The following is a 113,404-nucleotide window of genomic DNA, read 5'->3' on the forward strand; positions in this document are numbered from 1 at the left end:
ATTCACCGAAAGCACCAGCCGGTCTTCATCAAGCTGCAGCTTCACCGCGCGTGATCGTTCGGATGACACGGTGGCCACACGGTCCACGGCCTTGGCAAATTCCGCCGCATCCACTTCAAGCTTACGGGTGTTGCCGGTGGGGATCACGCGGGTGTAATCCGGGAAAGTTCCATCAATGACTTTCGACGTCAGCGTGATGGCAGGCGTGGCAAAGCGCACTTTGGTTTCCGAAACCGAAACCGCAATCGTGGCCTCATCATCATCCAGAAGCTTACGCAGCTCCCCCACGGTTTTGCGCGGAACGATCACGCCCGGCATCTCATCCGCGCCCATTGGCAGCTCGGCATCAATCCGTGCCAGACGGTGCCCATCGGTGGCCACCGCGCGCAGCACCTTGCCATCTTCGGCGGCCGCCACATGCAGGTAAACACCATTCAGGTAATAGCGGGTTTCCTCGGTCGAGATCGCAAATTTCGACTTGTCGAACAGGCGCCGCAAAACCGGGGCCGGAGCTGAGAAGTTGGCGGAATATTCCGACGAGGCCATGACCGGGAAATCTTCTTTCGGAAGAGTGGCAAGCGAGAAGTTCGACCGCCCGGCTTCCACCGTCAGGCGCCCCGTGGCCCCATCGTCACTCAGCTGCACCAACGCCCCATCCGGCAGTTTGCGCACAATCTCGTGCAAGGTCACGGCCGCCACGGTGGTGGCTCCGGCACGTTCAACCATTGCCGCGGTTTTATCGACCACTTCGATATCCAGGTCGGTGGCGCGGAACGACACGCTGTCGCCTTCCGCTTCAATCAGCACATTTGCGAGAATTGGAATGGTGTTGCGGCGCTCTACCACCGACTGCGCCTGGGCCACGGCCTTTAGCAACGCACCACGTTCAATGCTGATCTTCATTTCCCACTCCTGACAACGAGAGGGGCTGAAAGCCGATGCCTTCGCCCCGTGATGTTCTTTTGCTGGAATGTCCAATGGTTTGAAGGGCGGGTCAAGGCCAAACGACCCTTATCCCGCCCTTTGCGGGCAACTGTGGTGCCCGGGCTTATGCTTCGAGCGCGCGACGCAGAAGTTCGAGGTCTTCGGCGATCTGATCGTCTACGGCCTTGAGCTCATCAATGCGCTTCACCCCGTGCATCACGGTGGTGTGGTCCCGACCGCCGAACCGGCGCCCGATTTCAGGCAGGCTGCGCGAGGTCATATGCTTGGCCAGATACATGGCCACCTGGCGGGGGCGCGCAATGGTGCGCACACGTTTGGGGCCTATCAGATCCGACAGGCGGATATTGTAATGCTCCGACACTTTGCGCTGGATCTCTTCCACGGTGACCTTGCGATCAGACGCCCGCAGAATATCCCCGAGGCAATCCTGCGCAAGTTCCAGCGTGATTTCGCGACCGACAAGCGAGGCAAAGGCGAACAGGCGCATCAACGCCCCTTCCAGCACCCGCACATTGGTTGAAATGCGGTGGGCAAGGAATTCCAGCACACCATCGGCGATTTGCAGGCCGGGATATTGCTGACGATAGCTCGCCACCTTGGTCTGCAGAACGCCCAGACGCAGTTCATAATCGGTCGGGTGCAGGTCCACGACAAGACCGCATTGCAGGCGGGATTTGATCCGGTCTTCCAGATCCTTAATTTCACCAGGGGCACGGTCTGCCGAGATGATGATCTGTTTGTTCTGGTCCACCAGCGCGTTGAATGTGTGGAAAAACTCTTCCTGGGTCGAATCCTTGCCGGCGATGAATTGCACATCATCCACCATCAACACATCCACCGAGCGGAAGATCTGTTTGAAATCCATCATCTGCTTCTCACGCAGTGCCTTGACGAAACGATACATGAACTGCTCAGCCGAAAGATAAACCACGCGCAGGTCGGGCTGGCGGGCTTTCAGCTCATGCGCGATGGCATGCATCAGGTGCGTTTTACCAAGGCCGACACCGCCATACAGGAACAGCGGGTTGAATGTGACCGGGCCACCTTCTGCCACGCGACGCGCGGCGGCATGGGCAAGTTCGTTCGGCTTGCCCACAACAAAACTGTCGAATGTGAAGCGCGCATCCAGCGGCGCTCCGGGCAGGTCATCCTGCACCTCGGGTCGGGGGGCGGATTTCGACGGGGCCTGCGCTTCATTGCTGGCCACAACAGATCCGGTTGCCGAATTGGTCATCTTGCGCGGTGCAGATTTTTTCGGAACGACGAATTCCAGACGTGACGCGGCAACGCCTGCTTCGGACAGATGGCTCAGGATCTGATCGCTGAAATTGGACCCAACCCAATTCCCCATAAAGTTGGTTGGCACCAGGAAGGTCACCACACCCCCGTCCAGATCCGCAAATTCCAAGGGTTCAATCCAACTCGTATAGTTGTTCTGCCCCACTGCCTTTTGCAGTTTCGAGCGGACCTGTCCCCATTTCTCGTTCGTCATGTCACTTCGACCCATTTTCTTTTTTTCTCGACTGTCGCAAGCAGCCTGTCTCAGATCATCATTCACTTACCACCAGGCGCCTGCCACAGCACCGGAACCGACGACATGCACGCATTTCGAAACCGCCCCTTCCCTCGGCCCCGAACATAAGCTGACCCTGGCCCTGACCTGCGCTGGATCCAGCCCGAAAGGCGGAAAGCGCAAACAAAACCCACCCACGTCCGACCATGGAAGGTGCGGCGTGTGCGACCCCGAACGGGGCATGTTAAGAGACATGACAGATGATGCATTCATCCCCTCAGGCAAGGGTGGTGAAACCGATCATCAGGCAACACGAAACCTGTCCCCCTAGACAGGGGTTCCGCGCTACATTCGCGAGGGGGATTCTCTTCCCACTCGATTGTGGATTGGGCTAAGCCAATAAAAAATAACGGCTTTTTGTCCCAAGTCATCATTGTCCCAAGTCAGCGACGTGAATCGCTGGAGATAAGCTAGCAACTGCACCGCAGGGCGCGCAACAGAACTTCACCCTTGACTCTGTCTTTCCGAAAACGAATCCCGGGCCCGGTTTTGATGCCCATGACAGGCGTCCTGAAAAACGCAAATGAGCGCGCCTATTTGGCACGCTCATCTCATGTTTCAGCCCCAATTTCAGAGGCTGACAATTTTATCACAGACCAATCAAATCCGGTCTGCCGGGGGCAATCAGCCCAGCGCTTTTACACGTGCCGACAGGCGCGACATTTTGCGCGCAACAGTGTTTTTGTGCAGAACGCCTTTGGTCACACCGCGCATCAGTTCCGGCTGAGCCTGCTTCAGAGCAGCAGCAGCAGCGGCCTGGTCGCCCGAGGCGATGGCTTCTTCAACTTTGCGCAGATAGGTGCGGATGCGCGAACGACGCGCTTTGTTCACAGCGAAACGGCGCTCGTTCTGGCGGGCGCGTTTTTTAGCTTGGGGCGAATTTGCCATATGTCTGATCCCTTCGTCGGGTGTTTCGTTTCAATGCCACATAAGTGGACTGCGCATCAGCACCCGCCGGGTTCAGAACCGGTGATTCTGGCCAAAGCGGGCCTCACACGCATATATTGCGGCCCCCTTTAGGGCATTTCGCCCGGAAAGGGAACCCCATTTTCTTGGTTTCAAGACTTACTTGTCGCGGAATTGCGGTTCACGCTTCTCAACGAAAGCAGCCATGCCTTCTTTCTGATCTTCGGTGGCAAACAGCGAGTGGAACAGGCGGCGTTCAAACAGCACCCCTTCGGCCAGCGGCAGCTGTTCAGCGCGATTGACCGATTCCTTGATCGCCATCACGGTGACCATGGATTTCTCGGCAATCTTCGCAGCGGCCCCCATAGCCTCTTTCATCAGATCTTTCGAGGGCACCACGCGGCTGACCAGCCCTGACCGCTCTGCCTCATCTGCATCCATGAAACGCCCGGTCAGGTTCATATCCATCGCCTTGGCACGCCCCACCAGCTTGGTCAGACGCTGTGTGCCGCCCATCCCGGCCATCACGCCGAGGTTCACTTCGGGCTGGCCGAACTTGGCAGTCTCGGACGCAATGATGAAATCACACATCATCGCCAACTCGCATCCACCGCCCAGCGCATAGCCTGACACGGCGGCGATAATCGGTTTACGGATCCGCATGATCGCGGCCTCTTCGGGGGTGAACAGATCCCCGGCGAACACATCCACAAAGCTTTTCTCAGCCATCATCTTGATATCGGCCCCGGCGGCAAATGCCTTTTCCGAACCCGTGATCACGATGCAGCGCACCTTGTCATTTTCCTGCGCCTCTGCCAGCGCTTCGCCCAGCTCGCCCAACAGCTCGAGATTGAGAGCATTCATCGCATCCGGGCGGTTCAGCCGGATCAGCGATACGTGGTCTTCGATTTCGACGATAATATTCTTATAGGCCATGGTTCCCCTGCCTTAGTCCCGTTTTGGTCGTCCCTGACCAGTGGTGGTCGAGGGGGAGTCCTACGCGGGCATTCCCCCTCGATCAAGCTATCTTTGACATTGCCCACAATAGAAGCTTGATCGCCCCCCCTGCACGATTCGGGCAATTTTCCCTTTGCAATCAGGTGTGACGCAGGGTTCATTTTCCCGTCCGTAGACCTGAAAACTGTGTTGAAAATACCCCAGATCACCATCCGTCTGGCGGTAATCCTTCAGCGAAGATCCACCGCTTTTGATCGCCTCACGCAACACATCACGGATGATCGGCACCAATCCCGCCACCCGTTTAGCCGCTATCTGACCTGCCTTTCGAGTCGGATGGATCCCCGCCCGAAACAGCACCTCGCAAACATAGATATTGCCAAGCCCTGCGACTATCCCCTGATCCAGAAGCGCGGTCTTGATGGCCGTGTTTTTGCCAGCAAGCCTGGCGACCAGATAGGTTTCATCAAAATCATTGCCAAGGGGTTCCGGCCCAAGGACGCGGATCAGCTTATGCGCCTCAAGACCCGCCGTGGGGCACAGATCCATCGCCCCGAAGCGACGCGGATCGTTAAAGGTCACCCGCGCGCCGTTCTCCATATCAAACACGACATGGTCATGCTTTTCCGGCGCCGGGTGGGTGTGGTGAAACTTGCCCAGACGATGACCCGAGATCAGCATCCGCCCCGACATGCCCAGATGCACGATCAGGGTTTCATCAGTATCGAGGTCCAGAAGCAGGTATTTCGACCGACGCCCGAGATGGCGCACCTGCGCCCCGGTCAACCGGTCAGCCATCCGATCCGGGAACGGCCAGCGCAACCCGTCACGCCGCACCTCTGCCCGGGCAATCCGCACGCCCTCCATCACCGGGGCCAGTCCGCGACGCACGGTTTCAACTTCGGGCAGTTCAGGCATGGGACCTCTCACTCATACGCATTCCAGTTCTCAAACAGCTCTTCATTGGCCCGCTCTATCAATGCCTCCATCCCGGTATAAAAAGAGGAGATCTTTGCCTTGCCAGCCTCACCAAAATAAAGCTCATATTGCATCGCTTCCCGGTTATAGCCAACGTCAACCAGATCATTCCAGGCATATCGCTTCCTGCGAAAACTCCAGTGCGTATTGGTCAGCCCCTCGCGGTCATAGGACACAAAAGCGACGATCATCCAAAGGCACATCAGCCCGAAGAACAGCCCGAACGCCGCCATGAAAAGCGACAGACCAAGCTGTTCCCCCTCCAGTGCAACAAAGATGAACAGGGCAGACAAAGCGCCGCTTGCCGGAACGAAAAGGAAAAGAAACCCGGATTTAAGCCGAAGCGTAGTGACCCCCTCAAACGGATCATGCCGCCCCTCATCCCCGCCGAGCCGGGCCACCGACACCAGAAAGTAAGGCAGGGTCGGCGCAAGAAGAAGCGTGCCAAAAAATTTCAGGATATTCTCGGACCAGGGATTTCCGGGCTGAAGAAAGGCCAGGGCAGGGGGCAAGGTGTCGGGGTGCTCCCGAAGATAGGTGCCGCCGAAATGGGCCAGCCCGAAAAACACGCCCCCCGCCATCAGCAAGAGCAAAAAGGAAATGACAACCTGACGCATGTTCCGTTTCCAGCCTCAACCGCAATTGTATCCGGGACATATCTGACTATAAGGGAGCAGAGACAATTTAAGGCAAGTGCCGATGACATCGAACAGCAAGAAAACCACGCATTTCGGGTTCAAAACCGTAGACGAAGACCAGAAGGCCGGGATGGTCCATGGCGTTTTCACCAATGTGGCCTCGAAATACGACATCATGAACGACGTCATGTCCGTCGGCATTCACCGCCTCTGGAAAGACGCGATGATGGACTGGCTGGCCCCCCGTCCCGGGCAGCGCCTGCTTGATGTGGCCGGTGGCACGGGCGACATTTCCTTTCGGTTCCTGAACCGCGCGGAAGGCACATCCTCTGTCGTGCTGGACATGACAGAATCCATGCTGATCGAAGGACGCCAGCGCGCAGAAGCCGGCAACATGGCGAACCGGCTTGACTGGGTGGTTGGCGACGCGATGCAATTGCCGTTCGAGGATAACAGCTTTGATCGCTACACGATCAGCTTTGGCATCCGCAACGTGACCCGTATCCCGGACGCGTTGAAAGAAGCCTACCGGGTGCTCAAACCCGGCGGGCGCCTGATGGTGCTGGAGTTTAGCCAGCTGCCCAATGACGGGTTGCAGAAACTCTACGACCTCTATTCCTTCAACGTGATCCCCCGGATGGGCAAGCTGATCGCTGACGACTATGACAGCTATCAATACCTCGTTGAATCCATTAGAAAATTCCCAGATCAGGATACATTTGCCGGAATGATCCGGGACGCCGGTTTCGAGAATGTGAAATATCGCAACCTGTCCTTGGGGATTGCAGCCCTGCATTCGGGATGGAAGATCTGACATGCGTGGACCGCACAATATCTGGCGCTTGATCCGCACCGGCGCCACCTTTCAGCGCACCGGCGCCATGGGTGTCGTTCTGGATGCGATGAACGCACCGCCTGCCCTGCGGGTGGCCGCTCGTGTCATTGGCTTTCCCTTTGCGTGGCTGGGCAAAAAAGGTGACACATCCCTGCCCCCCGTCACCCGCGCCATTACCGCGCTGGGACCGGCCTATATCAAATTCGGACAAATCCTGTCGACACGCCCGGACGTGGTTGGGTCTGACCTCGCTGACCAGTTGAAATACCTGCAAGACAAACTGCCTCCCTTCCCGCTGGATGTGGCGCGCGACATGGTTGAGGACGAGTTGGGGATCGAGGTGGACGAGGTTTTTTCCGAGTTCTCCGAACCGGTTGCCGCAGCCTCTATCGCGCAGGTCCACCGCGCCCGCCTTGCCGCAAATGGCCAGGAAGTGGCCGTCAAGGTTCTGCGCCCCGGCATCCTGCGGGCCTTCCGCACCGATATCGACGCATTCCACTTCTCTGCGCGGATGATCGAGTTGCTCCTGCCCTCAACCCGGCGTTTGCGCCCAACCGATGTGGTGGAACATTTCGAAGGCGTGGTGATGGGAGAGCTCGACCTGCGCCTGGAGGGGGCCTCCGCCAGTGAATTTGCGGAAAATACTCAAAAAGATCAGGGCTTTGAGGTTCCTCATGTCAATTGGGCGCTGACCGGGCGCTCCGTGATGACACTGGGCTGGGCCGAAGGCATTCCCGCCAATGATCTGGACAGTATTCGGGCTTCAGGCCTGAATATGACCGATCTGGGTGAGCGGGTGCTGCAGCTGTTTCTCAGCCATGCCCTACGGGACGGGCTGTTTCATGGGGATATGCATCAGGGTAACCTGAAATTCGCCGAAAACGGAGACATCGTTGCCATTGATTTTGGCATTATGGGACGGATCGACGAATATACCCGTCGGGTCTATGCCGAAATCCTCTACGGCTTCATCACCCGCAATTACACCCGCGTGGCTGAGGTGCATTTCGAAGCCGGCTATGTGCCCGCAGATCGGGATGTGGTGGAATTCGCACAGGCCCTCCGCGCTGTTGGCGAACCAATTGCGGATATGGATGCAACGCAGATCTCGATGGCCAAACTCCTCTCCTACCTCTTTGAGGTCACAGAGAAATTTGGCATGCAGACCCGCACGGAGCTGATCTTGCTGCAACGGACGATGGTTGTGGTCGAGGGGGTCGCGCGCTCACTTGACCCACATATCAACATCTGGCAGGTCGCCCGTCCCGTCGTCGAAGATTACATCAAGGCGTCAATCGGTCCCAAAGCACTCGCCCGCGACCTGCTTCGAACCGCACGCGTCCTGTCGCGGTTTGGACCGCGCCTGCCCGAACTGGCCGAAGCGGCACTGATCCGGCAATCCACGCCCTTACCAGAAGCGGCGCCAACGCGCCCTATGAGGGCGATGGCCTATGTCAGCCTCGGTGGTGGAATTGCGCTTGCTGCGGTCTGGCTGTCATCGCTTATTTGATAGCCTGACCGTACAATCTTGAAGCAAAAGCAACTCTGAACGCCCGGTTTTCCGGGGGGCTAGCGCTCCGACGCTTCGCGTAGCGCAGTTACCTTATCGGCAGACACTTTGTCGCCACTTTCAAGAACCAGCTTGAGCTCACCATCTTCCTGCCGGGTTTCCACAACCCTCGCGTAGACCTCCACTGGTGTTGCATCAATAAGTTTGCCCTCGCTCCAGCTTTCGAGCTCAAACGAATAGGTCCCATTTGCAAATGGCTGGCCGGACGTGTCCACTCCTGCCCACTCGATCTGATCACCGGATACGGGAATATCGGTTTTCTGAACCACGCTTCCCTCTGCATCCTTTACAATCAGATAGGTCTGGTCCGCGGTGGACGGTGGTTTGGGCGACAAGGTCACCGGGGTGCCATCAAAACTGGCAGGTGCGCTCACCCGGGCCTCCATGCCAACCCAGCCCGCGACATCCGTCATTCCCATCAGATCAAGCCGTGCGGTCATTCCTTCCAGCAAACTGTTGCTCCTCACCTGCTGCTCGACGCCTGAAAATGTCGCAAGCTGCATGGCAAATTCCGTTGAGTCCATCGGGTTCAGCGGGTCCTGGTTTTCCATCTGAACCGTCATCATCGTCAGGAATGTCTCAAAATCCGAAGACAGGGCTGCGGACGCATTCTCATCGGTTTTGACCTCACTGGGAGAGGCGGGTGGCGCGGTGAGGGAGGAGGGTAAAGTCGGGTTGGTTGCAGTCGTAACCATCTGATATCCTTATAATCTAATATCAATTCCAGAGCGGGTCATCACATTCAGAAGCACCGGCTCAGCTTTGTCAGGCACGTGGCCATTATCAGTTGCATCCCCAGAGGAGCTGGGGGCATGATCTGAAAATGACTGCCCACCTTCCTTGCCGCCCGCCCCGGATTGCGTGAAGGAAAAGGTGATCTCTCCATATCCGATGTCACGCATTTCCTGGGCAAGCAGGTCGATATGACGCCGCATCAGATCAAGCGTTTCCGGGCGCTCAACGTTGACCGCAATTGTCATTGCAGACAGGTCACCGGAAAAGGTCAGGCGCAGCTTCCCAAGTTCCTCGGGGCTCAGCGTAAGTTCAACTGGGCGGTCCGGCATTTTTCTGGCAACATCTGCCAGCTGAAGGGCAACATGACGTGGGAGTTCGGTGCGCATTTGCGCCGAGAGCTCCGCGCGACTGCTGAGTGTCTCTACCATTCTACCCTCAGCGATCCCCGCCTCAGAATTGGTCACAAACAACTGGTCCAATTCGAAATTCCCAGAGGGGAGGCGCGCACTACTTTCCTGCAGGACATTCAGTTGGGCCTGCATCGGCACCACCCCTGCAGTCAAAGGGGTTGCCCCTGATGGATTTGACAGTGCAGGGGCCGCAACGTGGCTTTGCTCAGGCGCACTTGCCCAGCGGGCCTGTTCTCTCCCGAAATCCTTGGCCACTCCCGCACCCGAGAGCCCCTCTTTCATGGCCGCTGGCACTTGCACCATCATATCTGGCGCGTCGGAACGAGGCAGCCTGGTCGCATCCTCCCCCGACATCATGACACCCGCAGACACTGGAGTGGTATGCGGGTTTCCACCCGGTTGACTGCCCACCCTGCCTGCCTCACCTATAAGGACCGGCCCTGTCATCATTTCCAGTGAGGTCCGGCCACCAGCGCCAACCACATTGGCCTGTTCACTGATTTTTCCTGTCTCCACCGGCAATTTACCCTGAGAAGCAGTCATTGTCTGAGGATCCATCTGCAACGATGGTTGCGGCTGAAACTGCGCGACAGACATTGTGCCCACTCGTGACAAGGATGCCCGACCCGGACCCGTTATCTCGCCCGCTATCTCGGTCATCTGCCCACCTGCCAAGACCCGGCCAGCAACCTCTACGCTTTGCAAATTTTTGCCGAGGGCACGATCCAATTTGCCTTCACTGGATAGGGTTGCACCAAAATCCTGTAAGCCACGCGCCGGAACCCTGCTGACCGCTTGCGCCGTAGCAATTGAATCCTCGCTGGCTTTTATCGCATTCAACCCAGCCACCAGAACTGTTTCATCTGGCGACATCTGAGAGGGCTGCGTTTCAGAGCCAGCACTGTCATCCCCCACCCGCTGCACACTATTTTCGGCCTGCACAGAGCCACTTGGGACCCCTGGCATCCCGAAAAACACATTGGCCTCCGCCGGTAGATCCGTCACTTGCCCCAGCAGTGGGTCAGCCAACCGAATTTCGGAAAGGGCTTCATCATGCTGATCCGCAACCTGCATCATAGGCCAATCCACGTCCTTCGCACCCGACATCAGGTCACTAAAGAGATCGCCCACGCCGCGCCCAGGACGAATGTCACTGGCACCATTCTGCACACCATCAGCAGCGCCGCTTATCGGTAATTTCGGTCCAATTTGCATATGTCCATCCGGGTATTCTGACTCCGATTTCGATCAATATGACAGCAGTTGGTTACCGGATGTTTACCGCCAGCAGAGATAGTTGGGGAAATAGATCGCATTTGAAAGGATGGCACATGGATCCGACACGGGCAGCCTTGGGGCCGCTTAAAACTTCGGTTGGAGCGGTTGGAAATTCCACTGAGAACAGTCAGGACACAGCACTGCGCCAGGCAGCAAAAGATCTGGAAGCCTCGTTTCTTGCAGAAATGCTGAAGGCAACCGGCCTCGGCAAAACGCGGGAAAGTTTCGGAGGGGGAGCGGGGGAAGATCAGTTCTCGTCATTTCTGGTTCGTGCCCAGGCCGATGAGATGGTCAAGGCCGGCGGTATTGGTCTGGCCGAATCACTTTTCGAAGCATTGAAGGAACGATCCAATGGCGCTCTTTAAACGCATATCTCCGGCGCAGGCCCTAAACAATCTGCTGGATCAGGAACGAAATCTTCTCTTGTCCGGGCAGCTTATCGAGCTTGCAAAGCTTGGCCCCGAAAAGGAACGTCTGTTCCGACTGTTGCCGAACATGGCGCTAAGCCGCAAAGTGATTGAGCAGATGCGGCAGAAAGCTGAACACAATCAGGCATTGCTTTTGTCTGCAAACAAGGGCCTTCGCACGGTTTCGCGCCGGCTGGAGCTGCTCCGCAATCAGAAATCACAATTGCGCACCTATGATGCGGGCGGGCAAAGCCAGGACCTCGCCCGCCCCTCAAACAAGTTTGAACGTCGCGCATGACACAAGACCAGTTAGTTCAAATTGAACGCAAACCAATCGCTCGAATTTAGAATTCCTTCAGCATTTCGGCGTCAGCTATAGACGCATTCCTCGAGGGGGTGGCGCGGAACGGACAATCCCGAACACTTCCGCAGAGTTGAGAACGGCTCTTCTTATTCGCTTTCAGGCGATTTTATCAAACCCGGTGTAAAGCACCGAAAAGACTGAAGGAAAATCTCATGTCTAGTATCCTGACAAACAACGGGGCAATGGTTGCATTGCAGACGCTGAAGTCGATCAACTCGAGCATGACCGACACCCAGAATCAGATCTCAACCGGTAAAAAGGTTTCCACTGCCAAAGACAATTCGGCCGTGTGGGCAATTTCCAAAGTGATGGATTCGGATGTAAAAGGGTTCAAAGCGATCTCGGAGTCCTTGTCTTTGGGGGAAAGCACCCTCGCAGTCGCACGCAACGCATCGGAAACCATCACCGACCTTCTGACCGAAATGAAGGGCAAGATCGTCGCGGCACAAGAAGAGAACGTTGATCGTGCGAAGCTGCAAACTGACATCGTTGCTCTGCGCGACCAGATCGGCTCTGTTGTCAGTGCGGCCCAGTTCAACGGTCTGAACCTGATTGACGGATCAAGCACCGACGCCATGCAGGTGTTGTCATCGCTGGATCGTGATTCCAATGGCAACGTGACGGCAAACCACATTGCCGTGGACCGCCAGAACCTGTCCACGACAACCCCGGTGACCGCACAGGCATTTGGCGCCACGGATCTTGCGGATGCCGCAGCCGCCAACGCCCTCATGCAGACGGGTGCCGCCAACACCCAACACGATGACGCGGCCTTTGATCCGGCCAGCCCAACCGCAAGCATCGCAGATGGTGCCAACCTGCAAATCGACATCAAATCGGTTGCAGAAGGAAACAGCTACCAGATCATCCTGGATGATGTGAATGTGAACGTGAATGGTGGTGGGAGCACTCTCGGCCAACGTACCTTCGAATATGTGGCATCATCCACCGATGGTACCGCCGAAGTTGCCAAGAACCTGACCGACCAGATCAACGCCTTCTTCGGTGCGGCAACCGATTCGGGCGAAGGCTATACGGTCACTCTGGGCACCGGTTCCAACGCCAATCAGCTTACCATCGCGAATGCCGCTGGTGGTGATGCAACTGCGATCAAGGTCGGCCTTCGCGTTCAGACCGGCGGGACTGCAGGTTCCACCGCGTCCTCCGGTGGTCTTGGGGCACTTCAAAATATTGATGTGACCACCGACTCGGGTGCAACCGGCGCACTGGCCGCAATTGAAGGTCTGATCAACCAGTCCATTGATGCTGCCGCTGCCTTCGGCTCTGCCGCTGGCCGTATCGAAACCCAAAGCAGCTTCGTCTCCAAACTCTCGGACTCGCTGAAATCGGGTATCGGCGCCATGGTAGATGCGGATATGGAAGAAGTATCGGCGCGCCTGCAAGCCCTGCAGGTACAGCAGCAACTGGGAACCCAGTCGTTGTCGATCGCCAACCAGGCACCGCAAAACATCCTGTCGCTGTTCCGCTAAGGGACCATATGGCGGGGCGTCAAAAGGGCGCCCCCCATTTCCCTCACCCCTGATTTCAACGTTTGACGGAAGGAAAAACCGTGAACGCTATGAACTTGGCCAAAACGGCCTATGCGGCCTCAAACACCGCAGTCCGCACCCCTCGAGGCGTCGAATACGAAGCCTTCGCACGGGTTACACACAAACTCAGATCAGCGGCCGAAAAAGGTCGTTCCGGTTTTGGAATGCTGTCTCAGGCTCTTCACGAAAACCGCCGTTTGTGGACACTTCTCGCCGCAGATGTTGCAGAAGCTGACAACAAACTGCCGCAAGATCTTCGCGCCCGGATTTTCTATCTCGCAGAATTTACAAATGATTTCAGCCGGAAAGTCCTAACTGACGGCTCGGATCCACAGGCCCTTATTGAGATCAACACCGCCATCATGCGTGGTCTTCGTCAGAAATCGGAGGCAGCATGAGCGGACTGGTCCTTAAATTAAGCCCGAAAGAACGCGTTCTGATCAATGGCGCAGTCATCGAAAATGGAGATCGGCGTTCACGCCTTTCGATTGTGACACCAAACGCCAATATCCTGCGACTACGTGATGCCATCCATCCGGAAGAGGTAAACACCCCTGTCCGCCGTGTGTGCTACATTGCCCAACTGGTCTTGTCAGGCGATGTCGAGCAAAAAGAAGCGCATCTGCAACTGCTGCGCGGAATTGAACAACTCAGCCAGGTTCTGACGGATCACGACAGTCGGGATCAACTGACACGCGCAACGGAAGCTGTAAACAGTCAACAATTCTATCTTGCGCTGAAATGCCTGCGAACGCTTTTGCCACGTGAAGAGCGCTTGCTCGCTGCGAGAATGGCATGAGTTTTCAACCCATCATACCGATGGGCGGAGCTGCCGGCTGGGCGTTTCTGCAACGTACGCAGGACGCCCAGAAACAAACATTCAATGCGTCAGCAGAAATGCAACGCGATGCTTCATACTACAAAGAGAATATCGGCAAAATATCTTCTGCACAGGAGTTGGTGGATGACTATCGCTTGCTAAAGGTTACCCTTGGAGCCTACGGCCTGAGCGACGACATCAACAATAAATTTTTCATCAAAAAAGTTCTGGAAGATGGCACCTTTGACGAAGGTGATCTTGCCAACAAACTCTCAGACAAACGTTATTACGAAATGGCCAAGGATTTCGGGTTTGGCGATCTCAGCATTCCAGCAACCCAGATTTCCACCTTTGCAGACAAAACCATCTCAGCCTTTCAAGAAAGGCAATTTGAAGTTGCCGTTGGCGAGCAAAATCAAGACTTTCGCCTCAGCTTGTCTTTGAAACGAGAGCTTGGCGCCATTGTCGACAAATCCACTTCCGAAGACGGAAAATGGTTCTCCATCATGGGGAACCCTCCACTCAGAAAGGTCTTCGAAACCGCTCTGGGGTTGCCCAATAGCTTCGGAGCACTTGACCTGGATCTGCAACTACAAGGGTTCAAGGATAAGGCGGAAGCCTATTTTGGAAGCAACAAGATCAGCCAGTTTTCCGACCCTTCCAAATTGGATGAGCTGAACAGGCTGTTTCTGATACGATCCGATTTGGCCAATGGCTCGGCGGGCATGTCAAGCAGCACCATTGCCCTGACACTTCTTCAAAACCTCTGAGCAGCCCAATTTGCCTAGCTGGGATTTGTCATGCAAGCCCCCAGTCGGCGGAAGCTGGCCTCGGTGCTTTCCAGTTCATCTTCAGCCAAAAAGCCATCCAGTTTCGGATAGCACTCAATTGCCGCATCCACCATCGGGTCGCTTCCAGCCGCATACAGGCCAGCCTGGATCATCATTTCCGATCTGGCATAAGCACCAAGGCGCTGTCGAGCAGCCGATATCAGAGCGTTCTCTGCATCGGTCGCAGCCCCTGGCAACGCGCGGGAGACGGACCTCAGCAGATCGATGGCCGGGAAACGCCCCCTTTCAGCGATTTGACGGTCCAGCACAACATGACCATCCAGAACACCGCGCAAAATGTCCGCCACAGGTTCTTCCATGTCAGATCCAGCCACCAAGACAGAAAAGATGGCCGTAATATCCCCCTGTTCATCCTGCCCGGGACCTGCCCGTTCACATAGCGTGGTAATTTGTTGCGCAGTCGATGGTGGGAACCCGCGCAGCGAACTGCCCTCACCAGATGCCAGCGCGATTTCACGATGTGCTTCTGCAAACCTGGTCACGCTATCGGCAAGGAACAAGACGTGACGCCCCTGATCCCTGAAATGCTCTGCCACGGACATAGCCGCCCAGCCAGCTCTTCTGCGAACCATTGGTGATTGATCCGATGTCGCGGCTATGACAACTGCACGTTTCATACCCTCAGAACCAAGGACACGTTCAACAAACTCCCGCACTTCTCGCCCTCGTTCGCCGATCAGGGCAATGACCACGACATCTGCCTGCACCCCACGGGCCAGTTTAGCCAGCAAGGTGGATTTCCCCACACCGGAGCCTGCAAACAACCCGATCCGCTGCCCCTTAACAATCGGCAAAAGCGTATTGAAAACAGCAAGCCCAGTCTCAAGCCGCGCCCCCAGCACCCGACGCCTGGTCGGGTTGATGGCCGTCCCGCGCAATGGCCGTTCGGCCCCTCCGCGCATAACCGGAAATCCATCTATGGCTTTCCCAAACGGGTCGAGCACACGACCAATCCAACTGTCATCCGGAGCAATCTGCGTACCGCCTCGCAGCACCACCTGCTCTCCAATGCGTAGCCCTTCAACATCACCATCAGGCAATACCGTTATCCGATCCGCCGACAGATTGAGAACTTCACCCAGCCGTTTCTGCCCTGAGGATCCGATTTCTACCAGATCACTTTGCGCCGCCACATGTGAAAGCCCCGCAACTTCGATCGTGCCGCGATGGATTTCCACAATGCGACCAATGTCTGCCGTCCGGGTCACGGCTGCGACTTCTGCGGTGAGCTGCTCGAATCCGACGGCTTTCATGGCGTTCTCCTAAAATTTGAGTCGTGAAACTGTTTTTAAAGGAATCAGGGTTAAGCCTTAGTTGAAACCAATCGAGGGAGAAGCCCCGATGTTCGACAAACTGGAAATTTTTCGCATGAGTCAGGGGCTGGCACAGCACGCCGCGGCTCGTCAGTCGACCATTGCACAGAATGTTGCAAATGCAGATACGCCGGGTTACCGCGCCCGCGATCTTGTCTCATTCGCCGAGACATATGATGCCCCCAATGGTGCTGAGATGCGGCATTCCCGCGCAAAACATGTGCTCACCGCTTCTGACCATCTGGGACAAGCGCCCCAATCGATCCTGCGCGACGGCCCCACGTCCCCAAATGGAAATTCCGTTTCATTGGAGACCGAATTGATGGCCTCTGCCAGTGCAAAGCGCGACCACGATCTTGCACTCGCTGTTTACAAGAGCTCGATGAACATCATGCGGGCCGCCGTCAGCGGTAGATAAGGAATGGCATCATGAATGATCTCAGAAATTCTGCCGCCGCCGCCGCCTCAGGCATGCGAAGCCAGGCCGCCCGGTTGCTCCACGTTTCAGAAAACATCGCCAATGCCGACACCCCTGGCTATCGGCGGAAGCTGGTCAGTTTCAATCAGGTGATGGAAAGCGGGCGCGCAACCGGGTTGGTAGAACCCGGACAGGTGCACCTGGACCAAACAACTTTGCCCAGCGTGTATGACCCCTCTCACCCGATGGCAAATGACCAAGGCTACTATGACGGCTCGAATGTCGATCTGGTGGTCGAAATCGCTGACGCGCGCGAAGCGCAGCGCAGCTACGAGGCGAACCTCAAAATGTTCGATCAGACCCGACAAATGTCCAAAGGACTGCTCGATCTACTACGCAGATAGGAGACACCAGAATGGATGTTAAATCCTCTATCGCGGCCCAAGGCTATGCTGCCACCCGTCCCGCCACGCAGCCAAAGGCGCGGGCAGACGGGCCTGCGGCGGATTTTGCCAAAATGGCAAATGACTTCGCCGCAACCGTTCAACAGGGCGAACAAACCGCACTGGCCGCCATATCGGGGGATGCGGACCCGCATGCACTTGTCCAGGCTCTGGCACAGACCGAGCTTGCGGTCGAAACAGCAGTCACCATTCGCAATAAGGTGGTCGAGGCGTATCAGGAAATTCTGAGGATGCCGGTATGATGAATGACGTCATCTTCTTCGACACCTTGCGCGCGGGGCTGTGGAACGCGGTTCTGATCTCCTCCCCCATCCTGACGGTTGCCTTGGTGGCTGGCCTGGCTGTCGGCCTTTTTCAGGCTCTGACTTCAATTCAGGAAATGACCCTGACCTTTGTGCCCAAACTCATTGCCATTCTGGTCGTGTTCTGGGTTTCGATGAGCTTCATGACCGAAACGCTCACAGGCTTTTTCCAGAACCAGATCATCCCATTGATCGCAGGAGCCTGACATGGACAACACCCATTACACCAACCTCACCCGCCAGTCCGGCCTGCTGCGTGAGATGACAACCATCGCCAACAATATCTCCAATGCTTCAACCAGCGGATTTCGCAAGGAAGGCGTGGTGTTCTCCGAATTTATCCATGCGATGCCAAAGGATGAACCATCCCTGTCGATGGGGTTCGCAAATGGGCGGTCCATCAACCTGCAACACGGCGCGTTGACGCAAACAGGCGGAACCTACGACTTTGCCATAGAAGGAGACGGGTTTTTCATGCTCGAAGGGGTGGATGGCCCGGTTCTGACCCGCGCCGGTGCCTTTACCCCGTCTGCGGAGGGCGAGCTTACGAATATGGATGGCTTGCGTCTTCTGGATGCCGGCGGAGCCCCGATTTTTGTGCCACCTGACGCCAAAACGGTCTCGCTTGCATCTGATGGCACCCTATCTGCTGATGGACGCCCGGTCACCCAGATCGGCCTCTTCGCCCCCCTCGACAGATCCGACCTGCAACACCAGCAAGGTGTATTGTTCACCGCGCCCGGCGGAACACAACCCGTATTGGAAGGCACCAGCATCCTGCAAGGGTTTGTGGAAGGTTCAAACGTCAATCCAGTTCAGGAAATCACCAGAATGATCGAAGTTCAGCGCAGCTACGAGTTGGGCCAGAGCTTCATGGAAAAAGAAGACGAACGGATCCGTGCCGTCCTTCAGACCGTTGTGAAATAAGGAGTTCCCATGCGTTCATTACAGATTGCCGCCACCGGGATGCTCGCCCAGCAAATGCGGGTTGAGACCATTTCCAACAACCTCGCCAATATGAGCACCACAGGCTACAACGCCCGCCGCGCAGAATTTGCAGATCTGCATTATCAACAGGCCACCCGCCCAGGCTCCATCGCCGCCTCTGACGGTACCATTATCCCGGCCGGGGTGCAGCTCGGGCTTGGCGTCCGCCCCGCTGCCGTGTCCATGATGGTTGAACAAGGCAGCCTTGCCCAAACCAGTGGCGAGCTGGACCTTGCGATTGAAGGCAAGGGCTATCTCGAAGTTACACTTCCAAGCGGCAACGCCGCATATACACGGGATGGCGCGTTGAAACTGTCGCCAGACGGTCAGATCCTGAACACCGACGGCTATGTGGTGGCACCAGGAATCACCATCCCAAGTGACGCTCGCTCCGTATCCATCAATGCAGATGGCGAGGTCTATGTTTACTTCAAAGACGTGGTTGAGCCAGAGTTAATGGGTGCTTTCACGCTGACCAGCTTTACCAATGAAAAAGGGCTCGAGGCCATTGGCTCCAACCTATACCTGGAAACAACTGCCTCTGGTGCCCCGCTAACCGCCGCCCCCGGACAAGATGGGCTGGGCACGCTCCGTCAGGGGTATCTGGAAAACAGCAGCGTCGACGCAGTCCGAGAAATCACCGAACTCATCGAGGCTCAGCGCGGCTATGAGCTCAACTCAAAAGTCATCACGGCAGCCGACCAGATGCTGGCCGCAACCACACAGGTGCGGTGATGTTGCGTTTCATTCTTGCTCTCTTGCTTCTTCCGACAGCTATTCAAGCTGACACGGTTCTTGCCGCCCGCACCATGCGTGCAAACAGTATTCTGACCGCGGCAGACCTGACAGTCACGCCAGGGGATATCCCCGGCACCTATGTCAGCCTGGAAGAACTGGTTGGGCAGGAAACCCGATCGGTTCTTTATGCAGGGCGCCCCATTCGGCTCAACGATGTCGGTCCACCTGCTCTGGTCGACAGAAATCAGATCATCATTCTGATCTATGAAACGGGAGGCCTCCGAATTGCCGCAGAAGGGCGTGCGCTTGCCCGGGGTGGCATCGGGGATCGTGTGCGCGTCATGAACTTATCGTCCCGCAGCACCATCACCGGCACCATACAACCCGATGGCTCCGTTTCAGTCGCCCCCCCAAACTTCCCAGGCTTTTAAAGGTTGCAATATGCGTTACTCACCCCTTCTGTTCAGTCTTGTCATCGCAATTTCTGGCTGTTCCCGGTTGGAGCAGGTTGGCAAAGCACCTGACCTTAGCCCGGTAGAGGTCAGTTCCGAGCATCATGCCATGACAACCGCGGCACTTCCTGTCACGAAAGATCCCAAGAGTTCGGTCACCCGAGCGTCAACCTGGAGCAGAGGCCGACAATCCCTTCTTGGCGACCGACGCGCACAGCAAGCCGGGGACATTTTAACCGTGGTCATCGAAATTGATGATCGCGCTGAACTGTCCAACAGCTCTTCACGCAGCCGAAATGGTGCCGAAACCATGGGACTGCCATCTCTGTTTGGCATTCCACAGAATATTAACAAAGTTATGCCAGACGGGGCCAACATGGCGTCAGCCGTGGATTTCAGCTCAACCAGCACCTCATCTGGAAACGGGAACGTAAAACGCAATGAGAAGTTAAAGCTCCGCGTTGCGGCAACCGTTCTGGGGACGTTGCCAAATGGCGTTCTCAAGATTCAAGGCACCCAAGAGGTGCGGGTGAATTTCGAGCTACGCGAATTGTTGGTGACCGGATTTGTGCGCCCGGAAGACATCTCGCGCAAAAATGAAATCCCCTACGACAAGATCGCCTCGGCTCGTATTTCCTATGGTGGTCGAGGTCTGATTTCAGACGTTCAGCAACCTCGCATTGGCCAACAGGTTGCAGACATTATCCTTCCATTCTGACCAGGGGCTTCCAATGGGAAAAATCCTACCAGTTCTTCTTGCTATGATTGGGCTCGGCGCAGGTGTCGGTGCAGGCATCGCTCTGCGCCCTGCACCCTCCGAAGTGGTGGAAATCAACCCGTGTGGTGACATTCCAACTGAAACCAAATCAAACCTTTCGGAGGAGAGCTCCGCAGAAGAGGGCGCCCCCAGCAGTGACTTCGTTAAAATGAACAACCAGTTCGTTATTCCGGTTTTGGGCAACGGCCAAGTCAGATCTCTGGTTGTCTTGTCACTCAGTTTGGAAATCGCCCCCGGGAGCAGTGAGGAATTCTATCAACGTGAACCGAAGTTGAGGGACGCATTCCTGCAGGTGCTGTTTGATCACGCAAACCTGGGTGGTTTTGACGGCGTATTCACCGAGGCCGGGAAGTTGGACGGGTTGCGCTTGGCTTTGACAGAGGTCGCAGAAAAGATCATGACAACGGATATCTTTGAGGTGCTGGTTACGGATATTGTGCGCCAGGATATCTGACAGGCCCTAAGGTTATAAATCGCATGGCATGGCGTCACCAAAGCCACTTTCGAGGCCGTCTTAACTGCATGCCCAATTCAACCCGCTACACTCTTGATGGTCCTCGTTGTGATTTGGTAATTCAACTTCGAAAAGACATGAGTTGGCCGGAATAGGCATCCAAATATCCTGTGCGACCACTCATCTTTTGCATGTCATGCGGAGTGGACAACCGCATAGGAATTCAATGCGTCCATCAGACAGACAGATGTTTCAACCAACAGCGCAGCCACACTTCAGGCCGCAACTATCCCAATTGGTGCTTACGAAGCCTTGCAACACACATCTCCAATTCGGGATCCTGAACTTGTCAACTTCGGGCTGTGGTCACGCCAGCGCGGGTGTTGTGCATCGCCCTTCAATACTAGGCGTTTGACCAGAGAGCTCCTAAGGAAATCGTGAGGGGAATGTGACTGGTGAAAAACCGACCAAAACCCCAGCGCCGGCTCGATTTAGTTCGCCCATCATCTCAAGTCAGGACTTTCTCGCCAACGGTTGGCCCGGAATGTCAGCGGACCACGAAATCTGCATGAAGAGCCCCTGCAGCTTTGATACTTTTCAAGATATCTATCATATCCCTTGGGGAAACGCCCAATGCGTTAAGCCCAGCGATAACTTCTGACAGAGATGTCCCCCCATCCACTTCCGCAAGGCCAACACCTGGCTCCTCCACAATATTTGCATCTGTCCGAGGTACAACAATGGCCTGCCCGTCAGTAAATGGGTTGGGCTGCACAACCAAAGGCGTCTCTTGAATACGCAGCGTGAGGTTGCCCTGTGACACCGCAACTCTGCTAATCCGCACATCTTCCCCCATCACAATCGTACCAGACCGCTGGTCCACCACAACACGCGCCTTGCGCTCTGGTTCGACTCTGAGGTTTTCAATGTCGCCCAGCGCGTGCGCGGGCGACAGCGCCCGTGTTTTGCTGATGTCAACGATTACAGTGCCACCATCAAGCATTCTGGAAACCACCCGGCCATAATTTTGGTTGATCACATTCTCAATCCGCTCGGCCGTTGTGAAATCTGGGGTGCGCAAGGCGAGGCGGATAGATTTAAGTTTGGTAAAATCGAAATCCAGTTCACGTTCGACCCGCGCACCGGCTGGAATAACGCCACTGGTGGGAACACCTTGAACCACTTTCGCGCCATCCCCTTCAGCCGAAGCACCACCTGCAATCACCGTGCCCTGGCTGACCGCGTAAATTTCCCCATCTGCCGCATTCAAGGGGGTCATGATCAGTGTCCCACCCAGCAAGCTTTTGGCATCCCCAATTGCAGAAACCGTTACGTCAATTCTTGACCCTGCCCGTGCAAATGGCGGCAACGCGGCTGTGACAAACACTGCTGCAACATTCTTGGGCCGAAACTGCTCACCCGTAATGTTCACGCCGAGGCGTTCCAAAATATTGGACATGATGTCTTCGGTAAACGGAGCATTGCGAATGCCATCCCCCGTTCCATTCAACCCGACCACCAGCCCATAGCCGATCAGGTCATTTCCGCGAACGCCATCAAATTCAACAAGATCCTTAATTCGGATCGTATTTGCCTGCACTGACATGGCTGAGACGAGGAGAAGGAAAATAGCTGCAAGTATTTGTTTCATCGCATGAAATCCGTGAAATTCAGTTTCGACATACGCGCCGTAACAGTGTAGAGGCTTTCCAGTTGGGAATAGGCTGCCTGAAGCTCTGTCGCAGTATCGTAGGGATCAGCCGAAATGAGGTTTGAGCGTGTAATTTCAAGGGCTGACTTCTCAGCCTCATTCCGAGTTTGAGCAGCATCCACGCGCGCTTCAACAGCGCCGATGCCTGCACGCGCTAGCACAAGCCCGTCATTTGCGCCCAAGAGGTCCTGCGCCGCAATCTTTGTCAGCTCAATCTGCTGCTCAACACTGCCATTCAGTGCGCCCTCAGCCATCACTGCACTTTTGACAGTTGCTTTCAAAACGTCTTTGATAGACTGGTCATTGGCGCGAATTGTCAGATCAGCAACCTCACCATTCCCCAACCGAATTGGTCCCATCGGATTGTCAGAACCGAGATAGGCCATGGTAGCGAATCCCCCAGCGGGATCGTCGAACCAGGCATCAATACTAGCAGAGATGTCGGCCGCATTGGTGTCACTTGCAATTGCAACCATAATTGCTTCGAGCATCTCTTCACCACTGATCAAGGGGGCCTTATCCGTTGCGGCACCAGCAAAAAGGGAGCGCCCCATAACATCGGTATTCAGCTGCGAAACGGCAGAGTGAAATTTCTGCTTTGCATCCATTGCAGTGGTTTGCACCATGGTAACATTTTTCGAGCTCGTCGCCGTCAGCATTCCGCTCACGAGGTCTTCACCCTGGCTTTGAATGGTTTCGAGCGCGATCTGGGTCGTGTTCGCCAAGATAGCCGCTTCATCCGTTGCGGTTTTATATGCCAGCAGGGTTTGCAGATCGTGCTCTATTCCTGCAATCGGGCCAAAATCACCAGACACGGCACGGCTTATGTCTGTCTTCAGACCCGTTGTCAGCTCTACACCCAGACGGCTCATCTCTGCCCGGAGCTTCGCCCCCTGTGAGCGAGAGTGGAACGCGGTGGCCAAATCACCAAAGGTCGTAAACATTTCGGTGCCTCCTCGTTAGATACTCAGCAATGCCTGAATCATCTCATCCGCTGCGGTGATCACCCGCGCATTGGCGGCATAGGCCTGCTCAATCATCATGAGTTTTTGCATTTCTGCATCCGTATCCACCCCCTTGCTCAACTCCATTTGCTTGAGGGAATTGTTTTGTGCCGAAGAAAAGCTGTATTGTGCTTCCGCCTCTTTCAAATCGGCCCCAACGATGGACAGCATATCTGCCGCCAAGCCCGCTGATGATCGCGCCGCGCCCAGGAAACCACCCGACGTTGGTGCCTTTGCCCGGCCCATAGCATCAGCAAGTTCGTTGATAAGAGTGGCATTTCCAGCCTCCCCCTGTGCGACTGCCCCCAACCCATCACGAATGCGCCACACAGCCCCCCCTTGTGTGGGATCAACAGCCGCGTGTAGGGAAATCCGCGCTGACAGGCCAAGCTCCGTTGCGAGATCAAGGGCATTTCCATTGTCAGTGAACAGTCCTGGATCCCCCACGGCCCGCGTAGCATCCACTGCTGGATCCTCAAACCGTTCCATCAGATCGCGGGCAAAACCATCCAGTCGTTGCTGGGCATCCACGGCGAGCTCATCCCTGACCTCAAACTCCGCCGCCAGAGAGCCACCGGCGATCGGGCTGCGATCACCGCTCGTGCGCAAGGGTTGACCATTCATCGTCAGACCAGACAATGCTCCGCTTGCCTGGGTCATTTCGGGAACAATCAAATTGACGGTCGAGAATTCAAACTGAGCCGCTTTCCCTTCCAGAACAATGGCACCGCCGGTGGTTACCAGCGCCACTTTTCCATTCTCTCTTGGCAGTTGTTTTAGCGGCAGGATTGACGACATTTCGTCAATGGTTTTCTGGCGTATATCCATAAGACCCGACGGGTCCACGCCTTGAGTGCGTGCCTGTTGGATCTTCGCATTCAAGGTTTCGACCTGCTTGAGGCCCGTATTCAATTTCTCAACCTGCAGAGCGATGTTCTGGTCAGCCTCCAAACGTTGCTCCTGCACCTTGTCGGAAACATTGTTAAGATGCGTTGCCACGTTGTTTGCCGCATCCACCACCGCGGACAAGCGCGCCTCACTGCCAGGTTGCGCGGCTGCTTCCACCAGCGCCGCATCAAGTTTCGCGATGCGTCCGGAAAGCGAACCGGGGTCATCCGGCGTTCCCAAAGCCATTTCCAATGACTTGAGAAATGCAGAGGTTGTACTGTCGTAACCTACGGCCGCATCGGTCAGCCGGCGATCCCCCAAAAGCACTTCGTCGGTATGTCGCGTCACCCCCTCGACGAACACACCGGATCCGGTTCCACCGAGCGTTCGCGAAGAAAGCTCCAATGACCGAGGGGCGTATCCCTCGGTCATGGCATTGGCCACATTGGACGACACAAGGCTTGCCGCCCGAGATTGTGCACTTAGCCCTGAAAGAGCGTTGTGCATGGTGCTTGTGATACTCATATCTCAACCTCCGATGACCACCCCGGAAGTTACCGTTTGATATTGGTGGTCTCCTGCAACATTTCATCAACGGTCTGAATGACCTTGGCGTTGGAACTATAGGCACGCTGGGTCTGGATCAGTGAGGTCAGTTCACCTGCCACATCCGTGGTGGACCCTTCGCGTGCAAAGCCAATCACTTCACCTGTCGGGCCGTCACCTGCATCCCACATGAAGAAGGAACCGGACTCGGGGGACACCTGATAGGCTTGGTTGGACAGGGATTTCAGGCCATTCGGGTTGGGCACATCCACCAAGGGAACCTGATAGATCGTCCTCGTGAAACCAGTGTCATAGGTGGCTTTCAGGAAGCCATGTTCGTCAATCTCGACCCCGGTCAGATTGCCGACGGGGGACCCGTCTTTGGAAATGGATGTGGGCGCAAAACTGTCCGAAAGCTGTGTGAGCCCGTTCGGGTCACCGATTTTTCCGATCGTAAGCGACAGCGGGCCACCATCGACGGTCAGGGCAAGTTCCCCTGTTGCAGCGTCATAGGCACCGCCGGATACCACCGCAACCGAGTTCAAGGTCCCCCCATCGGCACGGCTGTCATCAAATGTCAGCGTGTATTCCCCAATGACGTTATTGCCGCCAGCACTGTCCCGGATCACCATGGTCCATTGATTGGATGGCGCGGTTCCCGAGGCAGGCACAACCGGCGTGAAAGAGAAGTCCAATGTTTCGGATGTCCCGAGGTTGCCGAAATATTCAACGGACAAGGGCAATGTATCGCCTGGCGCCCCCACTTCGGTATCCACCGCAGGGAGGTTGACACCAAGTTTCAGGCGGGTTGTCGGGTCACCGGCAGTCTGGTTGGAATTGATTACAACTGGTTCAAGCCCGGCCCCGGAATCTCGTGGGAAAGTCCCGACATTTCCGTCTGCATCTGCGGGCCATCCCAGCAGCACCAGACCGGTTTCCGTTTTCAACACGCCTTCACTGTCCGTCCTGAACGAACCGGTCGTCGTCATCATCATCGGGCGATCCCCTGACCCGCTCCCCAAAAACACTTCCTGTGTCACGGGCAACATGCCGCTGCCACCAATGGCAATATCGAGGGGGTTTGATGTTGAAATCAGCGGGCCCGTTTCATCAATCAATCGCTGGGTCGACACGCGCACACCGCCCGCCGAATAAGTCCCGGCCCCGGCAGTTCCGCCGATCACCATACTTTGGAAATCCGCTGTCGCCCGCTTGTACCCGAAGGTCGAGGAGTTGGCGATATTATCGGAAATCGTCGCCAGACGGGTCGCGTTTGAACTCAAACCGGCAACCCCGGCACTCAGCGAGGAAGAAATAGTCATGGTGCGCCTTTCTGCTGCATCAGGTATGTCAACCCGGACCATAGTGCCCGACCCCTTAACAGCGGCCTAACAACTACAATCCGAATTTAATTGCTGCGCAGCACCGGCCGCCTTCAGGGTGTCTTCTTCCGCAGCAAAGTCAGTTCCACCCGGTTGTTGCGCAGGGCCATCGGGTTGCGCGCTGCGGGTTTGCGATCGGCATGTCCCGTCACGCGTTGGATCCTTCCGGTTTCCACCTGCTGCGCTTCGAGCAATTCGCGCATGGCCGTGGCCCGATCCCCGGACAGGTCCCAGGCCGTATTCCTTGCAACCACAACGGGTTGCGCACGAACATGTCCCCCGATGGCAATCTTGTTTTCCACCAGCCTGAAGATCCGTGCCATCACCCCTGCCAGCTCCTGCATCACCGGGGTCGGCGTGCTGGTTCCTGGTTCAAACAGGGGGTCACCTTCGATATCAAACAGCTCAATCAGCAGGCCCTCATCTGTCACGCGGGTCAGGATATGACGGCGGGTTGCCTCACTGACCATGCTTTCACCGGATTTCCCGCTGAGAAGCTCCTCGACCTTTTCGATTGCCTTGCTGTCCTGGGCCGAATCATCCACCTCACGCCCGCCGGAATTCTCTCCCTCCCGATCCTCGGTTGGGTTGCGCGGCAGCCCCCCATTGCCGGATTGGGCCAGCGTTTCCTCGGAAAAGATCGAATCCCCCCCGAAAGAGCCGGACCCACCGCCAGACACCCGATTGATCGGGATGGTCGGGCTGAAGTAATCCGCGATCCCCTTGCGTTGTTTTTCCGTTGTTGCATTCAACAGCCACATCAAGAGAAAGAAGGCCATCATCGCGGTCACGAAGTCGGCATAAGCCACTTTCCATGCGCCGCCGTGGTGTCCATCACCACCGCCCTTCTTCACCTTCTTGATGATTATTGGCGCTTGTCCATTTGCGCTCATACCACCACCTCATTTTTCACCCGAAGACAGGAATAGCAAAGAGGTGTTTATCCCCGCTTAACCTGTCAAATTGTCGGGATTTTCCGGTCGCTGCCGGGCGACGATCCGGTCCAGCTTTTTGTGACGGGGTGTTTTTCTTGACTTCATTGCACTTGCAACAATATTAATTAACGAGCGAAAGGATCGACCGGTTCGCGACGACCGGCAGCAACAGGGAAACGGAATGACCAATCACAATGGCCAGCGTGACATGCAGCGCGCAGTGTCGAATACCGGCACCAATATCGACTACATGCCCGGCTGGGCCAATGACTTTGAAACGGAAGCCCTGCCCGGCGCGTTGCCGCAGGGCATGAACTCTCCGCAGAAATGCAATTACGGTCTTTATGGCGAGCAGCTTTCGGGCACGGCCTTTACCGCCAACCCGCCGGAACGCACATGGTGTTACCGGATCCGCCCCTCGGTAAAGCATTCTGCCCGCTATACCAAAGTGGACATGCCATATTGGAAATCCGCCCCCTGCATTGACCCGGATGTGATCTCACTGGGCCAATATCGCTGGAACCCGGTTGAGGCGACAGAGGGGCTGAACTGGATCACCGGCATGCGCACCATGACCACGGCCGGGGATGTAAACACGCAGGTTGGCATGGCCTCGCATATCTATCTGGTCACAGAATCGATGGTGGATGATTATTTCTTCTCGGCCGACAGTGAGTTGCTGGTGGTGCCGCAGGAAGGCCGCCTGCGCTTTTACACCGAACTTGGCGTGATTGATCTGGAACCGAAAGAGATCGGGATCATTCCACGCGGGCTGGTCTATCGGGTGGAACTGGTCGAGGGGCCTGCGCGCGGCTTTGTCTGCGAAAACTATGGTCAGAAGTTTGAGCTGCCAGGGCGCGGGCCCATCGGGGCAAACTGCATGGCAAACCCGCGTGACTTCAAGGCGCCGGTGGCGGCATTTGAAGACCGTGAGGTGCCCTCCTCCATCACCGTGAAATGGTGTGGCCAGTTCCACAGGACCGAGATCGGCCAATCGCCGCTGGACGTGGTAGCGTGGCATGGCAACTATGCCCCTTACAAATACGACCTGCGCACCTATTGCCCGGTTGGGGCGATCCTGTTTGACCACCCGGATCCGTCGATTTTCACCGTTCTGACTGCGCCGTCAGGCCATCCGGGCACCGCCAATATCGACTTTGTCCTGTTCCGTGAACGCTGGATGGTGGCCGAAAACACCTTCCGCCCGCCCTGGTATCACAAGAACATCATGTCCGAGCTGATGGGCAATATTTACGGCCAGTATGACGCCAAACCGCAGGGCTTTGTGCCAGGCGGGATCAGCCTTCACAACATGATGCTGCCGCACGGGCCGGATCGGGATGCGTTTGAAGGCGCGTCCAATGCGGATCTGAAACCCGAAAAGCTCGACAACACCATGTCGTTCATGTTCGAAACCCGTTTCCCGCAACACCTGACCGAATTTGCCGCCAAGGAGGCCCCGTTGCAGGACGATTATATCGACTGCTGGGACAGCCTTGAGAAGAAATTCGACGGCACACCGGGTAAGAAATAAGGAGAGAGACGTGATGGGGTTGAAGCTCTACACCTACTGGCGGTCGACCACCTCTTACCGGGTGCGGATTGCGTTGAACCTGAAGGGTGTGCCCTATGAAAGCCACCCGGTGAACCTTGTGAAGGGTGAGCAGCGCAGCGCGGAGTTTCAGATGATGAACCCCGGCAAAGGCGTTCCGGTTTTAGAATTGGAAGACGGCACGGTGCTGACCCAATCGCTGGCGATCCTCGACTATCTGGATCATGCCTATCCTGACCCGGCGCTTCTGCCCGGCAATCCAATTGAGCGCGCCCGTGTCATGGCCGCGGCCCATATAATCGCACTCGACATCCATCCGGTGAACAACCTGCGTGTGGTGCAGCATCTGGACAAGATGGGGCACAGCAAGACCGACAGTGTCGACTGGATGGTGCACTGGATGACCGAAGGCCTGACCGCTTTTCAGGCGACACTGCCAACAGGCACGAAATTTGCCTTTGGCAACCGGCCGACGCTCGCGGATATCTGCCTTGTGTCGCAACTTTATAATGGGCATCGCTGGGGCGTCGACATGGCACCTTTTGCCCGCCTGACCGAAATTGAAGAAACCTGTCTGGCCCTGCCCGCCTTTGCCAAGGCCCGGCCAGAGGCCCAACCAGACGCTGAATGAGGACATCATGAGCCAACTGAAAAAATCCTGGGTGGACAGCGCCAATTCCGCCGACACCCCTTTTCCGCTGAACAACCTGCCCTATGGCGTTTTCTCTGTCGGCGATGAGGAACCGCGCTGTGGGGTGGCGATCGGGGACATGATCCTCGATATGGCCGGGGCCGAAGAGGCCGGGCTGATCGAAATCAGCGATGATCCCGTCTTTGACGTGCCATTCTGGAACGAGCTGATGGAACTGGGGTCTGATGCCTGGGCTGCGTTGCGCGCGCGTCTGGAACAGCTGCTCGGGGAACACTCTGGTGAACGTGACGCGGTGGAGCCTTTCCTCGTGGCGCAAGCGGATGCCGAGCTGCACATGCCGTTCCTTGTCTCGGAATACACCGATTTCTACGCCGGGCGTCAGCACGCCGCCAATATGGGTGCGATCCTGCGCGGCTCACCTGATCTTCCGGCCAACTGGCTGCACATCCCGATCGGCTACAATGGCCGGGCGTCCTCGGTGGTGATCTCGGGCACGCCGATCCACCGCCCCAACGGCCAGCGCAAAGCGCCCGACGCCGAGATGCCCAGCTTTGGTCCATCAATGCGTCTGGATATCGAGCTGGAGATGGGCGCCATCGTCGGCAAACCCTCCGCGTTTGGTCAGCCGATCACCGTGGATGAAGCCGACGACATGATCTTTGGATATGTGCTGCTGAATGACTGGTCTGCCCGCGACATTCAGGGCTGGGAATACCAACCGCTTGGGCCGTTTCAGGGCAAAGCCTTCGGCACCTCAATCTCGCCATGGATCGTGACCGCAAGCGCGCTGGAAGAGTTCCGCGCGCCCACGCCCGAGCGTGAAAAGGAACTGCTGCCGTATCTCGATGGCTCCAAAGACGGTCTTTACGACATCGAGCTTCAGGTGCTGATGCAGCCCGAAGGGGCCGACAAGGCGAGTATCATTGGGGAAACCAACTATACCCGCATGTATTATTCCGCCGCTGAGCAACTCTGCCACCACGCCATCGGTGGTTGCGGGATGAATGTGGGTGACCTGCTGGGCTCCGGCACCATCTCTGGCCCGACCAAAACCGAATACGGGTCGCTGATGGAAATGAGCTGGGCCGGGCGCGAGCCCTTCACGCTGGATACCGGCGAGACCCGCACCTTTATCGAGGACGGCGATACGCTCACCCTGCGCGGCGCCGCGAAAGGTGACGGGTTCCAGATCGGCTTTGGCGATTGCACAGGCCAGATCCTGCCCGCCAAGAGCTGGCCGAAATAATGGATCTGGCGCTCATCTCATCCTGCGGCCGATTGCCATTCGAGGATTGCCTCGGAGGGCATCAAAAGCATGATGATATTGAGCGCCAACCCGTCGCGGATCAGATAGGTGGTCAGCACCTCGAACCCAATGATAATGGCAACCGAGGCCCAGATCGGCAGGCGCAGCGCCAGCCAGAAGCCAAGGAACATCGCCAACATATCCGCGCCGGAGTTGATCACCGCATCGCCCCAATATTCGCCGGACACGGTGAACTCGCGATAGCGGTTGATCACCGCCTCGGTGTTCTCGGCCACCTCCCACGCGCCTTCAATCAGGGTTGCCACCAACAGCCGCCAGCCCAGCGCAAAGCGGCGCATGGTCAGGAAGGTCAGGCCGTAAAACAGGAAGCCGTGGATCAGGTGGCTGGGCGCGTACCAGTCCAAAAGATGCTGCGAGCCCTGCCCGCTGTCATCACCGGAATACCACAAAAGCACATATCCGCAGGGGCAATACAGGTTGCGCCCCATCCACAGAAGCGCCGCCAATGTGGCGACAAACACAAAGAAAACGGCCCAGTAGGGCATATGACGTCGATCAAACATGCAAGGACAGAATCACGTTATTCTGCCTGCGTCTAGGAAGGAAAACCCAACCATGGCAAAAGCTTTTGCGTCCCAAGGGGACATGACTGAGAAAAAGATCACCTTTGAAGAGGTGGGCCGCGATATCTATGCCTTCACCGCCGAAGGCGACCCGAATTCCGGCGTGATCATCGGCGATGACAGCGTGATGATCGTTGAGGCGCAGGCCACGCCGCGCCTTGCAAACAAGGTGATCGAATGCGTGCGTTCGGTGACGGACAAGCCGATCTCCCACGTGGTGCTGACCCACTATCACGCCGTGCGCGTGCTGGGCGCGTCTGCCTTTGGGGCAGATCAGATCATCATGGGCGACACGGCCCGCGCGATGGTGGTGGAACGCGGTCAGGAAGACTGGGACAGCGAGTTTCAACGCTTCCCGCGCCTGTTTGAAGGGCATGAGAGCATTCCCGGCCTGACCTGGCCCACCACCACCTTCTCGGACGACATGACCGTCTATCTCGGCAACCGCCGCATCGACCTGATGCATCTGGGCCGCGCCCACACGGCGGGCGATATCGTGATCCATGTGCCGGATGAAAACGTGATGTTCACCGGCGACATCGTCGAATACCACTCCGCCTGCTATTGCGGGGACGGGCATTTCAGCGATTGGGGCGACACGCTCGACAATATCGCCGCCTTCGACGTGGACGCGATTGCGCCGGGTCGGGGGGATGCCCTCGTCGGCAAAGACATGGTCAACGCCGCGATTGAAAACACCCGCGATTTCGTCGAAAGCACCTACCGCCCCGCCGCGCGTGTTGCCGCGCGCAATGGCACGCTCAAAGAAGCCTGGGATGCGGTGCGCGCCGAATGTGACCCGAAATTCGCCGACTACGCGATCTACGAACACTGCCTGCCCTTCAACGTCGCCCGCGCCTATGACGAGGCCCGCGGCATCGACACCCCGCGCATCTGGACCGCCCAGCGCGATCTGGAAATGTGGGAGGCGCTGCAGGGCTGACCGGCCGCCCCGGCCCCTTATTTTCTGGTTGAAAATATCCCCGCCGGAGGCACCCGACATCACAACATGGACCCGCGCCCGGGAGGGGGCGCTGGTCCGCAAGAAACGCGCCGAACCCATGGCCGCCCCAGCGCTCCTGGCCGGTCTCTTGTCGGAGGAGGAACGACATGACAAAAATCTTTGAAACCCCGCTTTATTCCTATAAGCGGAGCCCCGATCAGGACGCCGACACGCAGGTGCGCCGCAAGGTCGTGGTGATCGGCGCCGGCCCCATCGGCCTCGCCATGGGCATCGAAATGGCCCAGGAAGGCATCGAGGTGGTGATCCTTGATGACAATGACAAGGTCTCTTTCGGGTCGCGTGCGGTGTGCTACGCCAAGCGTCCGCTGGAAATCCTCGACCGTCTGGGCTGTGGCCAGCCGATGGTCGACAAGGGCGTCGAATGGAACATCGGCAAGGTGTTTTTTGACGACCGCGAGGTGTATCAGTTCAACCTGCTGCCGGAAGAAGGCCACGAACGCCCGGCCTTCATCAACCTGCAGCAATATTACTTCGAAGAATATCTGGTAAACCGCGTGCGCGAACTGGAAGCCGCCGGCGCGCCGATCGAAATTCGCGGCAACAACAAGGTCACCGCGATCGGCACGCATGACGATCATGTCACGCTGGAAATCGACACGCCGGACGGGCCCTATAACCTCGAAGCAGAATGGCTGGTGCCCTGTGACGGGGCCGGATCGCCTGCGCGCAAGATGCTGGGGCTCGATTTTGTGGGCCGCGTCTTTGAAGACAACTTCCTGATTGCCGATGTGATCATGGAAGCCGGGTTCCCGACCGAACGCTGGTTCTGGTTCGACCCGCCCTTCAACCGTGGTCAGTCCGCCCTTCTGCACAAACAGCCCGACAATGTCTGGCGCATTGACCTGCAGCTGGGCTGGGACATCGACAAGGAAGAAGAGAAGAAACCGGAAAACGTCATCCCGCGCCTCAAGGCGATGCTGGGCGAGGATGTGAAGTTCGAGCTGGAATGGGTGTCGATCTACACGTTCCAATGCCGCCGGATGGAAAAATTCCGCCACGGCCGCGTGATCTTTGCCGGGGACGCCGCCCACCAAGTCTCGCCCTTTGGGGCGCGCGGGGCAAATTCCGGCCTGCAGGACACGGACAACCTGGGCTGGAAACTGAAACTGGTGATGGAGGGCAAAGCCCCCGAAAGCCTGCTTGACAGCTATGACATGGAACGGGTGCATGGGGCGGATGAGAACATCCTGAATTCCTCCCGCTCCACCGATTTCATCACGCCGAAATCCGAGATGAGCCGCATTCTGCGGGATGCGGTGCTGGACCTGTCGGAACAGTTCGAATTTGCCCGTCCGCTGGTCAATTCCGGGCGCCTCTCGGTGCCCTGCACCTATGATGGCTCGCCGCTGAACTCGTCCGATGCGCTGGATGGCCCGGAGCGCACCCGCCCCGGCTCCCCTTGCCCGGATGTGCCGCTGGGGGAGGCTTTTTTGCTGCCGAAACTGGGGGGCAGGTTCACCCTGCTGACCATCGACGCAGATGCGCCGGATGTGATTGAGGAAGACGGAATTGAAGTCACCCGGCTGGCCCTGTCGGTCAGGGATGACAAATCCGGGGCCCTCAAAGCCCGCTATCTGGGCGATGCGCCCAGCGGCGTCTACCTGATCCGCCCGGACCAACACGTGGCCGCCCGTCGCCCCAGCTATGACGACAATCTGTTCCGCGCCGCCATTCGCCGCGCCACTGGCAAGGAGTAAGTGACATGACCGAGAATCAACTGATCCTGACCCCGAATATCGACGGCGCAGACGATTTTTATGCCGAGCTTCTGACCGCCCATGAGGGGTTGTCGAAAGAAGATAGCGACGCGCTGAATGCGCGGATTGTGCTGGTCCTGGCCAACCATGTCGGGAACCGCAATGTGCTGTCGGCTGCAATCAACGCGGCCAAATCCGCTTTGAAATAAGAAAACCGCGGGGCGCGTCAGGCGCCCCGCCCGTCCCGCTGAAATATCCCTTTCAGACAGAGGGTTCGCGGCTTTGGCATCTCTCTGACTGCGCGCGATGACCCGCCTTTCAGGAGGGAACATTGCGTTTGGCAAACAGCGTTTCCCCGTAATTCTCCAACGCGCTGAACACCGCCTCATCCTTTGGTGCCAACCGTGATCATTCCCGGTCCTTACAACACCTGATCTCCCCGCCTTTCCTTCGCTGTTGCCAATTCCCCAAAAATTTGATCAAATTAACCAAAGGCGAGACCTGCAGGGCTTGCGCCCAGAATTTTTGAATGCAAGAGTGCCACCAAATCCGTCCAGGGAGTCAGGAATATGATCGAGAAACGCGACTTTTACATCAATGGCCAATGGGTCGCCCCGGCCAAGGCACATGATTGCGAGGTGATCGACCCGTCGACCGAAGAGGTCTGCGCAGTGATCTCACTCGGTGATCAGGCTGACACAGACGCCGCCGTGGCCGCCGCCAAAGACGCTTTCAAAAGCTGGAGCGTGACCTCAAAAGAGGAGCGGCTGGCGCTGATCGAAAAGATCCATCAGGTCTATGCCGCCCGGGCCGAGGATCTGGCACAGGCGATGACCCTGGAAATGGGGGCCCCTCTTGACCTGTCGCGCAGTTCTCAGGTGGGGGCCGGCAGCTGGCATATTGCGAATTTCATCAAGGCGTTCAGAGAGTTCGAATTTGACCGGATGCTGGGGGATCACGCCCCGAATGACCGTCTTCTGTATGAACCGGTTGGCGTGACCGCGCTGATCACACCATGGAACTGGCCGATGAACCAGGTGGCGCTGAAAGTGGTGGCCGCGCTTGCTGCGGGCTGCACCATGGTGCTGAAACCGTCCGAAGTGGCGCCGCTCTCGTCGATTGTCTGGACCGAGATCATGGACGAAGCCGGGGTTCCCGCGGGCGTCTACAACATGGTCAATGGTGACGGCATGGGTGTTGGGTCACAGCTCACCTCGCACCCGGATGTGGACATGGTCAGCTTCACGGGCTCCACCCGCGCGGGCATCGCGATTTCCAAATCCGCCGCCGACACGATCAAACGCGTGGCGCTGGAACTGGGCGGCAAGGGTGCCAACATCATCTTTGATGACGCGGACGAAAAGGCCGTGGTGCGCGGGGTGCGCCACATGATGCAGAACACCGGACAAAGCTGTAACGCCCCCTCGCGGATGCTGGTGCAGCGCGGGATCTATGACCAAGCAGTTGAAATCGCTCGTGAAACCGCCGAGAAGACCGCCGTGGACGTGGCCCATAAAGAAGGTCGCCATATCGGCCCGGTGGTGAGCGAGCTGCAATGGGGCAAGATCCAGGATCTGATCCAGAAAGGTATCGACGAAGGCGCGCGCCTTGTGGCCGGTGGCCTTGGGCGCCCGGAAGGTCTGAACAAAGGTTACTTTGTCAAACCCACCGTCTTTGCCGACGCCAACAACCAGATGACCATCGCGCGCGAGGAAATCTTTGGCCCGGTCCTGACCATGATCCCGTTTGACACCGAGGAAGAGGCGGTCGAAATCGCCAATGACACGGTTTACGGCCTGACCAACTATGTGCAGACCCAAAACGGCGAGCGCCTGAACCGCGTGATCCGCCAAATGCGCTCTGGCATGGTTGAAGCCAACGGCACCTCGCGCGCCGCAGGCTCGCCCTTCGGGGGGTACAAACAATCCGGCATCGGCCGCGAAGGCGGCGAATTGGGCATCGAGGATTTCCTCGAAGTGAAAGCCGTGTCGGGCTGGTTCAACGGGTGATCCTCCGTCATCGGAAACACAAAAGGGCTCGCAATTTGCGGGCCCTTTTCCAATTGCGCCCCTGTGAGCACGCCGAACGCCCACGACATTGATATCTCTTGCCGCGTTTCGGTTTTGCCCTGTGTCAGGTTAAAACCGAAACGCTTTAGTTAAAAGCAAGCACTGCAAACAGTACGACCAAAACACCCATGCCAATGTTGAACATACTGAGCGCCGGCATCTTCGCAGCCGCCTCAGCATCACCGGCCATTGCAAGCGCGCCGGTCTTTCCGGCAACGACAATTCCTGCGATCAAAGCGCCTACTGCAACCAGTTTTATCCAGAATATGAACGGCCCGGAACTCCATATCCCCCCGGCAGTTGCCATCAAAACACCTGTGATCAGGATCAGGCCAAGACCAATGTGGCCAATCATTTTAAGCGGCTTGACCGCCCGCCCCAAGACAGGTTTGTGCTCAAGCTCAGCCTTGTCAGCAAGCGCCCCAATGACAGGTAATCCAAAGGCCGAAGCCCCACCCATGAACAAGCCCAGAATATGGGCCGTCAGCGCCAAATCATTTGCTAGCGACATCTCATCCCCCCTTTCGCTTTTCTGCACATATTTGAGCGCATCCCCGCCATCATTACAAGAATACGGGACTGAACCACCAAATGCCGCAGACTATACAGCAATTTCAGCACGCCTTTGGGGCAAGGATTTCCTCGACGTGAAAGCGGTGTCGGGCTGGCCGTATGGGTAACTCCCGGTCACTAGAACCAAGAAAGGGCTCGCAATTTGCGGGCCCTTTTGGCAACTTTCATTCAAACCTTATTTGAGCGTTTCTCATGAAGCCAATTGGACTAATTCTCACAGGCCTCCTACTAGGGGGAACAGCATCGCATTTTCTGACACGTGGGTATGAGGCGTTGGGTGCAGGGACTTCATATACCTACCGCTGCGTTCAACTTGATCACGAAGCGAATGCCCGTGATGCAGCAGAAGCAATCATGGAGCTACTTCTCAATTCCGAGAACGCTCATGAGCTTGAGCATGTGATTACAGAAGCCGGATGGCGCGTGGATGGGTTTTCAAAAGGCGACCATAGCATCATCATGGCTCTACCACCTGACCATGGGATGGGTTTGGAATTTGTCCGAACAGCCTCAGGCCAAATTGATCTCCAACCCCTGCCCGGCAGCCCACGTTGCGCCGAAAATCAAGCCCGCCGCACCACCACGGACCCCACAGAATAGCCAGCCCCAAACGAACAGATCACGCCGGTATCCCCTGCGGCCAGATCGTCGGAGTATTTCGAGAACGCGATGATCGACCCTGCTGAGGAGGTGTTGGCGTAGTCTTGCAGGATGTTGGGCTGTTCGCCCTCTTCCGGCACACGACCCAGCACCTTTTTCCCGATGAAATCATTCATCGTCTTGTTGGCCTGATGCAGCCAGATCCGTTTCAGATCATCTTGCCCCACGCCCAGTTCTTCCATGTGGCCAAGGATATGTTTCGAGACAATCGGGAGCACTTCTTTGAACACTTTGCGGCCGTTTTGCATGAACTGCATGTCACGGCGGTCGGGCAGCGCGCCGCCTTCTTCGCGGGTGCGGCGCAGGAAACCGTTATTGTTGCGGATATTGTTGGAAAACTGCGTCAGGCATTTGGTGCCGAGGATCTCAAAATGCGCGCCTTTTGCGTCCTCTTTCCGTTCCAGAACGGTCGCCGTGCAGACATCGCCGAAGATGAAGTGGCAATCCCGGTCGCGCCATTCCAGATGGGCCGAACAGATCTCGGGGTTGACCACCAGCGCGCGGCGCACAGACCCCGACCGGATCATGTCTGCCGCCGCCTGAATGCCGAACGTGGCCGAGGAACAGGCGACATTCATGTCAAAGCCAAACCCCCCAGCCCCCAGCGCCTGTTGGATCTCAATCGCAATCGCCGGGTAGGCGCGTTCGTGATTGGAGGCGGCGCAGATCACGAGATCAATCTGATCCGCCGTGATCCCGGCCTTCTCCAACGCTTTCTCACAGGCATCCACCGCCATTTCGGTCATGATCCCCGGTTCCTCATCCGTGCGCGCCCGCAACCGTGGCCGCATAAGCTCTGGATCCAGCACCCCGCTTTTGTCCATGACAAAGCGTTGGTGAATGCCTGAGGCGGACACGATGAAGTCTTCGCTGGAGGCGCCGATCGGCTCCATCTCTCCGGCCGCAATCGCAGCGGCGTTTTCCGCGTTCATCCGCGCGGCATAGGCGTTGAACGCCTCAACCAGTTCGGCATTGGTGATGATTTCAGAGGGGGTGAAAACACCGGTGCCGGTGATGACGGGTTGGAACATGCGAACCTCCTGCAATGTCCGCATACTCAAGCAAAGACGGGCAGAAAGGGCAAGATAGGTGACGCTTGGTCAGCTGGGCTTTGCGCCCTCGTCGGGCGTTGCTGGGGCGCTGCCCCAGACCCCGAGGTATTTGGGGCAAGAAAAAGCACATCGGATCAGAACGGAGTTTTTGCGCGAAAACTCATACCTTTGCCCCCATCCGGGTGGCGCAGGCGGAGCTGTTCGGCATGCAGCATCAGGCGCGGCGCGTTCAGGGCGTCGCCGGTTGCGTAGAACGGATCCCCCAGGATCGGGTGGCCAAGTTCCAGCATATGCACGCGGAGCTGGTGGCTGCGCCCGGTTTTGGGAAAGAGCCGCACCCGTGTATTGCCCGCCTCATACCGCATCACTTTCCAGTCGGTGATGGCCTGTTTGCCGTTTTCATGGTCCACATGCTGTTTTGGCCGGTTGGGCCAGTCAACGATAAGCGGCAGGTCGACGGTGCCTTCTTTCTGCGCCAATTCCCCCCAAACCCGCGCAACATAGGTCTTTTTGGTCTGACGCTTTTCAAATTGCAGTCCCAGGTGGCGTTGCGCATGAGGGGTCATGGCAAAAACCATCACGCCGGACGTATCACGATCCAGGCGATGCACCAGGAGAGCTTCGGGGAACACGTTCTGAATACGTGAGATCAGGCAGTCCGCAAGATGCTCCCCTTTTCCGGGGACAGACAGCAATCCGGAGGGTTTATCCACCACGAGGATTTCATGGTCCTGGTGGAGAATCACCAAAGGGTCCTGCGGAGGGGCGTAGTCATCAGTCATGTCGGGCGGGATAGCCGGGCAGGCGGAAAGAGGCAAGGGACCGAGCGCTGAGGGGAGAGAGTTGACCAATGCGGCACGCACCCGTTCTTGCGGGAGAGTGTATGTTACCATTTCAAGGGGAAATGGTGCCCAGAAGAGGACTCGAACCTCCACGTCCATACGGACACTAGCACCTGAAGCTAGCGCGTCTACCAATTCCGCCATCTGGGCACGGTTGGTGAGGGGCGATGTAATGGGTATGCCGGGGGGGGTCAAGCGGGAAATGTGGGTTTTTTGAAAAAACCTTTCCACCTTGCCCAAACCGGTCTGGAAAGCTATGAATTTGCGCGAGATATGCGAAAGCATTTGCGCGAGATTTGCAAGGAGGACATGGATGTCCAAGCTAGTGACCATTTACGGCGGGTCCGGTTTTGTAGGGCGCTATGTTGCGCGCCGCATGGCAAAGCAGGGCTGGCGTGTTCGCGTGGCGGTGCGCCGCCCGAACGAGGCCCTTTTCGTCAAACCCTATGGTGCAGTCGGCCAGGTTGAGCCGATGCTGTGCAATATCCGCGATGACAATTCAGTGCGCGAGGTCATGCAAGGCGCTGATGCTGTTGTGAATTGTGTCGGCATCCTGCTGCCGCGTGGCAAGAACACCTTCCATCAGGTGCACGACATCGCCGCTGGCCGGATCGCCCAAATTGCAGCCGAAGAAGGCGTTGAGCACCTTGTGCATGTGTCGTCACTGGCCTCGGATCCGGACGCCCCCAGCCAATATGGCCGCACCAAAGCGCGCGGTGATGCCGCCGTGCAGGAGGCATTCCCCTCTGCCGTCATCCTGCGTCCGTCGATCATTTTTGGGCAGGAAGATGCGTTCTTCAACCGCTTCGCAAACATGACCCGGATGAGCCCGGTGATTCCCGTGGTCGGCGCTGACACCAAATTCCAGCCGGTGCATGTGGATGACGTGGCCGCAGCTGCGGAGAAAGCTGTTCTCGGTCAGGCCGAGGCTGGCATTTACGAACTTGGTGGTCCGGATGTGGAGAGCTTCCGCGATCTGCTCAAGCGTATGCTGCGCCATGTGCAGCGTCGCCGTGGCATCGTGAACATCCCGTTCGGCATTGCCCGCATCAATGCGTTTGCATTCGACATGGTGCAGAAGCTCAGCTTTGATCTGGTGCCGTCGCTTCTGAGCCGCGACCAGGTGCGCAACCTGCGCGTGGACCACGTGGTCAGTGATGATGCGAAAGGCTTTGCCGATCTGGGCATTCAGCCGAAGGCCATGGACGCGATGCTGCCCGATTACCTGTGGCGCTTCCGCGAAAACGGACAATATGCAGCCATCACGGCGTCTGCCAAGAACCTCAAAGCCTGAGGTCACGGCATCTGAAATGCAAAAAGGCGCGGCAGGGACCGCGCCTTTTTTTTGTGGTGTTATGTTGGCAAGCGGCGGAACGCTTTAGCTATACGCATAGACCAACAGCACCAGCCCAAGCACCACGCGATAGATCACATAAGGTGTAAAGCTGACCGACCGCAAAAGGCGCATCATCAAACTCAGCGCGAGAAGGGCCGCGCCGAATGACAGCACCGCAGCAATTGCCCCATCTTTTGCCAGTTGCCAATTGGCCTCGGCGGCCACCTCTGCCCCCAACAGGACACCGGAGGCAAAGATGGTTGGGATCGACATCAACATGGCAAGCTTTGCCCCGTCCGAACGCGCATATCCCAGCGCCCGTGCCCCGGTGATGGTGACGCCCGACCGCGACGCTCCGGGGATCAGCGCGACCGCCTGCCAGAGCCCCATGATCAAAGCATCCCGCAAGGTCCAGTCGCCTTCCCGCTTCGCCTCGCCCCCGTTTCGGTCGACAATGTAAAGCACGATGCCAAATCCCAGCATGGTCCAGGCGATCACCTTGACCGACCGCATCGCATCATCCAGCCCGGTCAGTTTCAGCATCAGACCGAACAGAACAGCAGGGAGCGTGGCCATCATCAGCAGAAACGCCAGCCTGGCGCCGGGCGTATCAATACGCCCCGTCAACATGCGCGGGATCCCGGCCAGCCCCATCCGCACATCCCGCCAGAAATAGATCACCACCGCCAGCAAAGTGCCAAGATGCACCGCCACATCAATCGCCTGCCCCTGATCGGGATACCCTGTCACCACCGGCACCAGAACCAGGTGCCCGGATGACGAGACCGGCAGGAATTCAGTGATTCCCTGCAGAATTGCGACCAGGAAAAGATGCGCGAGCGTCATTGGGACACCTGTGGTAAAAGCCTGTATTTCTAAGATTTTGGCAAGCTACCTGCTTGTGAGCGAAAGGGAAGGGGAAATAAAGGTAAGCACAGCTTACTTATTTTCCATGAACTTGCGAAGAAACTCATGTCGAAACCTCAAAAAATCGACATATAGGTCAATATTGCTGACTTTTCATTTGCTCCAGCCTTATTTACAAGGGCGTACCCAGCCATGTGTTCCCAGCGAACACGCAGATGTGACGGAGAGCAAGGAATGGCCAAACAGCCGATGTTGAAATTTGTGAGCGTCAACCGCGATATGCCCGAAAAGCGGTCGGCGGAGACTCGCAAAGAGGACTTTCAGGAAATCTATGCCGAGTTCGCGGCCGCCAAGGCAGAAGAACAGGCCAGCCGCTGCAGCCAATGTGGCGTGCCCTACTGTCAGGCCCATTGCCCCTTGCACAACAACATCCCCGACTGGCTGCGCATGACCGCCACCGGTCGGTTGAAAGAGGCCTACGCCCTCAGCCAGGCCACCAATACCTTCCCGGAAATCTGCGGTCGCATCTGCCCGCAGGACCGTCTGTGCGAAGGCAATTGCGTGATTGAACAATCCGGCCATGGCACCGTCACCATTGGCGCGGTTGAGAAATATATCACCGACACCGCATGGGAACAGGGCTGGGTGGAAGAGATCACCGCGGGTCCAGCCACCGGCCAGAGCGTTGCCATCATTGGCGCGGGTCCGGGCGGTCTGGCGGCCGCCGACGTGCTGGTGCGCGCAGGCCACGCGGTCACCATCTATGATCGTCATGATCGGGCGGGTGGCTTGCTGACCTATGGCATCCCCGGCTTCAAGCTGGAAAAAGACGTGGTAATGCGCCGGGTGGAATTGCTCGAACGCGCCGGCGTCACCTTCAAGCTGAACAGCAATGTGGGCGAGGACGTCACCTTTGCCGACATTCGTGACAGCCATGATGCCGTGCTCATCGCCACCGGCGTTTACAAGACCCGCGACCTGTCCGGTCCCGGCGCAGGGGCCACGGGCATCGTGCGGGCGATCGACTATCTCACCTGTTCGAACAAAACCGATTTTGGCGACACCGTGCCGGAATTTGAAAGCGGCGAACTGAATGCCAAGGGCAAGAAAGTTGTCGTGATTGGCGGCGGCGACACCGCCATGGACTGCGTGCGCACCGCGATTCGTCAGGGGGCCACCTCGGTCAAATGCCTGTATCGCCGCGACCGCGCCAACATGCCCGGCTCGCAGCGCGAAACGCAGAACGCCGAAGAGGAAGGCGTGGAATTCGTCTGGCTGGCCGCCCCCAAAGGTTTCGCCGGTGAACCGGTCAACGGCGTGATGGTGCAGCAAATGCGCCTTGGCGCCCCGGACGCGTCTGGCCGTCGCAGCCCCGAAGTGATCGAAGGGGCGGATTATGTCGAAGAGGCCGATCTGGTGATCAAGGCGCTTGGCTTTGAACCGGAAGACCTGCCGACGCTCTGGGATCAGCCGGACCTGCCGGTCACCCGCTGGGGCACTGTGAAAGCCGCGTTTGGCACCCACCGGACCGACATGGAAGATGTCTGGGCCGTGGGCGACATCGTGCGTGGCGCGTCATTGGTCGTCTGGGCGATCCGTGACGGGCGCGAAGCCGGTGCAAATATCGTCGAGACACTGGCAAACAAAGCCGCGCTCGCCGCTGAATAATCAGGACATATCCGGGGCATGCCGGGCCGCAACTCACGCCGCGCCCACGCCCCATGAGGAGACAGAACATGACGAAATATGATGAAAACTGGGCCCGCCACGAAGAAGCGAAACGCGCCTATATGTCGGAACACAGCCTCTATCGCGAAGAGGACGAGCACAGCTCCTGTGGGGTTGGTCTTGTGGTGTCCACCAATGGCAAACCCTCGCGCCAGGTGGTTGAGGCCGGCATCAATGCCCTGAAAGCGATCTGGCACCGCGGCGCGGTGGACGCGGACGGCAAGACCGGGGATGGCGCCGGTATTCACGTGCAGATCCCGGTTCCGTTCTTTTACGACCAGATCAAACGCACCGGGCACGAGCCGCGCCCCAACCAGCTGATGGCCGTGGGTCAGGTGTTCCTGCCACGCACCGATTTCGGCGCTCAGGAAGCCTGCCGGACCATCGTGGAAACCGAGATTCTGCGGATGGGCTATTACATCTATGGCTGGCGCCACGTGCCCGTTGACATCACCTGCCTTGGCGACAAGGCCAACGCCACCCGCCCCGAGATCGAACAGATCATGATCTCGAACTCGAAAGGTGTGGATGAGGAAACCTTTGAGCGTGAGCTTTACGTGATCCGCCGCCGGATCGAGAAAGCCGCAGCCAACGCGCATATTTCCGGGCTTTATATCGCCTCCCTGTCCTGCCGCTCGATCATCTACAAAGGCATGATGCTGGCCGAACAGGTGGCCGTGTTCTATCCGGACCTGATGGACGAGCGTTTCAAATCGTCTTTCGCCATCTATCACCAGCGCTATTCGACCAACACCTTCCCGCAATGGTGGCTGGCGCAGCCCTTCCGCATGCTGGCCCATAACGGCGAGATCAACACGCTCAAGGGCAACCTGAACTGGATGAAATCGCACGAGATCCGCATGGCCTCTTCGGCCTTCGGGGATCTGGCCGAAGACATCAAACCGATTGTGCCCGGCGGATCTTCTGACTCCGCGGCCCTTGACGCGGTGTTCGAGGTGCTGGTGCGCGCAGGCCGCTCGGCCCCGATGGCGAAAACCATGCTGGTGCCGGAAAGCTGGTCAAAACAAGCGATTGACCTGCCGGATGCGTGGAAAGACATGTATTCCTACTGCAACTCGGTGATGGAACCCTGGGATGGGCCCGCCGCCCTTGCCATGACCGATGGCCGTTGGGTCTGCGCCGGTCTTGACCGCAACGGGTTGCGCCCGATGCGTTACGTGGTGACCGGGGACGGGCTGCTGATCGCGGGCTCCGAGGCGGGCATGGTGCCCACCGATGAAGCCACCGTTGTGGAAAAAGGCGCGCTTGGTCCGGGGCAGTTGCTTGCTGTCGATATGAAAGAGGGCAAGCTCTACCACGACACGGAAATCAAGGACAAGCTGGCCGCCGCCCAGCCCTTTGGCGACTGGGTCGGCAAGATCCACGACCTGGAAGAGGATCTGGCCGGTATCGAGGAAAAACCGCTGTTTTCCGGCGATGAACTGCGCCGCCGTCAGGTGGCCGCCGGTTACACGCTGGAAGAGCTGGAACAGATCCTGGCGCCGATGGCTGAGGATGGCAAAGAGGCGCTGGCCTCGATGGGGGACGACACCCCCTCTGCGGTTCTGTCGACCCAATACCGCCCGCTGTCGCATTTCTTCCGTCAGAATTTCAGCCAGGTGACCAACCCGCCGATCGACAGCTTGCGCGAATTCCGCGTGATGTCGCTGAAGACCCGGTTCGGCAACCTCAAGAACGTGCTGGATGAAAACGGTGGCCAGACCGAGATCATCAGCCTGGAAAGCCCGTTTGTCGGCAATGAGCAGTTCATTGCCATGACCAAGGCTTTTGAAGCCCCGATGGTCGAGATCGACTGCACCTTCCCCGCCGGGGGCGGCAATGGTGCATTGCAAACCGCGCTGAGCGAGATCCGCGCCAAGGCCGAAGAGGCAATCCAATCTGGCGCCGGGCATCTGGTGCTGACCGATCAGGCACAGGGCGAAGATCGCATCGCGATGCCGATGATCCTGGCCACCTCGGCGGTGCACAGCTGGCTGGTGCGCAAAGGTCTGCGCACCTTCACCTCACTCAACGTGCGGTCCGCCGAATGCCTTGATCCGCATTACTTCGCGGTTCTGGTGGGCTCAGGTGCCACCACGGTCAACGCCTATCTGGCCGAAGACAGCCTTGCAGACCGTATTGAACGCGGGCTTTTGGACTGTTCGCTGACCGAAGCGGTGAACCGCTATCGCAACGCAATCGACCAGGGTCTGTTGAAGATCATGGCGAAAATGGGGATCTCGGTGATTTCCTCCTACCGTGGCGGTTTGAATTTCGAGGCCGTTGGCCTCTCGCGCGCCATGGTGGCCGAATATTTCCCCGGCATGGTCAGCCGGATCTCGGGTATCGGGATCTCAGGCATCCAGAAAAAGCTCGAAGAGGTGCATGCCGCGGGCTTTGGCACGGGCAACAAGGTGCTGCCGGTGGGCGGATTTTACAAAGCCCGCAAATCGGGTGAGACCCACGCCTGGGAAGCCCAGTCGATGCACCTTTTGCAAAACGCCTGCGACCGCGCGTCTTATGCGATGTGGCAGCAATATTCAAAACGCCTGCAATCCATGCCGCCGATCCACCTGCGTGACCTCTTGGCAATCAAGCCGCTGGGCAACCCGGTGCCGATTGAAGAAGTGGAAAGCATCACCGCGATCCGCAAACGTTTCGTCACCCCCGGCATGTCGCTGGGCGCGCTCAGCCCCGAAGCACACCGCACCCTGTCGATTGCCATGAACCGCATCGGCGCCAAGTCGGATTCGGGCGAAGGCGGCGAAAGCCCCGAGGATTTCACCCCGGAACCCAATGGCGACAACGCCTCCGCCAAGATCAAACAGGTGGCATCGGGCCGTTTCGGTGTGACCGCCGAATACCTGCTGCATTGTGAAGAGCTTGAGATCAAAGTGGCGCAGGGTGCAAAACCCGGCGAAGGTGGCCAGCTGCCCGGCATGAAGGTGACCGACCTGATTGCCAAACTGCGCCATTCGACCAAGGGCGTGACGCTGATTTCGCCGCCGCCGCACCACGATATCTACTCGATCGAGGATCTGGCGCAGCTGATCTACGACCTCAAGCAGATCAACCCGCGCTGTAAGGTGACGGTGAAACTGGTGGCATCAAGCGGTGTTGGCACGATTGCCGCCGGTGTGGCCAAGGCCGAAGCCGATATCATCCTGATTTCCGGCCACAATGGCGGCACCGGAGCCTCGCCTGCGACCTCGATCAAATTCGCAGGTCTGCCGTGGGAAATGGGCCTGACCGAAGCGCATCAGGTGCTTGCGATGAACAACCTGCGCGACCGGGTGACACTGCGCACCGATGGGGGCCTGCGCACCGGGCGTGACATTGTCATGGCGGCAATGATGGGCGCCGAGGAATACGGCATCGGCACCGCGGCCCTGATTGCGATGGGCTGTATCATGGTGCGCCAGTGCCAGTCGAATACCTGCCCGGTGGGCGTCTGCACCCAGGATGACGACCTGCGCGCCAAATTCTCCGGCTCGGCCGACAAGGTGGTGAACCTGATCACCTTCTACGCCCAGGAAGTGCGCGAGATCCTCGCCTCGATCGGGGCCCGGTCGCTGGATGAGGTGATCGGTCGCGCCGACCTGCTCAGCCAGGTGTCGCGCGGGTCAGCTCACCTTGACGATCTCGACCTGAACCCGCTGCTTCTGACCGTGGATGGGGCAGACCGGATTTCCTATGACCGGGACCGTCCGCGCAACGCGGTGCCAGACACGCTGGACGCTGAAATCGTGCGCGACGCGGCGCGGTTCCTGGAAGATGGCGAGAAGATGCAGCTGAGCTATGCGGTGCAGAACACCCACCGCACCGTCGGCACCCGCACCTCGTCGCATATCGTGCAGAAGTTCGGCATGCGCAACAACCTGCAGCCCGATCACCTGACGGTGAAGCTGACGGGGTCGGCCGGTCAGGCGCTGGGGGCCTTTGCAGCACCCGGCCTGAAGATCGAAGTGTCGGGGGATGCCAACGACTATGTGGGCAAGGGTCTGTCTGGTGGCACCGTTGTGGTGCGCCCGCCGATGGCCAGCCCATTGGTGGCGGCTGAGAACACGATCATCGGCAACACGGTGCTTTACGGCGCGACCGACGGGTATCTCTTTGCGGCGGGTCGCGCGGGTGAGCGTTTCGCCGTGCGCAACTCGGGCGCCAAGGTGGTGATCGAAGGCTGCGGGTCAAACGGTTGTGAATACATGACCGGCGGTATCGCGGTGATCCTCGGCTCAATCGGTTCGAACTTCGGCGCGGGGATGACCGGCGGCATGGCTTATCTCTATGATCCCGAGGGCAAGTCTGGCGACCTGATGAACATGGAAAGCCTGGTCACCTGCCCGGTCACCGTGGATCACTGGGAAGCTGAACTGAAATCTCTGGTCGAACGCCACGTCGCCGAGACCGGATCCGCCAAGGGCACCGAGATCCTGCGTCACTGGGATTTTGAAAAAGGCAACTTCCTGCAAGTTTGCCCGAAAGAAATGCTCGACAAGATCCCGGCACCGCTGTCACTGGAAAGCGAAGCTGTTCCGGCAGAGTAAGTCTTTAAAGCGTTTCGACTTATTGTCGGATCACGACTACAGATCTGAAACGCCCGCGCGAGCCGCGGGCGTTTTGCTTTTTTGCTCCGCGCGTGGACCACGGGGGGAAAGATGTGGGGACAGTGGGAGGACCGCTGAACAAAGCAGGGGCTTTGCCCCTCGGCCTCCCTCTTCGAGGGCGTCCCCACCCCAGGATATTTGAGACAAGAAAATGAGCAGCGCCGGGCGGCCTGAGCCAATCCCCTGCCTTGCACCCTCCCGGAAGTTTAACACGAGGCAAGGGTTTTGCTGAGGCGCCAAAGATCGTGGCCATTTTCAAGCCGCAAGGCCCAGTCCAACGGGATATGCTCCACCCCATGGGCGGCGCCCATGACCGCCCCAATCACAAGCGCGCGGCCGCAGCTGTCACCGCCTGCCAGAATATTCCGTCGAATGGCACCGGCAAAATCTTCTGCCTGGTGCAGAATATGAAAGGCCAGCGGCAGGCCCTGTATCAGGGCGCAGGCGCGGCCGGTGACCTCTCCATAAGCGACACTGTCATAGACATCAGTGGTCAGGGCCTGCCGAAGCGGGGCACCGAAAGGGTCGGGGGCATGTGTGGCGGCCTCTGAAAGCACATGGTGCAAGTCCCCTCCGGCCTGCACCTCTCGCAAGATCCCGGCCACCAGAATACCGGCATCTCTGGCCAGCAGATTATCATGTGTGATCTGTTGCAGGGGCAGCCAGCGCGCCGCGCCCATATGGGCCATGGCAATGGCGGGCACGAGGGCGGGCAGCTGGTCATCAGCACCACCTGAGGGCTGCACCCCGGTGGCGATATTTCCAAGAGCCTCCCGCGTGGGACGATCAATATAGCCAGAAAACATCCCGCCAGGTCCAAACGCCCTGGCAAAAGCATCTGCATAGGTTTCGGCGCCGGGAGTTTCTGTCTGCGCCAGATAGTGCATCAGCCCTGCGAATGCCGCGCCATAATGTGAAAGGGTCCCGGCCTCTTTCCCCTCATGGGCAAAAAATGAAGGCACATTTTCATAATGATCGGGGTCGGGCGGGAGAAAGGCCACGTCATCATGGGCCGCTGCGATCTCTTCCAGCCGCGCGACATCATAAATCCAGTGCACCCCCATTGCGGCAGCATCTGCGGTGAGGGCTCCGAACAGCGTGGCGGAAATCAGTTTTGTCTGGGTCATGGCGCGTCCTCCGGTTGGAAATAGTGTGCGCCTGATGCCATGCTTTTTCCAGTCGGTCACAACAAGTTGACCCCCCCGCCCTGCTGTGGGAAAATTCAGCGTGGCAAAGAGCAAGACAAAACAACGCGCGCCCGGCAAAAAGGGCAAATCAGGCAAGGCCAAGGAAACGCCCGGCTTTCACCCGATCCGCTTCGCGCGTCGGTGGGGACGGCGTGTGGCCCTGGGTGTCCTTGCGGTGATTACGCTGGCTGTGGGCGGTTATGCCATTCTGAACCCGCCCACGACCCCCTACATGATTTCGGAAAAGATGCGGCTGGGCTGGCTGGACCAGCAATGGGTGTCGATGGACGAGATTGCCCCGGTCATGGCGCGCTCGGTCGTGGCTGCGGAAGATGCGAATTATTGCGCCCATTGGGGGTTTGACATGCGCGCCATCCGGGCGGCAATTGACGACGGCGGCAATCGGGGGGCCTCGACAATCTCGCAACAGGTGGTGAAAAACACCTATCTGTGGCAGGGGCGATCATGGCCACGCAAGGTGCTGGAGGCGGTGCTGACGCCTTTGGTGGAACTGGTCTGGACCAAACGGCGCATTCTTGAGGTCTATCTGAACGTGGTGGAATTCGATGAAGGTGTCTTTGGCGTGGAGGCCGCAAGCCGCCACTATTTTGGTGTTGGTCCCGATCAGTTGACGGCCACACAGGCAGCCCGTCTGGCGGCAGTCCTGCCCAACCCAAAGGAACGTTCCGCCGCAAGACCCTCAACCGCGCTTCGCAAACGAGCAGCCCGTATCGTGGATGGGGCTGCCACGATCCGCCGGGATGGGCGGGCAGAATGTTTCGAGGATTGATCCCCCGCGCCAAAGCGGGCAGAACGGGGAAAACCCCCTTGCCACTGGAACACGACCCAACATGATCCGACTTTTCCACGTCCCCCTGTCCCCGTTTTGCCGCAAAGTGCGCCTGTCGCTGGCGGAAAAGAAACTTGAGGTCGAACTGGTAGAAGAGAAGTATTGGGAGAAGTCCACCGACTTCCTGCGCCGCAACCCTGCAGGCAAGGTGCCGGTTTTGAAAATCGACGGCAAGATCCTGACCGAAAGTGCCGCGATCTGCGAGTATCTTGAAGAGCTGCATCCGACACCTCCCCTGATGCCATCTGATGTGGATGGCCGTTACGAGGTGCGTCGCCTGGTCAGCTGGTTTGACGACAAGTTCCACAACGAGGTGACGTCAAACCTGCTTTACGAACGGGTGAACAAGAAGGTGATGGGATCGGGTTATCCGGAAAGTGCGCGGGTGAAAGCGGGCGCAAAGGCGATCAAATACCATCTGGATTATCTGGGCTGGCTGCTGGATCAGCGCCGCTGGCTGGCAGGCAACAGCATGACGCTGGCGGATTTTGCCGCGGCTGCGCATCTGTCGGCGCTGGATTACATCTCGGATGTGGATTGGAACCGGAATGACAATGTGCGCGAATGGTATGCCAAGATCAAATCGCGCCCGGCCTTCCGATCGATCCTCGCCGATCAGGTGCCGGGCTTTCCGCCCCCGGCCCATTACGCGGATCTGGATTTTTGACGACTTCCCCCGACGATCCGGCCAACTTCAAGGCACGCATTGAGGCAAAGGCCCGCGAGGAGGGCTTTGCCGCTTTCGGGGTCTGCCGCCCGGATGCCACACCGGACACCGCGGCGCGCCTCGCACAATATGTGGCCGAGGGGCGACATGGCGATATGGGGTGGATGGAAGAGCGGATGCACTGGCGCGGATCCGCCGCCGCGCTGTGGCCCGAGGCGCGTTCGGTCATCATGCTGGCTGAACCCTACACGCCGGAACATGACCCGCGTGACGTGCTGACCATGCCCGACAAGGGCGCCATTTCCGTCTATGCGCAAAACCGCGACTATCATGACATCGTGAAGAAACGCCTGAAACGGGTCGGGCGCTGGATGGTGGAGCAGTTCGGCTGTGAAATCAAAGTATTCGTCGACACGGCCCCGGTGATGGAAAAACCCCTGGCCGCGGCGGCGGGCTTAGGGTGGCAGGGAAAGCATTCAAACCTTTTGTCCCGCGAGCTGGGCAACTGGTTCTTTCTGGGGGCAATTTTCACCACGCTGGACCTGCCGGCTGATCCGCCGGGCACGGAGAATTGCGGGTCCTGCCGGGCCTGTCTGGATGCCTGCCCGACCGACGCGTTTCCCGCCCCGTTTCAGGTCGATGCACGGCGCTGCATCTCGTATCTGACCATTGAGCATAAAGGCCCGGTGGAGGAAGAGCTGCGTGGCAAGCTGGGCAATCATATCTATGGGTGCGACGATTGTCTGGCCGCCTGCCCCTGGAACAAGTTTGCGGTGGAGGCGCAGGAACTGCGCTATGCGGCGCGGGCGGACTTGCTGGCCCCGGACCTCGCAGAACTGGCACTGCTGGATGATGCGGCGTTTCGCATCAAGTTTTCCGGCAGCCCGATCAAACGGGTAGGCTGGGGGCGTTTCATGCGCAACGTGCTGTATGCCATTGGCAATTCCGGACGCGCTGATCTTCAATCCTCAGCAAAACGACATATCGGCTCTGAGGATCCCTGCATACGGGATGCGGCGCAGTGGGCCCTGAATATGTTAACAAAAACAAGCGGCTAAGGAAGAATTTCCCTATTTAGAATTGATCTAAATCAAGGCAGGTTTAGAATTGTTATTAGAACTATTCCAATTATAGGAGGTTCCCATGACACGTTTCTCAATCCCGTTTTTCCTGACAACCGCGCTGACCCTGCCTGCTCTGGCCCTGCCCGCTATGGCACAGACAGACCTGCGCGCGACCGCTCTGGACACGTTCAAACCACTGCCCTCAACCGTTCCTGCCGTTGCAGACAACCCCAGCACCGAAGAAAAAGTCGAGCTGGGCAAAATGCTCTATTTCGACCCGCGCCTCTCAGCATCGGGCGTGTTCAGCTGTTATTCCTGCCACAATCTGGCAACCGGCGGGGATGACAATCTTGAAACCTCGATCGGCCATGGCTGGCAGAAAGGCCCGCGCAATGCACCCACCGTTCTGAACTCGGTTCTGAATGCAGCCCAGTTCTGGGATGGGCGCGCAGAAGATCTTGCCGCACAGGCCAAAGGCCCGATTCAGGCCGGTGTTGAGATGGCCAATACGCCGGACAATGTGGTGGCCACACTGAACTCGATGCCCGACTACGTAGATCGCTTCAATGCCAGCTTTGAGGATGGGGTGAGCTTTGACAATATGGCCAAGGCGATCGAGGTCTATGAGGCCACTTTGCTGACCCCTGCCCCGTTTGACGCCTGGCTGAACGGAGATGACGCCGCCCTGAACAGCGATCAGCTTGCCGGGTTGGAGCTGTTCATGGACAAGGGCTGCTCCTCCTGCCATTCCGGCGTGAATGTGGGGGGCCATGGCTACTACCCGTTCGGCCTGATCGAAAAACCGGGCTCCGAAGTGCTGCCAGAAGGGGATAAGGGGCGCTTTGCGGTGACCGAAACTGCCGATGACGAATATGTCTTCCGCGCGTCCCCCTTGCGCAACATTGCACTGACCGCCCCTTATTTCCATTCCGGCAAGGTTTGGGATCTGGATGTGGCCGTGCAGATCATGGCGGAAAGCCAGCTGGGCGAAGAATTGTCAGACACGGAAGTGCATCAGATCGTGGCCTTCCTCGACAGCCTGACCGGCGCTTTGCCACCACAGGTCGCCCCAATCCTGCCGGCTGAAACCAAGGCCACGCCACGCCCAACAGCCGAGATCCTGCCCACGGCGAACTGAGCCCCGGCGAGCTTGTGTCCCGGACGGGTCGGCCCCCTGAGGCCGGCCCTTTCTCAGGAGTTTTTTCCCATCCGGTAGGCGGCGGTCACGCTGCGCACCGCGCGGGGGGTCTCTGACAGGTTCATCGGCCCGAACTCGGACGCCCCCACACGATAAGTCACGCGGATATGCTCCGAGCGCGGCCGCGCTCGGATAATGACATGGGCATCAATTCCCTTGGACAGAAACGCGGAGCGCAGCATGGATTTCACCTGATCCTGCGACAGACCCGAACGGGCAAACTCCCCCCACGACACCTCAACCACAATGTCCCCCGAACGCACAAAGTAGGTGCGCATCCTGTCAAAAGACGCCGCCAACGGGCGCAGAGAGGGATCCCCGGTGGCCGCGTAATAGGTCAACATCGACACTGTGGGCGTCACCACAACGGCAATCACGGCGAAGAGATACTGGAGTTTGGTATACATTCTAAATCCGACCCAATTATTTTTTGACAGGGACATTCATACGGTAGGCCGCAACCGCAGCATTGATGCCTTTGACCGCCTGCGCAGCAGGCAGGGGGCCAATCGTGGAGGGTCCGATCCGATAGGTGATCACGCTGCCATTCTCCGATACACCGGGGCGGATCGTGACCTGTAACCCCTTGGCCCAGAACCCGTCTTTTAAGGCTTTCCGGAACGCGGCGGGATTGGGAATGCTCGGATCTTCAGGATCAAGCTGCAGATCCGCATAGATGATCAACCCCTCTCCCTCCTCATCCAGCACCGCCTCTTTCGTGATGCCGAGCGGCCGCATCATCGGATCCCCGGACAGACGGTGCCAGAGCAGGGACAGAAAGGTTGGCAATGCCAGGGCGATTATCAAAACCGCCAGCACCCTGATCTTTGCCATATTGGTCATCGCCATCACATGTCGCCCTTATCCCGGCAAACCGAAGCCGATCAGCAGGATAGCCCTATCCTGTTCAAAATTGGTTAAGGGCCCAGAAGGCATGAAAAAACCCGACGCAATCTGCGCCGGGTTCCTTGCAGTCATATATGAGCTAAAGCGATCAGCTGCGCACGAGCTTTTCGTAGTCTTCTGCGATCTCACGGGTCAGTGCGCCCACCTCAAACGTATACTCCCCGATCTGACCAACGGGGGTCACTTCGGCGGCAGACCCGGTCAGCCAGCATTGTTCAAACTCAGCCAGCTCTTCGGGCATGATGTGGCGTTCATGCACGGTGATGCCTTTTTCCTTCAACATGCCGATCACGGTCTGGCGGGTCAGGCCGTTCAGGATGGCATCCGGGATCGGCGTGTGCACTTCGCCGTCTTTCACGAAGAACACGTTCGCGCCGGTCGCTTCGGCCACGTAACCGCGATAATCCATGAAAAGCGCGTCCGAGCAGCCTTTGGCTTCGGCTGCGTGTTTCGACATGGTGCAGATCATGTAAAGTCCCGCGGCCTTGGCGGCGGTCGGAATAGTCTCGGGCGACGGGCGTTTCCACTTGGCGATATCAAGCTTGGCGCCCTTCATCTTGGCGTCCCCGTAATAGTCCCCCCAGGCCCAGGCCGCGACTGCCATGCGCACCGGATTGCGGGCAGAGCTGACACCCATATCCTCGCCAGCGCCACGCCAGGCCACAACGCGGATATAGGCATTGGTGAGGTTGTTGGCCTCAACCACCGCCTGCTTGGCGGCCTCGATCTCATCAACAGTGTAGGGGATGGGCATGTCCATCATCTCACCGGACTTCAACAGCCGTTCGGAATGTTTGCGCGACAGGAAGATCTTGCCGTCATAAAGGCGCTCGCCCTCAAACACCGAGCTTGCATAGTGAAGTGCATGGGTCAGGATGTGGACATTTGCGTCACGCCAGTCGATCAGCTGGCCATCCATCCAGATTTTGCCGTCGCGGTCGTCATATCCGCTCATGTTCCGTTCCTTTGTCTTATGGGGCTGGCAAACAGGCCACCCCCTGTCAGTTTTTCGATTATTGCGCAAGTTAAGTCCGCTTCGGACATAATATTGCGCAAAAACTGGACATCGCTAACAATTGATTCTTGGAAAGTCAACAACACTGACATAAAATCCAAAACTGTAACAAATTTCGTGAACCCCAACCCGCAACAGGCGGAGAAAGGGATCTTGCCATGAGAGAGATTCGACCAGCCCCCGCGCCCGGCGGGCAATCCCTGCTGTTTCTCACCGATGAACAGCTGCGCAAAGGGATCGAGGCGATGTTCTTTGCCTATCGTGGGTTTACGGCAGATCCTGATCGCATCCTCGAGGAAAAGGCCTATGGGCGCGCGCATCACCGGGCAATCCATTTCATTTCCCGCAGCCCCGGCACCACGGTGAACAACCTTCTTTCGATCCTTGGCGTGACCAAGCAATCGCTCAATCGCGTGCTGAGAACCCTGATCGAAGATGGGTTGGTGGAAAGCCGGGTCGGCACACGGGACAAGCGCGAACGCCACCTGTTTCTGACCCAAGCCGGGGAAGAGCTGGAGCGGGAATTGTCCGATGCCCAGCGCGACCGGATGCGGGCGGCCTATCGCGAAGCCGGCCCCGAGGCCGTGCAGGGATTTCGGACAGTTCTGGAGGCCATGATGGACCCCGAATTGCGACGCCATTTTAATCGGTTGAAGGAGGTTCAGAATGGCTGATCTGGCGGATGCCCACCTGCTGATCATCGACGACGATGAACGGATCCGCACTTTGTTGCGCAAATTTCTGGTTCGAAACGGGTTCTGGGTGTCCGCCGCGCGCGATGCACAGCACGCCCGCAAAATCCTGTCCGGGCTGGATTTCGACCTGATCGTCTGTGACGTGATGATGCCGGGGGAAGACGGGATTTCCCTGACCCGCAGCCTGCGCGCCAACATGACCACCCCGATCCTGTTGCTGACCGCCAAGGGCGAAACCGACGACCGGATCCGGGGGTTGGAGGCCGGGGCGGATGACTATCTGGCAAAACCATTTGAACCGAAAGAGCTGTTGCTGCGGATCAACGCGATCCTGCGCCGGATGCCCGCGGCAGAAGAGGTCGCACCGACCTCGCTCGGGCTGGGCGGGCTGCGGTATGACATCGAACGTGGCGAGCTGTGGGAAGGTGAGGAACTGATCCGCCTGACGGCCACGGAAAACCAGTTGATGAAGATCTTTTCAGCCCAACCGGGAGAGCCGGTCTCGCGTGGGGATCTGGTGGTGAAACTGGGGCGGGATGAAGGGCAGGCACAGGAACGCGCGGTGGATGTGCAGATCACCCGCTTGCGCCGCAAGCTGGAAGCGGACCCGAAACAGCCACGCTACCTTCAGACCGTGCGCGGCGCGGGCTATATGCTGGCGCCAGACTGACCCTGTGAGGCTGGGGGTTTTGCACCCCCAGACCCCCGCAAGGTATTTAGAGCAAGAAAAAAGCGGGATCAGTTGTAATACGCCGCGCATTCGGCGGGCATCTCAGCGGGCCAGTCTGCAATCGGCAGCGCTTTGGTCGTCACGCGAATGGCCGTGGGGTTTTCGTCCTGACCAAGATGGACCGCTCCCTTTCCGGTCAGCAGGTTCAGATCACAAAACCCGATATCGTCGAGGTTCAATGTGTCACGCCAGAAAAAGGAATAGCCAGCCACCCGCATCTGCCCATTTCGAAACGCAAGCGTCAGTGTCTGTTCCCACCGATTGCGACCGATTGAGCTGTTTTGGGAGATGACCTCCAGCGACCCCGCCGGGGTGATATCCAGCCATGGTTCCTGCCCGAACCCACCGATCCAGACCAGATTTGGCCGGACAACCGGCGCACCATTGCTAAGGGTCAGGTGAAGTGTCCCTTCACCCATTTCAGGCTCGGTGATTTCGGCACTGTCAGCCACGCCATCTCCGGTGAAATCCCCCTTGATATGGAGCGGAAACGGATCTTCGGCAAAGGCGGGGGCGGCAACCAGAAGCAATGGGAAAAGAACACGCATGGAAATCTCCTTAAAAATGCGGGAACCCTACCTAAAGCATTTCGGCGTCAACCTGAGGTAGGAAAGCGTCGGAAGAGATATCAATGTCATGGGCATTTCGAAACAAACATGTGTTTCCAGTTTAGCCCAAAACGCTTTAGCGTCTTATTATGACAACAGTTTTCTACACCCACCCCCGATGCCATGATCATGTCACGCCCCCCGGCCATCCGGAGCAGGTGGCGCGACTTGCGGCGATTGAAAGCGCCCTGTCGGCCCCGCAATATGACATGCTTGACCGGCGCGACGCCCCGATGGCGACACCAGACATGGTCGAGCTGTGTCACCCGCGCGCGCATTATGAGCGGATCGCGGCGGCGGAACCGCAGGAGGGGTGGGCGCAGCTTGACGGCGACACCTTTCTGGCGCCCGGTTCACTGGAGGCTGCAATGCGCGCGATTGGTGGCAATCTGGCAGCGGTTGATGCGGTGATCGGGGGCGAGGCTCAAAACGCCTTTGTTGCCTGCCGCCCGCCCGGCCACCACGCAGAAACCGAAACACCGATGGGGTTCTGCCTGTTCTCGACCATCGGCATCGCAGCACGCTATGCGGCGGACACACACGGGCTTTCACGTATCGCCGTTCTGGATTTCGACGTGCATCACGGCAATGGCACGCAGGATGTCTTGTGGAGCGAAGACCGGGTGCTGTTCGTATCCAGCCACCAGATGCCACTTTACCCCGGATCCGGGGGCCGCAACGAACAGGGTGCCCACGGCCAGATCCTGAACAAGCCGCTTGAAAGCGGGTCCGGCGGCGTGAAAATGCGCGCCACCTGGGATCGGGTGATCGACACGGCCCTTCGCCGTTATCAGCCCGAGCTGATCCTTGTCTCAGCCGGGTTTGACGCCCACCGGGCCGATCCGCTGGCCGGGCTGAACTGGTCCACTGACGACTTTGCCTGGCTTGCGCGCCGGATCTGCGATCTGGCGGATGAAACCTGCGCGGGCCGGGTGGTGTCTTCGCTGGAAGGGGGCTATGATCTCGACGCGCTGGGTGAAAGTGTCAGCGCCTATATTGACGTGATGATGGAGCGCGGCAGATGAGCGACACCTCGGGAATGAAACCTGTGGCAGAGATGAGTTTCGAAGAAGCGATGCGCGAGCTGGAAGGCGTGGTCAGCCAGCTTGAACGCGGGGATGTGGCGCTGGACGCCTCCATTGCGCTTTATGAACGCGGGGCAGAGCTGAAGGCGCGGTGCGAAACCAAGCTCAAGGAAGCCGAAGAAAAAGTGGCCGCGATCACGCTGGATGCCAATGGTGCCCCGGCCGGGCTGACCCCGGTTGAAGGGGCGTAAATGTTTCTCTCCCGTCTAGAGGCCACGTCGCGGGCCGCGCGGAGCTGTCTGCATGGCGAGATCAGCAACAAGGGCGCACTGGCCGAGCCGATGAAATACGCTACCGGCGGCGGCAAAGGGTTGCGTGGCTTTCTGGTGATGGAAAGCGCCCATCTGCATGGGGTGCCGGATGACCGTTCGGTCTGGGCGGCCGCCGCGATCGAGGCGGTGCATGCCTATTCGCTGGTCCATGATGACATGCCCTGCATGGATGACGATGATCTGCGCCGGGGCCTTCCCACGGTGCACAGGAAATGGGACGAAGCGACGGCGGTTCTGGTGGGTGACGCGCTTCAGACCCTCGCGTTTGAGCTTTTGACCCATGGGGCCGTCGCAGGCGACAATGGCGATGCGCGCATTGCGCTGATCCGCTCGCTCTCGGTTGCCGCCGGACAATTGGGGATGGTGCATGGTCAGGCGCTGGATATTGCGGCGGAAACCGCTCCGGCGCCGCTCACGCTGGATGAAATCACCCATCTGCAGGCCGGAAAAACAGGGGCACTCATTTGCTGGTCCGCCGAGGCAGGGGCCATTTTGGCAGGGGCCGACACCAAGCCAATGAGTGATTACGCCACCGCCTTGGGTTTGGCCTTTCAGATCTGGGACGATGTGCTGGATGTCGAAGGCTGTGCCACCGCCGTCGGCAAGGCCGTGGGCAAGGACGCGGATGCGGGCAAGGCCACGTTTGTGTCCCTTCTCGGGCTTGAGGCGGCAAAGACCCGCGCAACCTCGCTTATCAACGATGCTTGTGACGCGCTGTCACCCTATGGTGACAAGGCGGATACCTTGCGAGAAGCCGCCCGTTTCGTTATCCAACGCGACAGGTAGGCAATACGCCGCTCGAATTTACACGCAAGGCCCAAGGCAGCACCATGACCCAGCGCCCGCAGACCCCCATCCTCGACCGTATCGCGCGGCCCGCCGACATGAAATCCCTGTCGGATCGCGAGCTGTGCCAACTGGCCGACGAGGTGCGGGCGGAAACCATTTCCGCGGTCTCGGAAACCGGCGGGCATCTGGGGGCCGGTCTGGGGGTGGTTGAACTCTCCGTCGCGCTGCATGCGGTCTTTGATACGCCCCGTGACCGGCTGATCTGGGATGTGGGGCATCAATGTTACCCGCACAAGATCCTGACCGGACGGCGCGACCGGATCCGCACCTTGCGCAGCGAAGGCGGTTTGTCTGGCTTTACCAAACGGTCGGAAAGCCCGTTTGACCCGTTTGGCGCCGGGCACAGCTCCACCTCGATCTCTGCCGCACTCGGTTTTGCGGTGGCCCGTGATCTGGGGGGGGCTCCTGAACACGGGATCGGTGACGCAATTGCGGTGATCGGTGACGGGTCGATGTCGGCCGGCATGGCGTTTGAGGCGATGAACAATGCGGGCCATCTGGACCGGCGCATGTTCGTGATCCTCAACGACAATGAAATGTCGATTGCCCCGCCGGTGGGCGCGCTGTCCTCCTACCTCTCACGCCTTTACGCGGGTGAACCGTTTCAGGAGCTGCGCGCCGCAGCCAAAGGTGCCGTGAGCCTGCTGCCCGAACCGTTCCAGGAAGGGGCACGTCGCGCCAAGGAAATGGTCAAGACCATGACCGTGGGCGGCACCCTGTTTGAAGAGCTGGGCTTTTCCTATGTCGGACCAATTGACGGCCATGACATGGACAGCCTGCTGTCGATCCTGCGCACCGTGCATGACCGCGCCACCGGGCCGATGCTGATCCATGTGATCACCAAGAAGGGCAAGGGCTATGGCCCGGCTGAGGCCGCCCGCGACCGGGGACATGCCACCGCCAAGTTCGACGTGCCCACCGGCAAACAGCACAAGGCGCCTTCAAATGCGCCCAGCTACACCTCGGTTTTTGGCAAGGCGCTGGTGGATCTCGCAGGAGAGGACGACAAGGTCTGCGCCGTGACCGCCGCAATGCCGGATGGGACCGGGCTCAACCTGATGGCCGAGCGCTACCCCTCGCGCACATTTGACGTGGGCATTGCCGAACAGCACGGGGTCACCTTTGCAGCCGCGCTGGCGGCGGGCGGGTTGAAACCGTTCTGCGCAATGTATTCCACCTTCCTGCAACGCGGTTATGATCAGGTCGTGCATGATGTGGCGGTGCAACGCCTGCCTGTGCGCTTTGCCATTGACCGCGCCGGTCTGGTGGGCGCCGATGGCGCCACCCATGCCGGCAGCTTCGACATCGCCTTCATGGCCAACCTGCCCGACATGGTGGTGATGGCCGCCGCCGACGAGGCCGAGCTGATGCACATGGTCGCCACCGCCCATGCCATCAACGACCGCCCCTCCGCATTCCGCTATCCGCGCGGTGAAGGTGTGGGGGTGGAACTGCCCGAGAAAGGTGAGGTGCTGGAAATCGGGAAAGGCCGGTTGATCCAACAAGGCGCCCGCGTGGCGCTCCTGTCCTTTGGAACCCGGCTGGAAGAGGTGCGCAAAGCCGCCGAATCCCTGTCCGCCAAAGGCATCACCCCCACCATCGCGGATGCACGTTTTGCCAAACCGCTGGACCATGACCTGATCTTGCAACTGGCAACCGATCACGAGGCGCTGATCACCATCGAAGAAGGGGCCGTGGGCGGTTTTGGCAGCCATGTGGCCCAGCTTCTCGCAGACGAAGGCGTCTTTGACACCGGCCTCAAATTCCGGTCCATGGTGCTGCCCGACACGTTCATCGACCACGCATCCCCGGCCCGCATGTATGAAGAAGCCGGCCTGTCTGCGCAGGATATCGAAGCCAAAGTGCTTGACGTGCTGGGCATCGCGCGGATCGACGCAAAACGCGCCTAGCAGCGCCCCCGCCTAACCTCCGTCGAAACCCTGTCGAACTTCTGACAAGCCGGGGTCTTTACAGCGCCCCGTCTGCCCCTTCCGCGTTCAAAAGCGCGGCCAGACCCGTCTGATAGTCCGGGTAAAGCAGCTCAACCCCCAGCTCCTCTTTGATGCGATCATTGCGCACCCGTTTTGATTCCGCATAAAAACTGCGCGCCATCGGGGTCATGTCAGCAGTCTCAAAATCCTCCGGGGCTGGCACGGGCAGGCCCAGCAACTCTGCCGCATAGGCCAGAACATCCTCAGGTGGGGCCGCGATATCATCGCAGACATTATAGATTGCCCCCGGATTGGGACGGGCAATGGAGGCCGCCAGAACCTGCGCGATATCCTCAACATGGATGCGCGAAAACACCTGGTTTTTCTTGACGATCCGCCGGGCGGTGCCATTGCGCACCTTGGCAAACGGTCCGCGACCGGGGCCATAGATCCCCGCCAACCGGAAGATGTGCAACGGCAGACCATGCTCCCGCGCCGCCTCTTGCCAGGCGCTTTCCGCCTCAACCCGCATCTGCCCACGTCTGGTGGCTGGGGTCAGCGGCGTCGCCTCGTCCACCCATCCGCCCTGATGGTCGCCATACACCCCCGTGGTCGACAGGTAACCCACCCATTTCAGCCGTGACGCGTTGGCAATAATTTCAGCCCCAGCGCCGCGCAGCGCCGGGTCCCCCTCCGCATCCGGGCCTGCGGAAATCAACAAATGTGTCGCATTGGCAAGCGCATCCGAAATGTCTTCTCCGGGCCAGCGGATCGTTCCCCCCTGCCCGTCACGCGACGTGCCCGTCACGCGCCATCCCTGCGGCTCCAGCACACGCGCCAAGGCCCGCGCCGAATAGCCATATCCGAAAATGAACAATGAATTTTCCATGCCCCGTATCGAAAGCGTCTCCGGTTATTGTTGGATCACAGCAATAACTGGAAACGCCCACCCTCCCTACATATTGCGCGGCGTTTCCGCATCACGCTGCTTCAACGCAACATGGTTACGCTTTAACGAGGCGAGCGCGTAAGGGAAAGGGGGCGCGCGCCAGATACGATGACCTGACGCTTTGCACCCGGCACTTCAAACATGCCCGGGAAACTGGCATATCAGTCTCTAACATGCGGGTTAGAGACTATTTTCCCTTCCAGACTGGATCCCGTTTTTCCGCAAAAGCCCGCGCGCCCTCCAGCTGATCCTCACTGCCGTAAAGCACATCCACCGTGCGAAGCTGGCGCTGAGTGATCCGGTTCATGGCATCCTGAAACTTGCTGTCCTCCGCATCCCGCACAACTTCTTTGATTGCGGCATAAACCAGCGGCGGGCCAGAGGCGAGCAGCCGGGCCAGCTCCCAGGCGCGATCCAGCAATTGATCCGCTGGCAGAACTTCATTGATCAACCCCCAACGATGCCCTTCTTCCGCGTCGAACCATCGACCAGTCAACAGAAGCTCCATCGCGATATGGTAAGGAATGCGTTTGGGAAGTTTCACTGACGCCGCATCCGCCACCGTGCCAGACCTGATTTCCGGCAGGGCAAAGGTCGCGCTCTCCGCGGCCAGGATCATATCACCCGATATGGCCAGTTCCAGCCCACCCCCGCAACAGATCCCATTCACCGCAACGATCACCGGCTTGTTCATGTCGCGCAGCTCCTGCAACCCGCCAAAGCCACCAACGCCGTAATCGCCATCAACCGCATCACCTTCGGCGGCAGCCTTCAGATCCCAACCGGGGCAAAAGAACTTCTCCCCCTCCGCCCGCAAAATCGCCACCCGCAGATCCGGGTCATCACGAAATCCTGCAAACACGTCCCCCATGATACGCGAGGTCGCAAGGTCGATCGCATTGGCTTTGGGGCGATCCAATGTCACCTCAAGCACGGCCCCCTCTTGCCGTGTCCTGATCGGCCCTTCGGTTAAATCTTCAAACTGTGCCATCTACACGCACCTCCTTGATAAGCGCATCCGCCGCGACCGCCCTGTCAGGCGTACAGAGGAGCGGGTTGATTTCCACTTCTTCGATCCGGTCGGAATGTGCGACCACATACTCCTGAACCGCCATCACCGCATCGAGTATTGCGGTCAGGCTGGCACCGGGTTTGCCACGATATCCAGCAATCACCTTGGCTATTTTCAGCCGGTTTAGAGCCTGTTTTACACTCTCGCGGGCCGCCGGGATCAATACGCTGCAACTGTCCTGCATCACCTCGGTCAGGACACCGCCAGCCGCAAGCGTCAGCACAAAACCATGCGCGGGATCTCGGGTCACGCCAACCAGGATCTCCACAACCGTCCCTTCGATCATCTCTTCCGCGAGGAATGTATCACAAGGCATGTTTTTGGCTGCATTAGAGACTTCTTTTGCAGAATTCAGCCCCAGTGCCACCGCACCGGCTTCGGTTTTATGGGCGATGCCTTCCCCCTTGAGGACCAGAGGAAACCCAACAGCCTCCACAAGCGCGTCCGTGTCACGGCCACGTGCAGATTTGGGAACAGCCACACCATGGGCAGACAGGCGGGCCTTGGCTTCGGCCTCACTCAGAACCTCCCCCGCCCGCTCTGCCCCCGGCAACAACAGAGGGGCCGCGACCGACGGCAGCGGTCGTGAAGCCGCCTCAACCGCAAGCATCGCCTCTTCCAGGCCATGCATCGGAACCACCCCTTCTTTCAGCAACCAATGCGAGGCCGCTTCAGGCAGCAACTCCGGCAGGGTTGAGACAACGGCCACTCTGCCACCAGACCGCTTATGCGTCTCTACTGCGGCACTTAGGGCGACATCCCAATCAGATGGATCACAACGATCTGCCCGTGGAATATCCAGTATCACCATTGTCAACGCGATCTGCGGATCCACTAGCGCCGACCATGCCTGGATCATTTTTTCCAGATCCCGCCAGATGTAAGTGTGATAATCCAGCGGGTTGGCAAGTGCCACCATCGGCCCCAGCGCCTCCGCCAGGTCCTGACGCTGGCGGGGATTGAGCGGCGGGAAGACCACATCCCGTCCAAACGCCGCGTCTGCAGCCAGGCTCGCCTCCCCCCCGGAACAGCTGATCGACGCAATGGTATTGGTCTCTAATCCACCGCAAACATGCAAAAGCTTCAGTGTCTCAAGAAACGCGGGCAGGCTGTTCAGACGGGCGATTCCCAGCCGGTCGAGCAATGTCTGCGCCCCCACATCCCCGCCCGCCAGAGACGCGGTATGAGAGATGGTGGCCGCCTGCGCCTGATCAGAGCGCCCGACCTTCAAGGCAACAATCCGCACACCCCTGGCCCGCGCCTTGGTTGCCAACTTTTCCCAATGGGTCAGATCCCCGAACCCCTCAACATGCACCCCGATGGCCGTGACACGCGGATCATCCAGCAGGGCGGTCGCTATCTGCGCCTGACTGGTCTGCGCCATGTTCCCGCACGTGACCATATAGGCAATCGGCAGGGCACGGGATTGCATCGTCAGGTTGATCGAAATGTTTGAACTCTGGGTCAGGATCGCCACACCCCGCTCAACGCGAGCCGCCCCATGCTGGTCTGGCCACAACAGCGCCCCATCCAACGCATTGATAAACCCATAGCAGTTGGGGCCTAGAATCGGCATGTCACCGGCGGCACATAACAGTTTTTTCTGAAGGTCTGCCCCCTCGGCATCCTCTGCCAAGGCTTCGGAAAACCCACTGGCGAAACATACCGCCCCACCGGCCTTCATTGCGGACAAGGCTGCGACAGCTTCAATCGTGGCGAAGCGGTTGATGCCAATGAAGGCTGCATCAGGTGGATGGGGAAGATCCTCGATCCGCGCATAGACCCCATCCCCGCCTTTGGGATGAACCCGCCAGATTTCACCGGAAAATCCCATTTTGTGGCACTGGTCCAAAATGGCCGAACACCAAGCTCCACCGCCGATCACCACAATGGATTTTGGTTGCAACAAACGAGAGAGGTTGCGTGTCATTGCCCCCGTCTCCCCTCAGCATTTTTGCCTTCGGCGAGGATATTTATCGGCAAGAGGAAAAGGGGGAACTTATCCAGAACCCCCTGTGAAGAGATCAATGTCTCTTCCCCTTGCACGGCCATCGGCGTCCCCGCCTGTGCCGCATCTTCAGAATGGCAGAGCATGGTTAACAATTCGTGTCTTCCTCTTGCTGAAAATATCCTCACCGAAGGCAAGAAAATTCTGCGCCGCAGCTGCCACCGGATGATGGTCACATGTCAGGCGCCGTCACTGTTTCGGTCGATATGTCCAAGGTCACGCTCAGGATCGATGTGGTCGCGCACCCGTTGCTTCAGCTCTTTCGCTTCGGGAAAGCCCCCATCACGTTTACGCTCCCAGATCACAGCGCCATCCACCGTCACTTCGAACACACCGCCCATTTCGCCGGGAATCAGCATTACGCCGCCCAAGTCGGTTGAGAAGGTCTGTAAAAGCTCCTGCCCCAGCCACCCGGCACGCAGCAGCCAGTTACAACCGGTGCAATAGGTGATGGTCACGGCGGGTTTTCTGGCGGGATTGGACATATCGGGTCTCCTTGTTTGGGGCGCCCGTCAAGCTCCGAGCGGGCGCAGCAGATCTCGGGAAATGATATGCCGCTGTATCTCACTTGTCCCGTCCCAGATGCGCTCAACCCGTGCATCGCGCCAGAACCGTTCGATCGGGAAGTCATCCATCAAGCCCATACCACCGAAGATCTGCAGCGTGGTGTCGGTGACCCGCGCCAGCATCTCGGACGCATACAGCTTGGCCGAGGCGATCTCGCGGTTCGACGGCAGGCCCTGATCGAGGCGCCAGGCTGCAGACAGGGTCAACCAATCCGCGGCGTCGATCTCGGTGATCATATCGGCAATCTGAAACCCTACGCCCTGAAACTTGCCAATCGGCTGGCCAAATTGCTTGCGTTCCGCCGAGTAGGCCAGCGCATGATCAAAGCAGCGCCGCGCGCGCCCCACACAGAAGGCCGCAACCGTCAGGCGGGTGGCGTAGAGCCATTCGTTCATCACCGCGAAACCGCCATCCACCTCCCCCAGCACCTGCGCATCCGGAAGGCGGCAATCATCGAAGGTCAGGATGTAGTTTTTGTAGCCCTTGTGGCTGACCGAATTGTAGCCATCGCGCACCTCAAAACCCGGCGTGCCGCGGTCCACAAGGAAGGTGGTGATCCGCTTTTTCGGGCCTTTTGGTGTTTCATCCACACCGGTTGCGATGAAGACAATGAAGAAATCGGCGTGTTCCGCCCCCGAGATGAAGTGTTTCGACCCGTTCACCACCCAGTCACCGCCATCACGCACGGCCTGGCATTTCATGCCGCGTACATCCGACCCCGCATCCGGTTCGGTCATTGCCAGCGCATCCATGCGTTCGCCGCGCACCGCCGGCAGCAGGTAACGTTCGCGTTGCTCCTCATTACAGGCCATCAGGATGTTCTGCGGGCGGCCAAAGAAATGGGTCAGCGCCATGGAGCCCCGGCCCAATTCGCGTTCCACCAGCGTGAAATCGAGGTGGGACAAGCCCGCCCCGCCAACCTCTTCCGGGAAATTGCAGGCGTAAAACCCCAGATCAATGCATTTCCGTTTGATCTCCTCGCCCAGCTCATGGGGCACCTGCCCGGTGCGCTCAACCTCCGCCTCATGCGGATAAATCTCGTTTTCCACAAAGCTGCGAACGGTGGAGACGATCATCTCCTGTTCTTCCGACAATCCGAAATGCATGGGTGTTCCTTTGTTGAGGGCGGCGCGAGGCCGCCGCTGATCCTGCGTCTTTTCGGATTGACGTTAGGAAGATTTCACCCGTTAATCATGCAGCATTGGATCGGAGTGTGCCGAAATGGTGGAATTTGTGGACCTGCTCTTGTTTGACCGCTTTTCGGCGCTTTGCCTTGCCAACACGGTTGAACCACTGCGTGCGGCAAACACTCTTGCCGGAAAAAGGCTCTATTCCTGGCGATTTCTGTCCATGGATGGGCGGGCGGTGCGCTCCTCTTCTGAGATGGAGGTCAGCGTGCAAGGGGCGCTGGCGGATATGCGCGGCACCCTGTTGGTGGCGCTGCCCTCTTACGATTTTCGCCATCATGCCACGCCCAAGGTCTCGCGGGCATTGGCTGCGGCGGCACGGCGCTATCCGGTGATGGCCGGGTTCGACACCGGGGCGTGGCTGTTGGCACAGGCGGGCCTGCTGAACGGCCACAAGGCGACCATTCACTGGGAAGAACTGCCCGCGTTCGAGGAAAGCTTTCCCGACGTGGAGGCCATCCGCGCCCGTCATGTCAGCGACCGGGGACGGTTGACCTGCACAGGCGCATTGGCCGCATTTGACCTCATGCTGGATCGCATCGGCGACAGCCACGGACAGGCCCTTCGCCTTGAGGTCGCGATGCTGTTCATGGCACCGGGGGCCGCGCCGTCGGTCGCGCCCCCTCTTGCCAAATCACGTGTGGTTGGCCGGGCACTGTCCGCCATGCGCGCGGCGATCGAAACGCCTGTTTCGCTGCCGATGATTGCCAGAACCGCCGGCTGCTCGTTGCGGGAGTTGGAGCAGAGGATGCGCATGGAGCTGGGGGAAAGCCCCTCATCCATTTATCGCAGGATCCGGCTGATTTCGGCTCGAAAGGCCGTGTTAGAGACGAATTTGCCAATTGCAGAAGTGGCCATTCGTGCCGGGTATGAGGATGCATCCGCAATGACACGCGCCTTCAAGGCGGAATTCGGCACCACGCCGCGTCAGATCAGATCCAATCGCTAAACCCCTCCCGCCCCGTTTGTCACAAAAGCTTCACCAAATTTGGGGTTGCGCTAACATCGCTTTTGTCGACAATTGGTTCATGGAGAAAAGAACAACGAAAAATTCCAGCCATCCTGAATTGAAACCCTGGGCCGACTGCGCCCCCGACCTGATCGCGGTGGCCGCAGGCCGGGCGCCAGCAGATCTGGTGATCACCGGTGGGCAGGTGGTGAATGTGCACACGCGCGAAGTGCTCAACTGGGAGATTGCGATCAAGGCAGGGCGGTTTGCCTATGTTGGCCCCGATGCGGGCCATTGTATTGGCGACAGCACCGAGGTGATCGAGGCCGATGGCCAATACCTGATACCGGGCCTGTGTGACGGGCATATGCATATCGAAAGCGGAATGCTGACCCCGGCTGAATTTGCCCGCGCCGTCATTCCCCACGGCACCACCACGATGTGTGTCGACCCGCATGAGATTGCCAATGTGCTGGGGCTGGAAGGTGTGCGTTTGATGCATGATGAGGCGCTGTTGCAGCCGGTCAATATCTACACGCAAATGCCCAGCTGTGCGCCCTCAGCCCCCGGACTTGAGACCACCGGGTTTGAAATCACCCCCGAGGATGTGCATGAGGCGATGAACTGGCCCGGCATCATCGGGCTGGGGGAGATGATGAACTTTCCCGGCGTGATCAATAGCGACCCCAAGATGCTGGCGGAAATGGCCGCGACACAGGCTGCGGGCAAGACCATTGGCGGCCATTACGCCAGCCCCGATCTGGGCCCCAATTTCCACGCCTATGCGGCGGGTGGTCCGGCGGATGATCACGAAGGCACGTGTGAGCTGGACGCTATTGCGCGGGCGCGTCAGGGGATGCGGGTGATGATGCGGCTGGGCTCCGCGTGGTTTGACGTGGAAAAGCAGATTACCGCCGTGACCGAACAGGGCCTTGATCCACGCAATTTCATCCTCTGCACCGATGATTGCCATTCCGGCACATTGGTTGAGGAAGGCCATATGAACCGCGCGCTGCGCTATGCAATCAGCTATGGCTGTGATCCGCTGGTGGCGCTGCAGATGGCGACGATCAACACCGCAACGCATTTCGGGCTGGAGCGTGAATTAGGCTCTATTACACCCGGACGGCGCGCGGATGTGATTTTCACCGATGACCTGACCCAGCTGCCGATCAACCGGGTGATCGCCCGCGGACAGGTGGTGGCGGAGGCAGGGGAGATCAAGGTGGACTGTCCGCATCTCGACTGGCCGAATCATGCGAAAGCGACAATGCATCTGGGCCGCGACATCACCGAAGCGGATTTTGTAGTGGACGCCCCTGAGGGCAAGAACTCGGTCACCGCCAAGGTGATCGGGATTGTGGAAAACCAGGCACCGACCAAGGCGCTGACCCGCGATCTTGCGGTGATCAACGGCCGTGTTGAACCGGACGAGCTGCAGGATGTGGCGCAGGTCGCGCTGGTGGAACGGCACAAGGGCACGGGGGCGGTGCAAAACGGGTTTGTGAACGGGTTCGGATACCGGGGACAGATGGCGATGGCCTCAACCGTGGCCCATGACAGCCACCACATGATTGTCGTCGGCACCTCACGCCACGATATGGCGCTTGCGGCCAATCGGTTGGCCCAGGTGGGCGGCGGCATGTGTGTTTACAAGGACGGGCAGGAACTGGCACTGGTTGAACTTCCGGTGGCGGGACTGATGTCGGATGCCCCCGCGCCCGAGGTCGCGGTCAAGGCGCAGGGCATCGTGAAGGCGATGGAGGCCTGCGGCTGCACGCTCAATAACGCGTCAATCCAGCATTCCTTCCTGGCGCTGGTGGTGATCCCCGAGCTGCGGATATCCGACCTGGGGCTGGTGGATGTGAACCGGTTTGAACTGACCGGATTGTTTGAGGACTAAAAGATGCCGATGAGCGACCTGACCATCCCGGTCATCACCCCCGAAACCGGTGAGCACGAAGTCTTCACCGATGCCAGCAAGGCGGTGGAGCGGCTGACCGAGCTTTACGATGCCTCCTGCGCCTTTCTGTGTCAGGCGTTTGAGGATAACGCCACAGGGACCAAACCAGCCAGCCGGTTTCGCGCCTTCTATCCCGAGATCCGGCTGACCACGACCAGCCATGCCCAGCGCGACACACGGCTGAGTTTCGGCCATGTCTCAGCGCCCGGCACCTATGCTTCCTCGATCACCCGGCCAGACCTGTTTGCCCATTATCTGGAGCAGCAGATCCGGCTGGTCATGACCAATCACGGCCAGCCCGTGGAAATCGGCTATTCCAACACCCCGATCCCGGTCCATTTCGCTGTGGCCCGCAACCCCGACATCTCGGTCCCGCAGGAAGGCGCGATGGAATACCCGCTGCGCGACGTGTTTGACGTGCCGGACCTGAACACCACCAATGATGACATCGTGAACGGGGTCGCAAATCGGGACGAGGGGCAACCCGGCCCGCTGGCCCCTTTCACCGCACAGCGGGTGGATTATTCCCTGGCCCGGCTCAGCCATTACACCGCCACGCTGCCGGAAGATTTCCAGAACCATGTGCTGTTCACAAACTACCAGTTCTACGTGGAAGAGTTCGAAGCCTATGCGCGCAAGATGCTGGCCGATCCTGACAGCGGCTATAGCGGGTTTGTGGGACCCGGCTATCACCGGATCACCGGGCCGGAAGAGGACCTGCCGGTGCCGGCGAAACTGCCGCAGATGCCCAGTTATCACCTGACCCGGCCGGACGGATCCGGGATCACGCTGGTCAATATCGGCGTGGGCCCCTCCAATGCCAAAACCGCCACCGATCATATTGCGGTGCTGCGCCCCCATGCCTGGTTGATGGTTGGTCATTGCGCAGGGCTGCGCAACTCGCAGCGGTTGGGGGATTTCGTGCTGGCCCATGCCTATTTGCGCGAAGACAAGGTGCTGGATGCGGACCTGCCGATCTGGGTGCCGATCCCGCCGCTGGCGGAAATCCAGATCGCGCTGGAACAGGCCGTGGCGGGGATCACCGAGTTGGAAGGGTATGAGCTGAAACGCATCATGCGCACCGGCACCGTGGCCTCGCTGGACAATCGCAACTGGGAACTGCGCGACCAGCGCGGCCCGGTGCAACGCCTGAGCCAGTCTCGCGCCATCGCCCTTGATATGGAAAGCGCCACGATCGCCGCCAACGGGTTCCGGTTCCGGGTGCCTTACGGCACGCTTTTATGTGTGTCGGACAAACCGCTGCATGGTGAGTTGAAACTGCCCGGCATGGCCTCGGATTTCTACAAGGATCAGGTTGGACGGCACCTTTTGATCGGCATCCGGGCGATGGAGATCCTGCGCGATATGCCGCTGGAACGGATCCACAGCCGGAAGCTGCGCAGTTTTGAGGAGACCGCCTTCCTGTAAACCCTCCGGCCCTCCGACCCGCCCCGACGCCGGAGCGGGTTTGGCAAATTGGCCCTCCCGCCCGCTCAATTTCCCCTACGTAAGCTCGCAATGGTTGCATGGCGGGCTTATCCGACACCCGCAGGGCCAAACCCGACCCCAGACAAAAAACTTCAGCTTTGACCAGCTGGAAAAACCCAAAAAACCGCGAATTTCCCCTTTTTTTCCTGCAACAAATCGTTGTGTCGCCCTGTCACATACAGTTAAATGCGCCCAATGAAGCCCAAGTAATGGGCAATTGAGGAGTGTAAATACATGTCGAAACCGATGACCAAGACCCAACTGGTTGCAGCTCTCGCTGAAGAAATGGGCGCTGACAAGAAAACCGCAGGCGCCGCTCTGGACGCCATGGTGGGCATCATCACCAAAGAAGTGTCGGGCGGCGGCGCTGTGACCCTTCCGGGCGTTGGCAAAATCTATTGCCGCGAACGTCCGGCCCGCACCGTGCGCAACCCCGCCACCGGTGAGCAGATCCAAAAAGAAGCCGACAAGGTGGTGAAAATGACCATCGCCAAGGCTCTGAAAGACAGCGTGAACGGCTAAGCCTTCACCGGTCTCATGGACCAGACATTCGGAAAGGGTCGCCATCTGGCGGCCCTTTCTTTTTGTCTCCGCTTCGAAAAGGGCAGGAAACGGATCGTATCCGTGCGGCGAAATTGCAAAGGTGGTGACCGTTGCAAAGGACCTGCCATGCCAAACCGTTTTGATCTGCCTGCCGCCGTGATGCTGGTGACCCTCGCTGCTGTCTGGGGCGGGTCGTTTTTCTTTGCCGAAATCGCACTGCGAGAGCTGCCACCCCTGACAATCACCCTGCATCGGGTGGTCTGGGCGGTGCCAATCCTTTTGGGTGTCCTGCGCCTGCGCCACATTCCCCTGCCGCGTGCGCCGCGCATCTGGGGCGCCTATCTGGTGATGGGGGCCTTGAACAACGCCCTTCCCTTTTCGCTGATTTTCTGGGGACAGCAACAGATTGACAGCGGGCTGGCTTCGATCCTCAATGGCACCACAGCGATGTTCGGCGCGGTGGTGGCCGGGATCTTGCTGAAGGATGAGCCGCTGACCCCCAACAAGCTGATTGGCGCAGCACTTGGTCTTGCGGGGGTTGCGGTGATCATGGGACCGGGGGTGTTGAGCGGGCTGGATCCCAGCAATCTTGCCCAGCTCGCCATTATCGCGGCGGCGCTCTCTTATGCCTTTGCCAGCGTCTGGGGCAAGGTCACCCTTGCAGGCCAACCGCCCCTGATGAATGCCGCAGGCATGTTGATCGGATCCGTTGTGCTGATGGGTCCGCTGGTGCTGATTGTGGATGGGGTGCCGAGCCTATCTTTGCGACCCGCCACATGGGGGGCACTGATCGGGGTGGCCGCCCTGTCGACCGCTCTGGCCTATGTGCTCTACTTCGCCATTCTGGTGCGTGCAGGCGCCGCCAACCTGATGCTGGTCACGCTTCTGATCCCGCCTTTTGCCATCGGGCTTGGGGCGGCATTTCTGGGGGAGCGTCTGCCCAGCTCGGCTTTTGCCGGGTTTGCGGTGATTGCCCTGGGTCTGGCGGTCACGGATGGGCGGCTCTTTCGCCGCCATTCGATTAAGCGTAGCTGACCTGACAGGGCAGGGATTTCAACCTCACCCCGCATTGCCACCCTCCCCGTCGCCGCCTAGGGTGTGTCACCACCCAACGCAGCATTCAGGAGCGGCAGATGGACATTCGCGCAATTCTCATGGGGCTGGGGTTTGCCCTCATGTGGTCGTCGGCCTTCACCTCTGCCCGGATCATCGTGGCGGACGCCCCCCCGCTCTATTCCCTTGCGCTCAGGTTCTTCATATCCGGCCTGATTGGTGTGGGGATTGCCAAGGCGATGGGGCAGAACTGGCGCCTGTCCCGCTCGCAATGGAAAGCGGTGCTGGTGTTTGGGGTCTGCCAGAACGCGCTGTATCTGGGGCTGAACTTTGTGGCGATGCAATGGGTTGAGGCCTCTCTGGCCGCGATCATCGCCTCCACCATGCCGCTGATGGTGGCCTTTGCGGGCTGGACATTGCTTGGGGACCGGCTGCGGCCAATGGCGGCACTTGGCCTTTTGGCCGGTGTGGTCGGGGTGGCGCTGATCATGGGGGCACGCCTGTCAGGAGGGGTGGATCTGCTGGGTGTCGGGTTCTGTTTCATCGCGGCCGCCGGGCTGACCGTGGCCACGCTTTCGGTGCGTCAGGCCAGTGCGGGGGGCAATCTGATGATGATTGTCGGGCTGCAGATGTTTGTGGGGGCGTCGGTGCTTTTTGTCTTTGCGGCCTTCCTTGAAACCCCCAGTTTCACGCCCAGCCTGCGCCTGTTCGCGGCCTTCAGCTACACGGTGCTGGTGCCCGGCCTTCTTGCCACGTTGGTCTGGTTTGCCCTTGTGGCGCGGATTGGCGCGATCAAGGCCGCCACGTTCCACTTTCTCAACCCGTTTTTTGGCGTGGCAGTGGCGGCGGTCTTGTTGGGCGAGGCACTGGGCTGGCTTGATATTCTTGGCGTGAGCATCATCACAATCGGCATCCTGATGGTGCAGCTGTCAAAGCAACAGCCCCCGGCCCCCTCAGTTTCGCAACATTCTCCCACGCGGACGTAATTCAGCGCCGCCTCATCACGACATCACCTGAACCGTCCCACCACATAAACTGGCACCATGGAACTGGCAGCGGCCACGACGTAAGGGGCGCTGCCCCTCGCACTGCGTGCTCACCCCGGAGTATTGTTGCCAAGAAGAAGGGGGGCCGTTACCAGGTCGGCGCGGGCTGTCCGAGTTCTTGAGCCAAATCCTGCAAGAACCGCCGCAATATATCTGCGCGTTGACGGGCAAGTTTGCGCCCGGTTTCGGTTTGCATCTGGTCAGGCAGTTTCAGAAGTTTCTGGGGGAAATGATCCAGGGCGAACGCGGTGTCGTTCAGCGTGCGATCTGTTGCGAACGGGTCGCTCGGGTGAAACAGCGAACGCCCCAGCGCGCCGGAAACGGCAAAACAGCGCGCCAGACCAATGGCGCCCAGGCTTTCAATTCGATCCGCATCTTGCACCACGCGGGCCAGCGCTGTTTCACAGGGGATCCCGGCGGAAAAGGAGTGCGCCGCTATGGCATGACAGATTTCCGCAACCTCCTGCGGCGAGAAATCCAATCCCATGAGCAAGGGGGCGGCCGCTTCGGCAGACAGGGTCGAGGCGCGGTGGCGCTCCGGGTCATTTTTGGGAAGGGTCACTAGGTCATGCAGATAGCAGGCTGCCATCAGCTGGTCACGTTGCGCCAGTTGCTCACCTGCAGCGATCTGTTGCGCATTGGCCCAGACCCGGTCCGCATGGGCCAGGTCATGCCCGCTATCGGTTGGGCCATTTGCCGTCAGGGTATCGGACAGGATGCCGCGAAGGGCCTCGTGCAGGGTTTCAGCCGATCGGGCCACGCAGCCCCCCGGTCTGCGCGCGATCCAGAAGCAGGTGATCAAGCACCACGCAAGCGGCCATGGCTTCGCCAACCGGCACAGCACGAATGCCCACACAGGGATCATGGCGACCTTTGGTGATTACCTCGATCGGCTCCCCCGTCTTGGTGATCGACTTGCGCGGGGTGAGGATTGAACTGGTGGGTTTCACCGCAAAGCGCACAACAATGTCCTGCCCGGTCGAGATACCGCCCAGAATGCCCCCCGCGTGGTTTGAGCTGTATTCTGGCCCATCCGGCCCCATGAAGATCTCATCCGCATTGGTGGTGCCCCGAAGGGCGGCGGCAGCCATGCCTTCACCAATCTCAACACCTTTCACCGCATTGATCGACATCATCGCGGCGGCCAGATCCGTGTCCAGCTTGCCGTAAACCGGTGCGCCCAGCCCGGCAGGAGCGCCCCGCACGACCACTTCAACTGCGGCGCCGACGCTGTCATTGTCCTTGCGAATCTGCAGCAGATATTTCTCCCAATCCGCCACCGCGTCTGCATCGGGCAGCCAGAAAGGATTGCCGTCGATGGCATCCCAGTCGAACTTGTCGCGGTCCAGATGCAGCTCGCCCATCTGGGTCATGTATCCCTTGATCTCAATGCTTGGCACCAGCGCCTTCAGCACCTCGCGCGCCACCCCGCCAGCCGCCACACGGGCCGCGGTTTCGCGCGCCGAGGACCGCCCCCCGCCGCGCGGATCACGAATGCCGTATTTCTGATGATAGGTGATATCCGCGTGGCCGGGGCGAAATGTCTTTTCAATCTCGCCATAATCCTTCGACCGCTGGTCGGTGTTTTCGATCATCAACTGGATCGGCGTGCCGGTGGTCTTGCCCTCATAGACACCAGACAGGATGCGCACCTGATCAGGTTCATTGCGCTGCGTCGTATGCTTGTTCTGTCCCGGACGCCGTTTGTCCAGCCAGACCTGCAGCATCCCGGCCTCAAGCGGCACACCCGGCGGGCAGCCATCCACCGTGGCCCCAAGCGCAGGCCCATGGCTTTCACCCCAGGTGGTGACACGGAAAACATGACCAAAGCTGTTCATCGACATGGGCGCGCTCCTTTGCTTGCTCCCCTGATAGCGGGGCAAGGCGGGAAAGGAAAGATTGCTTGATCATCCGGGCCCGATGCCTGTTGCAAAAAGCGGCGCCCTCTTCCTCTTGCTGCAAATATCCCGGGGTGAGCCGCCCAGCGGCGAGGGGCAGCGCCCCTATTCCCCCTCCGCCTTTGGCCGGCGGTGTTTGGGCTTCGGGCTGACCCCGGCATCATAGCGCATATTCGGATTGCGCAGGATCGGATTGCGGGCTGACACTTTTGGCCGGCTTTCACGCCAGACAATGAACACCCCCGAGCCGATCACGATGCTTGCGCCAACCCCGACCCAGATATCCGGGAACTCGGCAAAAAAGACCGCGCCGAACACCGTCGCCCAGAGGATCTGGCTGTATTGCGTCGGCGCCACCACTGCGGCAGGGGCCGCACGATAGGCCGCAATCAGACAGAATTGCGCAACGACCGACATCAGCCCCACCGACGCCGACAGCCCGAGATCGGACAGCCCCATCGGGACATAGACAAAGGGCAGGGCCGCCCCCATGAACAGGATTGAGGACAGCATCGGGTAAAGGATCATCACCGCCGTGCGCTCCTGCCCGCCGATCCGGCGCATGATGATCGACCCCAGCGCCGACATGCAGGCTGCGGTCAAAGCTGCAATGTGACCGGTGGATATCTCGGTCACGCCAGGCCGGAGCACCACAATCACCCCCACAAGCCCCACCAGAACCGCCGCCCAGCGCTGCAGGCGCACCGGCTCTCCCAGCAGCAGGGCGGACAGGGCGGTGATCAGCAGCGGCGTGGCAAACAGCAACGCATAGACCTCAGCCAGGGGCAGAACGGTAAACGCATAAAACGCCGACGCCATGGCAATCACCGAAGACAGCGCCCGCAACAGGATCAGCCAGGGATGATTGGGGCGAAAATTATCCACCTGCCGATCCGCCAGCATCACCATGGCCATCGGCACAAAGGCAAACAGCATGGCGAAAAAGATGATCTGGAACACGGAATAGCTCATCCCAAGCGCCTTGATCACCGCGTCATGGGTGGCAAAGACGGCAAAACCGGCAAAAGCGTATCCGAGCCCGCCAAGCGGGGAGCGTTGGGTGGCGGGCATGACCCTCTCCATAATGCAGGATGTTACCGCTCACATCGCGCAATATGCGGGGCAGGTCAAGGGGGGGCACGGGGGCACCGGGGGCGACACTTCCGAATGAGGAGCTCACTCCCCCGATCGCCCCGGAGCAGCGATGCTGCCCGCCAGCATGCCCCCATCCAGATTGATTTCGCTCCCGGTCATGTAGGTCGCTTCATCTGACGCGAGCAGGACGCAGACCGCCGCCACCTCCTCCGGCATGCCGAACCGCCGCAACGGCGTGTCCGCGACAAAGGCGGCCATCCGCGCCTCCCGGTCCGGGCCATCACCCAGCATCGGCTCCCACATCGGGGTCAGAACCGCCGCCGGGTGAACGGAATTGCAGCGAATGGCCAGCCCCTGTTCAGCACAGTATAGCGCCACGGTCTTGCTGTGATTGCGCACCGCCGCTTTGGAGGACGCATAGGCGGCAGCGGCCGGGATGCCAACCAGACCTGAGCGGGACGAGATGTTGATGATCGCCCCGGCCCCCTTCCTGCGCATGGCCGCAATGGCATAACGACAGCCCAGAAAGGTGCCGTCCAGATTGGTGCGATGCACCGCGTGCCAATCCGCAAGCGTGGCGTGCTCGGGGTCATGGGCGCAGGGACCTTCTTCAAACCCGGTGATGCCCGCATTGTTCACCAACACGTCGATCGCCGGAAATTCATCCGCAAAGCGGGTCCAATCGCCCTCCTCCCGCACATCAAGGCGGCGGGCAATGGCACCGATCTGCGCGGCCACCTCCTGCGCAGCTTTCAGGTTTATATCGGTAACAATCACCCGCGCGCCTTCACGGGCAAAGGCGGTTGCAATGGCGGCCCCAATGCCGCGCCCTGCGCCGGTTACGACGCATGTCTTCTGGTTTAAACGTGTCATGAAATCCTCGGAGTGTTCAGTCTATCTGCAACGATCCCCCCGGCGCCCACCGGGTGGATTGAATGAAATTCCAGCTGTGCCGTGTCAGATGATCACTGGACCTACTCCTTGATTGAAACAGGACATACGAAATTTACCGAGATTTTTCAATGGGCCTGCCCCGACAGCCTGAGGGTCCGGCCATGGCAGATGCACAGCCCCCTTGCCAATCCCCCCCATTTGCGGGCATTCAGGGGCCACCTCGGGGTGCGATGCGACCTGCATAGCTGAGATGCCAACCGGCAAACCCGTAGAACCTGAACCGGTTAAGACCGGCGGAGGGAAGGTCGGTCATCCATCCGAACCCACCCAGACCCGTCCGGCGCCATTGGAGGATGATATGAAAAGAACTTCCCTTGTCGCAGGTGCATTGCTGATTGCTGGCGCTGCACATGCTGAAACCCTCACCGTCTATACCTATGACAGCTTCACATCCGACTGGGGCCCCGGCCCGGCGGTGGAAAAAGCGTTTGAGGCCGAGTGTGGCTGTGACCTGCAATTTGTCGCCGTGGGGGACGGGGCCGAACTCTTGTCGCGCCTCAAACTCGAAGGTGCGCGCACCGAAGCCGACGTGGTGCTGGGGCTGGATACCAACCTGACCGCCGCCGCAAAAGCCACCGGGCTTTTCGCCGATCATGGCGTCACGGCGGACTGGACCGTGCCGGTGGAATGGACCGACACCACCTTCATCCCCTATGACTGGGGCTATTTCGCCTTTGTCTATGACAAGGCCAAAGTGACCAACCCGCCGAAATCCTTTGACGAGCTGGCCGCGTCCGAGCTGAAAATCGTCATTCAGGATCCGCGCAGCTCGACCCCCGGCCTGGGCCTTCTGATGTGGGTGAAAGACGTCTATGGCGACAAGGCCCCCGACGCGTGGGCCGGCCTGAACGACCAGATCGTGACTGTGACCAAAGGCTGGTCCGAAGCCTATGGCATGTTCCTGGAAGGGGAGGCCGACATGGTGCTGTCTTACACCACCTCCCCCGCCTATCACCTGATCGCGGAAGAAGACGACAGCAAAGCCGCCGCCGCTTTTGACGAAGGCAACTATCTGCAGGTCGAAGTGGCGGGCAAAATCGCCGGCACGGACCAGCCGGAGCTGGCCGACAAATTCCTGGCCTTCGTGGCCTCGGATGCGTTCCAGTCAATCATCCCGACCACCAACTGGATGTATCCGGCTGTGACCCCGGCAGCTGGCCTGCCCGACGGGTTTGACACGCTCGCCAAACCGGCCAAATCGCTGCTGATCCCGGCGGACAAAGCTGAAATGGTGCGCGACGCAGCCCTTGAAGAATGGCTGGCGGTATCCGCGCAGTAAGCCACATAGATCGCACCACCACCCTCGGGCTGATTGCTCTGGGGGTGGTGGTTTGCCTGACGCTTGGCACGCTGGGCGTCGTGGCGCTGTATGCCGAAGACAGCAGTGCGCTGGCCTCCCGTGACTGGTCCGCCATCCGCTTCACCCTCTGGCAGGCGGCGCTTTCTGCGCTCATTTCCGTCACCCTCGCCATCCCCGTTGCCCGCGCCTTGGCACGGCGCAGCTTTCCCGGCCGCGCAACCCTTGTCACGCTTCTGGGCGCTCCGTTCATCCTGCCGGTGATGGTGGCCGTTTTGGGACTGATCTCGGTGTTTGGTCGCAAGGGCATCCTGTCACAAACCCTGATTTGGGCTGGATTAGAGCCTGTTTCTATTTATGGCTACCATGGCGTGATCCTTGCGCATGTGTTTTTCAACCTGCCGCTGGCAACCCGCCTGATCCTGCAGGGCTGGCTCGCGATCCCCGCCGAGCGGTTCCGCCTTGCCGCCTCTCTTGGCATGGGGCCGCGGGACATTTTTCGCACGCTTGAACGCCCGATGCTGCGCGAAGTGCTGCCGGGGGCTTTCCTCGTGATTTTCCTCATCTGCCTGACCTCATTTGCCGTGGTGCTGGCGCTGGGCGGCGGCCCCAAAGCCACCACGGTAGAGCTTGCGATCTACGAAGCGTTTCGCTTTGACTTTGATCTGGGCCGTGCGGCGAAACTGGCACTGGTGCAGTTTGCCCTTGGCGCGGTCGCTGCCTTTGTGGCGTTTCGCGTGTCCATCCCCCATGACAGCGGCACAGGGCTCGATCGGGCGGTCCTGCGCTGGGATGACGGAGCGGGGCAGAAGCTGCTTGATATCGCGGCCATCACGCTTGCGACGCTGTTTTTGATCCTGCCCCTGTCCATGATCCTTGCAAATGGGCTGCCGGGCCTGTGGTCCCTGCCGCAAAGCGTATGGCTGGCCGCAGCCCGCTCTCTCATGGTCGCGCTGGGGTCTGCCGCGCTCACCCTTCTCATCGCCCTGCCCATCGCCGCCCTTGCCGTGCGCCGCGGATCGCGTCTGGTTGAGGGGGTCGGCTACCTGACCATTGCCGCGTCACCGCTGGTGATCGGCACCGGGCTGTTCATCATGATCTTCCCGTTCCTGCGCCCCTCCGACCTCGCCCTGCCGGTCACCGCCCTGGTGAACGCCGCGATGAGCCTGCCTTTTGCCCTGCGCGTTCTGACCCCGGCGCTGGCCAGTGTCGAACGCGATTACGGGGCGCTTGCGGATGGGTTGGGCCTGACCGGCATGGCCCGGCTGAGGCTGCTCTGGTTGCCGCGCCTGCGCCGTCCAATCGGGTTTGCGCTGGGGCTTGCCGCCGCGCTGTCCATGGGGGATCTTGGCGTGATCGCCATGTTTGCCGCCCCGGATAACGCGACCCTGCCCTTGCAGCTTTACCGGCTGATGGGGGCCTATCGCATGGCGGATGCGGCGGCCGCAGGGGTGCTGCTGTTGGGGCTGTCGCTCCTGCTGTTTTGGATATTCGACCGCGGAGGCCGGGTTGATGCTGATCGTTGACACTATGAAAATCTCGATGGACGGGTTCGGGCTGCACGGAAGCCTGACCCTGCCCCAAGGGGCGCGCGCCGCCGTATTGGGGCCGTCGGGTGCGGGCAAATCCACCTTTCTTGCAGCCCTTGCAGGGTTTCAGCCGCTCGCCAGCGGGCAGATCACCTGGCAGGGCACAAAACTGCCCACACGCCCCTCGGAGCGCCCGATCAGCATGGTGTTTCAGGACAATAACCTGTTTCCGCATCTGAGCGTGGCCGAGAATGTCGGTCTGGGTCTGCGCCCGGACCTGAAACTCTCCTCAGAAGACCGGCGCCGGGTTGAGCAGGCACTGGACCGGGTCGGGCTGAGCGGCCTGGGCGGACGCAAACCCGCCCAGCTTTCCGGCGGGCAAATCGCGCGTGTGGCCCTTGCCCGCGTGCTGTTGCGCAACCAACCCCTGCTTTTGCTCGATGAACCGTTTGGCGCGCTTGGTCCGGCGCTGAAATCCGAAATGCTTGCCCTGGTGGAAGAGCTGCTGGATGAGACCGGGGCGACGCTTCTGATGGTCAGCCACGACCCGCAGGATGCCCGCGCCATCTGTGATCAGGTGGTGCTGGTGGCAGAGGGGCAGCTCCACCCCGCCGTCGCCACGGATGAGATCTTTGCCCAGCCCCCCGAAGCCCTGCGCGACTATCTCGGCCACTGACACCGGGCGGTTTTGGCAGTTTTGCCAGCTTGTGCTATCATCATCCCTTTCACGCCCCGTGATCTGTTTGCGTAAGGGCAATTCAAAAGAATTGGAGGGAGTGATGTTTGCACGTGTAACTGAATATAAAATGAAAGCCGGATCCCGCGCTGCGGCGACCGAAACGTTGAACGCAATGAAAGCAAAGATCCTGGCGATGCCCGGGATGATGCAGTTTATCAATGTGATGAATGAGGATGGATCGGGCTATGTCGTGGCGCTTGTTGAAAGCGAAGCGACGTCCAATGCCAATGCGGAAGCCGTCGCGGCCGCCTGGGCGCAGTTTTCGGATTTTCTGGAAACCACACCGACACCCAAAGGGTTTGACGTGATTGCCAACTGGTCAGCCTAACGCGTTTCGACTGTAACCTGTCCGCACCATCAACCGGCACGGCATGAAAAAGGGCGCCCCGAAAGGCGCCCTTTTGAACTCATCTGGTCCCCGCGATTACAGGTCCAGTTTCTTGCCCTTATGCGGGGCCCAGAGTTTCTTGTTGGTCAGGTAGAGCAGCGAGGTCAGCAGAACCAGCATCAGAACGGAAATGAACCCGACCTGTTTGCGGTCATGCATCTTCGGCTCGGCAGCCCACATCAGGAAGGCCGACACGTCTTCGGCCAGATGATGGGCCGAGTTGTTGTGACCATCGTCAAATTCGACCGAACCATCTTCCAGCTGCGGCGGCATCGAGGTCCAGCCACCGGCAAAGGCGGTGTTGCCATTGAGGAAGTTGCCTGCCACTTCCTGTTCTTCACCGGTAAAGCCGGTCAGGAAGCTGTAGATATATTCCGGGCCACCGATGCCTTTGACGAACTGGTTGATACCAGTGCCTGCAGGACCGTGGAAACCGGCGCGGGCTTTTGCCATCAGGCTGAGGTCCGGCCCCATGCCTTCACCCGACACGGTCGGGAAGAAATCAGCCGGCTTGCGCGGGCGGTCATCTTCCAGTTCCGGGTCATAGATGGTGAAGTTGTCGGCGGCATAGGCGCGCACTTCGTCTTCGGTATACTCGGGCCCGCCGGGATCCGACAAGGTGCGCAGCGGCACGTAGCGCAGACCGTGACAGGCCGAGCAGATCTCGGTGTAGACTTTCAGACCGCGACGCAGCTGTTCCTTGTCATAGGTGCCGAACGGCCCTTCGAATGAGAAGGCCACGTCTTCGATATGCTGATCACCCCCACCGGCGGCCTGAGCCGCGCCGGTGGTCAGGCCCAGGGCAAGGCCCGAGACCAGAAGAGCGGTTGCTGTGAGTTTCTTGATCATGGTTTTAGATCCTCTCACTCGGCTGCGCCGGGATAATGGGCGTTGAAATCTTCCTCGATGGTCGCCGGCGGGGTGCTCGGTTTTTCGAACAGGCCCAGAAGCGGCAGGATGACCAGGAAGTATGCGAACCAATAGGTGGAAGCGATCAAAGAGATCGAGTCGTAGGGCGGATCCGTCGGACGGGCACCCACCCACATCAGGACGAAGAAGTCGACCAGAAGCAGGCGATACCACCATTTGAAGGCCGGGCGATACTGACCCGAACGGACCGACGAGGTGTCGAGCCAGGGGGCCAGGGCCATCACGGCGATGGCGCCGAACATGGCCAGCACACCGAAGAATTTCGCATCGACGATGCCACCGGTGATGAAGCTGACGAATTGCACGGCCCATACATCGGCGGTGAAGGCACGCAGGATTGCGTAGAACGGCAGGAAGTACCATTCCGGCACAATATGTGCGGGCGTTACCAGCGGGTTCGCTTCGATATAGTTGTCGGGGTGACCGAGGTAGTTCGGCATGAAGCCAACAATCATGAAGAACACGATCAGAACCATGCCCAGACCCACGAGATCCTTGATCACGAAATAGGGCCAGAACGGCAGGGTGTCTTTTTCGGCTTCTTCTTTCGACCCGGTGCGCACGTCAACGCCGGTCGGGTTGTTGTTGCCGGTGTTGTGGAACGCCCAGATGTGCAGGCCAACCAGGGCCGCAATCACGAAGGGCAGCAGATAGTGCAGCGAGAAGAAGCGGTTCAGCGTGGCGTTGTCCACGGCCGGACCACCCAGAAGCAGCGTCTGGATCGGCTCACCCACAACCGGGATCGCACCAAACAGGCCGGTGATCACGGTCGCGCCCCAGAAGGACATCTGACCCCAGGGCAGAACGTAGCCCATGAACGCGGTGCCCATCATCATCAGATAGATCAGCATACCGATGATCCATGTGATTTCGCGCGGCGCCTTGTAGGAGCCATAGAACAGGCCACGGAAGATGTGGATGTAAACGGCCACGAAGAACAGCGACGCGCCGTTGGCGTGGATATAACGCAGCATATAGCCGCCGTTCACGTCGCGCATGATGTGCTCAACGCTGGCGAATGCCAGGTCAACATGCGGGGTATAATGCATCACCAGGATGATGCCGGTGACAATCTGCAGAACAAGGCAGAAGGTCAGAACAATGCCCCAGATCCACCACCAGTTCAGGTTCTTGGGGGTGGGGATCATCAGGGTGTCATAGGCCAGGCCGATGATCGGCAGGCGCTTGTGCATCCATTTTTCGAAACCCGACTTGGGTTCGTAATGGTCGTGAGGAATACCGGACATTTACGCCTCCTTAGCCGAGCTTGATAACAGTTTCTTCAACGAATTCCGCGGGCGGAACCGGAAGGTTTTCAGGGGCCGGTCCTTTGCGGATACGGCCAGACGTGTCGTAATGCGAGCCGTGGCACGGGCAATACCAGCCACCGAAATCACCAGCACCATCACCCAGAGGCACACAGCCAAGGTGGGTACACACACCCATCATCACCAGCCATTCGCCAGCTTCGTCCATGGTGCGGTTCTCATCGGCCGCATCGGTGCCCGGCTTGTTGGCGTTCTCCGACAAGGGGTCGATCAGATCACCCAGCGCAACCGCGCGGGCTTCGTCGATCTCTTCTTGCGTGCGGCGACGAATGAAGACCGGCTTACCCAGCCATTTCACCGTGATCTGGCTGCCAACAGCCACATCGGCAATATCGACGCGGATCGAGCTCAGCGCCCGAACATCGGCAGAGGGGTTCATTTGGTTGACGAGGGGCCAAACCGCTGCACCGGCCGTTACGGCTGCGGCGCCACCGGTAGCGTAGTAAAGGAAATCCCGGCGGGTTCCTCCTTGGTCGTCGGCGTGTGACACGTGCGCATCTCCTTAGCTGGGCCGCAATTCGTGCGACCAACACGACATGAGACCGCAAAAATGCGGCCTGCTTCGCGGCTGTTTAGCCAAGGATGGCGCGCCAGTCCAGAAGTCATTAGGGCGCAGGCACGGCTTTTCAAGGTAATGACGCCCGGAAACCGCACCCAATGCGCACTGTTGGCGCGAACATGTAAAAATTTACCCTGATTCTGTAAAATTTCCGGCCCCTGCACCATGACATCGCTCAAGTTGGACGCGACGATCCGTCACGTGAGTCGCCCATCCCGATACGTCCTTTGGGATGCGCGCTGACACCACCTACCTCTGAGTTGGATTGGGGTGGCGATTACTCGCTCAGAGATTGCAAAATGCGAAGAAGGAATTGCCTGATAGCGCAAAACCGATTATCAACAACATGACGCGGCACCAAACTGATGCCGCGCCTGAGAAAATGTTTTTTTTGGTCAATTGTCGCCAGCCGCCACCACTCACAATCAAAATAGCGGCTCGACAGCAACAGAGATTAAGGTAATTTCACATAGTGTCAACATGAGACTACCTTAATCCTGTTGCACCTTATCAATTGAACGGCAGGCTGCTGCCACAAGATATTTGAACAGGATGGCTTGATATGTCGGAAATTTCCAAACTGGCCGAATTGCGAAAACTGCTTCTCGAAATGGAAAAAGCCATAGGCATTCAGGATTTATCCGCCACGGAGCGCGATCTGTTCTACGCGGCATCAGATCTGTCGCTTACCCAGCGCGGGGTGAAAACCACCAACCTGCAATCCCACAGCCTCGTTGCAAATATCTCACGCCCGACCTTTTTCCGGACGCTCAAATCACTGGTAAATAAGGGTTACCTCCGCCAGCTCGAATCCGTCGGCAAAGGGCATTACGAAGTCAAGAGCCCCGAATAGGAGCAGCCCGACTTGCAGTTCCTGAGCGGTCTTTCATCTCTGGCAAAAGAAACCTTTGTGGTCAGCCTGGCCTATACGCTTGCGTTTTGCGCGACCTTCAAGTTCCTGATGCCGGTGCAGAACAGCTTTTTCCCCGAGTTTCAGAGCCATGCCAGCCTGCTCTTCCTGCCCCATGGGGTGCGGGTCCTGTCTGCGTGGCTCCTGGGCTGGCGATCGGTCATTGCCCTGACACCGGGGGTGATCCTTGCCTTCTGGGGGGTGGCCGGGGCGGGCATGTTCACGCCCAGCCGCCTGTTTGCCCTTGCGATCGCGGTGATCCTGCCCGCCGCCGTGTTCCACGCCTTTCGTCTGGCGGGCTGGGATCTGCGCCCGAAAGAAGAGGCGCGGCCGTGCTGGGGATGCATTGTCCTGACCGGGGTGGTGATCTCGGTGCTCACCGCAAGCCTCACCAACCTCGCCTTTGGCAGCACGACACATGATTACCTCGCCTATCTGATCGGCGATTTCTTTGGCCTGTTCTTCCTGATGGCCATCCTGATGTTTGCCTTTCGCAGCCTGCGAAAGGCCTGAGGCCGGTTCAGACCGGTTTGGTCGCCCGGAAACTCTCACGCTGAGAAAAGACGGCAAACCAGTCATCCAGCGCGTCACGCCCCTTGCGCCATTCCCGGTCACCATGGCGGAAGTCGAGATAGCCCAGCGCACAGCCCACCGCGATCTGGCCCATGTCAACCGGACCGGCAAGATGGCTCATCCAGCGGGTGTTCAGCGCATCCAGCGCGCCGTCGATCTTGCCCCATTGCGCATCCAGCCAGCCGCCGAATTGCATGTCCTCCGGACGGCAGCGGTTCTCATACACCATCAGCACCCCCGCATCCATGATCGCATCCCCGGTGGCCTCAAGCGTCAGCACCTCCCACAGGCGGGTCTGCGGATAAAGCCCCCCCTGCACCCGCGCATCCAGAAACCGCGTCACCACCCGGCTGTCATAAAGCGTGCACCCATCGGGGCGCACCAGCGCGGGGATTTTCGACAGGGGATTGGCCGCGGTCAGTTCCGGGTTGGGGGCGGTTGGGGAGGACATGACCTCAACCACCTCGACATCCTCCTGACCGGTTTCGATCAGCAGCACCTTGGCTTTGCGCGCGAAGGGAGAGGGCGGGGAGGAAATCAGCTTCAGGCCAGTCATGATATACCTTCAATAACTTTAAAGTTTGCGATTTTGGACGGTGAAAAGTTTAAACTTCGGGGGCTCGCCCCACGCCAAAGATTAAACTTTACGAAAGCGAAACCGGGTGAGCGACACCGCGTCAATCTCAATACCCGGACCATTTTGCCCAAGGCGAAACACCCGGCGCAGGCGACCGGTGGCATTGACCTGATCGCGATCCGGCCCCCGCTCCTGCCCCAGGCCGCGCCGCAAGGTCAGCCCTTCCGGCACATCATCCAGCGCATCCTCTGCGCGTTGATCCCGGCGCCCCCGCTCAACCGAACGGGCAACGGCATAGGTGGCCACGGCCACAGCGCCGTAACGCAGGGCAACAACCGCAATCGGGGCAAGGGGCAACGCCATGGGAAGCTCCGGTCTGATCCACTTGCGTTCAAATATAGGAAATAAAGGGCGAAAAGTCCACTTAGCCGGGCAGGTTGCGCATCAGATCGGCAAGGGATTGCACGTCCTGCCCCAAGCCGGTTTCCAACTGATCTGCGGCGGCGAGACGGGCCGCATCCCCTTTGTTCTGGCCCAGTTTGAACGTGCTTTCCAGCCGCTCGACCTGCAGGCGGGCGGGGCGGATCTGACGCATCATGCGCGCACGCGTCTCAGTCGCCATCTTCTCCATGGACCACGCCGGTTTTCTTTCAATTCTTTCTTCAAAAGCAGCAACTTGCCGGTTCAGAAGATCTTCAAGACCCTCCTCTGGCATGGCCTCAACATGGCCGCGCAGATGCACCGCGACATAGTTCCAGGTCGGCACCTGATCGTCGACCCCATACCAATCAGGCGAGATATAGCCATCCGGGCCGCTCACCGACAGCGTGGCCGGGATGGGCTGATCAAGCAGCCGCGCAACTTCATTCGAGCGCACCAGATGAAACTCGGCATAGCGCCCGTCATCGCTCAGAATGAAGGGCAGATGTACCATCACCGGCCCGACCGAGCCATTCACCCCCAGCACGCCAAACCCGCGCTTACGGGCAAAATCGAGACTGATCAGGTCTTCGACCTGACGAAAAGCTGAGTTGGGATGCATTGTGACCTCGTGACCAGAATCATAATTTGACTACAACCAGTGACAGAAAATCAGACCAGCAGTTGCCCGTCTAGGTAATTCGTCGGCTGGGCGATCACGATTTTCCCTTCGACCTGAGGATTGCGGAAAGTGACTTCAGCAAAATGCTCTGTCCGACCCATGATCGGATTTTCCATAAGGATGTTATGGGTTTGCCCCACCTGCGCCGCGAGGTAGGCCTTTGCCGCCGCATCCCCAGCAGCCCGCAGACGGGCCGCGCGTTCCTTGATCACATTGCCATTGACCTGATCCGGGATTTTCGCCGCAGGTGTGCCTTCGCGTTTCGAATAGGGGAAGACATGCAGCCAGGTCAGGCTGCACTCCTTGATCAGTTTCAACGAGTTCTCGAAATGGGTCTCGGTCTCGGTCGGGAAGCCTGCGATAATGTCCGCCCCAAAGGTGATGTCGGGACGCAGTCGCTGCGCCTCTTCGGTGAAGGCGATGGCATCGTCCCGCAAATGGCGGCGCTTCATCCGTTTGAGAATCAGGTCATCCCCGTGCTGCAACGACAGATGCAGATGCGGCATCAGGCGTTTCTCGGTCGCGATCGCCTGCATCAGGTTGTCATCCGCCTCGATGGAATCGATCGAAGAGATCCGCAGGCGCGGCAGGTCCGGCACCAGTTTCAGGATCCGCATCACCAGATCCCCCAAACGCGGCTTGGCAGGCAGGTCGTCACCCCAGCTGGTCAGGTCCACCCCGGTCAGCACAACCTCATTGAAGCCCTTGTCCACAAGACGCTTGATCTGATCAACCACCACACCCGCAGGCACCGAGCGTGAATTGCCCCGACCATAGGGGATGATGCAGAAGGTGCAGCGGTGATCGCAACCGTTCTGCACCTGAACATAGGCGCGGCTCCGCGTGCCGAAACCGTCGATCAGGTGGCTTGCGGTTTCGGTGACAGACATGATGTCATTGACCTGCACCCGCTCTGTCTGGCCGATCAGGTCCGGGGCCAGCCCGGCCCAGGTTTCGGGCGACATCTTTTCGCTGTTGCCAATGACCGCGTCCACCTCGCCCATGGCGGCAAACGTCTCAGGCTCGGTCTGGGCCGCACATCCGGTCACGATCAGCTTGGCCTCCGGGTTGTCGCGGCGCAGTTTTCGGATCTCCTGCCGTGCTTTGCGCACCGCTTCCGCGGTCACCGCACAGGTATTGATCACCACAGCCCCTTCCACGCCTGCGTCTGCCGCAAGCCGTTTCATGGCCTCGGTTTCATAGGCGTTCAAGCGACAGCCCATGGTCGCAAAGACGGGCGGTTTCGCAGTCATGTCAAAGGTCTTTCAGAAAGGCAGGGGTCAGTTCCCCCGCAAAGACAAACGCCGTGGGGCCGGTCATCCAGACGCCATCATCACGAATGTCCAGCGTCAGCCACCCCCCATCCAGCTCCATCCGCACCTTGGGCCCGGTCAGGCCCCGCTGATACGCCGCAACCGCAGTGGCGCAGGCCCCGGACCCGCACGCAAGCGTAATGCCGGTGCCACGTTCCCAGACCCGCATACGGATCTCATCCTCGGCGCGGACCGAGGCAAATTCCACATTGGTATGTTCCGGAAACAGGTCGTGGGTTTCAAACTCGGGTCCAACCCCCGCCACATCCACCAGATCGGCGTCATCCACGAAGAACACACAATGGGGGTTGCCCATGCCAATCGCCGCCGGATCGCCCTCAATCGGCAGATGCGCGGTGTCTACGTCACGTGCCAGCGGCACCTCGGCCCAGCTGGTTTGCGGCTGCCCCATATTCACCGCCACCTGATCCCCGTCTTCGCGGGCCTCAAGCACGCCGCGCGCGGTTCGAATGGTCAGCGCGGTTTTGCCGGTCTGATCCATCATGTAACGCGCCACACAGCGCGTGGCATTGCCACAGGCCCCGGCACGCGATCCGTCACTGTTCCAGAAATCCAGATCGATATCGGCCACATCCGAGCTGCGAATCTCAGCCAGTTGATCAAACCCGACCCCCCGGTTGCGATCCCCCAGTTTCGCCGCAAGCTCCCGTGTCACAACAGCTTCGCGCCCTCGTGAATCAATCATCACGAAGTCATTTCCCGCCCCATGCCATTTCATGAAGCCCAGATTCTCAGGTGTCGAAACATGTTCCATGAGGCGCGATATAGACCTTTCGAAGAACTTTTGCCAGAGAACGCAAAATTTCTGCGTTTTTTGGGTTGACCCCCCCAGCACACAACACTAGAACCCGCCCTCACAGAGTGGGCCGTTAGCTCAGTTGGTAGAGCAACTGACTTTTAATCAGTGGGTCGAAGGTTCGAATCCTTCACGGCTCACCACTTAAACCAAAGCCTTAGGCGGAAACGCCTGAGGCTTTCTTTTTGCTGGCATCTTGCCTGCATGTGTCCCCTTCCCAGGCCACAACAAGGGTCGCAATTCACGTATCACTCGCCGGTTAGCCCGCCGCCAGGATAGCCTGAATTTCACTTATGCGCCGCTTAGCTTCGAGCCGCTCAGGGCAATCCGGAAACAGGGACGCCATCAGAACTTCCATCTGCGCCAGGGCTGTTTCGCGGTCGATGCCACCTTGCTGCAGGCCGCAGCGCAACCACAGCCCGTCGATCATGGCCGAGATGGACAATGCGATATCTTCAGCTCTTTCCGCATCGGTCAATTGATCCAGAGCATGCACCAGGTTTGACCGCATTCTGCTGTGGATGGCCGTTTGAATCCTCTGATAACTCTGGTGGTGTGGAACTTCTGCCACCAGACACAACCATGCATGGGCGATCTTCGGGTTGAAATACTGCCGCGAAAAATTGGCTTCGATCACCGAATAGACTCTTTCCCATGGCGTATTTGAGCGAATCAGAAGTGACCTGACCTCACGGGCAAGATCTGCATTTCCGAACCTTAGCGCCATTTCCAGAAGCCGTTTCTTGCTTCCAAAATAGTGAAGAACATTGGTTTTCGAGACACCTGCGTGATTGGCAACCTTTTCAACAGTGGCCCCAGAAAGTCCAACATCCGCAAGAACTTCGAAGGCGGCCTTCGAATATTCCTCTGTCCTCAACCGCCACAGCTTCTTTTGCCTCATTCGCCTCTCCTGAGATTTCGGTGAGTAAATATTTTGTTGACTCGCAAGTCAATACAGTCCAGCAGATATAAAAATAGACCAATGAGTCTATATTAATACCGGGAGGAAAATAATGAAATTACTGATAGGCTCATCAGCGATCGCACTTGCCTTGTCTGGGGCAGGCATGGCCCAGGCTTCTTGTGAAAAAGTACGCATGGCGGAACCGGGCTGGACCGATCTCGCGCTCACCACAGGGGTTGCGACCGTGCTTCTCGAAGGGTTGGGATACGAAACAGAGACAAGTGTTCTTGGCACCACCGTGATCTACGAAGCGATGGTCAACAAAGATCTCGATGTGTTTCTGGGATATTGGGATCCCGCCATGACAACCTACTTCACGCCCTATGCTGAAGGCGGAAAAATCGACACGGTTCACCAGAACCTGCAAGGCGCCAAGTTTACCTTTGCCGTGCCGAAATATGTACATGATGCAGGTGTGCGGGATTTCGCAGACCTGGCCAATCATGCGGAGAAGTTCGGCCAGCAGTTCTATGGAATCGAGCCGGGATCAAACGGGCAGATGATGGACATCGTCAAGAGTGGCGCTTTTGGCCTCGGGGACTGGACCGTGGTCGAAAGTTCCGAGCAGGGGATGCTTGCGCAAGTCCGACGCGCGGTTTCAAGGGGCGACTGGGTGGTCTTCCTTGGCTGGGCACCACATCCGATGAATGTCGAGTTTGAAATCGAGTACCTCACTGGTGGAGATGACTATTTTGGTCCGGAGTTCGGCGCCGCCTCTGTGCATACACAGGTGCGAACCGGCTATATCGACGAATGCCCCAATGTCGGCAAACTCCTGAAACAACTCAGCTTTACTGTAGATCTGGAAAGCGAGGGCATGGATTTCATCATCAGTGATGGTGAAGACCCTGATGAAGCGGCCACCCGACTGATCAGGAAATATCCCGACCTGCTCACTGCGTGGCTCAGCGCGGTGAAAACGCAAGATGGCCAGCCCGGCCTGCCAGCGGTACGCAGTCATCTGGGGCTTGAGTGATACCCATGCCCACTACGAACGCCTATTCGCAAGTGGCACAGCACGCCCCACTTCACCTGCATCATTGGGAGGCCGGGGATCCGGCCGCCCATCCGGTTGTCTTGCTTGTGGGGCTGGGGATGCAGGCGGTTGAATGGCCAAAGCCTTTCATTGGTCAGCTTGCCAGAACCCATCGCGTGATTTGCATTGATAATCGGGATGCCGGCAAATCACCTCATTGCGGCCCAGACAGCGAGCCCGAGGCGGCACGGATTTGGCTTCAAGAGGATATTGAAGCCGCATCACAACTGTCACCCTACACTCTTTTTGACATGCGCGATGATGTGTTGGCCGTGTTGGAAAAATTGAAAATAGACAGGTTCGACCTTGTTGGGTTCTCAATGGGGGGGATGATCGGTCAACTGGTGGCTGCCGCTGCCGGTTCCCGCGTGACGAATTTCGTTCAACTCAGCAGCAATGATGGCACAGCCGAAGTTGACGGAAGCGCAGATGCCAAACGGCGCATGGCCCGCCTATTTTCAACACCTGATGATCCAAACATTGTCAGGGAATACCTGCTGGATGATGCCTTGGCCTATGGGGCAGGGCGGCTGGAGGATGGCCCTGAACTGCGGGCCGAAATTGATGAGATCATGGTGGAGGGTTACTCATGTGGAGGGGCGGCCCGTCATGCGCTGGCGGTCCTGACAACACCGGACCGGCGGGATCTTCTGGCACATATCCAGGCGCGCACCCTGGTTGCGCATGGGACCAAGGACCTGTGCATTTCCCCTGAACGGGGGAAAATAGCGGCAGATCTGATCCCGGGCGCTTCGTTCAGGTTGCTGCCGGATGTGGGGCACATTCTCGATAAGGACCTGTGTGAAGCGACCCTTGTCTGGTTGCAATCCGACACACGACACGCAGACAGGATTGGAGATTGTCATGGAGTGGCTTGAGGACCACAAAGTCCCGATTGGTAAGGTGGCAAAATTTCTGGTTGATTGGCTGACCTCCAACATGGCGTGGTTTTTTGACAGCATGTCCGAGGTCATCGGCGCAATGGTTGGCGCCACACTCTGGCTTTTGCAATGGCCCCATCCTTTTGTGCTGATCGGATTGGTGGCGGCCATGGCCTGGTATCTGCACCGATCGCTTGTTCTGACCGGATTTACTGCGTTCGGCCTACTGCTGATCATCAACCAAGGGTATTGGATCGAGACCACCGAAACCCTGTCTCTGGTGTTGGCTGCCACAACCATGTCGATGATGATTGGGGTGCCGCTGGGCATCCTGTCTGCCGACCGGCCCTGGCTGTATCGCTTTCTTCAGCCTCTTCTGGACCTGATGCAAACCATCCCAACCTTTGTCTACCTGATCCCCGCGCTGGTTCTGTTCGGACTTGGCGCGGTGCCTGCACTCGTTGCAACAATTGTTTTCACCGTTCCCGCGTCGATCCGGCTGACCTATCTGGGCATATCATCCACCCCGCATACTCTGATTGAAACGGCTGATGCGTTCGGGGCGACAAAAATGGCGGTTCTGTGGAAAGTCAAACTGCCCTGGGCCAAGCCACAAATTCTTGCCGGTCTGACCCAGACCATCATGCTGTCCTTGTCCATGGTGGTGATTGCTGCGCTTGTCGGGGCCAGCGGGCTTGGTGTGCCGACATTGCGTGCACTCAACCAGGTCAATATCGCAAAGGGTTTTGAAGTCGGCATCGCGATTGTCATCATTGCCATCATCCTGGACCGGATGCTGAAACTGGAAAGAAACTGACATGATGGACACGGTAATCAAGTTCCAGAACGCCAGCATTGTCTTTGGCGAAAACCCGCATACCGCTCTTCCCCTTATGGATGCGGGCAAATCCCGGGAAGAGATACGGGCGGAAACCGGCCAGATCCTTGGAGTTCACGATTGTTCGTTCGACGTGCAGGAAGGCGAAATCGTTGTGCTGATGGGGTTGTCAGGTTCCGGAAAATCCACCCTTCTTCGGGCCTCCAACCGCCTGAACACTCTTGCCCATGGCTCCGTTCAGCTGCGACGAAACGGGCAGTTGGTGGATCTTTCTCAGGTCTCTGCGGAGGAGTTGCGCGAAATCCGCCGCCATGATGTGTCAATGGTGTTTCAACAGTTCGGGCTTCTGCCATGGCGCAGCGTGCTGGAGAACACGGCATTCGGGCTGGAAGCAGCAGGTGTCCCGAAAGAACAACGCCTGCAGAAAGCTATGGCCCAGCTGGAGAAAGTGCATCTTGGACAATGGGCAAACACGAAGATCTCAGAGCTTTCAGGCGGCATGCAGCAACGGGTCGGCCTGGCGCGCGCATTTGCGACCGACGCCCCCCTGTTGCTGATGGACGAACCCTTTTCCGCGCTGGACCCGCTGATCCGCAACGAATTGCAGAACGAGCTTCTGGATCTGCAAGCTGATCTGAACCGAACCATCCTGTTTGTCAGTCATGATCTGGACGAAGCGATCAAACTTGGCAGCCGAATTGCGATCATGGAAGGGGGGCGCATCGTGCAGCTGGGGACACCGCAGGAAATCGTGCTGCGACCAGCCACGGATTACGTGAAAAACTTCGTGGCGCATATGAACCCCATCAACGTGCTGCATGCCGCCGAGATCATGCAGCCGGTCAAAGGCGAGGTGCCCGGGGATGCGCGGGTGCACCGCGCGGATACGACTGTCAAAGACCTGATGCGTGCTCAGCTCAACGATGCAGGAGAGTGTTTCGTCTCAGACGGGCATGAAATCATCGGCAAATTGGATCACTCCGATATCTTCAAAGCTCTGTTGCGCGAATAGGGCAGAGGCGCATTTTAGAGAGCGTCCGTTCTAACCACGAGAAACGCCCCCCGGACACAGCCGGAGGGCGTTTCGAAAGCCACAATGCCTGAAGCGTTTTAGGATGGCTTCAGCAAATCCCGGGCAATGATCGTGCGTTGAATTTCCGATGATCCTTCATAGATGCGAAAGATCCTAAGGTCCCGCAGGTAGCGTTCAAGCGGAAAGTCCTTTGTGTAGCCATAACCACCATGGATTTGCAGCGCGCGGTCCGCAATGCGCCATGCTGCTTCGCTGGCGTAAAGCTTGGCAAAGGCCGATTCAGATGAATAGCGCTGCCCCGTTCCCCGCTTCGCCGCCGCCTGCATTCCAAGCGCCCGCGCCGCCGCCAGTTCCGTTGCACTATCGGCGAGCATCCATTGCAGCCCCTGGAAATTGCCAATTGGCTGACCACCAACTTCACGCTCCCTAGCATAGGCTATTGCCGCATCCAGCGCAGCGCGCGCAATCCCTGTGGCCTGCGCGGCCACTTCGATCCGACCGTTATCCAGAACCTTCATGGCGGTGCGAAAACCCGTGCCTTCAGCCCCCAATCGGTTTTCGGCCGGGACATGGCAATCGAAGGTGATCGGAAAGACATGCCCCCCTCTCAACCCCATGGTTTCTTCATGTTTTCCGATCTCAATCCCTTTGGTGTTTTTCGGTTCGACAATAAATGCGCTGACACCCCGCGCACCACCCTCACGGTCCGTTTTGGCGTAGACCACGATGAAGTCAGCCTCACCAGCATTCGAAATGAAACACTTGGATCCTTTCAGGCGATAGCCCTCCCCTTCTGGCGTTGCAAAGCTTCGCATATCCGCCGGATTTGACCCGGCCTGAGGTTCGGTCAATCCAAAAGCCCCAAGCATTTCCCCGCTTGCAGCGGCTGGAAGAAACCTCTGTTGAAGGGCATCATCCGCCCCCAGAAGAAGGGAATCTGTTGCCAGAAAATGTGCGGTCAGCATGGACGCCGTTGAACCGCAGGCCCCAGCAATTGCTTCTACCGCATGGTAAAGCGCAGGTCCGGAAAGGCCAATCCCACCCATCTCTTCAGGCAGGTTCATTCCCATGATCCCCATCTCTGCCATTGCAGAAAGATGCAAAGTGGCAAACTGCCCTTTCGCATCAATCTCTGCCGCACGGGGGGCCAGAACTTCATCTGAGAACCGCGCGATCTGATCGATAACGGCGCGTTCTTCACTGTTTAACAGATCGTTCATTTGGAGCCTCCAATTTTGAGGTTTTTCAGGATGTCGTCAGTATGCGCTCCCAATTCAGGCGCTGCCTCTCGGCCACCACGTGGGACATCGTTGAAATGCACGGGCTGCTCGGGAACCAGCAAGGTTCCGAGCGTGGGATGGGTGACATGCGAAGCCAATGCCCGCGCCTCAACCTGAGGTGAGGACCAAGCCTGCCTCACGGACCTAAGAGGAGCGGCCGGAATGCCCGCCTGTGTCAGACAATCCACAGCGGCGTCAGCATCCAGAGTAGCCGCCCAATTTTCGATATACCCGGCAAGATCGGGTTCGTGTTTTCGCCTCAGAACATCGGACACAAAGCGCGGGTCTTCTGCCAGTTGAGGTTGCCCGATGGCCGAGGTGAAATGCTGAAACAAACGGTCATTAAGGACTGCAACGGCAAAATGCCCGTCACGCGCCTGATAGGTCCCGAATGGCGCTGACAACGCATGACGGTTGCCGGTTCGTTTCGGGTTCTCACCCGCAATCAGTGCCCGGCACGCCGCGATGGGCATCATGCTGACCAGCGAGTCGAACAGGGAAAGATCTACAAACCGCCCCCGTCCGCTGCGCTCGCGGTCGAACAGGGCAACCATCGTGCCAAAAGCTGCAAACAGACCTCCGGCCACGTCGCCCAGAGCTTCGCCAACCATCATGGGCGGTCCGTTTTCCTCACCGGTGACATCCATCAATCCGCTCATCGCCTGAATAATGATGTCATAGGCTGGCCGTGCGTTGTTCGGACCAGTTTGCCCAAAGCCGGACAGGGAAACATACACAAGTTTCGGGAAGGCCTTACACAGGCTGTGCGCGCCCAGCCCGAACCGCTCCATGACACCGGGACGAAAGTTTTCCAACAACACGTCACAGGTGGCCACCAGTGCAAGCGCGGACCGCTTTCCGGCCTCACTTTTTAGGTCCAGTACGATGGATTTCTTGCCGCGATTTACGGATTGGAACAACAGGCTTTCACCGTCGCGGAACGGCCCGACATGACGGTAATCATCCCCTGCTGGTGGTTCTACCTTGATCACCTCCGCACCAAGATCGGCCAACAAGGCAGTGCAATATGGTCCCGCCAAAACACGGGAAAAATCCAGAACACGCACCCCATCAAGCGGTCGGCGCCCGACGTCTCCTTCACCTTTGAACATGGTTCCTCCATTCATTTCTGACTGGAGGATAATGCGCAACAAGGTATAACTAGAAATACAGTATGAATATTAAGGGTATACCAAAATGAATATACCACTGAGCTTTCGGCAAATCGAAATCCTGCTCGCCGTGGCTGAGACCGGCAGCACGGCGGCCGCCAGCCGCACATTGAATACGTCACAACCCTCAATTTCGCTGGCCATTTCACGTTGCGAAGAAGTGTTTGGGCAAAAGATTTTCATGCGCATTATCGGGCGCGGAATGGAACTCACCCCGTTTGGGCAACGGAAAATTGCCCAGTTGCACGAGCTTGAACGACAGGCCCGCTGGGTGCTTGGCGGAAAGGAGGGCAACCCGGAATTCCTGAACCTCGGTGTTTTTTCAACCCTGGGCCCCCGCTATGCCCCGCACCTGGTGCGCAAATTCAAAGAGACTCATCCAGCCGTTGAAATCCGGTTTCTGGAAGGGGATCTGCAAACCCTGTACAATTGGCTGGGGGAGGGCCGGATTGATATTGCACTGATCTATGATTTCGGCGTGCCATCGGATTTTGCGGTGCTGCCGTTGACATCTGCGGAACCCTACGCGCTGCTGCCACAGGGGCACAGGCTGGAACAGCAGCGTGTTGTGAGCAACAGAGATCTTGCGCAGGACCCGATCATCCTGATGAACCTGCCCCACAGCCGAGGATATTTCCTGTCCCTCCTGCAAAATGACAAATTCCCGGTCCGGATTGCTCATGAAACAGGGGCGATTGAGATGTTACGTTCCATGGTTGCCAACGGGTTTGGGATCGGATTGCTGGCCACGGATCTTCCAAGTGACATCACATATGATGGCACCCCCCTTCTCAAGCGGCCAATCAAGGGGCGTTTTCCAGTTCACCAGATTGCCCTTGCGCATGGCAACACTACCCCCAAACGCAAGATCATCCGGGACTTCTCGGAATTTGCCAAAACCTTTTTCGCAACCTAGAGCGTTCGCAAGCTCTGTTGGGCAAACACGTCGCTTGCCCCCCTGATGATCGCCATGTGCTCCGGGTGTTTCGGGCTGTTGCCATGCCCCCGCCAGACCGAAACGCTTTGACGGCCGGGTCCCCGACCCAGCCATCAAGGGGAAGTTCACCTCAAAACAGGACCGAAGGCAGCCAGGTGGCCAGATTGGGGATCACCCAAACCAACAGAACACCCACGGCCTGCAAGGCAATGAAGGGGACAACACCTGCATAAATTGCCCCGGTTGAGACCTCTTTCGGGGCCGCCCCGCGCAAATAAAACAGGGAGAACCCGAACGGGGGGGTGAGGAAGCTGGTCTGTAGGTTGATAGCAATCAGGATGCCCAGCCAGATCGGGTCATATCCCATCAAAATCAGCTGCGGTGTGATCAGGGGCAGGACAATGACCGAGATTTCAACGAAATCGAGGAAGAAGCCCAGCAGGAAGATGAAGACCATACAGAACAGCAACGCTCCGATCGGACCGCCGGGCAATTCCGACAAGATATGCGCAACCCGTTCCTCCCCACCCAGACCAATGAACACCAGCGAGAACATGCCCGCAGCCAGGATGGTGGCAAAAATCATCGCGGTCATGGTCGCGGTAGATTCGACCGCATCGTGCAGAATGCGCTTGGGCCAACTCGCATAGAGTGAGATAAGCACAGCCACCCCACCGATGGCCGCAAGCACCGCATAGATCATACCCAGCGAGAATGAACCAAGCCCCAGGTCATCCCGCTGCAGGCGAACCGGAGCCAGCCCTGAAAGCACGGCCAGCAAGATGAAAGATCCCGCCCCCAGAAAGATCATCCGGTGCGATCCGCCCGAACGCAGACCAGCCATCAACAGCGCCCCCACAGCCCCAACAGAGGCCGCTTCGGTTGGGGTGGCAATCCCCCCCAGAATGGCACCGAGAACCGCAAAGATCAGCAGGACAGGCGGGACAATGGCCGCAACCACTTCGCGCCATTGTGGCCGCGCCAGATCAACGGGGGCCGAGGGCATATCCTGTGGGCGCAGCACCCCCCGGATCACGATATAGATGAGATACAGCACCACCAGTGTCAGCCCCGGCAACAGGGCTGCGGAAAAGAACTGCCCCACGGAAAGCGCCTCAACCGAGAATTTCCCCTGCTCATACTGCGCTTGCTGATAGGCATTGGACATGACGTCGGCAAGGATGATCAGCAGGGTTGAGGGCGGGATGATCTGGCCCAGCGTCCCCGCGGTGCACACGATGCCAGCGGCAACCCTGGTATCATATCCCGACCGCAGCATGGTGGGCAGCGCGATCATCCCCATGGCAACCACCGTGGCCCCGACAATGCCGGTTGAGGCCGCCAGAAGTGCTCCGACCAGAACTACCGAGATCCCGAGTCCGCCTTTGAGCTGCCCAAACAGGCGCCCCATCGTGTCCAACAGGTTTTCTGCAACCTGACTTTTTTCAAGTATCGCTCCCATGAGCACAAAAAGGGGGATGGCGATCAGCACCTGATTGCTCAGCAGTCCAAAGACGCGCTGGCTCATCGCCCCAAGCAATGAGATGTCCATCACCCCCAGCATCCAACCGAGATAGGCAAATATGATGGCCACGCCGGCAATGCTGAAAGATACGGGAAACCCCATCAGGATGGCCCCCATAAGGGCCGCGAACATGATCAGATCAAGATGCGCGCTCATGATGATTTCTCCTCGCTCAGCAGTCTGAGCAGGATGGCGACGGATTGAATGAGGACCAGAATGCAAAAAGCGGGGATGAGAGATTTCAGCAGGAAGACCGCCTTGATCCCCCCCACCGAAAGCGGCCCCTCAAGGATGCTCCAGGAACTGCGAACCGAAGGCCAGGACCAGTATAGCAGGGCAAGCATGGAAGGGATCAGCAGGAAGAAATGCCCGAACAGGTCAATCCGGCGTCGGGCCTTGTCACCCAGTTTTGCATAAAACACATCCACCCGAACATGTTTATCGACCAGCAACGTATATCCCGCCGCCAGCATGAACAGGGCCGAATGCATGTAAAGCACGCTTTCCTGCACGGCGACGGAGTTGATGCCAAACACATAGCGTCCAACGACAATCGAAAACTGGACAAGAACCATCGCAAGTGCGAGCCATCGCACCGCCATGCTGATCGTCTGATTTATCAGATCAAACAGACGCGCTATTGCAGCCACGGGGCATCCTCCTCTGCCGCATTTTCAAGGGCAGCGCGGCCTCTCGACCACGCTGCCAACCTGTTTAATAGCCCAACACGCCGGCACGGGCGTTCATCTGACCGTTATCTGCAAAGCTCATGTATCCCCCGACGCTGTCGCGGTAGGCAACAAAGCTTTCGGTGATACGGCGCACCAGCTCGTCCTCATCCTGACGCAGATCATCAACCACTTCGGCGGCCGCTTTGCCCATTGCGGTGATGACGTCTTCGGGGAACATCCTGACCTGAACGCCATGCTCCTCCACCAGCTTTTTCAGGGCCAGCGCGTGTTTGGTGGTGTATTCGGTCCAGACCGGGTTGTAGAGGCTCTCACAGGCCAGTTGCACAACCTGTTTCAGGTCCTCCGGCAATTCATTGAACTTGTCCTGATTGACCCCACATTCCTCAGCCGAAGATGGCTCACCAACACCTGGCCAGTAATAGTTCTTGGCGACCTGATAATAGCCCAGCGCACTGTCCGTCCACGGGCCGATGAACTCACCCGCGTCCAGCGCCCCGGTCTGAAGCGCCTGGAACATGGCCGGACCGCTCATCGCTTCTGCCGCCATGCCAAGTTTTGCCGCCATTTCCGACGCGAGCCCGGTGGTGCGGAATTTGAGACCTTTGAGGTCCTGTGCGGATTGGATTTCATCGCGGAACCACCCACCCCATTGCGGGCCTGAGTTGCCACAGAGGAAAGGTTTGATGCCGAAACGGCCATACATTTCGTCATAAAGCGCCTGTCCACCACCGTGATACATCCACCCGACCTGTTCATCCGCACGCAAACCAAAGGGCTGCGAGCCAAACAGGAGGATCCCTTTGGATTTCGACCCCCAATAGGCGGGAACCGCGTGGTAAAGCTCAGCCGTGCCCTCACTGACCGCGTCAAAGACGCCACGGCCCGGCACCAGCTCACCCGCGGCAAAAAGTTTCACCTCGATCCGTCCGCCGGACAGGGTTGTGATCCGATCTGCCAGCATCTGCGCCGCCACACCCGGCCCGGGCAGGTTCTTGGGCCAGGCCGTGACCATTTTCCACTGGCGAACATCCTGCGCAATCGCCGGGGCTGCAAGGGCAGTTGCCGCCGTGCCAACCGCACCTCCTGCTAGAAATTTTCTTCTGTCCATGTCGTCTTCTCCCTGTTGGTTGTGGTTATTTTCAGTTTCCGAGAATTCCGGGGAGCCGCAACCCATGTTCGCGGGCGCAGTCCAGCGCGATGTCGTATCCGGCATCCGCATGACGCCAGACACCGCTGGCCGGATCGTTCCACAGGACCCGCTCCAACCGCTTGGCCGCCTCGGGCGTGCCGTCAGCGCAGATCACCACACCGGCATGTTGCGAAAAGCCCATGCCAACGCCGCCGCCATGGTGCAGGCTGACCCAGGTCGCGCCGCTCGCGGTGTTGACCAGCGCGTTCAAGAGCGGCCAGTCCGAGACAGCGTCCGACCCATCGCGCATTGCTTCGGTCTCGCGGTTGGGGCTGGCAACAGATCCGCTGTCCAGATGGTCCCGACCAATCACAACCGGGGCTTTCAGCTCACCCGAAGCCACCATTTCGTTGAACTTCAGACCCGCGCGGTGCCGGTCGCCAAGGCCAATCCAGCAGATCCGGGCAGGAAGGCCCTGAAAGGCGATCCGGTCGCGGGCCATATCAAGCCAGTTGTGCAGATGCGTGTTCTCGGGGAAAAGCTCCTTCATCGCCTGATCGGTCTTGTAAATGTCTTCCGGATCGCCCGAGAGGGCCGCCCAGCGGAACGGGCCAACCCCTTTGCAAAACAGCGGGCGGATATAGGCGGGCACAAATCCCGGAAAGGCAAAGGCGTTTTCCAGCCCTTCTTCCAGCGCCATCTGGCGAATGTTGTTGCCGTAATCCACTGTGGGCACGCCAGCCTCGTGAAACGCAACCATCGCCTCCACCTGCACCCGCATTGAGGCGCGGGCGGCTTTCTCCACCTCTTTCGGGGCGGTTTCGGCCTTGGCGCGCCATTCGGCTACGCTCCAGCCCTGCGGTAGGTAGCCGTTGATCGGATCATGGGCCGAAGTCTGGTCGGTCACGATGTCCGGGCACACACCACGTTTGTAAATCTCGGGGAAAATATCGGCGGCATTGCCGATCAGCGCCACGGATTTCGCCTCGCCCGCCTTGGTCCAGCGCGCGATCATCTCCAGCGCCTCATCGAGCGAATGGGTCTTTTCGTCCACATAACGGGTGCGCAGGCGGAAATCGGCGGATCTTTCATCACATTCCACCGCCAGACAGCAGGCCCCGGCCATCACCGCCGCCAACGGTTGGGCACCGCCCATGCCACCAAGGCCACCGGTCAGGATCCAGCGACCTTTCAGATCCCCGCCATAGTGCTGACGCCCCGCCTCGGCGAAGGTCTCATAGGTGCCCTGCACAATGCCCTGCGACCCGATGTAAATCCATGACCCGGCGGTCATCTGGCCATACATCATCAGGCCCTTTTTATCGAGCTCGTTGAAATGGTCCCAATTGGCCCAATGCGGCACGAGGTTGGAGTTCGCAATCAAAACGCGTGGCGCATCCGAGTGGGTTTTGACCACGGCAACCGGTTTGCCCGACTGCACCACCATCGTCTCGTCCTCTTCCAGAGACTTCAACGTGTCGACCATCAGGTCGAAATCCTGCCAAGTGCGGGCCGCCCGTCCGATCCCGCCATAGACCACCAGCTCATGCGGGTTCTCAGCCACATCCGGGTGCAGGTTGTTCATCATCATGCGAAGCGGCGCCTCAGTCATCCAGCTTTTTGCGTTCAGCTCCGGGCCGGTGGGGGGAAAGATGTCACGGGTGTTCTTGCGGGGATCAGTCACTTCGGGTCTCCTTATCGGGTCAGCTCGCCGGAAAGCGCGAGGTTGTGCAGGTTGTGCAGAATGGTTTTGAGATGCGGACGCAGCCGGTCCGCTCGATCGGTGCGGTAGGTCCAGGGCGCGGCCTCGTCCATATAGGCGCGTTGGGCGAGCTCCATCTGGATCGCGTGAATGCCGGTCTCCGGCTGGCCGTAATGACGGGTGGTCCAGCCACCTTTGAACCGGCCATTTGTCACCGAGGAATAACCGTCAGCATCAGCACAGACCGCAAGTGTGGCCGCTTCAATTGTGGGCACACAGGTCGCGCCCAGATTGGTGCCGATGTTGAAGTCTGGCAGAACCCCGTCAAACAGGAATGGAATCTGCGACCGGATCGAGTGGCAGTCGAACAGGATCGCCACACCATGCCTGTCCCGGACCCGGTCCAGCTCAGCCTGCAGCGCCGCGTGATACGGGGCATGGTAGGTCTGACGACGGTCCTCGACCTCATCCTCGGACGGGTGCTGCCCCTCATCCCAGATCTCCTGCCCGTCGAAATCGGTCAGAGGCACCAGCGTGGTGGTGTTCTGACCCGGATAAAGCGAGACCCCTTCGGGGTCACGATTGGCGTCGATCACATAGCGGTGGATATTGGACCTGACCACCGTGGCCCCACCCAGAAGTCCTTCATAGAGCTTCGAGATATGCCAATCCGTATCGGCCAGAACCCGGCCGTTGGCATTCAGGCGGGCAAAAACCCTTTCTGGGACAAAAGTGCCGCCATGAGGCTGGCCCAGGACAATTGGGCTGTCCCCCCGAGTGACCTCAAAGACATTCATGCGCCAAGCTCCGGCAAATCCGTTTGGCAGGCTTGAACCAGCGCCCCTGTTGTCACCAACCGGGCCGCCGCCTCAATGTCAGGCGCCATATAGCGATCCGCCCCAAGTGTTTCGACATCACGCCGCAACCGGGCCAGAACGGCCTGCAAGGGCTGGCTGGTCAACAGTGGCGCGCGGAACTCCACGCCCTGCGCGGCACAAAGCAGCTCAACCCCCAGGATGCGGTTCAGGTTTGCGCTCATCTGCATCAGGCGCCGGGCCCCGTGGGCGGCCATGGAGACATGATCCTCCTGATTGGCGGAGGTGGGCGTGGAATCGGTCACGCAGGGATTGGCGAGATGCTTGTTTTCGCTCATCAGCGCGGCGGTGGTCACCTCGGCAATCATCAGACCGGAATTCAGCCCCGGTTCGGGGGTCAGGAACGGCGGCAGGTCATGGCTTAGCGTTGGATCGACCATCAGGGCTATCCGCCGCTGAGCAATCGCCCCGATCTCGGAAACCGCAAGCGCGATCATGTCAGCCGCAAAGCCCACCGGTTCAGCATGGAAATTGCCCCCCGACACGATCAGCCCCGCCTCGGTCAGCACCAACGGGTTGTCGGTGGCCGCGTTTGCTTCAATCTCCAATGTCACTGCCGCCTGACGCAGCACGTCCATCGCGGCCCCGGTCACCTGTGGCTGGCAGCGGATGCAATAGGGATCCTGCACACGGGTGTCATCATCGCGGTGGCTTTCGCGAATTTCGGACCCGTCGAGAATGGCGCGCATCGCGGCGGCGGCCTCGATCTGGCCGGGTTGGCCACGAAGGGAATGGATCTCTGGCTGAAGGGGTGCCGTCGAGCCCATGATAGCATCGGTCGACAGGGCCGAAATCACCAGCGCATTCTGCGCGGCCTGCCAGGCCTCAAACAGGCCCGCCAGCGCAAAGGCCGTCGAAAACTGCGTGCCATTGATAAAGGCGAGCCCTTCCTTGGGGCCAAGTGGGACCGGCGCAAGCCCGGCCTTCGCAAGCGCCTTGGCACCGGGAAGAACCTCTCCGTCAAACTCCGCTTCCCCTTCTCCGATCACCACCGCCGTCATATGTGACAGCGGTGCCAGGTCGCCCGACGCCCCGACCGACCCCTGTGCGGGGATGATCGGCGTCACCCCGCGCGCCAGCATCCGTTCCAGAAGCGTCACATAGTCCCAGCGCACCCCAGAGGCCCCCCGACCAAAACTCAGAAGTTTCAATGTCATCATCAACCGGGCCATGCGGCGCGGCACGGCCTCACCCACCCCGCAACAATGGCTGAGGATCAGGTTGCGCTGCAGCGTTGCCGTGTCTTCCGGCGCAATCTTGAGGCTGGCAAGTTTGCCAAACCCGGTGTTGACGCCGTAAACGGCTGCATCGCCAGCAGCGGCATCCGCAATCCGGCTGGCAGCCTTTTCCACGGCAGGCTTGCAATCCCGGTTCAAAGTGACCGGCATTTCCGCCCGGTAGACCTGCGCGAGTTGGGCCAGCGTGACTGCGCCCGGGGTAAGTTCAAGCACGCTCATGCGTGACCTCCGAAAATACGTTTGTGTAGGGGGTTGAAGCCAATGCGATAGGCAAGTTCCGACGGGTGCCCGACATCCCAGATCGCCAGATCCGCACGTTTTCCCGCTTCGATCACGCCGCAATCGGCCAGGCCAAGCGCGCGGGCAGCATTGCGGGTCACCCCGGCCAGGGCTTCTTCCGGGGTCATCTGAAACAGCGTGCAGCCCATGTTCATCGTCAAGAGCAATGAGGTAAGCGGCGACGACCCCGGATTGGCATCGGTTGCCAGCGCCATGGGAACCCTCATCTCACGCAGCGCCGCAATCGGCGGCTTTTGGGTTTCGCGCAAGGTATAGAAAGCGCCCGGCAGGATGACGGCCGTGGTGCCGGCTTTGGCCATGGCCCCCACGCCATCGTCATCAAGATATTCGATATGATCTGCCGACAAGGCGCCGTAACTGGCGGCAAGTTTTGCGCCCCCGAGGTTCGACAATTGCTCAGCATGCAGCTTGACCGGCAGACCCAAATCGCGGGCCACATCAAACACGCGCGCAATCTGGTCGGGCTGAAACGCAATCCCTTCGCAGAACCCGTCCACCGCATCCACCAAACCTTCCGCATGGGCGGCGCGCAGGGTCGGGATGCAGACCTCGTCGATATAGGCGTCATCGCGCCCGGCATATTCTGCCGGCACCGCATGAGCCCCGAGGAATGTGGTCAGAACCCGCACCGGACGCATATCAGCAATCCGGCGCGCGGTGCGCAGCATTTTCAGTTCGGTGTCAATATCCAGCCCGTAGCCTGACTTGATCTCAACGGTGGTCAAACCCTCGGCAATCAGACTGTCGGCCAATCTCAGGGCAGAGGCCAGAAGCTCCTGTTCCGACGCCTCCCGCGTGGCCGTCACGGTTGAGACAATCCCGCCCCCCGCGCGCGCGATCTCTTCATAAGAGGCCCCCTTCAGGCGCATCTCGAATTCGCGCGCCCGATTGCCACCATGGACGATATGGGTGTGGCAGTCGATCAGGGCAGGTGTCAGCAGACGCCCATCGAAGGAGCGGGCCGGCAATCCGGCATATTGGGACGGGCAGTCAGAGGCCGGTCCAGCCCAGGCAATCTTACCGTTTTCGATTGCCACCATACCACCCTCTATCAGGCCGTAGCCCGAGACGCCGGGCGCCATGGTTGCAATGGTCAGGTCAGTCAGCAGGTGGGACGGGGGCATCGTTTATCCTTGATTATGTAGCTACATATAAATAATATGACGCTACATATTAAGTCAATGGACTCCCGACATGAAAAAAATCATCGCAAAACAGGCCCTTACAAAAAGCGGCTGGCAAACCAATGTTGAGATCGGGCTTGAGAAGGGGCGAATCTCTTACATCAAGCCGGCCGCAGACGACGCAAACGCCACGGCGTCACTGGTGCTCCCGGCCCCGCTGAACCTGCACAGCCATGCGTTCCAACGCGCCATGTCAGGCCTGACCGAAGCGCGGGGACCGGATGCAAGCGACAGTTTCTGGAGCTGGCGGCGGCTGATGTATAAGTTTCTCGATCAGCTCACCCCGGATCAGGTGCAGGCCATCGCGGCCCAGGTGTTTCTGGAGATGCTTGAGGCTGGATATGCCTCCGTGGCGGAGTTCCACTATCTGCATCATGATCGGGATGGAAAGACCTATGCAAACCTTGCCGAAATGTCCGAGCGGATTGTCGAAGCTGCCAGCGATGTGGGCATTGGTCTCACGCTTCTGCCGGTGCTTTACCAGCATGGTGGCTGTGATGCCCGTCCGCTGAACGGTGGGCAGCGGCGGTTTGGCAATGACCCGGATCAGTTTCAACGCCTGCATGAAGGGGCTGCACGGGCCGTGGCAGCCGGACCAGCAGATTTCGCCATCGGTGTGGCGCCGCATTCCCTGCGGGCGGTCGATGCCGAGGGGATGGCCCGCTCGGTCGCCTTGGGCGCGCGCGGCCCCATCCACATGCATCTTGCCGAACAGGTCGCCGAAGTTGAAGAAGTTGTAGCCCATCTGGGCGCGCGCCCAACCGAATGGCTTTTGGACAATCACGATGTCGATGCCCGGTGGTGTCTGATCCACGCCACCCAGATGACAGAGGCCGAAACCCGCGGTCTGGCCAGATCCGGGGCTGTTGCCGGGCTTTGCCCGATCACGGAATCCAACCTTGGGGACGGTATTTTCAACGGCACGCAGTTTCTGGCCGACGGGGGGCGTGTCGGCTTTGGCTCTGATTCAAACGTGCATATCGCGCTTTTCGACGAACTCAGGACACTGGAATATTCTCAGCGCCTGCGTGATCGGAGCCGGGCCGCCCTGGCAACGCAGGACCGCTCGACCGGGCGGGTGCTGTTTGACGCAGCCAATCTTGGTGGGGCTCAGGCAGGGGGGCGGGACTGCGGCGTTCTTGCTCCGGGCATGGTTGCGGATATCATCGGTCTTGATCTGGACAATGAATGGGGCGCCAACCGAAGCGGGGACATGGCGCTGGATACGCTGATATTCGGCGGGCATGGGCAGGATTGCATCACCGATATCTGGAGCGCAGGGCGTCATGTTGTAAAAGACGGTCGTCACCTTGCCCGCGACCGTATAACAATGGATTTCGTCAAGGTCATGGGAGAGCTGGAGCAGGAAATATGAACGCAGACCGCCAGTCCTGGAAAGAAGTCAGGGACCGGATCCGTGATCAGATCCTTGATCGCACCTATGCTCCGGGCAACAAGCTGCCACGCGATGCAGATCTTGCCGAACAATTCGGCTGCGCCCGGACAACGGTGCAACGCGCCATGCAGGACCTCTCTGACATCGGATTGATTGAACGAAAGCGCAAAGGGGGAACCCGCGTGCGGGCGAACCCGGTCACCCGGGCAACGCTTGATATTCCAATCACCCGCCTTGAGGTCGAGGAAACCGGCGCCGTTTACGGCTATCAGCTGATTGATCAGCAGGTGCGCCCCACGCCCAGAGACATCACCGCCAAGCTTGAGCAAGCCGAACCGACCTCGATGTTGCAGGTGCAGGCGCTGCATCTTGCAGATCACAGGCCATATGTTTTCGAAGATCGCTGGGTCAGCATCGAAACCGCACCCGAAATTCTTGATGTTGATCTGACGCGGGAAAGTGCAAATGAATGGCTGGTGCGCAACAAGCCCTATACCCGTTTCGATCTGCGGATTTATGCCATTTCCGCCGATGAGGACACGGCCAGAACGCTTGCGACAGATCCTGGAAGCGCCCTTCTGGTGATCGAACGCACAACCTGGATTGGCGCAGATCCAATCACATCCGTGCGCTCAATCACCCTGCCCGGGTATCAGCTCCTGACCAATAGCTAACCGGTTTCGAGGGGCGGGGGTCACCAAGCCAAAATCGCCACCTTTGCGGCGACCTTGCCCTGCCAAATGAGAGACAGGGGCCGCATGACCCTAACGGGGGTTACAAAACCACTGAGCAGAATGAACCCGCTTCACTCCCCGGCTCAGACGAAACACCCCGCATTTTGTCCCTTGGAGTTGCAAGAAACTGACAACCTGCAACACTTGTGAAGCATTTCCCTGCATGATTGTCACAATCTGCCACTGCGACCCGATAGGTGCCCATATGTCAAATGAGTTCTTCAAATCCCTTGAAGCCATGTATGCAAAAGACAAATCCCCCTTTTCGGCCTGGGCAAATACCTGGCTGCAATATCAAAACGACATTGCACAGGCCTGGATGACTGCTGGCCAACCGGGGCAGGAGGCCGAACCCTCGCGCGATCACCGCTTCAAGGCAGAGGCATGGAGCGAAGGGATCTTTCCCCTGATGCGCCAGTCTTACGAGCTGACGGCCAAGGCCATGGCAGATATGGCCGACGCGGCCGGACTGCCGAAGCATGAGCAGGAAATGCTGAGCTTTTACACCCGCGTTGCCGCCGACAATATGTCCCCCTCGAATTTCCTGATGACCAACCCCGAGGCAATGCGCCTTGCGATGGAAACCAATGGGGAAAGCCTGAAGGACGGTATGCAGAACCTGATCGAAGATCTGCAAAAGGGCTATATCACCACCACTGACGAAGAGGCGTTTGAGGTCGGAAAGAACCTTGCCACCACGCCTGGGAAAGTCATTTTTCAAAATGATATCATCGAGTTGATCCAATATGATCCGATGACCCCGCAGGTCCGCAAGAACCCGGTTCTGATCGTGCCCCCCTGCGTGAACAAATTCTACATCTTCGACCTGAACGAAAAGAAATCCATGGTGCGTTACCTGCTGGAACAAGGACAGAGCGTCTTCATGCTGTCCTGGCGCAACCCCAGCAAAGAGATGGGCGATCGCGGCTGGGATGACTATGTGGGCGACGGCATTTTCGAGGCACTGCGCGTGGCCTCCGAGATCAGCAAGTCAGACAATGTGGACATGCTGGGATGGTGCAATGGCGGCACGATGCTGATCGCGGCCCTCGCCGTGATCCCGGCCGATCTGCGTGCCAAGCTGGGCACCGCAACCTTCCTGTCGTCACTGATCGACTTTGCCGATCCCGGACAGATTGGCGTCTTTATCGACCAGGCCCAGAACGAGATCTACAAACAGCGCCTCGGGTCCGAGAATATTGCACCGGGCCGGGACATCGCCAACGCGATGGCCATGCTGCATGTGAACGAATCGGTGTGGAATTTCGTGGTGTCGAACTACCTGCTGGGCAAATCTCCCGCTCCGTTTGACGTGCTTTACTGGAACGGTGACACCTCGAACCTGCCCGCCAACTGGTATCGGTTCTTCATCGAAGAAATGTATCTGAACAACAAACTGCGCGAACCGGGCGCCCTGACCCTGTGCGGCACCCCGGTGGATACACGCAATATCGACGTGCCGTGTTATTTCCTTGCAGCTGATGGCGACCATATCGTGCCGTGGACCTCGTCCTTTACGGCCACGGATCTGGTATCTGGCCCAACCGAGTTTGTGCTGACCACCGGTGGTCATGTTTCGGGCACGGTAATCAATCACCCGGCCAAAACCCGCCGCAAGTTCTGGGCAGATGGCCAAACGGACGGGGACGCCGGCAACTGGCAAGAAAGTGCGACACTCACCGATGGCAGCTGGTGGCCGCACTGGCTCGCCTGGATCGAAGAGAACAACCCCTCTGGCATGGTCAAGGCTACAGCCAAACGTGGCAACAGGACCCACAAACCCCTGGCCGATGCCCCCGGCACCTATGTGCTTGAAAAGGCGTAACGGATGCGGGACCTGAATATGAGCGAGTGTGTTGTTGATGAGGTTCATACCCTGCGTCTGGACGGTGCAATCGTGCGCTATTTCCATCGACCGGGGGAGACCGGCCAGACCCCGCTTCTGGTGTGCAACGGGCTTGGGCAGTCACTTGAAGTGCTGCTGCCAATCCTGAACGAACTTGGGTCTCGCCCGCTGATTGCCATCGACATGCCCGGCGTGGGGCGGTCAGAGATGCGCGACAATATTGCGACCATTCCCGATTACGCCCAGTTCACCTTTTCCGTGCTGGACAAGCTGGGGATCAGGCAGTTTGACATTCTCGGTATCTCCTGGGGGGGCGCGCTTGCGCAGCAGATGACCCATGACGCCCCGGACCGCATTGGCCATCTGGCACTGGCAATCACCTCGGCCGGGGGCATTGGCAGCTGGTGGGGCACACCAATTGCACTGTCGGAAATCATGTTCCCGCTGCGCTTCACCAACAAGACCTACGGCAATTTCATCGGCCCCTGGATGTATGGCGGTGAGGCGATCCTGCACCCGGAAATATTCCGCGAGTATTCAAAACACGCCATCGCCCCCAGCCCCGAAGGTTACTTCACCCAGGTGCGCGCCATGTGCAGCTGGACCAGCCTGCCATGGCTGCGTGCAATCAACACGCCCACGCTGATCATCGCGGGCAAGTATGACGGGCTGATCCCCATTGCAAACCAGCTTCTGCTCGCCAGCATGATCCCGGACGCCACGCTGCAGATCTATTCAGCCGGCCACCTGCTGATGTTCACCAAACGCCACGAGGTCGGCCCGCTGATCTCGACCTTTCTTGACGACTGACACTTGACGAAAACAGAGACGACTATGCCTGAAAACATCACCATCACCCGCGAAGGGCGCGTGGTTCTGGTCACGCTGAACCGACCCAAACAACTCAACGCCCTGAATTCGGCACTGGCCCGCGAGATCATCGAGGAGCTGACCCCGCTGGATCGCGACCCAAGCGTGGGCTGCTTTGTCCTGACCGGCAGCGAAAAGGCCTTTGCCGCGGGCGCCGACATCAAGGAAATGTCGGACAAGAGCTATGACGACATGGCCGAGATGGATTTCTTCGCCGAGTGGGAAATCTTTGCCAAATTCCGCACGCCGAAAATCGCCGCCGTGCGCGGCTTTGCCCTGGGCGGCGGCTGTGAACTGGCCATGATGTGTGACTATATCATTGCCAGCGACACCGCGAAATTCGGTCAGCCCGAGATCAAGCTGGGGGTGATTGCCGGGATCGGTGGCACCCAGCGCATGACCAAGCTGATCGGCCGCGCCAAGTCGATGCAACTGCATCTGACGGGTCGGATGATGGACGCGGCTGAGGCACTGGATTGCGGGTTGGTGGCGCAGGTTCTTCCCGATGCGGATATCATGGATCATGTGATGAAAGAGGCCGCAACCATTGCAGGCTATGCCAAACCCGTGGCGATGATTGCCCGCGAGGCTGTGAACCGCGCCGAAGAACTGTCCCTGAACGAGGGGCTGTTGTGGGAACGCCGTGTGTTCCACTCGCTCTTTGCGACCCATGCGCAGAAAGAGGGAATGGCGGCTTTTGTCGAAAAACGTGCGCCCAATTTCCGCCCGGACGAATAAAAGACACGAGACCCTAAAGCGTTCCGCCTTTTACCTGAAACAGGGATAAGGTAGGGCGAAACGCTTTAAATACACAGGGCGGCGGTCAGCGCCGCCCATTGTTTTTTACCGACCGCCTGTTTGCTCGCCGTCATCCAGTGACTTTCCGCCGGGCGCAGGACATGGTCTGACAAGCGCAGCAGCCGCTCATTTCCCAACTCCGCCTGCACCAAAGGCAGAGAGGCCATCAGCACCCCGGCCCCGGCCCGCGCGGCCGCTACCGCAGCGGTGAATGTGTCAAACCGCAACAGCGGCACCGGCGTTGTCAGATCCCCGGTCAGGGTGGCCCAGGCCTGCCATCCCGCGCGCGGCCCAGTCACCGCGAGGCGCGGCAGGTCCTGCCAGCGGCGCCCCCCCCGGATCAAACGTGGTGCACAGACCGGCGACAGGGCGTCTGCAAACAGCTTGGCCTTGTAATCAAACGCCCCACTGCCATCGCCATACCGCACCCGCACCATCGGTGTCTCACGCTGGCTGTCTGCGGACAAAACCATGGTCTGACACGAGATTTGCACCTCACCCGGCATCTGTATTTCCGCCAGACGCGGCGCAATCCAATGGGCCAGCATCGACGCACTGGCCGAGAGGGTGATGGTCTTGCGACGAATACCAAAGAGCTCTTCCGCGCTTTGGTCCAGCGTGGTCAGGCCGTGACTGACATAAGGCAGCCACGCCTCGCCATCGACCGAAAGGACCACCCCGCGCGCCTGCCGAATAAAAAGCCGCACCCCAAGCCGCGCCTCAAGCTGACCGATCCGCTGGCTGATCGCTGCTTGCGTCAGGCCGGTTTCCCGCGCCGCGCCGGTGAAGCTGCCGGTGCGGGCGGCGGCCTCAAACGCACGCACCCAATCCAGCGGCAGATTTGAGAGTTGAGATACTGACATAAGCAAAACGCCCCCTCAGATACGCATTCCCTAAATTGAACTTATGAACGGATGCAGCGACACTGTCATCTGAAAACAGACCGTTCAATTCGAGACTCAAGGAAGGTAGCCCAGATGTCCGAAGTCAAGATCGACCCGCAGGGTCAGGTTCTCACCCTTTCCATCAACGGCGAAGACACCCGGTTCCACGCGATGTGGCTGCGCGACAATGCCTGGGATGAAGACACCCGCGCGCCCGGCAATGGGCAAAGGCTTGTTGCCCTGCGTGACATTCCGGCCAACACGGCAATGTCTGCGGCCTCGGTTGAACGTGGCCTGCTGACGGTCACCTTCACGCCGGAGATGAAAACCGTCACTTACGATCTGGGCTGGCTGGCTGACAATGCCTATGACCGACCGGCGCCCGAGGCCCGCGGCTGGCTTGGCCCGCGCATTGAAGCCTGGAACAGCGATTTGATGCGCAATGTGCCGGTGGGTGATTT

At 58.9% G+C, this 113,404-nt stretch carries 112 protein-coding genes, 2 tRNA genes and 1 riboswitch (2 of these 115 cut by a window edge); of the genes, 61 read left to right on the top strand and 53 right to left on the bottom strand.

Annotation, left to right across the window (positions count from 1 at the left end):
- The 6 genes from dnaN to XMD517_RS09385 all read right to left on the bottom strand — a co-directional run.
- Positions 1-903: the 5' portion of a DNA polymerase III subunit beta gene (gene dnaN / locus XMD517_RS09360; RefSeq protein WP_055187340.1), read on the bottom strand. The gene continues 216 nt to the left of window position 1, outside the view; only the first 903 of its 1,119 coding nucleotides appear in the window; its start codon is at positions 901-903; its stop codon lies off the left edge, out of view.
- 145 nt (positions 904-1,048) lie between these two features.
- Entirely contained in the window at positions 1,049-2,452 is a 1,404-nt protein-coding gene (gene dnaA / locus XMD517_RS09365) for a chromosomal replication initiator protein DnaA (protein WP_173486050.1), read from the bottom strand.
- A 690-nt stretch (positions 2,453-3,142) separates the two neighbouring features.
- Positions 3,143-3,406: a 30S ribosomal protein S20 gene (gene rpsT / locus XMD517_RS09370; protein ID WP_055187338.1), complete on the bottom strand. Its 264-nt coding sequence runs from the start codon at positions 3,404-3,406 to the stop codon at positions 3,143-3,145.
- Between the two features lie 177 nt (positions 3,407-3,583).
- Positions 3,584-4,360: an enoyl-CoA hydratase gene (locus XMD517_RS09375; protein WP_173486051.1), complete on the bottom strand. Its 777-nt coding sequence runs from the start codon at positions 4,358-4,360 to the stop codon at positions 3,584-3,586.
- 87 nt (positions 4,361-4,447) lie between these two features.
- On the bottom strand, positions 4,448-5,299 hold the full coding sequence (gene mutM, locus XMD517_RS09380) for a bifunctional DNA-formamidopyrimidine glycosylase/DNA-(apurinic or apyrimidinic site) lyase (protein ID WP_173486052.1): 852 nt from the start codon (positions 5,297-5,299) through the stop codon (positions 4,448-4,450).
- An 8-nt stretch (positions 5,300-5,307) separates the two neighbouring features.
- Positions 5,308-5,976 (bottom strand): hypothetical protein, encoded by a 669-nt coding sequence (locus tag XMD517_RS09385; protein WP_173486053.1) that lies wholly within the window; start codon positions 5,974-5,976, stop codon positions 5,308-5,310.
- A gap of 82 nt (positions 5,977-6,058) precedes the next feature.
- Here XMD517_RS09385 and ubiE point away from each other — a divergent pair, with 82 nt between their 5' ends.
- Together ubiE and ubiB are read left to right on the top strand one after the other, a co-directional pair.
- Positions 6,059-6,811, top strand: a complete 753-nt coding sequence (gene ubiE / locus XMD517_RS09390; protein ID WP_173486054.1) for a bifunctional demethylmenaquinone methyltransferase/2-methoxy-6-polyprenyl-1,4-benzoquinol methylase UbiE — start codon at positions 6,059-6,061, stop codon at positions 6,809-6,811.
- Between the two features lies 1 nt (position 6,812).
- On the top strand, positions 6,813-8,342 hold the full coding sequence (gene ubiB / locus XMD517_RS09395) for a 2-polyprenylphenol 6-hydroxylase (RefSeq protein ID WP_173486055.1): 1,530 nt from the start codon (positions 6,813-6,815) through the stop codon (positions 8,340-8,342).
- Positions 8,343-8,401: 59 nt separating this feature from the next.
- On the opposite strand, the gene XMD517_RS09400 is transcribed toward ubiB, so the two are convergent.
- Positions 8,402-9,097 (bottom strand): flagellar hook capping FlgD N-terminal domain-containing protein, encoded by a 696-nt coding sequence (locus XMD517_RS09400; RefSeq protein WP_173486056.1) that lies wholly within the window; start codon positions 9,095-9,097, stop codon positions 8,402-8,404.
- Positions 9,098-9,106: 9 nt separating this feature from the next.
- Positions 9,107-10,090: a flagellar hook-length control protein FliK gene (locus XMD517_RS09405; protein ID WP_173486057.1), complete on the bottom strand. Its 984-nt coding sequence runs from the start codon at positions 10,088-10,090 to the stop codon at positions 9,107-9,109.
- A gap of 788 nt (positions 10,091-10,878) precedes the next feature.
- On the opposite strand from XMD517_RS09405, the gene XMD517_RS09410 reads away from it, so the two are divergent.
- The 6 genes from XMD517_RS09410 to XMD517_RS09435 all read left to right on the top strand — a co-directional run bounded on the left by XMD517_RS09410 (position 10,879) and on the right by XMD517_RS09435 (position 14,736).
- Positions 10,879-11,190 (top strand): rod-binding protein, encoded by a 312-nt coding sequence (locus XMD517_RS09410; protein ID WP_173486348.1) that lies wholly within the window; start codon positions 10,879-10,881, stop codon positions 11,188-11,190.
- Complete coding sequence (locus tag XMD517_RS09415) at positions 11,177-11,530, top strand: flagellar biosynthesis protein FlgN (protein WP_173486059.1); 354 nt, start codon at positions 11,177-11,179, stop codon at positions 11,528-11,530. The genes XMD517_RS09410 and XMD517_RS09415 overlap by 14 nt, the downstream gene beginning before the upstream one ends.
- A gap of 218 nt (positions 11,531-11,748) precedes the next feature.
- Positions 11,749-13,086, top strand: coding sequence for a flagellin (locus XMD517_RS09420; RefSeq protein ID WP_173486060.1), 1,338 nt, complete (start codon positions 11,749-11,751; stop codon positions 13,084-13,086).
- Between the two features lie 89 nt (positions 13,087-13,175).
- Positions 13,176-13,544, top strand: coding sequence for a flagellar biosynthesis regulator FlaF (gene flaF, locus XMD517_RS09425; RefSeq protein WP_055187328.1), 369 nt, complete (start codon positions 13,176-13,178; stop codon positions 13,542-13,544).
- On the top strand, positions 13,541-13,945 hold the full coding sequence (gene flbT, locus XMD517_RS09430) for a flagellar biosynthesis repressor FlbT (RefSeq protein WP_055187327.1): 405 nt from the start codon (positions 13,541-13,543) through the stop codon (positions 13,943-13,945). Before flaF ends, flbT begins: the two co-directional genes overlap by 4 nt.
- On the top strand, positions 13,942-14,736 hold the full coding sequence (locus tag XMD517_RS09435; protein WP_173486061.1) for a DUF1217 domain-containing protein: 795 nt from the start codon (positions 13,942-13,944) through the stop codon (positions 14,734-14,736). Before flbT ends, XMD517_RS09435 begins: the two co-directional genes overlap by 4 nt.
- A 14-nt stretch (positions 14,737-14,750) precedes the next feature.
- Here the strand turns inward: XMD517_RS09435 and XMD517_RS09440 are convergent, their stop codons facing one another.
- Positions 14,751-16,070, bottom strand: a complete 1,320-nt coding sequence (locus tag XMD517_RS09440; protein WP_173487900.1) for a FliI/YscN family ATPase — start codon at positions 16,068-16,070, stop codon at positions 14,751-14,753.
- 88 nt (positions 16,071-16,158) lie between these two features.
- On the opposite strand from XMD517_RS09440, the gene XMD517_RS09445 reads away from it, so the two are divergent.
- The 9 genes from XMD517_RS09445 to XMD517_RS09485 are packed head-to-tail and all read left to right on the top strand — an operon-like array spanning position 16,159 to position 20,723.
- Entirely contained in the window at positions 16,159-16,548 is a 390-nt protein-coding gene (locus tag XMD517_RS09445; RefSeq protein ID WP_173486063.1) for a FlgB family protein, read from the top strand.
- 11 nt (positions 16,549-16,559) lie between these two features.
- The gene (flgC, locus tag XMD517_RS09450) at positions 16,560-16,952 is read left to right on the top strand and encodes a flagellar basal body rod protein FlgC (protein ID WP_173486064.1); all 393 of its coding nucleotides are present in this window, start codon (positions 16,560-16,562) and stop codon (positions 16,950-16,952) included.
- Between the two features lie 11 nt (positions 16,953-16,963).
- Positions 16,964-17,254 (top strand): flagellar hook-basal body complex protein FliE, encoded by a 291-nt coding sequence (gene fliE / locus XMD517_RS09455; RefSeq protein WP_173486065.1) that lies wholly within the window; start codon positions 16,964-16,966, stop codon positions 17,252-17,254.
- Positions 17,251-17,520, top strand: coding sequence for a flagellar biosynthetic protein FliQ (locus tag XMD517_RS09460; RefSeq protein WP_055187321.1), 270 nt, complete (start codon positions 17,251-17,253; stop codon positions 17,518-17,520). The genes fliE and XMD517_RS09460 overlap by 4 nt, the downstream gene beginning before the upstream one ends.
- Before the next feature lies 1 nt (position 17,521).
- Positions 17,522-18,241, top strand: coding sequence for a flagellar hook-basal body complex protein (locus XMD517_RS09465; RefSeq protein WP_173486066.1), 720 nt, complete (start codon positions 17,522-17,524; stop codon positions 18,239-18,241).
- A gap of 9 nt (positions 18,242-18,250) precedes the next feature.
- Positions 18,251-19,036: a flagellar basal-body rod protein FlgG gene (gene flgG / locus XMD517_RS09470; RefSeq protein ID WP_173486067.1), complete on the top strand. Its 786-nt coding sequence runs from the start codon at positions 18,251-18,253 to the stop codon at positions 19,034-19,036.
- Positions 19,036-19,470 (top strand): flagellar basal body P-ring formation chaperone FlgA, encoded by a 435-nt coding sequence (gene flgA, locus XMD517_RS09475; protein ID WP_173486068.1) that lies wholly within the window; start codon positions 19,036-19,038, stop codon positions 19,468-19,470. Before flgG ends, flgA begins: the two co-directional genes overlap by 1 nt.
- Before the next feature lie 10 nt (positions 19,471-19,480).
- Entirely contained in the window at positions 19,481-20,209 is a 729-nt protein-coding gene (flgH, locus tag XMD517_RS09480; protein WP_173486349.1) for a flagellar basal body L-ring protein FlgH, read from the top strand.
- 13 nt (positions 20,210-20,222) lie between these two features.
- Complete coding sequence (locus XMD517_RS09485) at positions 20,223-20,723, top strand: flagellar basal body-associated FliL family protein (RefSeq protein WP_173486069.1); 501 nt, start codon at positions 20,223-20,225, stop codon at positions 20,721-20,723.
- Positions 20,724-21,270: 547 nt separating this feature from the next.
- On the opposite strand, the gene XMD517_RS09490 is transcribed toward XMD517_RS09485, so the two are convergent.
- From XMD517_RS09490 to XMD517_RS09510, 5 genes are all read right to left on the bottom strand, one after another.
- Positions 21,271-22,374: a flagellar basal body P-ring protein FlgI gene (locus XMD517_RS09490; protein WP_173486070.1), complete on the bottom strand. Its 1,104-nt coding sequence runs from the start codon at positions 22,372-22,374 to the stop codon at positions 21,271-21,273.
- Complete coding sequence (locus XMD517_RS09495) at positions 22,371-23,378, bottom strand: flagellin (protein ID WP_173486071.1); 1,008 nt, start codon at positions 23,376-23,378, stop codon at positions 22,371-22,373. Before XMD517_RS09495 ends, XMD517_RS09490 begins: the two co-directional genes overlap by 4 nt.
- Before the next feature lie 15 nt (positions 23,379-23,393).
- Entirely contained in the window at positions 23,394-24,851 is a 1,458-nt protein-coding gene (gene flgK / locus XMD517_RS09500) for a flagellar hook-associated protein FlgK (RefSeq protein WP_173486072.1), read from the bottom strand.
- 29 nt (positions 24,852-24,880) lie between these two features.
- Positions 24,881-26,194, bottom strand: a complete 1,314-nt coding sequence (locus XMD517_RS09505) for a flagellar hook protein FlgE (protein ID WP_173486073.1) — start codon at positions 26,192-26,194, stop codon at positions 24,881-24,883.
- Between the two features lie 113 nt (positions 26,195-26,307).
- Entirely contained in the window at positions 26,308-27,147 is an 840-nt protein-coding gene (locus XMD517_RS09510; protein WP_173486074.1) for a flagellar motor protein MotB, read from the bottom strand.
- 223 nt (positions 27,148-27,370) lie between these two features.
- Here XMD517_RS09510 and hmgA point away from each other — a divergent pair, with 223 nt between their 5' ends.
- Genes hmgA through fahA form a run of 3 tightly spaced genes read left to right on the top strand, consistent with a single transcriptional unit; the run spans position 27,371 to position 30,639 of the window.
- Positions 27,371-28,723 carry a homogentisate 1,2-dioxygenase gene (gene hmgA / locus XMD517_RS09515; RefSeq protein ID WP_173486075.1) on the top strand — a complete coding sequence of 451 codons (1,353 nt, stop codon included), beginning with the start codon at positions 27,371-27,373 and terminating at the stop codon, positions 28,721-28,723.
- Between the two features lie 13 nt (positions 28,724-28,736).
- The gene (gene maiA, locus XMD517_RS09520) at positions 28,737-29,372 is read left to right on the top strand and encodes a maleylacetoacetate isomerase (RefSeq protein WP_173486350.1); all 636 of its coding nucleotides are present in this window, start codon (positions 28,737-28,739) and stop codon (positions 29,370-29,372) included.
- 7 nt (positions 29,373-29,379) lie between these two features.
- Positions 29,380-30,639 (top strand): fumarylacetoacetase, encoded by a 1,260-nt coding sequence (fahA, locus tag XMD517_RS09525; RefSeq protein ID WP_173486076.1) that lies wholly within the window; start codon positions 29,380-29,382, stop codon positions 30,637-30,639.
- Between the two features lie 17 nt (positions 30,640-30,656).
- Here the strand turns inward: fahA and XMD517_RS09530 are convergent, their stop codons facing one another.
- Positions 30,657-31,223 carry a DUF2585 family protein gene (locus tag XMD517_RS09530; RefSeq protein ID WP_173486077.1) on the bottom strand — a complete coding sequence of 189 codons (567 nt, stop codon included), beginning with the start codon at positions 31,221-31,223 and terminating at the stop codon, positions 30,657-30,659.
- A gap of 52 nt (positions 31,224-31,275) precedes the next feature.
- On the opposite strand from XMD517_RS09530, the gene XMD517_RS09535 reads away from it, so the two are divergent.
- The 4 genes from XMD517_RS09535 to XMD517_RS09550 all read left to right on the top strand — a co-directional run bounded on the left by XMD517_RS09535 (position 31,276) and on the right by XMD517_RS09550 (position 36,013).
- Positions 31,276-32,226: an MBL fold metallo-hydrolase gene (locus tag XMD517_RS09535; RefSeq protein ID WP_173486078.1), complete on the top strand. Its 951-nt coding sequence runs from the start codon at positions 31,276-31,278 to the stop codon at positions 32,224-32,226.
- A 167-nt stretch (positions 32,227-32,393) separates the two neighbouring features.
- Positions 32,394-34,004, top strand: coding sequence for an FAD-dependent oxidoreductase (locus XMD517_RS09540; protein WP_173486079.1), 1,611 nt, complete (start codon positions 32,394-32,396; stop codon positions 34,002-34,004).
- A 5-nt stretch (positions 34,005-34,009) separates the two neighbouring features.
- On the top strand, positions 34,010-34,213 hold the full coding sequence (locus tag XMD517_RS09545; RefSeq protein ID WP_173486080.1) for a DUF2783 domain-containing protein: 204 nt from the start codon (positions 34,010-34,012) through the stop codon (positions 34,211-34,213).
- A gap of 360 nt (positions 34,214-34,573) precedes the next feature.
- On the top strand, positions 34,574-36,013 hold the full coding sequence (locus XMD517_RS09550; RefSeq protein ID WP_173486081.1) for an aldehyde dehydrogenase family protein: 1,440 nt from the start codon (positions 34,574-34,576) through the stop codon (positions 36,011-36,013).
- A gap of 145 nt (positions 36,014-36,158) precedes the next feature.
- Here XMD517_RS09550 and XMD517_RS09555 read toward each other — a convergent pair whose 3' ends face one another.
- The 4 genes from XMD517_RS09555 to XMD517_RS09570 form a co-directional block, all read right to left on the bottom strand.
- Entirely contained in the window at positions 36,159-36,584 is a 426-nt protein-coding gene (locus XMD517_RS09555; protein WP_173486082.1) for a hypothetical protein, read from the bottom strand.
- 625 nt (positions 36,585-37,209) lie between these two features.
- Positions 37,210-38,337: a beta-ketoacyl-ACP synthase III gene (locus XMD517_RS09560; RefSeq protein WP_173486083.1), complete on the bottom strand. Its 1,128-nt coding sequence runs from the start codon at positions 38,335-38,337 to the stop codon at positions 37,210-37,212.
- 155 nt (positions 38,338-38,492) lie between these two features.
- The gene (locus XMD517_RS09565) at positions 38,493-39,299 is read right to left on the bottom strand and encodes an RluA family pseudouridine synthase (protein ID WP_371810660.1); all 807 of its coding nucleotides are present in this window, start codon (positions 39,297-39,299) and stop codon (positions 38,493-38,495) included.
- Positions 39,264-39,350 (bottom strand) — tRNA-Leu (locus XMD517_RS09570). Before XMD517_RS09570 ends, XMD517_RS09565 begins: the two co-directional genes overlap by 36 nt.
- A gap of 163 nt (positions 39,351-39,513) precedes the next feature.
- Here XMD517_RS09570 and XMD517_RS09575 point away from each other — a divergent pair.
- Positions 39,514-40,494: a complex I NDUFA9 subunit family protein gene (locus tag XMD517_RS09575; RefSeq protein ID WP_173486085.1), complete on the top strand. Its 981-nt coding sequence runs from the start codon at positions 39,514-39,516 to the stop codon at positions 40,492-40,494.
- An 84-nt stretch (positions 40,495-40,578) separates the two neighbouring features.
- Here the strand turns inward: XMD517_RS09575 and XMD517_RS09580 are convergent, their stop codons facing one another.
- Entirely contained in the window at positions 40,579-41,382 is an 804-nt protein-coding gene (locus XMD517_RS09580) for an undecaprenyl-diphosphate phosphatase (RefSeq protein ID WP_173486086.1), read from the bottom strand.
- Between the two features lie 255 nt (positions 41,383-41,637).
- Here XMD517_RS09580 and XMD517_RS09585 point away from each other — a divergent pair, with 255 nt between their 5' ends.
- Positions 41,638-43,071: an NAD(P)-dependent oxidoreductase gene (locus tag XMD517_RS09585; RefSeq protein WP_173486087.1), complete on the top strand. Its 1,434-nt coding sequence runs from the start codon at positions 41,638-41,640 to the stop codon at positions 43,069-43,071.
- Positions 43,072-43,139: 68 nt separating this feature from the next.
- The gene (gene gltB / locus XMD517_RS09590) at positions 43,140-47,678 is read left to right on the top strand and encodes a glutamate synthase large subunit (protein ID WP_173486088.1); all 4,539 of its coding nucleotides are present in this window, start codon (positions 43,140-43,142) and stop codon (positions 47,676-47,678) included.
- A 266-nt stretch (positions 47,679-47,944) separates the two neighbouring features.
- Here gltB and XMD517_RS09595 read toward each other — a convergent pair whose 3' ends face one another.
- Entirely contained in the window at positions 47,945-48,865 is a 921-nt protein-coding gene (locus XMD517_RS09595; RefSeq protein WP_173486089.1) for an ADP-ribosylglycohydrolase family protein, read from the bottom strand.
- Positions 48,866-48,965: 100 nt separating this feature from the next.
- Between XMD517_RS09595 and mtgA the strand changes: the two genes are divergently transcribed.
- The 4 genes from mtgA to XMD517_RS09615 all read left to right on the top strand — a co-directional run bounded on the left by mtgA (position 48,966) and on the right by XMD517_RS09615 (position 52,644).
- Positions 48,966-49,715 (top strand): monofunctional biosynthetic peptidoglycan transglycosylase, encoded by a 750-nt coding sequence (gene mtgA / locus XMD517_RS09600; protein ID WP_173486090.1) that lies wholly within the window; start codon positions 48,966-48,968, stop codon positions 49,713-49,715.
- A gap of 61 nt (positions 49,716-49,776) precedes the next feature.
- Complete coding sequence (locus tag XMD517_RS09605) at positions 49,777-50,442, top strand: glutathione S-transferase family protein (protein WP_173486091.1); 666 nt, start codon at positions 49,777-49,779, stop codon at positions 50,440-50,442.
- Positions 50,439-51,500: a tRNA epoxyqueuosine(34) reductase QueG gene (gene queG, locus XMD517_RS09610; protein WP_254449661.1), complete on the top strand. Its 1,062-nt coding sequence runs from the start codon at positions 50,439-50,441 to the stop codon at positions 51,498-51,500. Before XMD517_RS09605 ends, queG begins: the two co-directional genes overlap by 4 nt.
- A gap of 85 nt (positions 51,501-51,585) precedes the next feature.
- Positions 51,586-52,644, top strand: coding sequence for a cytochrome-c peroxidase (locus XMD517_RS09615; protein ID WP_217360450.1), 1,059 nt, complete (start codon positions 51,586-51,588; stop codon positions 52,642-52,644).
- A 53-nt stretch (positions 52,645-52,697) separates the two neighbouring features.
- On the opposite strand, the gene XMD517_RS09620 is transcribed toward XMD517_RS09615, so the two are convergent.
- The 3 genes from XMD517_RS09620 to XMD517_RS09630 all read right to left on the bottom strand — a co-directional run bounded on the left by XMD517_RS09620 (position 52,698) and on the right by XMD517_RS09630 (position 54,565).
- Positions 52,698-53,111, bottom strand: coding sequence for a hypothetical protein (locus XMD517_RS09620; protein ID WP_173486093.1), 414 nt, complete (start codon positions 53,109-53,111; stop codon positions 52,698-52,700).
- A 16-nt stretch (positions 53,112-53,127) separates the two neighbouring features.
- Positions 53,128-53,553, bottom strand: a complete 426-nt coding sequence (locus XMD517_RS09625; RefSeq protein WP_173486094.1) for a hypothetical protein — start codon at positions 53,551-53,553, stop codon at positions 53,128-53,130.
- A gap of 145 nt (positions 53,554-53,698) precedes the next feature.
- A complete protein-coding gene (locus tag XMD517_RS09630) occupies positions 53,699-54,565 on the bottom strand; it encodes a branched-chain amino acid aminotransferase (RefSeq protein ID WP_173486095.1) in 867 nt (288 codons plus the stop codon).
- A gap of 218 nt (positions 54,566-54,783) precedes the next feature.
- Between XMD517_RS09630 and XMD517_RS09635 the strand changes: the two genes are divergently transcribed.
- Together XMD517_RS09635 and XMD517_RS09640 are read left to right on the top strand one after the other, a co-directional pair.
- Positions 54,784-55,299, top strand: a complete 516-nt coding sequence (locus XMD517_RS09635; RefSeq protein WP_173486096.1) for a MarR family winged helix-turn-helix transcriptional regulator — start codon at positions 54,784-54,786, stop codon at positions 55,297-55,299.
- Positions 55,292-55,990 carry a response regulator gene (locus XMD517_RS09640; protein ID WP_055187285.1) on the top strand — a complete coding sequence of 233 codons (699 nt, stop codon included), beginning with the start codon at positions 55,292-55,294 and terminating at the stop codon, positions 55,988-55,990. Before XMD517_RS09635 ends, XMD517_RS09640 begins: the two co-directional genes overlap by 8 nt.
- Positions 55,991-56,058: 68 nt before the next feature.
- Here XMD517_RS09640 and XMD517_RS09645 read toward each other — a convergent pair whose 3' ends face one another.
- Positions 56,059-56,598: a hypothetical protein gene (locus tag XMD517_RS09645; protein ID WP_173486097.1), complete on the bottom strand. Its 540-nt coding sequence runs from the start codon at positions 56,596-56,598 to the stop codon at positions 56,059-56,061.
- 149 nt (positions 56,599-56,747) lie between these two features.
- Between XMD517_RS09645 and XMD517_RS09650 the strand changes: the two genes are divergently transcribed.
- Genes XMD517_RS09650 through dxs form a run of 4 tightly spaced genes read left to right on the top strand, consistent with a single transcriptional unit; the run spans position 56,748 to position 60,774 of the window.
- The gene (locus tag XMD517_RS09650) at positions 56,748-57,683 is read left to right on the top strand and encodes a histone deacetylase family protein (RefSeq protein ID WP_173486098.1); all 936 of its coding nucleotides are present in this window, start codon (positions 56,748-56,750) and stop codon (positions 57,681-57,683) included.
- On the top strand, positions 57,680-57,934 hold the full coding sequence (locus XMD517_RS09655; protein ID WP_055187282.1) for an exodeoxyribonuclease VII small subunit: 255 nt from the start codon (positions 57,680-57,682) through the stop codon (positions 57,932-57,934). Before XMD517_RS09650 ends, XMD517_RS09655 begins: the two co-directional genes overlap by 4 nt.
- Positions 57,935-58,801 (top strand): polyprenyl synthetase family protein, encoded by an 867-nt coding sequence (locus XMD517_RS09660; RefSeq protein ID WP_173486099.1) that lies wholly within the window; start codon positions 57,935-57,937, stop codon positions 58,799-58,801. It abuts the gene before it with no gap.
- A 44-nt stretch (positions 58,802-58,845) separates the two neighbouring features.
- Positions 58,846-60,774 (top strand): 1-deoxy-D-xylulose-5-phosphate synthase, encoded by a 1,929-nt coding sequence (gene dxs, locus XMD517_RS09665; RefSeq protein ID WP_173486100.1) that lies wholly within the window; start codon positions 58,846-58,848, stop codon positions 60,772-60,774.
- A 58-nt stretch (positions 60,775-60,832) separates the two neighbouring features.
- Here the strand turns inward: dxs and XMD517_RS09670 are convergent, their stop codons facing one another.
- The 5 genes from XMD517_RS09670 to XMD517_RS09690 all read right to left on the bottom strand — a co-directional run bounded on the left by XMD517_RS09670 (position 60,833) and on the right by XMD517_RS09690 (position 66,497).
- Positions 60,833-61,684: an SDR family oxidoreductase gene (locus tag XMD517_RS09670; RefSeq protein ID WP_173486101.1), complete on the bottom strand. Its 852-nt coding sequence runs from the start codon at positions 61,682-61,684 to the stop codon at positions 60,833-60,835.
- Positions 61,685-61,931: 247 nt separating this feature from the next.
- Positions 61,932-62,735, bottom strand: a complete 804-nt coding sequence (locus tag XMD517_RS09675; protein WP_173486102.1) for a carnitinyl-CoA dehydratase — start codon at positions 62,733-62,735, stop codon at positions 61,932-61,934.
- Complete coding sequence (locus XMD517_RS09680) at positions 62,722-64,746, bottom strand: acetate--CoA ligase family protein (protein WP_173486103.1); 2,025 nt, start codon at positions 64,744-64,746, stop codon at positions 62,722-62,724. Before XMD517_RS09680 ends, XMD517_RS09675 begins: the two co-directional genes overlap by 14 nt.
- A gap of 257 nt (positions 64,747-65,003) precedes the next feature.
- A complete protein-coding gene (locus XMD517_RS09685; RefSeq protein ID WP_173486105.1) occupies positions 65,004-65,309 on the bottom strand; it encodes a SelT/SelW/SelH family protein in 306 nt (101 codons plus the stop codon).
- Between the two features lie 27 nt (positions 65,310-65,336).
- Positions 65,337-66,497, bottom strand: coding sequence for an acyl-CoA dehydrogenase family protein (locus XMD517_RS09690; protein WP_173486106.1), 1,161 nt, complete (start codon positions 66,495-66,497; stop codon positions 65,337-65,339).
- Between the two features lie 115 nt (positions 66,498-66,612).
- Here XMD517_RS09690 and XMD517_RS09695 point away from each other — a divergent pair, with 115 nt between their 5' ends.
- From XMD517_RS09695 to XMD517_RS09720, 6 genes are all read left to right on the top strand, one after another.
- Positions 66,613-67,527 (top strand): GlxA family transcriptional regulator, encoded by a 915-nt coding sequence (locus tag XMD517_RS09695; RefSeq protein ID WP_173486107.1) that lies wholly within the window; start codon positions 66,613-66,615, stop codon positions 67,525-67,527.
- Between the two features lie 79 nt (positions 67,528-67,606).
- Positions 67,607-69,430 (top strand): adenine deaminase, encoded by a 1,824-nt coding sequence (gene ade / locus XMD517_RS09700; RefSeq protein WP_173486108.1) that lies wholly within the window; start codon positions 67,607-67,609, stop codon positions 69,428-69,430.
- Positions 69,431-69,439: 9 nt separating this feature from the next.
- A complete protein-coding gene (locus tag XMD517_RS09705; RefSeq protein ID WP_173486352.1) occupies positions 69,440-70,918 on the top strand; it encodes an AMP nucleosidase in 1,479 nt (492 codons plus the stop codon).
- Positions 70,919-71,212: 294 nt separating this feature from the next.
- Positions 71,213-71,500 carry an HU family DNA-binding protein gene (locus tag XMD517_RS09710; RefSeq protein WP_055187272.1) on the top strand — a complete coding sequence of 96 codons (288 nt, stop codon included), beginning with the start codon at positions 71,213-71,215 and terminating at the stop codon, positions 71,498-71,500.
- A 147-nt stretch (positions 71,501-71,647) separates the two neighbouring features.
- Positions 71,648-72,556 carry a DMT family transporter gene (locus XMD517_RS09715; RefSeq protein ID WP_254449660.1) on the top strand — a complete coding sequence of 303 codons (909 nt, stop codon included), beginning with the start codon at positions 71,648-71,650 and terminating at the stop codon, positions 72,554-72,556.
- A 98-nt stretch (positions 72,557-72,654) separates the two neighbouring features.
- The gene (locus XMD517_RS09720) at positions 72,655-73,560 is read left to right on the top strand and encodes a DMT family transporter (protein WP_173486109.1); all 906 of its coding nucleotides are present in this window, start codon (positions 72,655-72,657) and stop codon (positions 73,558-73,560) included.
- Positions 73,561-73,708: 148 nt separating this feature from the next.
- On the opposite strand, the gene XMD517_RS09725 is transcribed toward XMD517_RS09720, so the two are convergent.
- The 4 genes from XMD517_RS09725 to XMD517_RS09740 form a co-directional block, all read right to left on the bottom strand.
- Entirely contained in the window at positions 73,709-74,380 is a 672-nt protein-coding gene (locus tag XMD517_RS09725) for an HD domain-containing protein (RefSeq protein ID WP_368493328.1), read from the bottom strand.
- Positions 74,364-75,464 carry a chorismate synthase gene (gene aroC, locus XMD517_RS09730; RefSeq protein WP_173486110.1) on the bottom strand — a complete coding sequence of 367 codons (1,101 nt, stop codon included), beginning with the start codon at positions 75,462-75,464 and terminating at the stop codon, positions 74,364-74,366. Before aroC ends, XMD517_RS09725 begins: the two co-directional genes overlap by 17 nt.
- A 159-nt stretch (positions 75,465-75,623) precedes the next feature.
- The gene (locus XMD517_RS09735; RefSeq protein WP_173486111.1) at positions 75,624-76,589 is read right to left on the bottom strand and encodes a DMT family transporter; all 966 of its coding nucleotides are present in this window, start codon (positions 76,587-76,589) and stop codon (positions 75,624-75,626) included.
- Between the two features lie 105 nt (positions 76,590-76,694).
- Entirely contained in the window at positions 76,695-77,486 is a 792-nt protein-coding gene (locus XMD517_RS09740) for an SDR family NAD(P)-dependent oxidoreductase (RefSeq protein WP_173486112.1), read from the bottom strand.
- A gap of 232 nt (positions 77,487-77,718) precedes the next feature.
- Positions 77,719-77,826: riboswitch (TPP riboswitch) on the top strand.
- Positions 77,827-77,865: 39 nt separating this feature from the next.
- On the opposite strand from XMD517_RS09740, the gene thiB reads away from it, so the two are divergent.
- The 4 genes from thiB (at position 77,866) to XMD517_RS09760 (ending at position 81,460) form a co-directional block, all read left to right on the top strand.
- The gene (gene thiB / locus XMD517_RS09745; protein WP_173486113.1) at positions 77,866-78,846 is read left to right on the top strand and encodes a thiamine ABC transporter substrate binding subunit; all 981 of its coding nucleotides are present in this window, start codon (positions 77,866-77,868) and stop codon (positions 78,844-78,846) included.
- Entirely contained in the window at positions 78,822-80,390 is a 1,569-nt protein-coding gene (locus XMD517_RS09750; protein WP_173486114.1) for a thiamine/thiamine pyrophosphate ABC transporter permease ThiP, read from the top strand. Before thiB ends, XMD517_RS09750 begins: the two co-directional genes overlap by 25 nt.
- Positions 80,377-81,069 (top strand): ATP-binding cassette domain-containing protein, encoded by a 693-nt coding sequence (locus XMD517_RS09755; RefSeq protein WP_173486115.1) that lies wholly within the window; start codon positions 80,377-80,379, stop codon positions 81,067-81,069. Before XMD517_RS09750 ends, XMD517_RS09755 begins: the two co-directional genes overlap by 14 nt.
- A gap of 103 nt (positions 81,070-81,172) precedes the next feature.
- Positions 81,173-81,460, top strand: coding sequence for a hypothetical protein (locus XMD517_RS09760; RefSeq protein WP_173486116.1), 288 nt, complete (start codon positions 81,173-81,175; stop codon positions 81,458-81,460).
- 96 nt (positions 81,461-81,556) lie between these two features.
- Here XMD517_RS09760 and XMD517_RS09765 read toward each other — a convergent pair whose 3' ends face one another.
- Genes XMD517_RS09765 through petA form a run of 3 tightly spaced genes read right to left on the bottom strand, consistent with a single transcriptional unit; the run spans position 81,557 to position 84,268 of the window.
- Complete coding sequence (locus tag XMD517_RS09765; RefSeq protein WP_173486117.1) at positions 81,557-82,369, bottom strand: cytochrome c1; 813 nt, start codon at positions 82,367-82,369, stop codon at positions 81,557-81,559.
- A gap of 14 nt (positions 82,370-82,383) precedes the next feature.
- Entirely contained in the window at positions 82,384-83,697 is a 1,314-nt protein-coding gene (petB, locus tag XMD517_RS09770) for a cytochrome b (protein WP_173486118.1), read from the bottom strand.
- Positions 83,698-83,707: 10 nt separating this feature from the next.
- Positions 83,708-84,268 carry a ubiquinol-cytochrome c reductase iron-sulfur subunit gene (gene petA / locus XMD517_RS09775; RefSeq protein WP_173486119.1) on the bottom strand — a complete coding sequence of 187 codons (561 nt, stop codon included), beginning with the start codon at positions 84,266-84,268 and terminating at the stop codon, positions 83,708-83,710.
- Between the two features lie 631 nt (positions 84,269-84,899).
- Here petA and XMD517_RS09780 point away from each other — a divergent pair.
- Together XMD517_RS09780 and XMD517_RS09785 are read left to right on the top strand one after the other, a co-directional pair.
- A complete protein-coding gene (locus XMD517_RS09780; RefSeq protein ID WP_173486120.1) occupies positions 84,900-85,190 on the top strand; it encodes a hypothetical protein in 291 nt (96 codons plus the stop codon).
- A gap of 12 nt (positions 85,191-85,202) precedes the next feature.
- Positions 85,203-85,760: a hypothetical protein gene (locus XMD517_RS09785; protein ID WP_254449659.1), complete on the top strand. Its 558-nt coding sequence runs from the start codon at positions 85,203-85,205 to the stop codon at positions 85,758-85,760.
- A 7-nt stretch (positions 85,761-85,767) separates the two neighbouring features.
- On the opposite strand, the gene XMD517_RS09790 is transcribed toward XMD517_RS09785, so the two are convergent.
- The 5 genes from XMD517_RS09790 to dapF form a co-directional block, all read right to left on the bottom strand.
- The gene (locus XMD517_RS09790; RefSeq protein ID WP_371732373.1) at positions 85,768-86,376 is read right to left on the bottom strand and encodes a glutathione S-transferase family protein; all 609 of its coding nucleotides are present in this window, start codon (positions 86,374-86,376) and stop codon (positions 85,768-85,770) included.
- Positions 86,377-86,457: 81 nt separating this feature from the next.
- Positions 86,458-86,760, bottom strand: a complete 303-nt coding sequence (locus tag XMD517_RS09795; RefSeq protein ID WP_173486121.1) for a hypothetical protein — start codon at positions 86,758-86,760, stop codon at positions 86,458-86,460.
- 61 nt (positions 86,761-86,821) lie between these two features.
- Entirely contained in the window at positions 86,822-87,439 is a 618-nt protein-coding gene (locus tag XMD517_RS09800; RefSeq protein WP_173486122.1) for an FMN-binding negative transcriptional regulator, read from the bottom strand.
- Positions 87,440-87,489: 50 nt separating this feature from the next.
- The gene (gene mtaB / locus XMD517_RS09805; RefSeq protein ID WP_173486123.1) at positions 87,490-88,752 is read right to left on the bottom strand and encodes a tRNA (N(6)-L-threonylcarbamoyladenosine(37)-C(2))-methylthiotransferase MtaB; all 1,263 of its coding nucleotides are present in this window, start codon (positions 88,750-88,752) and stop codon (positions 87,490-87,492) included.
- A 1-nt stretch (position 88,753) separates the two neighbouring features.
- Positions 88,754-89,587, bottom strand: a complete 834-nt coding sequence (gene dapF, locus XMD517_RS09810; protein ID WP_173486124.1) for a diaminopimelate epimerase — start codon at positions 89,585-89,587, stop codon at positions 88,754-88,756.
- Positions 89,588-89,696: 109 nt separating this feature from the next.
- On the opposite strand from dapF, the gene XMD517_RS09815 reads away from it, so the two are divergent.
- Positions 89,697-89,772 (top strand) — tRNA-Lys (locus XMD517_RS09815).
- Positions 89,773-89,888: 116 nt separating this feature from the next.
- Here the strand turns inward: XMD517_RS09815 and betI are convergent.
- The gene (gene betI / locus XMD517_RS09820; protein ID WP_173487898.1) at positions 89,889-90,530 is read right to left on the bottom strand and encodes a transcriptional regulator BetI; all 642 of its coding nucleotides are present in this window, start codon (positions 90,528-90,530) and stop codon (positions 89,889-89,891) included.
- A 112-nt stretch (positions 90,531-90,642) separates the two neighbouring features.
- Between betI and choX the strand changes: the two genes are divergently transcribed.
- Genes choX through choV form a run of 4 tightly spaced genes read left to right on the top strand, consistent with a single transcriptional unit; the run spans position 90,643 to position 94,360 of the window.
- Positions 90,643-91,569: a choline ABC transporter substrate-binding protein gene (choX, locus tag XMD517_RS09825; RefSeq protein WP_173487897.1), complete on the top strand. Its 927-nt coding sequence runs from the start codon at positions 90,643-90,645 to the stop codon at positions 91,567-91,569.
- A gap of 5 nt (positions 91,570-91,574) precedes the next feature.
- Positions 91,575-92,507 carry an alpha/beta fold hydrolase gene (locus tag XMD517_RS09830; RefSeq protein WP_173487896.1) on the top strand — a complete coding sequence of 311 codons (933 nt, stop codon included), beginning with the start codon at positions 91,575-91,577 and terminating at the stop codon, positions 92,505-92,507.
- A complete protein-coding gene (gene choW, locus XMD517_RS09835) occupies positions 92,494-93,327 on the top strand; it encodes a choline ABC transporter permease subunit (RefSeq protein WP_173487895.1) in 834 nt (277 codons plus the stop codon). The genes XMD517_RS09830 and choW overlap by 14 nt, the downstream gene beginning before the upstream one ends.
- Position 93,328: 1 nt before the next feature.
- Positions 93,329-94,360: a choline ABC transporter ATP-binding protein gene (choV, locus tag XMD517_RS09840; protein WP_217360558.1), complete on the top strand. Its 1,032-nt coding sequence runs from the start codon at positions 93,329-93,331 to the stop codon at positions 94,358-94,360.
- 98 nt (positions 94,361-94,458) lie between these two features.
- On the opposite strand, the gene XMD517_RS09845 is transcribed toward choV, so the two are convergent.
- A complete protein-coding gene (locus tag XMD517_RS09845) occupies positions 94,459-95,601 on the bottom strand; it encodes an acyl-CoA dehydrogenase family protein (RefSeq protein WP_173487894.1) in 1,143 nt (380 codons plus the stop codon).
- Positions 95,598-96,773 (bottom strand): CaiB/BaiF CoA-transferase family protein, encoded by a 1,176-nt coding sequence (locus XMD517_RS09850; RefSeq protein ID WP_173487893.1) that lies wholly within the window; start codon positions 96,771-96,773, stop codon positions 95,598-95,600. The genes XMD517_RS09845 and XMD517_RS09850 overlap by 4 nt, the downstream gene beginning before the upstream one ends.
- A gap of 85 nt (positions 96,774-96,858) precedes the next feature.
- Here XMD517_RS09850 and XMD517_RS09855 point away from each other — a divergent pair, with 85 nt between their 5' ends.
- The gene (locus XMD517_RS09855) at positions 96,859-97,749 is read left to right on the top strand and encodes a LysR family transcriptional regulator (protein ID WP_173487892.1); all 891 of its coding nucleotides are present in this window, start codon (positions 96,859-96,861) and stop codon (positions 97,747-97,749) included.
- Between the two features lie 151 nt (positions 97,750-97,900).
- On the opposite strand, the gene XMD517_RS09860 is transcribed toward XMD517_RS09855, so the two are convergent.
- The 7 genes from XMD517_RS09860 to hutI form a co-directional block, all read right to left on the bottom strand.
- The gene (locus tag XMD517_RS09860; RefSeq protein WP_173487891.1) at positions 97,901-99,451 is read right to left on the bottom strand and encodes a TRAP transporter large permease subunit; all 1,551 of its coding nucleotides are present in this window, start codon (positions 99,449-99,451) and stop codon (positions 97,901-97,903) included.
- The gene (locus XMD517_RS09865) at positions 99,448-99,897 is read right to left on the bottom strand and encodes a TRAP transporter small permease subunit (RefSeq protein ID WP_173487916.1); all 450 of its coding nucleotides are present in this window, start codon (positions 99,895-99,897) and stop codon (positions 99,448-99,450) included. Before XMD517_RS09865 ends, XMD517_RS09860 begins: the two co-directional genes overlap by 4 nt.
- A 112-nt stretch (positions 99,898-100,009) precedes the next feature.
- Entirely contained in the window at positions 100,010-101,095 is a 1,086-nt protein-coding gene (locus XMD517_RS09870) for a TRAP transporter substrate-binding protein (RefSeq protein ID WP_173487890.1), read from the bottom strand.
- A gap of 31 nt (positions 101,096-101,126) precedes the next feature.
- Positions 101,127-102,800, bottom strand: coding sequence for a urocanate hydratase (hutU, locus tag XMD517_RS09875; RefSeq protein WP_173487889.1), 1,674 nt, complete (start codon positions 102,798-102,800; stop codon positions 101,127-101,129).
- 11 nt (positions 102,801-102,811) lie between these two features.
- Positions 102,812-103,615, bottom strand: a complete 804-nt coding sequence (hutG, locus tag XMD517_RS09880) for an N-formylglutamate deformylase (protein ID WP_173487888.1) — start codon at positions 103,613-103,615, stop codon at positions 102,812-102,814.
- Positions 103,612-105,150 carry a histidine ammonia-lyase gene (gene hutH / locus XMD517_RS09885; RefSeq protein WP_173487887.1) on the bottom strand — a complete coding sequence of 513 codons (1,539 nt, stop codon included), beginning with the start codon at positions 105,148-105,150 and terminating at the stop codon, positions 103,612-103,614. Before hutH ends, hutG begins: the two co-directional genes overlap by 4 nt.
- The gene (gene hutI / locus XMD517_RS09890; protein ID WP_173487886.1) at positions 105,147-106,355 is read right to left on the bottom strand and encodes an imidazolonepropionase; all 1,209 of its coding nucleotides are present in this window, start codon (positions 106,353-106,355) and stop codon (positions 105,147-105,149) included. The genes hutH and hutI overlap by 4 nt, the downstream gene beginning before the upstream one ends.
- A 70-nt stretch (positions 106,356-106,425) precedes the next feature.
- Between hutI and XMD517_RS09895 the strand changes: the two genes are divergently transcribed.
- From XMD517_RS09895 to XMD517_RS09915, 5 genes are all read left to right on the top strand, one after another.
- Complete coding sequence (locus XMD517_RS09895) at positions 106,426-107,790, top strand: formimidoylglutamate deiminase (RefSeq protein ID WP_173487885.1); 1,365 nt, start codon at positions 106,426-106,428, stop codon at positions 107,788-107,790.
- A complete protein-coding gene (locus XMD517_RS09900; RefSeq protein WP_173486131.1) occupies positions 107,787-108,485 on the top strand; it encodes a GntR family transcriptional regulator in 699 nt (232 codons plus the stop codon). The genes XMD517_RS09895 and XMD517_RS09900 overlap by 4 nt, the downstream gene beginning before the upstream one ends.
- Before the next feature lie 223 nt (positions 108,486-108,708).
- Positions 108,709-110,370, top strand: a complete 1,662-nt coding sequence (locus XMD517_RS09905; RefSeq protein WP_173486132.1) for an alpha/beta hydrolase — start codon at positions 108,709-108,711, stop codon at positions 110,368-110,370.
- Positions 110,371-110,388: 18 nt separating this feature from the next.
- Entirely contained in the window at positions 110,389-111,201 is an 813-nt protein-coding gene (locus XMD517_RS09910) for an alpha/beta fold hydrolase (protein WP_173487884.1), read from the top strand.
- Positions 111,202-111,225: 24 nt separating this feature from the next.
- Positions 111,226-111,999, top strand: a complete 774-nt coding sequence (locus XMD517_RS09915) for an enoyl-CoA hydratase-related protein (protein WP_173486134.1) — start codon at positions 111,226-111,228, stop codon at positions 111,997-111,999.
- A gap of 65 nt (positions 112,000-112,064) precedes the next feature.
- On the opposite strand, the gene XMD517_RS09920 is transcribed toward XMD517_RS09915, so the two are convergent.
- Positions 112,065-112,922 carry a LysR family transcriptional regulator gene (locus XMD517_RS09920; protein ID WP_173486135.1) on the bottom strand — a complete coding sequence of 286 codons (858 nt, stop codon included), beginning with the start codon at positions 112,920-112,922 and terminating at the stop codon, positions 112,065-112,067.
- Between the two features lie 114 nt (positions 112,923-113,036).
- On the opposite strand from XMD517_RS09920, the gene XMD517_RS09925 reads away from it, so the two are divergent.
- Positions 113,037-113,404 carry the 5' portion of a TauD/TfdA family dioxygenase gene (locus XMD517_RS09925; RefSeq protein ID WP_173486136.1) on the top strand. It continues 778 nt past the right edge of the window, so 368 of the gene's 1,146 nt are visible here — the first part of the coding sequence; it begins with the start codon at positions 113,037-113,039; its stop codon lies off the right edge, out of view.

The organism is Aliiroseovarius sp. xm-d-517 (assembly GCF_013283135.1).
GTDB classification, from domain to species: Bacteria; Pseudomonadota; Alphaproteobacteria; order Rhodobacterales; family Rhodobacteraceae; genus Aliiroseovarius; species Aliiroseovarius crassostreae.

Bases quoted from the DNA above. Each gene is read 5' to 3' on its own strand.
- dnaA (WP_173486050.1), bottom strand. From the start codon at position 2,452: ATGGGTCGAAGTGACATGACGAACGAGAAATGGGGACAGGTCCGCTCG.
- rpsT (WP_055187338.1), bottom strand. From the start codon at position 3,406: ATGGCAAATTCGCCCCAAGCTAAAAAACGCGCCCGCCAGAACGAGCGC.
- XMD517_RS09375 (WP_173486051.1), bottom strand. From the start codon at position 4,360: ATGGCCTATAAGAATATTATCGTCGAAATCGAAGACCACGTATCGCTG.
- mutM (WP_173486052.1), bottom strand. From the start codon at position 5,299: ATGCCTGAACTGCCCGAAGTTGAAACCGTGCGTCGCGGACTGGCCCCG.
- XMD517_RS09385 (WP_173486053.1), bottom strand. From the start codon at position 5,976: ATGCGTCAGGTTGTCATTTCCTTTTTGCTCTTGCTGATGGCGGGGGGC.
- ubiE (WP_173486054.1), top strand. From the start codon at position 6,059: ATGACATCGAACAGCAAGAAAACCACGCATTTCGGGTTCAAAACCGTA.
- ubiB (WP_173486055.1), top strand. From the start codon at position 6,813: ATGCGTGGACCGCACAATATCTGGCGCTTGATCCGCACCGGCGCCACC.
- XMD517_RS09400 (WP_173486056.1), bottom strand. From the start codon at position 9,097: ATGGTTACGACTGCAACCAACCCGACTTTACCCTCCTCCCTCACCGCG.
- XMD517_RS09405 (WP_173486057.1), bottom strand. From the start codon at position 10,090: ATGACTGCTTCTCAGGGTAAATTGCCGGTGGAGACAGGAAAAATCAGT.
- XMD517_RS09410 (WP_173486348.1), top strand. From the start codon at position 10,879: ATGGATCCGACACGGGCAGCCTTGGGGCCGCTTAAAACTTCGGTTGGA.
- XMD517_RS09415 (WP_173486059.1), top strand. From the start codon at position 11,177: ATGGCGCTCTTTAAACGCATATCTCCGGCGCAGGCCCTAAACAATCTG.
- XMD517_RS09420 (WP_173486060.1), top strand. From the start codon at position 11,749: ATGTCTAGTATCCTGACAAACAACGGGGCAATGGTTGCATTGCAGACG.
- flaF (WP_055187328.1), top strand. From the start codon at position 13,176: ATGAACTTGGCCAAAACGGCCTATGCGGCCTCAAACACCGCAGTCCGC.
- flbT (WP_055187327.1), top strand. From the start codon at position 13,541: ATGAGCGGACTGGTCCTTAAATTAAGCCCGAAAGAACGCGTTCTGATC.
- XMD517_RS09435 (WP_173486061.1), top strand. From the start codon at position 13,942: ATGAGTTTTCAACCCATCATACCGATGGGCGGAGCTGCCGGCTGGGCG.
- XMD517_RS09440 (WP_173487900.1), bottom strand. From the start codon at position 16,070: ATGAAAGCCGTCGGATTCGAGCAGCTCACCGCAGAAGTCGCAGCCGTG.
- XMD517_RS09445 (WP_173486063.1), top strand. From the start codon at position 16,159: ATGTTCGACAAACTGGAAATTTTTCGCATGAGTCAGGGGCTGGCACAG.
- flgC (WP_173486064.1), top strand. From the start codon at position 16,560: ATGAATGATCTCAGAAATTCTGCCGCCGCCGCCGCCTCAGGCATGCGA.
- fliE (WP_173486065.1), top strand. From the start codon at position 16,964: ATGGATGTTAAATCCTCTATCGCGGCCCAAGGCTATGCTGCCACCCGT.
- XMD517_RS09460 (WP_055187321.1), top strand. From the start codon at position 17,251: ATGATGAATGACGTCATCTTCTTCGACACCTTGCGCGCGGGGCTGTGG.
- XMD517_RS09465 (WP_173486066.1), top strand. From the start codon at position 17,522: ATGGACAACACCCATTACACCAACCTCACCCGCCAGTCCGGCCTGCTG.
- flgG (WP_173486067.1), top strand. From the start codon at position 18,251: ATGCGTTCATTACAGATTGCCGCCACCGGGATGCTCGCCCAGCAAATG.
- flgA (WP_173486068.1), top strand. From the start codon at position 19,036: ATGTTGCGTTTCATTCTTGCTCTCTTGCTTCTTCCGACAGCTATTCAA.
- flgH (WP_173486349.1), top strand. From the start codon at position 19,481: ATGCGTTACTCACCCCTTCTGTTCAGTCTTGTCATCGCAATTTCTGGC.
- XMD517_RS09485 (WP_173486069.1), top strand. From the start codon at position 20,223: ATGGGAAAAATCCTACCAGTTCTTCTTGCTATGATTGGGCTCGGCGCA.
- XMD517_RS09490 (WP_173486070.1), bottom strand. From the start codon at position 22,374: ATGAAACAAATACTTGCAGCTATTTTCCTTCTCCTCGTCTCAGCCATG.
- XMD517_RS09495 (WP_173486071.1), bottom strand. From the start codon at position 23,378: ATGTTTACGACCTTTGGTGATTTGGCCACCGCGTTCCACTCTCGCTCA.
- flgK (WP_173486072.1), bottom strand. From the start codon at position 24,851: ATGAGTATCACAAGCACCATGCACAACGCTCTTTCAGGGCTAAGTGCA.
- XMD517_RS09505 (WP_173486073.1), bottom strand. From the start codon at position 26,194: ATGACTATTTCTTCCTCGCTGAGTGCCGGGGTTGCCGGTTTGAGTTCA.
- XMD517_RS09510 (WP_173486074.1), bottom strand. From the start codon at position 27,147: ATGAGCGCAAATGGACAAGCGCCAATAATCATCAAGAAGGTGAAGAAG.
- hmgA (WP_173486075.1), top strand. From the start codon at position 27,371: ATGACCAATCACAATGGCCAGCGTGACATGCAGCGCGCAGTGTCGAAT.
- maiA (WP_173486350.1), top strand. From the start codon at position 28,737: ATGGGGTTGAAGCTCTACACCTACTGGCGGTCGACCACCTCTTACCGG.
- fahA (WP_173486076.1), top strand. From the start codon at position 29,380: ATGAGCCAACTGAAAAAATCCTGGGTGGACAGCGCCAATTCCGCCGAC.
- XMD517_RS09530 (WP_173486077.1), bottom strand. From the start codon at position 31,223: ATGTTTGATCGACGTCATATGCCCTACTGGGCCGTTTTCTTTGTGTTT.
- XMD517_RS09535 (WP_173486078.1), top strand. From the start codon at position 31,276: ATGGCAAAAGCTTTTGCGTCCCAAGGGGACATGACTGAGAAAAAGATC.
- XMD517_RS09540 (WP_173486079.1), top strand. From the start codon at position 32,394: ATGACAAAAATCTTTGAAACCCCGCTTTATTCCTATAAGCGGAGCCCC.
- XMD517_RS09545 (WP_173486080.1), top strand. From the start codon at position 34,010: ATGACCGAGAATCAACTGATCCTGACCCCGAATATCGACGGCGCAGAC.
- XMD517_RS09550 (WP_173486081.1), top strand. From the start codon at position 34,574: ATGATCGAGAAACGCGACTTTTACATCAATGGCCAATGGGTCGCCCCG.
- XMD517_RS09555 (WP_173486082.1), bottom strand. From the start codon at position 36,584: ATGTCGCTAGCAAATGATTTGGCGCTGACGGCCCATATTCTGGGCTTG.
- XMD517_RS09560 (WP_173486083.1), bottom strand. From the start codon at position 38,337: ATGTTCCAACCCGTCATCACCGGCACCGGTGTTTTCACCCCCTCTGAA.
- XMD517_RS09565 (WP_371810660.1), bottom strand. From the start codon at position 39,299: ATGGACGTGGAGGTTCGAGTCCTCTTCTGGGCACCATTTCCCCTTGAA.
- XMD517_RS09575 (WP_173486085.1), top strand. From the start codon at position 39,514: ATGTCCAAGCTAGTGACCATTTACGGCGGGTCCGGTTTTGTAGGGCGC.
- XMD517_RS09580 (WP_173486086.1), bottom strand. From the start codon at position 41,382: ATGACGCTCGCGCATCTTTTCCTGGTCGCAATTCTGCAGGGAATCACT.
- XMD517_RS09585 (WP_173486087.1), top strand. From the start codon at position 41,638: ATGGCCAAACAGCCGATGTTGAAATTTGTGAGCGTCAACCGCGATATG.
- gltB (WP_173486088.1), top strand. From the start codon at position 43,140: ATGACGAAATATGATGAAAACTGGGCCCGCCACGAAGAAGCGAAACGC.
- XMD517_RS09595 (WP_173486089.1), bottom strand. From the start codon at position 48,865: ATGACCCAGACAAAACTGATTTCCGCCACGCTGTTCGGAGCCCTCACC.
- XMD517_RS09605 (WP_173486091.1), top strand. From the start codon at position 49,777: ATGATCCGACTTTTCCACGTCCCCCTGTCCCCGTTTTGCCGCAAAGTG.
- XMD517_RS09615 (WP_217360450.1), top strand. From the start codon at position 51,586: ATGACACGTTTCTCAATCCCGTTTTTCCTGACAACCGCGCTGACCCTG.
- XMD517_RS09620 (WP_173486093.1), bottom strand. From the start codon at position 53,111: ATGTATACCAAACTCCAGTATCTCTTCGCCGTGATTGCCGTTGTGGTG.
- XMD517_RS09625 (WP_173486094.1), bottom strand. From the start codon at position 53,553: ATGGCGATGACCAATATGGCAAAGATCAGGGTGCTGGCGGTTTTGATA.
- XMD517_RS09630 (WP_173486095.1), bottom strand. From the start codon at position 54,565: ATGAGCGGATATGACGACCGCGACGGCAAAATCTGGATGGATGGCCAG.
- XMD517_RS09635 (WP_173486096.1), top strand. From the start codon at position 54,784: ATGAGAGAGATTCGACCAGCCCCCGCGCCCGGCGGGCAATCCCTGCTG.
- XMD517_RS09640 (WP_055187285.1), top strand. From the start codon at position 55,292: ATGGCTGATCTGGCGGATGCCCACCTGCTGATCATCGACGACGATGAA.
- XMD517_RS09645 (WP_173486097.1), bottom strand. From the start codon at position 56,598: ATGCGTGTTCTTTTCCCATTGCTTCTGGTTGCCGCCCCCGCCTTTGCC.
- XMD517_RS09650 (WP_173486098.1), top strand. From the start codon at position 56,748: ATGACAACAGTTTTCTACACCCACCCCCGATGCCATGATCATGTCACG.
- XMD517_RS09655 (WP_055187282.1), top strand. From the start codon at position 57,680: ATGAGCGACACCTCGGGAATGAAACCTGTGGCAGAGATGAGTTTCGAA.
- XMD517_RS09660 (WP_173486099.1), top strand. From the start codon at position 57,935: ATGTTTCTCTCCCGTCTAGAGGCCACGTCGCGGGCCGCGCGGAGCTGT.
- dxs (WP_173486100.1), top strand. From the start codon at position 58,846: ATGACCCAGCGCCCGCAGACCCCCATCCTCGACCGTATCGCGCGGCCC.
- XMD517_RS09670 (WP_173486101.1), bottom strand. From the start codon at position 61,684: ATGGAAAATTCATTGTTCATTTTCGGATATGGCTATTCGGCGCGGGCC.
- XMD517_RS09675 (WP_173486102.1), bottom strand. From the start codon at position 62,735: ATGGCACAGTTTGAAGATTTAACCGAAGGGCCGATCAGGACACGGCAA.
- XMD517_RS09680 (WP_173486103.1), bottom strand. From the start codon at position 64,746: ATGACACGCAACCTCTCTCGTTTGTTGCAACCAAAATCCATTGTGGTG.
- XMD517_RS09685 (WP_173486105.1), bottom strand. From the start codon at position 65,309: ATGTCCAATCCCGCCAGAAAACCCGCCGTGACCATCACCTATTGCACC.
- XMD517_RS09690 (WP_173486106.1), bottom strand. From the start codon at position 66,497: ATGCATTTCGGATTGTCGGAAGAACAGGAGATGATCGTCTCCACCGTT.
- XMD517_RS09695 (WP_173486107.1), top strand. From the start codon at position 66,613: ATGGTGGAATTTGTGGACCTGCTCTTGTTTGACCGCTTTTCGGCGCTT.
- ade (WP_173486108.1), top strand. From the start codon at position 67,607: ATGGAGAAAAGAACAACGAAAAATTCCAGCCATCCTGAATTGAAACCC.
- XMD517_RS09705 (WP_173486352.1), top strand. From the start codon at position 69,440: ATGAGCGACCTGACCATCCCGGTCATCACCCCCGAAACCGGTGAGCAC.
- XMD517_RS09710 (WP_055187272.1), top strand. From the start codon at position 71,213: ATGTCGAAACCGATGACCAAGACCCAACTGGTTGCAGCTCTCGCTGAA.
- XMD517_RS09715 (WP_254449660.1), top strand. From the start codon at position 71,648: ATGCCAAACCGTTTTGATCTGCCTGCCGCCGTGATGCTGGTGACCCTC.
- XMD517_RS09720 (WP_173486109.1), top strand. From the start codon at position 72,655: ATGGACATTCGCGCAATTCTCATGGGGCTGGGGTTTGCCCTCATGTGG.
- aroC (WP_173486110.1), bottom strand. From the start codon at position 75,464: ATGTCGATGAACAGCTTTGGTCATGTTTTCCGTGTCACCACCTGGGGT.
- XMD517_RS09735 (WP_173486111.1), bottom strand. From the start codon at position 76,589: ATGCCCGCCACCCAACGCTCCCCGCTTGGCGGGCTCGGATACGCTTTT.
- XMD517_RS09740 (WP_173486112.1), bottom strand. From the start codon at position 77,486: ATGACACGTTTAAACCAGAAGACATGCGTCGTAACCGGCGCAGGGCGC.
- thiB (WP_173486113.1), top strand. From the start codon at position 77,866: ATGAAAAGAACTTCCCTTGTCGCAGGTGCATTGCTGATTGCTGGCGCT.
- XMD517_RS09750 (WP_173486114.1), top strand. From the start codon at position 78,822: ATGGCTGGCGGTATCCGCGCAGTAAGCCACATAGATCGCACCACCACC.
- XMD517_RS09755 (WP_173486115.1), top strand. From the start codon at position 80,377: ATGCTGATCGTTGACACTATGAAAATCTCGATGGACGGGTTCGGGCTG.
- XMD517_RS09760 (WP_173486116.1), top strand. From the start codon at position 81,173: ATGTTTGCACGTGTAACTGAATATAAAATGAAAGCCGGATCCCGCGCT.
- XMD517_RS09765 (WP_173486117.1), bottom strand. From the start codon at position 82,369: ATGATCAAGAAACTCACAGCAACCGCTCTTCTGGTCTCGGGCCTTGCC.
- petB (WP_173486118.1), bottom strand. From the start codon at position 83,697: ATGTCCGGTATTCCTCACGACCATTACGAACCCAAGTCGGGTTTCGAA.
- XMD517_RS09780 (WP_173486120.1), top strand. From the start codon at position 84,900: ATGTCGGAAATTTCCAAACTGGCCGAATTGCGAAAACTGCTTCTCGAA.
- XMD517_RS09790 (WP_371732373.1), bottom strand. From the start codon at position 86,376: ATGACTGGCCTGAAGCTGATTTCCTCCCCGCCCTCTCCCTTCGCGCGC.
- XMD517_RS09795 (WP_173486121.1), bottom strand. From the start codon at position 86,760: ATGGCGTTGCCCCTTGCCCCGATTGCGGTTGTTGCCCTGCGTTACGGC.
- XMD517_RS09800 (WP_173486122.1), bottom strand. From the start codon at position 87,439: ATGCATCCCAACTCAGCTTTTCGTCAGGTCGAAGACCTGATCAGTCTC.
- mtaB (WP_173486123.1), bottom strand. From the start codon at position 88,752: ATGACTGCGAAACCGCCCGTCTTTGCGACCATGGGCTGTCGCTTGAAC.
- dapF (WP_173486124.1), bottom strand. From the start codon at position 89,587: ATGGAACATGTTTCGACACCTGAGAATCTGGGCTTCATGAAATGGCAT.
- betI (WP_173487898.1), bottom strand. From the start codon at position 90,530: ATGAGGCAAAAGAAGCTGTGGCGGTTGAGGACAGAGGAATATTCGAAG.
- choX (WP_173487897.1), top strand. From the start codon at position 90,643: ATGAAATTACTGATAGGCTCATCAGCGATCGCACTTGCCTTGTCTGGG.
- XMD517_RS09830 (WP_173487896.1), top strand. From the start codon at position 91,575: ATGCCCACTACGAACGCCTATTCGCAAGTGGCACAGCACGCCCCACTT.
- choW (WP_173487895.1), top strand. From the start codon at position 92,494: ATGGAGTGGCTTGAGGACCACAAAGTCCCGATTGGTAAGGTGGCAAAA.
- choV (WP_217360558.1), top strand. From the start codon at position 93,329: ATGATGGACACGGTAATCAAGTTCCAGAACGCCAGCATTGTCTTTGGC.
- XMD517_RS09845 (WP_173487894.1), bottom strand. From the start codon at position 95,601: ATGAACGATCTGTTAAACAGTGAAGAACGCGCCGTTATCGATCAGATC.
- XMD517_RS09850 (WP_173487893.1), bottom strand. From the start codon at position 96,773: ATGTTCAAAGGTGAAGGAGACGTCGGGCGCCGACCGCTTGATGGGGTG.
- XMD517_RS09855 (WP_173487892.1), top strand. From the start codon at position 96,859: ATGAATATACCACTGAGCTTTCGGCAAATCGAAATCCTGCTCGCCGTG.
- XMD517_RS09860 (WP_173487891.1), bottom strand. From the start codon at position 99,451: ATGAGCGCGCATCTTGATCTGATCATGTTCGCGGCCCTTATGGGGGCC.
- XMD517_RS09865 (WP_173487916.1), bottom strand. From the start codon at position 99,897: ATGGCGGTGCGATGGCTCGCACTTGCGATGGTTCTTGTCCAGTTTTCG.
- XMD517_RS09870 (WP_173487890.1), bottom strand. From the start codon at position 101,095: ATGGACAGAAGAAAATTTCTAGCAGGAGGTGCGGTTGGCACGGCGGCA.
- hutG (WP_173487888.1), bottom strand. From the start codon at position 103,615: ATGAATGTCTTTGAGGTCACTCGGGGGGACAGCCCAATTGTCCTGGGC.
- hutH (WP_173487887.1), bottom strand. From the start codon at position 105,150: ATGAGCGTGCTTGAACTTACCCCGGGCGCAGTCACGCTGGCCCAACTC.
- hutI (WP_173487886.1), bottom strand. From the start codon at position 106,355: ATGCCCCCGTCCCACCTGCTGACTGACCTGACCATTGCAACCATGGCG.
- XMD517_RS09895 (WP_173487885.1), top strand. From the start codon at position 106,426: ATGAAAAAAATCATCGCAAAACAGGCCCTTACAAAAAGCGGCTGGCAA.
- XMD517_RS09900 (WP_173486131.1), top strand. From the start codon at position 107,787: ATGAACGCAGACCGCCAGTCCTGGAAAGAAGTCAGGGACCGGATCCGT.
- XMD517_RS09905 (WP_173486132.1), top strand. From the start codon at position 108,709: ATGATTGTCACAATCTGCCACTGCGACCCGATAGGTGCCCATATGTCA.
- XMD517_RS09910 (WP_173487884.1), top strand. From the start codon at position 110,389: ATGAGCGAGTGTGTTGTTGATGAGGTTCATACCCTGCGTCTGGACGGT.
- XMD517_RS09915 (WP_173486134.1), top strand. From the start codon at position 111,226: ATGCCTGAAAACATCACCATCACCCGCGAAGGGCGCGTGGTTCTGGTC.
- XMD517_RS09920 (WP_173486135.1), bottom strand. From the start codon at position 112,922: ATGTCAGTATCTCAACTCTCAAATCTGCCGCTGGATTGGGTGCGTGCG.